The sequence below is a fragment of the Amnibacterium setariae genome, from assembly GCF_003581425.1.
GTDB lineage: Bacteria > Actinomycetota > Actinomycetes > Actinomycetales > Microbacteriaceae > Amnibacterium > Amnibacterium setariae.
In genome coordinates this window covers 221,783-336,731 of sequence record NZ_QXTG01000003.1, presented here as the reverse complement: position 1 = coordinate 336,731, position 114,949 = coordinate 221,783, and the positions used below count along the sequence as shown (strand labels likewise).

Annotated in this window: 90 protein-coding genes; 42 read left to right on the top strand and 48 right to left on the bottom strand. The window is 72.0% G+C overall.

Annotated features, from left to right (window positions below; translation table 11 throughout):
- Together D1781_RS17205 and D1781_RS17200 are read right to left on the bottom strand one after the other, a co-directional pair.
- Positions 1-135, bottom strand: a 135-nt coding sequence (locus D1781_RS17205) for a GDP-mannose 4,6-dehydratase (protein WP_119483728.1), incomplete at its 3' end; no start/stop codon positions are given.
- A 970-nt stretch (positions 136-1,105) separates the two neighbouring features.
- Positions 1,106-1,549 carry a hypothetical protein gene (locus D1781_RS17200; protein ID WP_147392145.1) on the bottom strand — a complete coding sequence of 148 codons (444 nt, stop codon included), beginning with the start codon at positions 1,547-1,549 and terminating at the stop codon, positions 1,106-1,108.
- A gap of 424 nt (positions 1,550-1,973) precedes the next feature.
- Here D1781_RS17200 and D1781_RS17195 point away from each other — a divergent pair, with 424 nt between their 5' ends.
- From D1781_RS17195 to D1781_RS17190, 3 genes are all read left to right on the top strand, one after another.
- Entirely contained in the window at positions 1,974-2,276 is a 303-nt protein-coding gene (locus D1781_RS17195; RefSeq protein ID WP_147392144.1) for a hypothetical protein, read from the top strand.
- 236 nt (positions 2,277-2,512) lie between these two features.
- Positions 2,513-2,662 carry a hypothetical protein gene (locus D1781_RS17705; protein ID WP_158590161.1) on the top strand — a complete coding sequence of 50 codons (150 nt, stop codon included), beginning with the start codon at positions 2,513-2,515 and terminating at the stop codon, positions 2,660-2,662.
- A gap of 457 nt (positions 2,663-3,119) precedes the next feature.
- Positions 3,120-4,406, top strand: a complete 1,287-nt coding sequence (locus D1781_RS17190) for an acyltransferase family protein (protein WP_119483725.1) — start codon at positions 3,120-3,122, stop codon at positions 4,404-4,406.
- Between the two features lie 508 nt (positions 4,407-4,914).
- Here the strand turns inward: D1781_RS17190 and D1781_RS17700 are convergent.
- Entirely contained in the window at positions 4,915-5,058 is a 144-nt protein-coding gene (locus D1781_RS17700) for a hypothetical protein (RefSeq protein WP_158590160.1), read from the bottom strand.
- A 143-nt stretch (positions 5,059-5,201) separates the two neighbouring features.
- A complete protein-coding gene (locus D1781_RS17185) occupies positions 5,202-5,723 on the bottom strand; it encodes a hypothetical protein (protein ID WP_119483724.1) in 522 nt (173 codons plus the stop codon).
- Positions 5,724-5,927: 204 nt separating this feature from the next.
- On the opposite strand from D1781_RS17185, the gene D1781_RS17180 reads away from it, so the two are divergent.
- Positions 5,928-6,479: an NYN domain-containing protein gene (locus D1781_RS17180; protein WP_233551514.1), complete on the top strand. Its 552-nt coding sequence runs from the start codon at positions 5,928-5,930 to the stop codon at positions 6,477-6,479.
- 4 nt (positions 6,480-6,483) lie between these two features.
- Here D1781_RS17180 and D1781_RS17175 read toward each other — a convergent pair whose 3' ends face one another.
- Positions 6,484-7,467 (bottom strand): class I mannose-6-phosphate isomerase, encoded by a 984-nt coding sequence (locus D1781_RS17175; protein ID WP_119483722.1) that lies wholly within the window; start codon positions 7,465-7,467, stop codon positions 6,484-6,486.
- A 23-nt stretch (positions 7,468-7,490) separates the two neighbouring features.
- Positions 7,491-8,315 carry a DeoR/GlpR family DNA-binding transcription regulator gene (locus tag D1781_RS17170; protein WP_119483721.1) on the bottom strand — a complete coding sequence of 275 codons (825 nt, stop codon included), beginning with the start codon at positions 8,313-8,315 and terminating at the stop codon, positions 7,491-7,493.
- Positions 8,316-8,553: 238 nt separating this feature from the next.
- On the opposite strand from D1781_RS17170, the gene D1781_RS17165 reads away from it, so the two are divergent.
- The 5 genes from D1781_RS17165 to D1781_RS17145 all read left to right on the top strand — a co-directional run bounded on the left by D1781_RS17165 (position 8,554) and on the right by D1781_RS17145 (position 13,840).
- Positions 8,554-9,834, top strand: a complete 1,281-nt coding sequence (locus D1781_RS17165) for an ABC transporter substrate-binding protein (protein WP_119483720.1) — start codon at positions 8,554-8,556, stop codon at positions 9,832-9,834.
- Between the two features lie 82 nt (positions 9,835-9,916).
- Positions 9,917-10,846 (top strand): carbohydrate ABC transporter permease, encoded by a 930-nt coding sequence (locus D1781_RS17160; RefSeq protein ID WP_119483719.1) that lies wholly within the window; start codon positions 9,917-9,919, stop codon positions 10,844-10,846.
- A complete protein-coding gene (locus D1781_RS17155; RefSeq protein WP_119483718.1) occupies positions 10,846-11,691 on the top strand; it encodes a carbohydrate ABC transporter permease in 846 nt (281 codons plus the stop codon). The genes D1781_RS17160 and D1781_RS17155 overlap by 1 nt, the downstream gene beginning before the upstream one ends.
- Before the next feature lie 56 nt (positions 11,692-11,747).
- Positions 11,748-12,608, top strand: a complete 861-nt coding sequence (locus D1781_RS17150; RefSeq protein WP_119483717.1) for a ketose-bisphosphate aldolase — start codon at positions 11,748-11,750, stop codon at positions 12,606-12,608.
- Positions 12,608-13,840 carry an ADP-dependent glucokinase/phosphofructokinase gene (locus D1781_RS17145; protein ID WP_119483716.1) on the top strand — a complete coding sequence of 411 codons (1,233 nt, stop codon included), beginning with the start codon at positions 12,608-12,610 and terminating at the stop codon, positions 13,838-13,840. Before D1781_RS17150 ends, D1781_RS17145 begins: the two co-directional genes overlap by 1 nt.
- A 127-nt stretch (positions 13,841-13,967) precedes the next feature.
- On the opposite strand, the gene D1781_RS17140 is transcribed toward D1781_RS17145, so the two are convergent.
- The 3 genes from D1781_RS17140 to D1781_RS17130 all read right to left on the bottom strand — a co-directional run bounded on the left by D1781_RS17140 (position 13,968) and on the right by D1781_RS17130 (position 19,973).
- Positions 13,968-15,071, bottom strand: coding sequence for an FAD-dependent oxidoreductase (locus D1781_RS17140; protein WP_233551512.1), 1,104 nt, complete (start codon positions 15,069-15,071; stop codon positions 13,968-13,970).
- Positions 15,072-15,156: 85 nt separating this feature from the next.
- Positions 15,157-18,777 carry a hypothetical protein gene (locus tag D1781_RS17135; protein ID WP_119483714.1) on the bottom strand — a complete coding sequence of 1,207 codons (3,621 nt, stop codon included), beginning with the start codon at positions 18,775-18,777 and terminating at the stop codon, positions 15,157-15,159.
- A 605-nt stretch (positions 18,778-19,382) separates the two neighbouring features.
- On the bottom strand, positions 19,383-19,973 hold the full coding sequence (locus tag D1781_RS17130) for a hypothetical protein (protein WP_119483713.1): 591 nt from the start codon (positions 19,971-19,973) through the stop codon (positions 19,383-19,385).
- Positions 19,974-20,206: 233 nt separating this feature from the next.
- Between D1781_RS17130 and D1781_RS17125 the strand changes: the two genes are divergently transcribed.
- Positions 20,207-20,650, top strand: coding sequence for a VanZ family protein (locus tag D1781_RS17125; RefSeq protein ID WP_158590159.1), 444 nt, complete (start codon positions 20,207-20,209; stop codon positions 20,648-20,650).
- Here the strand turns inward: D1781_RS17125 and D1781_RS17120 are convergent.
- Entirely contained in the window at positions 20,608-20,790 is a 183-nt protein-coding gene (locus tag D1781_RS17120; RefSeq protein ID WP_147392142.1) for a hypothetical protein, read from the bottom strand. The genes D1781_RS17125 and D1781_RS17120 overlap by 43 nt on opposite strands.
- A gap of 131 nt (positions 20,791-20,921) precedes the next feature.
- Here D1781_RS17120 and D1781_RS17115 point away from each other — a divergent pair, with 131 nt between their 5' ends.
- From D1781_RS17115 to D1781_RS17105, 3 genes are all read left to right on the top strand, one after another.
- Positions 20,922-21,665: a matrixin family metalloprotease gene (locus D1781_RS17115; protein ID WP_147392141.1), complete on the top strand. Its 744-nt coding sequence runs from the start codon at positions 20,922-20,924 to the stop codon at positions 21,663-21,665.
- A 161-nt stretch (positions 21,666-21,826) separates the two neighbouring features.
- Positions 21,827-24,313 (top strand): helix-turn-helix transcriptional regulator, encoded by a 2,487-nt coding sequence (locus D1781_RS17110; protein WP_119483709.1) that lies wholly within the window; start codon positions 21,827-21,829, stop codon positions 24,311-24,313.
- Between the two features lie 165 nt (positions 24,314-24,478).
- Positions 24,479-27,070 carry a helix-turn-helix transcriptional regulator gene (locus tag D1781_RS17105; protein ID WP_119483708.1) on the top strand — a complete coding sequence of 864 codons (2,592 nt, stop codon included), beginning with the start codon at positions 24,479-24,481 and terminating at the stop codon, positions 27,068-27,070.
- Positions 27,071-27,079: 9 nt separating this feature from the next.
- Here the strand turns inward: D1781_RS17105 and D1781_RS17695 are convergent, their stop codons facing one another.
- The 4 genes from D1781_RS17695 to D1781_RS17375 all read right to left on the bottom strand — a co-directional run bounded on the left by D1781_RS17695 (position 27,080) and on the right by D1781_RS17375 (position 31,164).
- Positions 27,080-27,250, bottom strand: coding sequence for a hypothetical protein (locus tag D1781_RS17695; protein WP_158590158.1), 171 nt, complete (start codon positions 27,248-27,250; stop codon positions 27,080-27,082).
- 208 nt (positions 27,251-27,458) lie between these two features.
- A complete protein-coding gene (locus tag D1781_RS17100; protein WP_119483707.1) occupies positions 27,459-28,388 on the bottom strand; it encodes an alpha/beta hydrolase in 930 nt (309 codons plus the stop codon).
- Between the two features lie 281 nt (positions 28,389-28,669).
- A complete protein-coding gene (locus D1781_RS17095) occupies positions 28,670-29,950 on the bottom strand; it encodes a Wzz/FepE/Etk N-terminal domain-containing protein (RefSeq protein ID WP_158590157.1) in 1,281 nt (426 codons plus the stop codon).
- Positions 29,951-30,087: 137 nt separating this feature from the next.
- Positions 30,088-31,164: a glycoside hydrolase family 16 protein gene (locus D1781_RS17375; protein ID WP_147392140.1), complete on the bottom strand. Its 1,077-nt coding sequence runs from the start codon at positions 31,162-31,164 to the stop codon at positions 30,088-30,090.
- A gap of 1,083 nt (positions 31,165-32,247) precedes the next feature.
- Here D1781_RS17375 and D1781_RS17085 point away from each other — a divergent pair.
- The 9 genes from D1781_RS17085 (at position 32,248) to D1781_RS17045 (ending at position 42,432) form a co-directional block, all read left to right on the top strand.
- Positions 32,248-32,724 carry an IMS domain-containing protein gene (locus tag D1781_RS17085; RefSeq protein ID WP_158590156.1) on the top strand — a complete coding sequence of 159 codons (477 nt, stop codon included), beginning with the start codon at positions 32,248-32,250 and terminating at the stop codon, positions 32,722-32,724.
- Positions 32,725-32,821: 97 nt separating this feature from the next.
- Entirely contained in the window at positions 32,822-36,205 is a 3,384-nt protein-coding gene (locus tag D1781_RS17080) for a fibrinogen-like YCDxxxxGGGW domain-containing protein (RefSeq protein WP_119483703.1), read from the top strand.
- Positions 36,206-36,408: 203 nt separating this feature from the next.
- The gene (locus D1781_RS17075) at positions 36,409-36,975 is read left to right on the top strand and encodes a CDP-alcohol phosphatidyltransferase family protein (RefSeq protein WP_233551510.1); all 567 of its coding nucleotides are present in this window, start codon (positions 36,409-36,411) and stop codon (positions 36,973-36,975) included.
- Entirely contained in the window at positions 36,972-37,892 is a 921-nt protein-coding gene (locus D1781_RS17070) for a glycosyltransferase family 2 protein (RefSeq protein WP_119483701.1), read from the top strand. Before D1781_RS17075 ends, D1781_RS17070 begins: the two co-directional genes overlap by 4 nt.
- A gap of 83 nt (positions 37,893-37,975) precedes the next feature.
- Positions 37,976-39,169 carry an O-antigen ligase family protein gene (locus D1781_RS17065; RefSeq protein ID WP_119483700.1) on the top strand — a complete coding sequence of 398 codons (1,194 nt, stop codon included), beginning with the start codon at positions 37,976-37,978 and terminating at the stop codon, positions 39,167-39,169.
- Positions 39,166-40,743 (top strand): MATE family efflux transporter, encoded by a 1,578-nt coding sequence (locus D1781_RS17060; RefSeq protein ID WP_119483699.1) that lies wholly within the window; start codon positions 39,166-39,168, stop codon positions 40,741-40,743. The genes D1781_RS17065 and D1781_RS17060 overlap by 4 nt, the downstream gene beginning before the upstream one ends.
- 3 nt (positions 40,744-40,746) lie before the next feature.
- Positions 40,747-41,196 carry a glycosyltransferase family protein gene (locus D1781_RS17055; protein ID WP_119483698.1) on the top strand — a complete coding sequence of 150 codons (450 nt, stop codon included), beginning with the start codon at positions 40,747-40,749 and terminating at the stop codon, positions 41,194-41,196.
- Positions 41,193-41,876: a glycosyltransferase gene (locus D1781_RS17050; protein ID WP_119483697.1), complete on the top strand. Its 684-nt coding sequence runs from the start codon at positions 41,193-41,195 to the stop codon at positions 41,874-41,876. Before D1781_RS17055 ends, D1781_RS17050 begins: the two co-directional genes overlap by 4 nt.
- 103 nt (positions 41,877-41,979) lie before the next feature.
- Positions 41,980-42,432 carry an adenylyltransferase/cytidyltransferase family protein gene (locus D1781_RS17045; RefSeq protein ID WP_119483696.1) on the top strand — a complete coding sequence of 151 codons (453 nt, stop codon included), beginning with the start codon at positions 41,980-41,982 and terminating at the stop codon, positions 42,430-42,432.
- A 16-nt stretch (positions 42,433-42,448) separates the two neighbouring features.
- Here the strand turns inward: D1781_RS17045 and D1781_RS17040 are convergent, their stop codons facing one another.
- Complete coding sequence (locus D1781_RS17040; RefSeq protein ID WP_267899811.1) at positions 42,449-43,060, bottom strand: arsenate reductase/protein-tyrosine-phosphatase family protein; 612 nt, start codon at positions 43,058-43,060, stop codon at positions 42,449-42,451.
- A gap of 106 nt (positions 43,061-43,166) precedes the next feature.
- Here D1781_RS17040 and D1781_RS17035 point away from each other — a divergent pair, with 106 nt between their 5' ends.
- Entirely contained in the window at positions 43,167-44,105 is a 939-nt protein-coding gene (locus D1781_RS17035; protein ID WP_233551508.1) for a glycosyltransferase family 2 protein, read from the top strand.
- On the opposite strand, the gene D1781_RS17030 is transcribed toward D1781_RS17035, so the two are convergent.
- A complete protein-coding gene (locus D1781_RS17030) occupies positions 44,081-45,115 on the bottom strand; it encodes a glycosyltransferase family protein (protein ID WP_119483693.1) in 1,035 nt (344 codons plus the stop codon). The genes D1781_RS17035 and D1781_RS17030 overlap by 25 nt on opposite strands.
- 1,095 nt (positions 45,116-46,210) lie before the next feature.
- Here D1781_RS17030 and D1781_RS17025 point away from each other — a divergent pair.
- Positions 46,211-47,170 carry a right-handed parallel beta-helix repeat-containing protein gene (locus D1781_RS17025; protein WP_119483692.1) on the top strand — a complete coding sequence of 320 codons (960 nt, stop codon included), beginning with the start codon at positions 46,211-46,213 and terminating at the stop codon, positions 47,168-47,170.
- Positions 47,171-47,172: 2 nt separating this feature from the next.
- Here the strand turns inward: D1781_RS17025 and D1781_RS17020 are convergent, their stop codons facing one another.
- The 7 genes from D1781_RS17020 to manA all read right to left on the bottom strand — a co-directional run bounded on the left by D1781_RS17020 (position 47,173) and on the right by manA (position 55,342).
- Entirely contained in the window at positions 47,173-48,081 is a 909-nt protein-coding gene (locus D1781_RS17020; protein WP_119483691.1) for a glycosyltransferase, read from the bottom strand.
- Entirely contained in the window at positions 48,078-49,571 is a 1,494-nt protein-coding gene (locus D1781_RS17690) for a lipopolysaccharide biosynthesis protein (protein ID WP_158590155.1), read from the bottom strand. The genes D1781_RS17020 and D1781_RS17690 overlap by 4 nt, the downstream gene beginning before the upstream one ends.
- The gene (locus tag D1781_RS17685; RefSeq protein ID WP_158590154.1) at positions 49,568-50,872 is read right to left on the bottom strand and encodes a hypothetical protein; all 1,305 of its coding nucleotides are present in this window, start codon (positions 50,870-50,872) and stop codon (positions 49,568-49,570) included. The genes D1781_RS17690 and D1781_RS17685 overlap by 4 nt, the downstream gene beginning before the upstream one ends.
- Positions 50,869-52,251: a polysaccharide biosynthesis tyrosine autokinase gene (locus D1781_RS17010; protein WP_147392138.1), complete on the bottom strand. Its 1,383-nt coding sequence runs from the start codon at positions 52,249-52,251 to the stop codon at positions 50,869-50,871. The genes D1781_RS17685 and D1781_RS17010 overlap by 4 nt, the downstream gene beginning before the upstream one ends.
- Positions 52,252-52,394: 143 nt before the next feature.
- Entirely contained in the window at positions 52,395-53,072 is a 678-nt protein-coding gene (locus tag D1781_RS17680; protein ID WP_158590153.1) for a hypothetical protein, read from the bottom strand.
- 61 nt (positions 53,073-53,133) lie between these two features.
- Complete coding sequence (locus tag D1781_RS17000) at positions 53,134-53,922, bottom strand: CDP-alcohol phosphatidyltransferase family protein (protein ID WP_119483689.1); 789 nt, start codon at positions 53,920-53,922, stop codon at positions 53,134-53,136.
- A gap of 94 nt (positions 53,923-54,016) precedes the next feature.
- Positions 54,017-55,342 carry a mannose-6-phosphate isomerase, class I gene (gene manA / locus D1781_RS16995; RefSeq protein ID WP_119483688.1) on the bottom strand — a complete coding sequence of 442 codons (1,326 nt, stop codon included), beginning with the start codon at positions 55,340-55,342 and terminating at the stop codon, positions 54,017-54,019.
- 117 nt (positions 55,343-55,459) lie between these two features.
- Between manA and D1781_RS16990 the strand changes: the two genes are divergently transcribed.
- The 4 genes from D1781_RS16990 to D1781_RS16975 all read left to right on the top strand — a co-directional run bounded on the left by D1781_RS16990 (position 55,460) and on the right by D1781_RS16975 (position 59,851).
- Complete coding sequence (locus D1781_RS16990) at positions 55,460-56,755, top strand: O-antigen ligase family protein (protein WP_147392137.1); 1,296 nt, start codon at positions 55,460-55,462, stop codon at positions 56,753-56,755.
- 198 nt (positions 56,756-56,953) lie between these two features.
- A complete protein-coding gene (locus D1781_RS16985; protein WP_119483686.1) occupies positions 56,954-58,192 on the top strand; it encodes a DUF1972 domain-containing protein in 1,239 nt (412 codons plus the stop codon).
- Entirely contained in the window at positions 58,185-59,402 is a 1,218-nt protein-coding gene (locus D1781_RS16980) for a glycosyltransferase (RefSeq protein WP_233551506.1), read from the top strand. The genes D1781_RS16985 and D1781_RS16980 overlap by 8 nt, the downstream gene beginning before the upstream one ends.
- Complete coding sequence (locus D1781_RS16975; RefSeq protein WP_119483685.1) at positions 59,399-59,851, top strand: adenylyltransferase/cytidyltransferase family protein; 453 nt, start codon at positions 59,399-59,401, stop codon at positions 59,849-59,851. The genes D1781_RS16980 and D1781_RS16975 overlap by 4 nt, the downstream gene beginning before the upstream one ends.
- 6 nt (positions 59,852-59,857) lie before the next feature.
- Here D1781_RS16975 and D1781_RS16970 read toward each other — a convergent pair whose 3' ends face one another.
- From D1781_RS16970 to D1781_RS16960, 3 genes are all read right to left on the bottom strand, one after another.
- Complete coding sequence (locus D1781_RS16970) at positions 59,858-61,744, bottom strand: DUF4012 domain-containing protein (RefSeq protein WP_119483684.1); 1,887 nt, start codon at positions 61,742-61,744, stop codon at positions 59,858-59,860.
- Positions 61,745-61,847: 103 nt separating this feature from the next.
- The gene (locus tag D1781_RS16965; protein WP_119483683.1) at positions 61,848-62,816 is read right to left on the bottom strand and encodes a glycosyltransferase family 4 protein; all 969 of its coding nucleotides are present in this window, start codon (positions 62,814-62,816) and stop codon (positions 61,848-61,850) included.
- Positions 62,816-63,970, bottom strand: a complete 1,155-nt coding sequence (locus tag D1781_RS16960; protein WP_233551524.1) for a glycosyltransferase — start codon at positions 63,968-63,970, stop codon at positions 62,816-62,818. The genes D1781_RS16965 and D1781_RS16960 overlap by 1 nt, the downstream gene beginning before the upstream one ends.
- A gap of 421 nt (positions 63,971-64,391) precedes the next feature.
- Here D1781_RS16960 and D1781_RS17675 point away from each other — a divergent pair, with 421 nt between their 5' ends.
- On the top strand, positions 64,392-65,390 hold the full coding sequence (locus D1781_RS17675) for a glycosyltransferase (protein WP_158590152.1): 999 nt from the start codon (positions 64,392-64,394) through the stop codon (positions 65,388-65,390).
- Between the two features lie 512 nt (positions 65,391-65,902).
- Positions 65,903-66,805: a polysaccharide biosynthesis protein gene (locus tag D1781_RS16950; protein ID WP_147392136.1), complete on the top strand. Its 903-nt coding sequence runs from the start codon at positions 65,903-65,905 to the stop codon at positions 66,803-66,805.
- Between the two features lie 91 nt (positions 66,806-66,896).
- On the opposite strand, the gene D1781_RS16945 is transcribed toward D1781_RS16950, so the two are convergent.
- The 6 genes from D1781_RS16945 to D1781_RS16920 form a co-directional block, all read right to left on the bottom strand.
- Complete coding sequence (locus D1781_RS16945) at positions 66,897-68,129, bottom strand: glycosyltransferase (RefSeq protein WP_119483681.1); 1,233 nt, start codon at positions 68,127-68,129, stop codon at positions 66,897-66,899.
- 123 nt (positions 68,130-68,252) lie between these two features.
- The gene (locus D1781_RS16940; protein WP_119483680.1) at positions 68,253-69,314 is read right to left on the bottom strand and encodes a glycosyltransferase family 4 protein; all 1,062 of its coding nucleotides are present in this window, start codon (positions 69,312-69,314) and stop codon (positions 68,253-68,255) included.
- A 109-nt stretch (positions 69,315-69,423) separates the two neighbouring features.
- Positions 69,424-70,971: an O-antigen ligase family protein gene (locus D1781_RS16935; protein ID WP_119483679.1), complete on the bottom strand. Its 1,548-nt coding sequence runs from the start codon at positions 70,969-70,971 to the stop codon at positions 69,424-69,426.
- Positions 70,972-71,214: 243 nt separating this feature from the next.
- On the bottom strand, positions 71,215-72,684 hold the full coding sequence (locus D1781_RS16930; RefSeq protein WP_158590151.1) for a sugar transferase: 1,470 nt from the start codon (positions 72,682-72,684) through the stop codon (positions 71,215-71,217).
- A gap of 105 nt (positions 72,685-72,789) precedes the next feature.
- Positions 72,790-73,296: a VanZ family protein gene (locus D1781_RS16925; RefSeq protein ID WP_158590150.1), complete on the bottom strand. Its 507-nt coding sequence runs from the start codon at positions 73,294-73,296 to the stop codon at positions 72,790-72,792.
- A gap of 139 nt (positions 73,297-73,435) precedes the next feature.
- On the bottom strand, positions 73,436-75,610 hold the full coding sequence (locus D1781_RS16920) for an acyltransferase family protein (RefSeq protein WP_267899810.1): 2,175 nt from the start codon (positions 75,608-75,610) through the stop codon (positions 73,436-73,438).
- A gap of 99 nt (positions 75,611-75,709) precedes the next feature.
- Between D1781_RS16920 and rfbA the strand changes: the two genes are divergently transcribed.
- The 5 genes from rfbA to D1781_RS16890 all read left to right on the top strand — a co-directional run bounded on the left by rfbA (position 75,710) and on the right by D1781_RS16890 (position 82,288).
- Positions 75,710-76,585 (top strand): glucose-1-phosphate thymidylyltransferase RfbA, encoded by an 876-nt coding sequence (rfbA, locus tag D1781_RS16915; RefSeq protein WP_119483675.1) that lies wholly within the window; start codon positions 75,710-75,712, stop codon positions 76,583-76,585.
- The gene (rfbB, locus tag D1781_RS16910; RefSeq protein WP_119483674.1) at positions 76,582-77,580 is read left to right on the top strand and encodes a dTDP-glucose 4,6-dehydratase; all 999 of its coding nucleotides are present in this window, start codon (positions 76,582-76,584) and stop codon (positions 77,578-77,580) included. Before rfbA ends, rfbB begins: the two co-directional genes overlap by 4 nt.
- Positions 77,580-78,974: a sugar nucleotide-binding protein gene (locus D1781_RS16905; protein ID WP_119483673.1), complete on the top strand. Its 1,395-nt coding sequence runs from the start codon at positions 77,580-77,582 to the stop codon at positions 78,972-78,974. The genes rfbB and D1781_RS16905 overlap by 1 nt, the downstream gene beginning before the upstream one ends.
- A 316-nt stretch (positions 78,975-79,290) precedes the next feature.
- A complete protein-coding gene (locus D1781_RS16895; protein WP_147392135.1) occupies positions 79,291-80,715 on the top strand; it encodes a right-handed parallel beta-helix repeat-containing protein in 1,425 nt (474 codons plus the stop codon).
- 28 nt (positions 80,716-80,743) lie between these two features.
- Entirely contained in the window at positions 80,744-82,288 is a 1,545-nt protein-coding gene (locus D1781_RS16890; RefSeq protein WP_119483670.1) for a right-handed parallel beta-helix repeat-containing protein, read from the top strand.
- A 54-nt stretch (positions 82,289-82,342) separates the two neighbouring features.
- On the opposite strand, the gene D1781_RS16885 is transcribed toward D1781_RS16890, so the two are convergent.
- Positions 82,343-84,403: a fibronectin type III domain-containing protein gene (locus tag D1781_RS16885; RefSeq protein WP_147392134.1), complete on the bottom strand. Its 2,061-nt coding sequence runs from the start codon at positions 84,401-84,403 to the stop codon at positions 82,343-82,345.
- Positions 84,404-84,643: 240 nt separating this feature from the next.
- Here D1781_RS16885 and D1781_RS16875 point away from each other — a divergent pair, with 240 nt between their 5' ends.
- Entirely contained in the window at positions 84,644-84,850 is a 207-nt protein-coding gene (locus D1781_RS16875; RefSeq protein WP_119483667.1) for a CopG family transcriptional regulator, read from the top strand.
- Positions 84,851-84,855: 5 nt separating this feature from the next.
- Here D1781_RS16875 and D1781_RS16870 read toward each other — a convergent pair whose 3' ends face one another.
- The gene (locus tag D1781_RS16870) at positions 84,856-85,281 is read right to left on the bottom strand and encodes a DUF6630 family protein (protein WP_119483666.1); all 426 of its coding nucleotides are present in this window, start codon (positions 85,279-85,281) and stop codon (positions 84,856-84,858) included.
- Between the two features lie 93 nt (positions 85,282-85,374).
- On the opposite strand from D1781_RS16870, the gene D1781_RS16865 reads away from it, so the two are divergent.
- The gene (locus tag D1781_RS16865) at positions 85,375-85,794 is read left to right on the top strand and encodes a type II toxin-antitoxin system death-on-curing family toxin (RefSeq protein ID WP_119483665.1); all 420 of its coding nucleotides are present in this window, start codon (positions 85,375-85,377) and stop codon (positions 85,792-85,794) included.
- A gap of 7 nt (positions 85,795-85,801) precedes the next feature.
- Here D1781_RS16865 and D1781_RS16860 read toward each other — a convergent pair whose 3' ends face one another.
- Entirely contained in the window at positions 85,802-87,718 is a 1,917-nt protein-coding gene (locus D1781_RS16860) for a glycosyltransferase family 2 protein (protein ID WP_119483664.1), read from the bottom strand.
- 2 nt (positions 87,719-87,720) lie between these two features.
- Entirely contained in the window at positions 87,721-89,643 is a 1,923-nt protein-coding gene (locus D1781_RS16855; RefSeq protein WP_147392133.1) for a glycosyltransferase family 2 protein, read from the bottom strand.
- 230 nt (positions 89,644-89,873) lie between these two features.
- Between D1781_RS16855 and D1781_RS16850 the strand changes: the two genes are divergently transcribed.
- Together D1781_RS16850 and D1781_RS16845 are read left to right on the top strand one after the other, a co-directional pair.
- A complete protein-coding gene (locus D1781_RS16850) occupies positions 89,874-91,742 on the top strand; it encodes a DUF4012 domain-containing protein (RefSeq protein ID WP_119483662.1) in 1,869 nt (622 codons plus the stop codon).
- 96 nt (positions 91,743-91,838) lie between these two features.
- The gene (locus D1781_RS16845) at positions 91,839-93,251 is read left to right on the top strand and encodes a bifunctional cytidylyltransferase/SDR family oxidoreductase (RefSeq protein WP_119483661.1); all 1,413 of its coding nucleotides are present in this window, start codon (positions 91,839-91,841) and stop codon (positions 93,249-93,251) included.
- 94 nt (positions 93,252-93,345) lie between these two features.
- Here the strand turns inward: D1781_RS16845 and D1781_RS16840 are convergent, their stop codons facing one another.
- A complete protein-coding gene (locus tag D1781_RS16840) occupies positions 93,346-95,946 on the bottom strand; it encodes a CotH kinase family protein (protein ID WP_119483660.1) in 2,601 nt (866 codons plus the stop codon).
- 228 nt (positions 95,947-96,174) lie between these two features.
- Here D1781_RS16840 and D1781_RS16835 point away from each other — a divergent pair, with 228 nt between their 5' ends.
- Both D1781_RS16835 and D1781_RS16830 read left to right on the top strand, forming a co-directional pair.
- The gene (locus D1781_RS16835) at positions 96,175-96,978 is read left to right on the top strand and encodes a polyprenol monophosphomannose synthase (RefSeq protein ID WP_119483659.1); all 804 of its coding nucleotides are present in this window, start codon (positions 96,175-96,177) and stop codon (positions 96,976-96,978) included.
- Positions 96,975-98,471 (top strand): glycosyltransferase 87 family protein, encoded by a 1,497-nt coding sequence (locus D1781_RS16830; RefSeq protein ID WP_158590148.1) that lies wholly within the window; start codon positions 96,975-96,977, stop codon positions 98,469-98,471. The genes D1781_RS16835 and D1781_RS16830 overlap by 4 nt, the downstream gene beginning before the upstream one ends.
- Positions 98,472-98,562: 91 nt before the next feature.
- Here D1781_RS16830 and D1781_RS16825 read toward each other — a convergent pair whose 3' ends face one another.
- The 7 genes from D1781_RS16825 to D1781_RS16800 all read right to left on the bottom strand — a co-directional run bounded on the left by D1781_RS16825 (position 98,563) and on the right by D1781_RS16800 (position 107,877).
- Positions 98,563-100,269 carry a hypothetical protein gene (locus tag D1781_RS16825; protein WP_147392132.1) on the bottom strand — a complete coding sequence of 569 codons (1,707 nt, stop codon included), beginning with the start codon at positions 100,267-100,269 and terminating at the stop codon, positions 98,563-98,565.
- Positions 100,266-102,056 carry a CDP-glycerol glycerophosphotransferase family protein gene (locus D1781_RS16820; RefSeq protein WP_119483656.1) on the bottom strand — a complete coding sequence of 597 codons (1,791 nt, stop codon included), beginning with the start codon at positions 102,054-102,056 and terminating at the stop codon, positions 100,266-100,268. The genes D1781_RS16825 and D1781_RS16820 overlap by 4 nt, the downstream gene beginning before the upstream one ends.
- On the bottom strand, positions 102,053-103,210 hold the full coding sequence (glf, locus tag D1781_RS16815) for a UDP-galactopyranose mutase (protein WP_119483757.1): 1,158 nt from the start codon (positions 103,208-103,210) through the stop codon (positions 102,053-102,055). Before glf ends, D1781_RS16820 begins: the two co-directional genes overlap by 4 nt.
- A 185-nt stretch (positions 103,211-103,395) precedes the next feature.
- Complete coding sequence (locus D1781_RS17805) at positions 103,396-104,238, bottom strand: glycosyltransferase (RefSeq protein WP_199706728.1); 843 nt, start codon at positions 104,236-104,238, stop codon at positions 103,396-103,398.
- Complete coding sequence (locus D1781_RS17800; protein ID WP_233551504.1) at positions 104,235-105,215, bottom strand: glycosyltransferase; 981 nt, start codon at positions 105,213-105,215, stop codon at positions 104,235-104,237. Before D1781_RS17800 ends, D1781_RS17805 begins: the two co-directional genes overlap by 4 nt.
- A gap of 119 nt (positions 105,216-105,334) precedes the next feature.
- Positions 105,335-107,338: a hypothetical protein gene (locus D1781_RS16805; protein WP_119483655.1), complete on the bottom strand. Its 2,004-nt coding sequence runs from the start codon at positions 107,336-107,338 to the stop codon at positions 105,335-105,337.
- On the bottom strand, positions 107,335-107,877 hold the full coding sequence (locus D1781_RS16800; RefSeq protein WP_119483654.1) for a hypothetical protein: 543 nt from the start codon (positions 107,875-107,877) through the stop codon (positions 107,335-107,337). The genes D1781_RS16805 and D1781_RS16800 overlap by 4 nt, the downstream gene beginning before the upstream one ends.
- Before the next feature lie 195 nt (positions 107,878-108,072).
- Here D1781_RS16800 and D1781_RS16795 point away from each other — a divergent pair, with 195 nt between their 5' ends.
- A complete protein-coding gene (locus D1781_RS16795) occupies positions 108,073-110,166 on the top strand; it encodes a DUF6541 family protein (RefSeq protein ID WP_119483653.1) in 2,094 nt (697 codons plus the stop codon).
- 212 nt (positions 110,167-110,378) lie between these two features.
- Here D1781_RS16795 and D1781_RS16790 read toward each other — a convergent pair whose 3' ends face one another.
- From D1781_RS16790 to purE, 4 genes are all read right to left on the bottom strand, one after another.
- Positions 110,379-111,575, bottom strand: coding sequence for a hypothetical protein (locus D1781_RS16790; protein WP_119483652.1), 1,197 nt, complete (start codon positions 111,573-111,575; stop codon positions 110,379-110,381).
- A gap of 53 nt (positions 111,576-111,628) precedes the next feature.
- A complete protein-coding gene (locus tag D1781_RS16785; RefSeq protein ID WP_233551502.1) occupies positions 111,629-113,002 on the bottom strand; it encodes an LCP family protein in 1,374 nt (457 codons plus the stop codon).
- A gap of 86 nt (positions 113,003-113,088) precedes the next feature.
- Positions 113,089-114,426, bottom strand: coding sequence for an LCP family protein (locus D1781_RS16780; RefSeq protein ID WP_119483650.1), 1,338 nt, complete (start codon positions 114,424-114,426; stop codon positions 113,089-113,091).
- A complete protein-coding gene (gene purE / locus D1781_RS16775) occupies positions 114,423-114,926 on the bottom strand; it encodes a 5-(carboxyamino)imidazole ribonucleotide mutase (RefSeq protein WP_456061832.1) in 504 nt (167 codons plus the stop codon). The genes D1781_RS16780 and purE overlap by 4 nt, the downstream gene beginning before the upstream one ends.
- Between the last annotated feature and the right edge of the window lie 23 nt (positions 114,927-114,949).

Here is a 114,949-nt window from a genome sequence, read left to right as displayed (position 1 = left end):
CCGCGCCGTGTTGAACGTCGACGCACGACGGATCAGGCCGTGGACCTCGTACCCCTTCGACAGCAGCAACTCCGCCAGATACGAACCGTCCTGACCCGTGATCCCAGTGATGAACGCGACCTTCTTGAACGGCACAGGAACTCCGAGGAGGTGAATGGGGATGGGTAGTCCGTGCGCGCAGGTGGCAGACGGGCCCTTCACTCTGCCATCCGGATCGCGGATGCGCATGTCCCCCATCAAGGGTTGCCGGGCTCCGCAGACCTTCTGAGCGGTTGTCGAACGGCCCGGGCACCCGCCACATCCACCGCCTCAGCCTGGTGACGTCAGATCGACCGGCACGCGATCTGCATCCCATCGACGGACGGAGCGAGGTCTCGCGCAGCACTGAACGCTGCGCCGTCAGGAGCGTCAGCGCGCAGAGTCGAGCTCGTGTCAGTCGGAGCGGTTCGGCAGCCACGCGAGCGGGAACGACGCCCGTCGCAGACCGCGCTCGAGGACCACCTCCGACAAGCCCGCCTCGCGCAGCTCGCGTACGTGCTGGCGCGTGAACCGCATCCGATGCCGCAGTCGCCACCATCGACCGCCGGGCTGCCGGACAGCGACGACACGCGTACGACCGTCGAGCCGTGCGACCTTTCGGACTGACGTCACAGACGAGTCCGGGATCGTGCCCGTGAAGGGCCGACGGAGGTTCAGCACAGGGTGAAGCCGTTCGTGGCCAGCACCCGCGGGCGCCTCCTCGGGACCAGCGTCATGTGGCGTCGCTCGAGTCATCCGGATCCGTCCGTGTCGTTCGGCGCTCGGGTTGCGCGATCGAGTCACGCTATTGGCAGGTTCGGACGTCGTCAACGAGCCGCAATTCACCTCGTAGCCCGACCATGCGAGACGAGGTCGAAGAGCGAAGCAGCGCTCCGCAGGTCCTGGCGGTCGACACCTGCTCCTCCGCAGCGTGAGCAGCACCGCTGTTCGCAGCTCGAGCCGGTGTGATCGTGGTCCGCGACGGTGGCCGCTCATCCCTCCCGGACGCCTCAGCGGGATTCCGCCGGACCTCTGGCAGGCTGCATCCTCCGGCCGGCACGCACAGGGAGGACGTCCACCCCGACCGTCAGCGCTTCGGCTGCGCGAGCGCGAGGCGGGTGCGGGAGACGGTGAAACCGACCTTCTTCGGCGCCGAGCACCGGATGGCCTCCCGCTTCTTCCACCTCGTCGAGGTGCAGGTGATCCCGTTGAACGTGATCCGGGTGTTCCTCGGGAGGACGCGACTCTTCTTCGTGATCCCGGGCAGCACGCCCTTGCAGAGCCTGGTGAACCCGCTGTCGTAGCCCATCGCGTACACCGCCCCCTTCAGGCGGCCGCTCGTGGCGCAGGTGTCGCCCCAGTACAGCGGCAGCTTCGGATCGCGCCACCGGTGCTTGAGGACGTAGCAGCCCCACGGGCTGCTGTCCTCGAACTGGGAGATCGTGCACCGGATCCCGCCGCTCGGCGACGAGAACGCGTAGGTCGCGTACGCGGGCTCCTGCTCGTACACCAGGTACTTCGAGCGGTCCACCGTCCTGACCTTCGCGGGAGCGGTGGGAATCGCCGACGCGGGTCCGGAGACGGCCGCCGACACGATCGCACCGACGGCGAGCGCACCGCACAGCGCGAGCAGTCGGCGCCGGCGACCCTCGAGGGAACGGCGACGTCCGGCTCGTTCGGTCTCGTGCTGCTGCATGGCGCTCCTCGCTCCGTCGAGAGCCCGGCTGCGACTCGACCTCCCCGCACGGTACGAGTACGGGGCGCACCGTGCACAGCCCCGCTTTCCCGGGCACGGCTGCCCTGAAAGTGCGCGGGCCCTCGGGTGCCCGAGGAAGCCCGGCTGTTGCGGCTCGGCGATCGGCCCTACGGTGCCGCCGAGCGGTGAGCTCCTCCTGAGCGGCATGCACGGCTCGGACGAGTACGACGCGAATCACAGGACGCAGACCTTCGGGGCGATGACGCAGCGCGTCCGGGACGCGGTGAAGGCGTCCCTCGTCTCGACCCGCGCCCTCGGCGTCCGACAGGTCTGGTTCTCGTATCCCGCAGGGGAGGTCGCCGTGGTCGTCAGCGAGGTCGTCCACCGCCGTCCGCTGAGCAGGAGCCACTACTTGCGCGGCATCGCGGCCGGCTGGAGCAGCGCCTCCGGTGTCGTTGACCTACTGCCGCAGGTACGACGCGATGTGCGACTTCGGCGGCGCGGCGCGGCGCTGGGCTCGAAGTTCCGCGTCCACGATTCTGCAAGGACGACCGAGCGCTGACCGCGACGGTCCGCCGCTTCACCCAGGGGCTCAACGCACGCCTCCGCCCGTTCGACCCGTACCCGATGCGGATCCCTGCGATGCGCACGCACCGCGCCGGGCGACCGCACGACCGGGTCGCGGACCACGGAACGCGGGGCATGGCGAGCCTCGTGCAGTGAGGAGGCCTCAACGACGACGGCAGCATCACCGATCCCTGCCTCGCACAGCAGACGGGCATCTCGAAGCAGGGCGCCGTGGCGGCGGTGCCGGTCTGGAGCACCGCCGGGAGCATGGACTGGCCCGAGACGATCGTGCTCGTCGCCCGCACCAGCCGAGTGTTCGCCTCCACCGAGCTCGGCGACCCTGCGCAGCAGGTGCACGCCTCGGTCTCCGCGATCTGCTGAAGGGGAACACCATCAGAGCGAAGTGTGACGCGTACGAGGGGGCAGGATCCGACATCCACCGCCAGTCGGCGAAGTCCACCCTACGGAAGGAACGGCTGACCGCCTCCCACTTCTCGTCGGTCCCGGCGTGATCGCCGGCTCACCTCCCGCGGCAACGAGCCTGCACGTGCATGGCTGGAGGCGGGCGCTCACGCGAGGTCGGAGTCGGACTCGTCGCGTGACGACCGGTCATCAGTCGTCGAGGCCGGTTCGAGCCAGCAGCACGGCCATCACCACCGATGTCGCGAGCACGACCGGGATCACACCGACGGCGACCCAGGCGAAGGCCAGATCCATGCCCCTCAGTGTGCGTCGGTGGTGCCGGGCGCGTCACGCTTCAGCTCGTCCTGGGCCCCTCTGACGAGGGACACGCGCGCCGCATCCCGACGAAGCACGCATCGTCTGCTGAAGTCGCACCATGCCGCTCGCGCGCTCCTCGACCTCGCTCGCGCGCGGCTCCGCTGACGCGCCGCAACTGCTGGACCGCCTCCGATCGCTCGACGGGCTCCGCGGCGTCGCGGCGGTCGTCGTCCTGCTGCATCACGCCCTGCTGACCGTTCCGGTGCTCGCGCGGGCGTACTACGAGCACCAGCCGCCCGTTCCGAAGGGGTCGGTCGCGTGGTGGATCACGTACTCGCCGCTGCATCTCGCCTGGGCCGGCCCGGAGGCGGTGGTCCTGTTCTTCGTGCTGAGCGGGCTCGTGGTCGCGCTGCCCGTCCTGCGCCGCCCCGGGTTCGACTGGATCGCCTTCTACCCGCGCCGGGTCGTGCGCATCGCCGGGCCGGCAGCGGTCGCCCTCGCCTTCGGCGTCGCGCTCATGCTGCTCGTGCCGCACGTGAACGGCCACCAGCTCGGCGAATGGATGAACCGCCGGCCGAACACCGTGAAGCCGAGCGACGTGCTGACCGATCTCGGTCTGGTCGAGGGCAGCTCAGGGCTGGTGAGCCCGCTCTGGTCGCTGCAGTGGGAGCTGCTGTTCTCCGCCTTCCTCCCCCTGTTCATCGGCATCGCGGTCCTCGGACGTCGCCGCCCCTTCGTCGCGTCCGCCGTGATCGCGGCGCTCACCATGGTCGGCGCATTCTTCACCGCGAAGGCGATGTTCTACCTGCCGCTCTTCGCGATCGGCGCGCTGCTCGTCGCCCAGTGGGACCGCGTCGCCGCGATGGCGCGTCGGGTGTCGCGCGGCACCTGGGCCTGGCCGGCGCTCGTCGTGCTCGGCCTCGTCGTTGCGAGCTCGACGTGGTGGCTGCAGGGTCTCGGGCTGTCCTTCCACCGCGCGACCCTGCTGCGCTGGACGCCGGTCCCGGGCATCGTGCTGCTGCTACTCGCCGGCGCGTTCTGGCGGCCCGCGGTCCGAGTCCTCGAGTCGCGGGTGCTGCAGTGGCTCGGCCACATCTCCTTCAGCCTCTACCTCGTGCACGAGCCGATCGTCGTGACCATGCGCTTCCTGCTTATGCGGGTGGAGGCGCCGACCTGGGCGTCCATCGCGATCGCGCTCCCGGTCGCGTTCGCCGTCGCCGCGCTGTTCACGCGGTTCGTCGAGGCGCCCTTCCACCGGCTCGCCCGGAGCGCGGGTCGGAAGGTCTCCGACGCCTACCGCGAGTACTCCTCCCCGGAGCGGACCCGGACGGAGAGCGCGGTGCTCCCGTCGCTCCCGGCCGCCTCCCTCCGGCCGGCGCCGGTCCGCGAGAAGACGCTGGTCTGAGCCCGCGAGTCAGCCTCGCCACCGGTCGACAGCGACGTCGACGTGGCGGCGTGACGCCCGAGGTGTCCGAGCTCCGCGAGCAGGCGGGCCGGACGGTGAGGGATCGCTCCGCCTGACGAAGTCCGGCCGCGTCGACTGCGCTCGTCCTTGGGGATGGCGCTGCGCGGCCTAGGGCGCCGGCCCGACGGCCCTACACCTCCGTGCAGCGGCGACGAAACGCCGCCTCGCACTTAGGGAGTCAGCGACGGACGTTCGCCGGAAGGTGCAGAGGGCGGCAGACGCTGACGATGGCCGTGACCTGCTCGACGGCCCAGTTGCGGACGACGCTGATCGGCTTGGACACGACGGCTCCTTCGACGAGGGGGACGTCATGATCCTGACCGTGGCCCCCGTTCGGGGGACGGTGCGACACGCCGGGAGATTCGGCGCGGTGGTCTCGAGGCTCGCTGCGCTCGCACCTCGACCAGCGGAGCAGGCGGCGCTCGCACCTCGACCAGCGACGTGCGGGTCAGAGCTCGACGAGGTTCTCGTCGATGCGCTTCAGAAGTCGCTCGAAGCGGCCCCGAGCGGGGACGTCAGTGGCGAGCGGCTCCTCGAGCGCGGACTGCAGCATGCGGTCCAGTCGGTGCCGGAGCGGGTGGGGTCGGTTCATCCTTGAACCTCTCTGAAGAGGCCGTCTCCGTCGACGGCTCGGGAAGTGGTGTGCGTAGCGAACACCCTGCGAGCCGCCGGCACGACTCCCCGTCCTGGTGACAGCGGCCGGGCGATGCCGCAGCACCGTCCGGCCGACGTCGATCAGCGGATCGGCAGGACGAGGCTGCCGCCGTACGAGCCCGAGCCCGAGCCGGTGCCGGTGCCGGTGCCCGCGCCGCCGCCGAGGCCCGCGAGGCCGCCGGCGCCCGTGAGCAGGTCGCCCTTCGCCACGATGCAGGTCACGATCGAGCCCTTGCCGTACGAGGTCGACTCGGCGACGACCTTGCCGTGCGTGTTCTTGATCGAGCAGTGGAGCTTCGAGCCGGTCGTCTGCACGGCCGCGAGCTCGTAGAGGTCGGCACCGGCAGCGACCTTCTTCGTCCAGGGCTCCTTCGCCTTCGCGATCGTGTGGACCGACGGCAGCGACGAGCCGTCGAGGTCCTTGAGCTTGAGGTTCAGGTAGACGACCGACGCGTGCTTGCCGTTGCCGGTGACCGAGAGCGTGTAGTGCTTCGACGCCTTCGCGGCGTGATGGGCGGGTGCGGCGGAGGCGGCGAGCGCCGGGGTGAAGGCGAGCGTGACGGCGGCGACGCCGGCCATGAGCGCGGGGAGGAGCTTGGGCATGGGTGATGGGTTCCTGTCGGGTAGCAGGGAGGCGCCCCGATCCGGGTGATGAGGGCGCTGAACAGTAGCGCGCCGTCAACCAGGAGCACCAGACCTTTTCATGCTCTGGTCATGTCGGGTCTCTCGAGCACCGGAGAGCCATTCCGGACCGCCCCTGGGGAGCGGTGTCAGGCGTTCTCAGCGCGCATGCGGGACGCTGCTCCCGTGGCGGAACGCATCACGGTGCTCATCGACGGGGAGAACCTCGACACGACCCTCGGCACGTCGATCCTGCAGCGGGCGCCGCGCCCCGCCGACCGACCGCGCTGGGAGCGCGTGCTCGAGTTCGCCCGCGGCCTCCGCGGCCAGGAGGCGGTGGGGCTGTTCTTCATCAACGCCACCTCCGGCAACACCCCGTGGCCGTTCGTCGCCGCCATCCAGAACGCCGGCTTCCGCGCCGTGCTGCTGGCGGGGACGGGGCACGAGAAGGTGGTCGACGTCGGCATCCAGCGCACCCTGGAGGCGCTCGCGGACCGCGACGACGACGTGATCGTCGGGTCGCACGACCGCGACTTCGCGCCCCAGGTCGAGCAGCTGCTCGGCGGCGACCGCGAGGTCGCGATGCTCGGCTTCCCCGAGATGATGAGCGGCGTCTACGCCGAGCTCGGGGTGCGGACCTACGACCTCGAGTACGACGTGCACGCGTTCAACCAGCGCCTCCCCCGCATCCGCGTCATCCCGATCGGCGAGTTCGACCCCGAGGAGTTTCTCGCCTGACCCCTCAGGGGCGCGGCGGCCGGCAGACGAGCAGGACGCCGGCGCCCGTGACGGGCACCTCGCCCGCCGCCGCGGGAATCAGGAGCGTGGTGCCGCGGGGCGCAGCGACGCCGCCGACCTCGAGGTCGCCGTCCTCCACGAGCACGACCGCGTACCCGGCGCGCAGTCGGGCGGCGCCCTCGACCGGGACGCGCTCGACCGTGAAGAACGCGTCGGCCGCCGCGGGCAGGACGGACCCGGCATCGACGCCGCGGGTCACGAGGGCCGCGACCTCCGGGTCGTCGAGCGGCCGCCGCGACACGGCCTGCAGCGCGGTGTCGAAGCCGAGCCCGAGGTGGCCCTCCGCGGCTCCGTCGATGGCGAAGCCGTCCCACTCGAGCAGGATCGAGAGGTCCTCCGGCTCCTGCACCTCGAGCAGCAGCACGCCCTCGCCGATGGCGTGCAGCTGCCCGGCGGGCACGAGGACGCCGTCGCCGGGCGCGACCTCGATCGGGTGCAGCAGGTCGAGCAGGTCGGCCGTGCGCTGCCCGTCGACGAGGGCGCGCAGCTCCTCCTCCCCCGCCTCCCGCCGCAGGCCGAGGTGGACGGTGCCGCCGCGGAGGATCACCCACGCCTCGGTCTTGCCGTGCGCGTGGCCGAGGTGCTCGCGGGCGAAGGCGCCGTCCGGATGCGCGTGCACGGGAAGCCGCTGCCCGGCGTCGAGCAGCTTCGTCAGCAGCTTCGCGTCCGCGCCGAACGCGGCGACGTGCGCCTCGCCGAGCCAGCCGACCGGGTCGGCCTCGACCGCGGCTCGGAGCGGGCGGCCGTCCGGCAGCGCGGTCTCTCCGAGCCCGGGAGCGCCGAAGACGTGCGTGGTGCTGGCGATCCAGTCCTCCGGCTCGTGCTCGCCGGCGGGCGCCCCGCCGCGGAGGTCGGTGATGCGGCGGCCGCCGCGGTAGAAGCGGTCGGCCGGGCGGTTCGACGGGAGGACGATCGGCGACTCGGGCACGGACGGATCCTCGCTCGGCCGGCTCAGTGCTCGTCGGGCGTGAGCACGACGACTCCCGCATCCGCGAGCGCCCGCGCCATCGACGGCGGCGGCGGCGCGTCGGTGATCAGGTAGTCGGCGGCCGCGAGGTCGCCGACCTGCGCGAACAGGCGCCGCTCGAACTTCGTCGCGTCGGCGACGATCGCGACCTTCGCAGACCGGTCCGCCATGTCGCGCATCATCCCGGCCTCGGCCAGGTTGCTCGTCCAGTAGCCGCCGTCCTCGCTCACGGAGCCGACGCCGATGAACGCGAGGTCGGCCTGGATGCGCTGCTCCATCCCGGGCTCCCGGATCGGGAACACCACCGGGCCGATGGTCTCCTGCGCCGTGAAGCGCACCTCGCCGCCGAACACGTAGAGGTCGCGCACCACCTCGGGCGGCACCACCGCGGGCAGCGTGAGGCTGTTCGTCGCGATCGTCAGCTCGCGCCGGTCGCGCAGGTGCCGGGCGATCGCCTGCGTGGTCGTGCCCGCGTTCATCATCAGCACCATGCCGTCGGCGACGAGCCGAGCGGCGAGCGCACCGATCGCGTCCTTCGCGTCCGACTGCATGCGGAGGCGAACGTCCACGCCGAACTCCGGCCGCGGGGCCGCCGTCACGCTGACGGCGCCGCCGTGCGTGCGGATCAGGTGGCCCTCGGCGTCGAGCGCGTCGAGGTCGCGTCGGATGGTGTCGACCGACACCTCGAACCGCTCCGCGAGCCGGGCGACCGACGCCTCCCCCACCTCCGCGACGTAGCTCGCGAGCTCGGCCTTGCGCCCGGCGGGGAGCCGCCGGCCGCCTTCGTCGCCCTGCCCCAGCATCACCATGCAGCCAGGTGTAGCACACCCGCAAGAACCTGCAACATCCCGCAAACACGGCGCTCCGTGATGGAACTCCTGGTCAGACCACCCAGCAGCAGGGCTTGGACGCTCTCGCGCCACCGAGAAGATGCAGCGCGGCATGCTTGACAGCGCACGGGGACCGCCCTACTGTCCAGCACATCCCGCAAAAAGCCGCAAGAAACCGCGGACACCTGCAACCCCCACTCGATGACGAGGAGCACTGATGAGCAAGGGAGCTCGACGGTATTGGAAGGCGGCGGTCGCGGCCGTCGCGATCGGTACGACCATCGCCATGACCGGCTGCAGCGGCGGCTCGGGCGCCGGCGCCGACGGCAAGGTCACCCTGGAGTTCTCGCAGTGGTGGGCCCCGGAGCTGCCGGACGGCGCGCTGCAGGGGATCGTCGACGACTTCGAGAAGTCGCACAAGGACATCACGGTCAAGCTCATCAGCGGCCCCTACGCCAGCACGCAGGACCAGACCTTCACGGCCGCCGCCTCCGGCACCATGGCGGACGTCGTCGGGCTCGACGGCGCGTGGGTGAGCGACCTGCACAAGCAGGGCGCGCTCGCCAACCTGACCGACCTGATGAAGTCGTCGGACTACGACGACTCGCAGCTCGCGGCGCAGGTGAAGCAGGACGGCAGCACCTACATGATCCCCGTCGTCAACTTCGTCTACCCCCTGTTCGTCAACGAGGACCTGCTGAAGAAGGCCGGCGTCTCCGAGGTGCCCTCGACCCGCACCGAGTTCAAGGCCGCCGCCGACAAGATCTCGAAGCTCGGCGGCCAGACCAAGGGCTGGGTCATCCCGCTCTCCACCGAGAACCCGAACGGCATCCAGAACGACCTCATGTCGTGGGCGTGGGCCTCGGGCGGCTCGATGCTGAAGGACGGCCAGCCGGACCTCACCAACTCCTCGGTCAAGTCGGCGACCGAGTTCGTGAAGAGCCTCTACGACGCGAAGGACGTCACGCCCGGCGCGCTCACGCTGCAGGAGACCGACAAGGTCACCGAGTTCACGAACGGCCGCGTCGGCATGATGATCGACTCCCTCTCGCACATCGACGCGATCAAGAAGGCCTCGCCGGATCTCAAGTTCACCGTCGCGTCCATCCCGGCCGAGGACGGCTACTCCGGCAAGCGCGGCATCCCCTACGCCTCGTGGGGCATCGGCGTCTCCGACCAGTCGGAGCACAAGGAGCAGGCGTTCGAGTTCGTCAAGTACCTGATGAGCAAGACGGTCAACTCGAAGCTCTCGACCGAGGCGAACGCCTTCCCGGGCAACACGCAGTCCACGCCGGACCTCTCCGACGCCGACCCGCTGTACCAGAAGGCCTTCGACATCTACAAGGCCGGCACCCCGGTCAACGAGTTCACGGGCCTCCCCACGGCCGACCAGCTGATGCGCACCTTCGACGAGCAGTTCCAGAAGGCGCTCGAGGGTCAGCAGAGCGTCGACCAGGCGCTGCAGAACGCGCAGACGGAGTGGAAGAGCAAGTTCTAGCGCCTCCCCGCGCTGCAGGGGCGCGGTCCGCACGGACCGCGCCCCTCCCCTCCTCCGCCCGTCCCCCTCGGAAGGAACCGTCATGGCGAACGCCCACGTCGCGGCCATCGGCACCGTCGCCGGCCGCAGCGGCCGCAAGCGGCAGCGCCGGAGCCTGCTGCCCTACGGCCTGATCCTGCCGACCGCGGTCCTGCTGCTCGTCCTCATGGTCGTGCCGGTCGTCATCGTGATCGCGAACAGCCTCTTCACCCAGGTCGTCACCCGCAGCGGCGGCCGGTTCGCGGGCGTCGCCAACTACGCCGCCGTGCTCACGGACCCCGGCTTCTGGCCCGCCACCCTCAACACCGCGATCTTCGCCGGCGCGAGCGTCGCCGTGCACCTCGTGATGGGCCTCGGGTTCGCGCTGCTGCTGAACAGCCCGCTCATCGGCCGCGTCACCACCGCGATCTTCCGGACGATCCTGATCCTCCCGTGGCTGTTCACCGCGGCGGTGATCGCCGTGCTCTGGCGGCTGATCCTCGCCCCCACCGGCGTCGTGAACTACGCCCTCGAGAACCTCGGGATCATCCAGGAGGCGATCCAGTGGTTCGGCGACCCGGCCACCGCGCTCTTCGCCGTGACCCTCATGAACATCTGGTCCGGCTACCCGTTCTTCATGATCAGCCTGCTCGCCGGGCTGCAGGGCATCCCCGCCGACCTGCACGAGGCCGCCCGCGTCGACGGCGCGAACGCCTGGCAGCGCTTCTGGAACGTCACGATCCCGCAGCTGATGCCGATCATCGTCTCGATGGCGGTCCTCGACCTGCTCTGGACCACCCAGCAGTTCGCGCTCATCTGGCTGACCACCGGCGGCGGCCCGCTCGGCGTCACCGAGATGCTCTCGACCTTCACCTACAAGCTCGCGTTCGCCGACTACAACCTGGTGCAGGCCTCCGCGAGCGCCGTGCTCGTGCTCCTGTTCAGCCTCGTCGTCGCGGTCTTCTACGTGCGGCAGCAGCGGAAGGCCTCCTGATGTCCACGACGCTCGTCCGCCGACGCCGCGTGCAGAAGACCGGCGTGATCGCCGGCCTGGTGGTCGCCGCCCTCGTCGCCGGCTTCCCGATCTTCTGGATGCTGATCAGCTCGTTCAAGACGAACACCGAGGTGTTCGCCTACCCGCCGCAGCTGTTCACGAAGGGCTTCTCGCTCGACGCCTACACGGCGGTGCTGACGGACCCGATGAAGCTGCGCTTCTTCGTGAACAGCTACGTCGTCGCGATCGCCGTGACGCTCGCGACCCTGCTGATCTCGATCCTCGCCGCCTACGCCTTCAGCCGGTACGAGTTCCGCGGCAAGGGGCTCATGAACATCGTGATCATCGGCGTGCAGGCCGTGCCGCCGATCACGCTGCTCATCCCCTACTTCAGCCTGATCGTCGCGCTGAAGCTCTACAACTCGTACGGCGGTCTGATCCTCACCTACATGGTCTTCACCGTGCCGTACGCGGTGATCATGCTGACGAGCTACTTCAACACGCTGCCGCGCGAGCTCGACGAGGCCGTGAAGGTGGACGGCGCCGGCCCCATCACCGCGCTGTTCCGCATCCTCGTGCCGGTCGCGCTGCCGGGCGTCGTCTCCGTCGGCGTCTACACCTTCATGATCGCGTGGAACGAGTACCTGTTCGCGCTGACCCTCACGCGGACCAACGACATGCGGACGCTGCCCATCGGCATCCAGCTGCTCCTCGGCCAGAACAACCAGGAGTGGTCGCAGCTGATGGCGATGAGCATCCTCGGGATGCTCCCGGTCCTGGTCCTCTTCCTCATCTTCCAGCGCTGGTTCATCGGAGGGCTCACCTCCGGCGCCGTGAAGAGCTGACCCACGCGATCCCCCGCGCCTCGAGACCCCCTTCCAACAACGACTGGAGTACATCCATGCTGCTCAACGGCAGAGACCTGCTGGCCGTCGCGAACGAGCACGACTTCGCCGTGCCCGCGTTCAACATCAGCGACTGGGCCATGTTCACCGGCATCATCGCCGTCAGCGAGGAGAAGGACGCGCCGCTCATCGTCGCGATCCACCCGGACGAGCTGAGCCACATCACCGTCGACCTGCTGCCCGCCATCGTGCAGCGCTCCTACCGGTCCAGCGTGCCGGTCGCGATCCACCTCGACCACGGCGCCTCGTACGAGCAGGTGCTCACCGCGATCCAGAGCGGCTTCACCAGCGTGATGATCGACAAGTCGATGCTGCCGTTCGAGGAGAACGCGGAGATCACCAAGAAGGTGGTCGACACGGCGCACGCCGTCGGGCTCTCCGTCGAGGGCGAGCTCGGCACCATCGGCAAGACGGACGGCTACGCCGAGTCCGGTACCGACGACATCATCTACACGCAGCCGGAGGAGGCCGCCCGCTTCGTCGAGCTCACCGGCGTCGACAGCCTCGCGATCGCCATCGGCACGCGCCACGGCATCTACCCGTCGCACCTGAAGCCCGAGCTGAAGCTCGACCTGCTGAAGGAGATCAAGGCCGCGGCGCCGCTCCCCCTCGTGCTGCACGGCGGCTCGAACAACCCGGACGACGAGATCGGCCAGGCCGTGAAGCTCGGCGTGAACAAGATCAACATCTCGAGCGACATCAAGGTCGCGTACCACGTGCGCATGCGGGAGGTGCTGGCCGACCTCGGCGAACGCGAGCCGAACTCGATCCAGCCCGGATCGATCAAGGCGATGAACGTCACCGCCGCGCAGAAGATCGACCTGTTCGACGCCGCAGGGAAGGCTTCGCTGTACTGATGTCCGTGTCCACCGGTCCCGCCTCCCCCGCACCGCCCTCCGCCGACGAGGTGCTGCTGGGGCTCGGGAACACGGTCGACTACGAGATCGCCTGGGACGGCCGCGTCGTCTCCGACCTGCTGCAGCGCTCCGGCGCGCGGGTCGGGGACGGCGCGCCCGTCGGCGCCCTCGAGTCGGAGGCGGCCATCGCGCTGGCGCTGCTCGAGCACCTGCGCGACGGCAGCGGCGGCGAGCACTACGTGGCGTCGGCGTCGCTGCTCGCCGCGTTCGCCGAGCGTTTCGACAGCGCCATCACGCTCGGCGGCACGAACGTGCGGGCGGCGCTCGCGATGCGCGCCCTCGGGCGGCCGTCGACCGTGCACCTCGTCAGCGACAACGAGCACACGCGGCGGCTGCTGCCCGACGACCTCCGCCTCATCTCGAGCGCCGAGCACGACTCCCTCGACCCGCACGTGATCGTGCAGTTCCCGGCCGGCGCGACCGTCGAAGCGGTGGACGGCGCGGTCACCGCGCCTCGGCCCAACCGCGTGATCCTCACCAACGACGCCCCGAACCGCGAGCTGGTCGTGGCCGAGGCGTTCGGCGACGCCGTCGAGCGCGCCCGGGTGATCCTCGTCTCCGGCTTCAACTCGATGCAGGAGCCCGAGCTGCTCGACCGGCGCCTCGCGGACGTCCGGCGCCACATCGCCCGCCGGCGCCCCGGCGCCGTCGCCGTCTACGAGCACGGCGCCTTCCACGTCCTCGCGTTCTCCGACCGCGTGCGCGCAGCGCTCGGGGCGCACGTCGACGTGTGGTGCTGCAACGAGGAGGAGCTGCAGGCGCACCTCGCCCGAGCGGTGGACCTGCTCGACGCCCGTGACGTGCTCGACTCCGCGCGACGGCTGCACGCGGACGTGGGGGCGCCGACGCTCGTCGTGCACACGCGGCACTGGGCGCTCGCCGTCGGCGGTCCGGCCGCGCGGCGACGGGCGATGGTCTTCGGCGGAACCGCGCTCGCGGCGGTGCGGTACGCCCACGGCGACGCCGTCACCGCGGCGCACCTCGCAGAGGCGGCCGATTGGCCCCTGCAGGAGGAGGGCGCTCGCTTCGCCGCCGAGATCGAGGCGCGGGGCGGTGAGGACGTCACCTGCGTCGCCGCCTACGCGGTGCCCACCTCGACGCCCACGACGATCGGCCTCGGCGACACCTTCGCGGGCGGGGTGGTGGCCGCGCTCGCCGCGCTGCCGGACTGAGCCGCCGCGCTCACCGCCCCTCCGCAGACGCCGTCACCCCGGCAGGCGCGGACTTGTCACCAACTGCCCTTTCCGAGCTGCCAGAAGGGCGTCTGGCGACAAATCCGCGCTGTCGTCAGCGCTGTCGTCAGCGGAGACGGAAGCGCGGGATCGGTTCGTCGCCGGCGACCGCCGCGGCGATGAGGTCGCCGATCAGCGGCGCGAACTTCGCGCCGTGGCCGGAGCACGGCGAGGCGATCACGACCGGGCCGACGCGGTCGATCACGAAGTCCTCGGTCGGCGTCGACGTGTAGAGGCAGGTCGTCTCGGCGTACGGGCTCGGATCCACCGCCGGCAGGAGGCGGCGGACGAGGTCGACGACGCGGGCCCGGGAGGCGGGATCGACGACGCCGTCGCGCGTGGAGGCCGTCGTCAGGATGCCGGCGTCGTGCTCCGCGATCTTGAACCCGGCGCCGCCGGCGTCACGACCGCCGGGCAGCGAGTAGACCATGTGCTCGCCCTGATGAATGAAGACCGGCCAGTCCTCGGGGCGCGCGGGCGGCTCCGGGAACGGGAAGTGGAAGACCTGCTGCTGGGTCACCACCAGCGGCGGCAGCCGATCGGCGATAGCCGCCGGAAGGCGTGGTGCGATCTCGGGCAGCCAGGCGCCGGCCGCGACGACCGCGGTACTCGCACTGAGCGGGCCGGCCTGCTCGAGCGTGACGGTCGCGCCATCGAACGCCACCTCGACGGCGACGACGCGATCGAGGAGCAGTCGCGCGCCGTGCCGCTGCGCCTCGGCGACCATCGCCTCCACCGCGACAGCAGCGTCGATCACGCCGGCCTCCGTGTGGTGCAGCACGGGGCCGTCGACCGCGAGGTGCGGCCACCGCTCGCGGGCCGCCTGGGGAGGCAGGAGCTCGCTCCCCACCCCGCACGCGGCCATCGCCGCTGCGACCGCCGGCAGGTCGTGGCGGGGCCCGAAGTCGAGTCCGCCCGTCGTGGTGAGCACGGAGCGGCCGATCGCCGCCTCCAGCTCATGCCAGCCGTCGAGCGCACGGACGGTCAGGTCGACCCAGAACGGGTCCGGGTAGGCGTGCCGGAAGATCCGCGCGCTGCCGTGCGAGCTGCCGCCGACGTGCGCGGGGGCGACGGCCTCGACGAGGACGACCTCGCGCCCCTGCGCGGCGAGACGCCAGGCGGCCGCGGCGCCGGCGAGCCCGGCGCCGATCACGACGATGGGACCGGTCACTGCGCACCTCCCACCCAGGACTGGTCACGAACTGCCCGGTTGCAGTCCTCGAAGGGGGCAGTTCGTGACAAGTCCGCGCCTCGGGTCAGCGGAGGGCCTTCTCGATCGCGGCGCGCATCTTCGAGGCGATCGTCTTCTCGTCCGCGGCGCTGAGCGAGGTGGCGGAGCCGCTCTGCTTCGCGCTCGGCAGCCAGCCGTCGTCGATCGGATCGATCCAGGTCGCCTTCGCGATGCGGGCCGAGGTCGCGAGGACGTTCCGGATCCCCTCGACGTCGGCCTCCGAGGCGCCGTCGCGCACGACCGGGCCGACGACGATGATCTTCGCGTCGGGCGCCTGCTTGTTCGCGGCGGCGAGCGCGTCGGTCGCGGCCTTCGCCAGGCTGAGGCCGGAGATGTTCGCGTCGGCCGCTCCCCCGAAGAAGACGACCGCCTCGGCGTTCGACGGCACCTTCCCGGCGGCCTGCACGAAGGTCTCGCCGGCGCCGCTCTTCGCCGCGTAGCCCATGCCGCGAGCGGCATCCGTGTCGACGGTCCCCTTGAGGTCGGACTCGAGCAGCGCGCCCCAGCGGTCGGACGCGCCGACGCCGGAGGCCGCGGTCGCGACGGTGTCGTCGCCGATCACCGCGACGCGCGGGCCGGTGGCGGCGGGTGACGGGGTGGCGAGCGGCGGCGGCGTGTAGTCCGCCGCCTCCTTCGCCGCGATGGCGGCATCGCGCTGCGTCTTCAGGACCACCGCGGTGATCAGACCGCCGCAGATGAGCGCGAGGACGACGAGCACCGCGATGCCGACGGCCTCACGACCGATCCGCTCGCGGAGCGGGCGCCGACGCGGGGTGCGGGACGACCCGCTCGGGCGGGAGGACGAGGCGCGAGGCGGTCGGTCGACTGCGGCCGTCGCGATCGCAGGTGCGGCGAGCGCCGCGGCCGCAGGAGCCGCGACCACCGGCTCCTGCGAGCGCTCCGGCGCGTCGCCTTCCTCGGAGCGGGTGGGCGTCTCGTCGCCGGCATCTCCCCCGGGTGCATCGCCGTCGGAGGGAGCAGGGGCCGTCTCGGCGGATCCGGACTCCGCGGCCTCGTACCGCGCGGGCTCGGAGCGAACAGGCTCGGACTCGACGGATTCGCCGGAGTCGGAGTCGCCTCCAGAGACCACGGGCGCCTCGTCGGCCGCGGTCCGCGTCGGGACAGCAGGGAGGTTGAACAGCTCCTCCGCGGTGGTCCACTCCCAGTCGCCCTCCGCGCCGTCACGTCGCGCGGGCTCGGCGGTCCTGCCGTCCTCGTCGTGCTGGTCCGGCTCCGCGGACGGCTCCTCGCCGATGTCGCCATCGTGCAACGAGGGCGGCTCGACGGCAGTTGGGTCCTTGGTCGGGTCGGCGGACGTCGCATCGGCCGGGACGTCGGCACCGTCGTCGACGGGCTCTCCCCTCGGCACCTCGGCCGAGGCGGAGTCCGCCGCCGCGTCGAGGTCGTCCTCGGACGGGCTCGGCAGCGCCGACCCGCTCGGATCTTCCCCAGCGTCGTCGGTCCGAGTGCCGTCATCCGGCGACTCCGTGGCGGACTGGTCGTGGCCTGCCACCTCATCGACCTCGGACTCGAACGAGTCGACGGGCTCGATCGCGACGTCCGTCGAGGAGTCGTCGATCGTGTCGTCCTCGACGACGCGGTGCTCGGTCACCTCACCGGGCTCGCGGTCCGCGAACTCGTCGGTCTCCTCGGACTCGGCAGTCGAGGAGTCGTCCTCCTCGGGCACGCCGTCCCAATCCTCGTCCGACGCATCCTCGGCGCGCTCGGACCCGCTCCCGTCGATCCCCTCCGGGCTGGAGAGGGTCGCCGGAGCCTCGTCGACCGGGGCCTCGTCGTCCGCGATCGACGACGCCTCGTCAGGGAGGTCCGACTCCGCGTCGTCCCCGTGCGGTGACGCCATGTCTTCGACGACGGAGCCGCCCTTTGAGGGCGCTCCTTCGACGGCATCGAGCTGCGGGGCGTCGAGCTCCTCGTCGTCGCGCGGTTCCGGCGCCGCGAGGAACGACGGCTCCGCCTCGAGCTCCTCCTCATCGGGCTCGGGCTCGGGCTCGGGCTCGGGCTCGGGCTCGGGCTCGGGCTCGGGCTCGGGCTCGGGCTCGGGCTCGGAGAACGATCCGTCGACCGCGTCGAACTCGTCGCCCCCCGCCGTCTCGGCGGTGCCGGCGTCCTGAGCATCCGAAGCGGTGACGGCCTCGCCGTCCTCGTCGTCGCCGGCCGTGTCCTCCGCGACCGGGTGGGAGGACGCCGCGTCCTCGACCACCGCCCAGTCGTCGATCTCGTCGACCCCGTCGCGCGAGGCGGCGGACCCGGTCGCCGTCGACAGGTCCTGGTCCGCGTCGTCCGTGACGGCGTCGGACGCCACCTGCTCCGCAGGAGCCCCCTCCGCCGCGTCCGCTACGGACTGGTCGTCCGGCTCCTGGTCGCCGGACTCCGGCTCGTCCAAGGCCGGCTCCTCGTCGCGCGATGCCTCGAAGTCCGCCGGAGCGTCCGTCGTCTCCGCGACCGAGGGCTCGTCGAGCGTCTCGGCGCCTGAAGCGGATCCCTCCTCGGGCTCCTCGGCGGTGCCCTGCCCCGCCCCCGGCAGCCGGTCGTCCGGCTCCGCGACGACCGGTTCGTCGGGCTCGGACTCCCCCGCGGGTTCGCCATCCGCATCGATCTCGGGCTCGTCCGCGGAACCGTCGGAGACGTCCTGGTCGACGGGCGCGACGGAGCCCAGCGGCGGCTCGATCGCGGACGCCAGGTCCGGCTCGTCGGCCGCGGGCAGGTCCGGCTCGAAGCCGACCGGAGAGACCGCTGCCTCCACCGACGTGATCGCGAAGTCGTCGTCGGAGCTGCCGAGATCGAGGACCTCGACCTGCTGCATCTCCGGCTCGTCCTCGTCGCTTCCTTCGGCGAGGTCCTGGTCGTTCCCGACCGCGCTCTCGTCCTGGACCCCTCCTGCGTCGACCACGGCGTCGTCGGCGGGCTCCGAGTCGCCGTCGGCGGCGAGGAGCGGCTCGCCCTCCGGCGAGGTCGACTCGATCGGCGTGACTTCGTCGGCGTCGGCCTCCCCCTCGCGGACGTCGTCGAACGACTCCGGCGCCGCGTCCTTCGCGACCGGCTCAGCGGAGGCGTGTTCGACATCGAGCACGGAGCCGTGGGGCTCACCCTCCGGAGCGGCCACCGACTCGGACTCGTCCCTCAGCGACTCGTCCTGGCCCGGGGTGGAGCCATCCGGCGCCGCCGGCTCATCCGGTTCGCCGACCAGCTCGAGCCGGTCCTCGGTGAGCGCGACGTCGTCCTCGCGAGGGCTCTCGACCGAGGCGTCGACGTCCGCGAGGGCCGAGGCCTCCCCGTCCTGGGACGGGGCGTCGGCGGGCGGCTCGTCGTCCTCGCGGCGATCGTCCACTCGGTCCTCCTCGGGGCCGTCGGCGACCTCAGTCTGGGCCACGGCGTCATCCTCGGGGAAGGCCTGCTCGACGGTCCCGTTCTGCGTAGCGTCCGACGACGGCACGGCATCGGGCTGCGTGCCCGCGTCGACCGCCTCCACGCCGTCCGCACCGACGAACGCGCGATGGCGGCTGGGACGCCCCGGTCGCAGGGCGTCCTTGACGCCGCGACCGAGGCCGCGGATGACGATGGGCCCGGTGAGCAGGAGGTTGGCGGACTTCTCGTCGTCCGTCGACTTGTCGTGCTTCCCGCTCACGGCTGCATCGCTCCGATCGATCGCGCTGGGTGAGCGCTGGTCAGGTCGTCCCCACGGCGCGGGTCCCCGATCCCGCCATCGGTCCCTCGCCCCGTCGCGCTCGCCGTGGACGACCAGCGTACTCAGGCGGCCGCGTCCGGATACGGCGCGGCCCTGCACGATCACGGCGAAGACGCGCGCTCGAGCGCGAACAGGAGGACCCTGGGAAGCATGGGGGCACGAACCGGGGGTCGAACGGAGCGGAGCGCCGCGGCGCCGCCGCCGTCACGCGCGGTGGAGGTCGCGCCGGGTGCGGTGGTGGCCCTGCGCCGACCCTGGCAGCTGCGCGGCGCGCGGGCCGTGGTCCGGCGCCGGGTGCCCGGCGGGTGGGAGGTCGAGGTGCGGACCGCCCTCGGAACGCCGATGCACCTCGTCGTGCCGGAACGGGCGCTCAGAGCGGCCTGACGCGGGTGGTCTCGAGGCTCGCTGCGCTCGCACCTCGACCAGCGGGACGGGGCGGATCGAGGGGTTCCGCGGGCGCCGGATGGTCTCGAGGCTCGCTGCGCTCGCACCTCGACCAGCGGGGCGATCGGCGGAGCGGGGTGTGGCGGAGCGCGACGGACCGGCTACTGGACGGGCGGGTCCTCGCGGAGCGGGGCGAGGCCCCAGATCCGGGCGACGCCGATGACGACCGCGGTGCCGATCAGCAGGATCAGCGGCAGCCACTCGGACGAGCTGATGAAGATCCCGCCCGGGATCGCGAGCGCGAAGACGAAGAAGGCGAGCGTCGTGATCACGAGCGCGGCGGCGAGCGGGCGCGTCTGGCGCACCGTCAGCTCACGACGCGAGAAGTCCTTGAACTTGTCGCGGAACGCGAGCCACACGAAGGCGGCGTTCGCGATGAGGGCGATGACGAAGAGGACCCACGTCGCCGCGACCTTCTCACCGCTCGTGTCGGCGGTCTGGACGAGGTTCACGCAGGCCACGCCGGCGAGGTAGATGGTGAGCGCCTCGCTCGGCACGTAGGAGACGAGGCTCGCGAGCCCGGCACGCTCCCCCGCACCGATCACGGCGCCCGGCTCGATCTGCGGGATGAGCGGCCCGTCCTCGCGCGCCCCCACGGTGTCGGACGGCGCGGGAGCGGCCGCGCGGACCGGGACGCCGAGCGCCTTCCCCGTCGTGATCGCCGCGATGCGGCCGGCGGATCGCGCGCTCATCGGATCGCGCCGTGAGGAGTCGTGGGCATGGTGTCGGTCCTCGATCGATCGGGGTGGCCCCCGTGGGTGCGGAGGCGGGCAGCGTCACGGTACTGGACCGCGTGATGCGTGTTCTCCTGCTGCTCCCTGCCATTCAATCGGGAGCGCGCTGGACCTGCGCTGCGAGTTCTCTGGCCCCGGTGCGTCGGCGCGCCCGCACCGCTCCGGGCGCCCTCGCCGCCTACGGTGCCCGGATGCGCCGACCCCGCCTGCTCCGCGTGCTCGCCGCGGCGGCCGCGCTGCTCGTCCTCGTGGTGCTGCTCGCACCGGCGCACACCGACCTGCCCATCGCGTGGCTGAGCGCCTCCCACCTCCTCGGGAACGCCGCCGCGGGCGGCACCCCGCTGTGGTGGGCCCTCGAGGACCTCGCGAACATCGCGCTCTTCGCGCCGCTCGGCGCAGCGCTCGCCCTGCGGCTCCGCCCCGTGCCCGCTTGGCTCGTGGCGGTCGCGGCAAGCGCGTGCTGCGAGACCGCGCAGCTCTGGATCCCGACGCGCCACGCATCGGTGCTCGACGTCGCGATGAACACCATCGGCGCCGCGGCGGGCGTCGTGCTCGTGCGGCTCGCGAAGAGGACGACCGCCCGGCGCGCGGCTCAGGCGAGCGCGACCAGGCCGCACTCCGTGCAGGCCCAGTAGGGCTCCCCGCCGGCGGACTCCTCCGCCTCCATCCGGACCAGGCAGTCGGGGCAGTTCGGGGTGTCGAGGTCGCGGTCGTCCGCGGCGACGGGCACCGCGGGGTGCAGGCCGCGCAGACCCTCGTCCTCGCCGTCGCTCATCGCACCATGGTCGCGCACCGCACCGACCACGGGCAGCACCCGTTCAGGTCCGGTGCAGCGGCAGCGGCCCACGGAAGCCTCCCCCGATCAGGGATCTGTCGCCTCGGGCCCGGCGCGGGCACCCTGTGCGGATGATCCTCGGCCGCGCGCGGCTCGCGGGGGCGGCGGCCGTACTGCTCGCCGCCGTCGCCGTCGCGCCCGCGGCGTCGCCGCCCGGCCGTGCGACGCCCGCCGCGGCGGCGCGGACCGCGAGCGCGACCACCGCGGACGCGCGGTTCGAGCTCGCGTCGCGGACGGATCCCGGGCGGCCCATGCGGTGGCTCGCCTGCAAGCCGATCGAGTACCGCATCAACCCGACCGACATGCCCGCGGGCCTCGAGCCGACCGTCCGGCACGCGATGAGCGTGCTGCAACGACAGACGGGCGTGCGCTTCCGCTACGCCGGGCACACGCGACACACGTTCACGAGCACGACCCACGCCGCGACGCCCACCGTCTACATCGCCTTCACGTCGCGACGGCGAGCGGCGGGCCAGACCTTCGGCGGCCCGGGCGGGGAGATCGGCGTCGGCGGCCCAGCCGGTTCCTGGGCCGTCAGCGGCGGCCGCACGACGGAGGCCATCACCTACGGGCGGGTGCTGCTCTCCTCGCGCTTCCGCGGTCCGGCGACGGGCGGGGGCGCGTCGTGGCAGGCACTGATCCTCCACGAGGTCGGCCACGCGCTGAACCTCGCGCACCGCGGCGGCGCGCGCACGATCATGCATCCCGTGCTGAGCGGAGCGACTCCCGCGCAGTACACGCCCGCCGAGGTGCACGCGCTCCGGAAGGTGCTGCAGACCTCGAGGTGCGACTACGCGGCCTGGTCCCGCCTCTAATCAGGGACTCCTCCGTCCCTCCCTCATCCGGCGCGCGCCCGTGCCGAAACCGTTACCCGGGGTTGCCCAGGGGAACCGGGGCACCCGGCCGCGCGCTGTCTGATGGACCTGTCACCATTCGGCCGATCCCCGCCCCACCCCGCTCCGCAGCCTGGACACCGATGCCCGAAGACACCGCTCCCCTGGTCGGCCGCGCGGCCGCGCTGGAGCAGGTCGTGCGGCTCGCGCGCCGCGGCACCGGGTCCGTCCTGACGGGTCCGCCCGGCTCCGGCGGCTCGCGCATGCTGCGGGAGGTGCGACGGGCGCTGCTCGCCGCTCCCGGCGAGGTCGTCCTCATCACCGCGACGGGCGCGTCGGACGACGCGAGCCGCGCCCTCGGCGCGCGCGGCGACGGCCGGCCCCTCCGGGCCCTGCTCATCGAGGACGCGCACCGGCTCGACCCCGAGACCGGCGAGCGCGTGATCGCCCTCGCCCTCGCGGGCACCGCGGTCGTCGCGAACGCGACGGGCCCGGGCGGCATGACGGACGCCCTCCGCCGCATCATCGACGAGGACCGGGCCGTGTCCGCCCCCCTCGCGCCGCTCGCCCCGGAGGAGGTCGCGGAGCTGGCCGCGGCGATCCTCGAGGACCCGGTCGACGCCGTGCTGACCGACGCGCTGACCACGGCGTCGGAAGGACGGCCCGGCACGCTGCACGAGATCGTGGAGGACGGCACCGCCTCCGGCGCGATCGTGCACGCCGACGGCCTGTGGCGGCTGGTCGCCCCGCTGCCCGCCGCGCGCTCGGTGCGGTCGGCGGTCCTCGCCGCGTTCGGCGCCCTGCCGCCCGAGCAGCGCGGCTGGATCGCGGCGGTCGCGGTCGCCGGCGCGATCGCCGACGACCTCGCACCGCGCATCGCCGCGCCCCGCACCATCGCGGCCGCCGCCGAGGCGCGCTGGACCGCGCACGACCCCGAGCGGCTCGTCCGGCGGATCCGGTCCGTCCCGACGCGCACCGCGGTGCTCGGCACGCTGACGCCCCGGGCCCGCGACAGCGTGCTGCGACGACTCGCCGACGTCGCGGACCAGGCGGCACGGCCGCTGCAGGAGGACGAGCGGACCGCGCTGCTGCGCTGGCGGATCGAGCTCGGCGACCCGGTCGACGCCGCCGAGGCGTTCGCGCTGGCCCTCCTCCCCGACCAGGACCACGACGCCCGGGAGGAGCTGCTGCGCGCCGCGGTCGCGGGCGGTGCGCCCGCCGGCGCCGCGCTCGCCGAGCACCTCCGCGTCACGCGGCGCCCCGGCGAGGCGGCCCGGCTGATCCGCTCCGCCCTGCCCGACGCCGCCACGCACGCCGAGCGCGTCGCGCTGCTCCGCGTGCAGTCGCTCACCACCGGCGTGGTCGAACGGCGATCCGGCGACGCGCTCCGCGTGCTCGACGAGGCGCTCGCCGCCGGCTCCTACCGCGACCTGCTCGCCGTCCGCGCCGCGCTGCTCATCATGGAGGCGCGTCCCCGCGAGGCGATCGAGGTCGCCGAGGTCGTGCTCGCGTCCGGCCCGGAGGCCGGGTTCGCCGGTCCCTTCGCCCTGCTGCAGCGGACGATGGGCCTGCGGGAGCTCGGGCGGCTCGATGCGGCGCTGGCCGCCGCGACGAGCTACGCGCTCGCCGAGCGGCGCCGCGACGACGTGCTGAGCGGTGCGGCCCTCGGCAGCTGGCTGTCGTCGGAGATCGCCGTCGCCGTCGGGCTCGACCTGCCTCGCGCGGACACGGCCCTCGCCGTCGAGTACGCGTCGGTGCCGCCCGCGCTCCGCGCCGCGCGCCGTCCGCCGCTCGCCTACACCCTGGGCACGATCCGCGTGCACCGGGCCGACCCGGGCTCGGCCGTCAAGCTGCTCCGCGAGGCGGACGCGGGGTCCGGCTCCTGGCGCGAGGGCTGGCAGCCCCGCATCCTGTCGGAGCTCACGATCGCGCAGGCCCTCGCCGGCGACCTCGACGAAGCCGGCGCGACGCTCGAGCGGCTCCGCCGCATCGTCTGCCCGCCGATCCAGCGCGCCCGCGTGGAGCTCGCCGCCGCGCAGCTCGCCGCCGCGCGCGGCGACGCGACCGCGGCGGCCGCCACCGCCGCCGCTGTCGTGGACCGCGGTGTCCGCGAAGGCCTGGTCCTCGACGCCTTCGACGCGGCCTACGCCGGCGTCCGGTACGGGGACCCGCAGGCACCGGCCCGGCTCCTCGCGCTCGGCGGGGCGCCGCCCGGCCCGGGGCGCGCGGCGCAGCGCGCCTACGCCCAGGCGCTGGCGAGCGAGGATCCGCTCGCGGTCGACGAGGCGGCGACCGGGCTCTGGGCGGTCGGGCTCCGGCTGCACGCGATCGAGGCCGCGGCGCGGGCCGCCGAGCTGGGCGCGCCGGACGCGGCACCACGGCTCGTGGCCTGGCTCGCCCGCTCCACCGGCCTCCGCATCCCCGGCGTGACCGATCGGCGCGGCGGCGTCGCACTGACCCGTCGCGAACGGGAGGTCGCGCGGCTCGCGGCGACCGGCATCTCGGACCGCGCGATCGCGGCCGAGCTCGGCATCACGCTCCGCACCGCGCAGACGCATCTGGGACGCGCGTTCGCCAAGCTCGGCGTGCACCGGAGGACGCAGCTCCGCGACCTCGTCGGAGAGCCATGATACGCACCTGAGGGCCCGATCGCGAAACGCCCGCCGCTCCGCGCTCATCATCTGCGCAGTCCGGTCTGCGCATCATCCCCGAGATCCGCTCCCCCTCCGTCCGGATCGCGCCACCCCTCCCCCGGCGCCCGAGCAGCGCCGCTCCCCCCGACCGACAGCAGACCGATGAACCCCGGCACCCCCGGCGACCCCGCCTTCATCGGGCGGACCGCCCTCCTCGACGCCGTCGTCACGCGCGCCCTCGGCGCCGGCAGCAGCGTGCTGACCGGCCCGCCCGGCACCGGCCGCAGCCGGCTCCTCCACGAGGTCGGCCTGCGGCTCGAACATCACGGGATCGAGCCGATCCGGCTCCGCACGACGGCATCCGCGTCCAGCGTGCCGTTCGGCGTGCTGCTCGGCCTGCTCGACCGGCCGACCCTGCTCCGCGTCGGCGCCGAGGACGCGCTCGGCCGCGCCGCGCTCGTCCGCGCCGCCGTGCTCGCGCTCCAGCCGCGGGCGATCCTGGTGGACGAGGCCTCCCTGCTCGACCCGGGCTCGGCCGCCTTCCTGCTGGAGCTCGCCCGCGGCGGGGTCCCGCTCGTCCTCGCGACGACGAGCGGCCGACGCGTCCCGGACGCCGTGCGTGCGCTCGTCGACGACGGAGTCGCCGTCCCGGTCCGGCTCGACCCCCTCGACGCCGCCGCGATCGGTGCGCTCGCGGCGGGGATCCTCGGCGGTCCCGTCGACGCCGCGCTCGCGGGAAGCCTCGCCGCCGCCTCCGGCGGTTCGCCCTCGGCGGCGCAGGAGGTGCTCCGCGCGGCACGGCGGACCGGCGCGGTGGAGCACGCCGACGGCCTCTGGCGGCTCCGCGGCGAGCTGCCGGCACCGCTCGGCGAGCGGCGCCGGGCGGCAGCGGCCTTCGAGGCGGCGGACCGCCCGACGCAGGACTGGCTGTGCGCCGTGGCGCTGGCGGACGAGCTCGCCGACGACCTCGCCGACGCGCTCTGCGCCGACGAGGTGGCGGACGCGGCGGAGCGGGCGGGCTGGACCGTGCACGACGACCGCGCCGGCACCACCCGCCTGCGCACCGCCGCACAGGTCGAAGCGGTGCTCGAGGGCGTGGCCACGAGGCAGCGCCGCGCCGCCGTCCGCCGACTCCTCGACGCCGTCGAGTCGCTCGGCCGCGATCTCGCCGACCGGGAGCGGATCGCGCACGGCGCCTGGCGGCTCGAGGTCGGCGCACCGGTCGAGGCTGCCGAGGCGCTGGAGCTCGGCGCCCTCACCTCCCTCGCCGCACCGGACCTCGCCGAGCGGTTCCTGCGCCACGCGATCGCAGCCGGCGGCGGGCTCCCCGCGGAGGTCGCCCTCGCCGAGCAGCTCAAGCGGACGAACCGGCTCGACGAGGCCGAGCAGCTGCTCGGCTCCGGGGGCACCCCCGCCGAGCACCGCAGCGCGGACGACGTGCAGCGCGTGCTCGCCTACGTCAGCGGCTTCGGCGCCCGCCGCGCCGACCAGGCGCTCGAGGTGCTCGACGCGCACCTGCGAACCCACGGCGAGCGGCCCGAGCTCCTCGCCGTCCGCGGGGGACTCCTCTGGTTCGCGATGCGGTACCGGGAGGCGCTGCCACTGCTCGAGCCGCTGCGTCGCGGGCCGGTCGGCTTCTCCGCGGTGTTCGCCGCGATGCAGGAGGTGCTCGTCCGGACCGAGCTCGGCGACGCGGCCGGCGCGCTGGAGGTCGCGCGCACGATGCACGCGGCGTCTCTCCGCACCGTCGGGCAGATCCCCGAGGGCCCGGTCATGCTCGAGTGGGTGGCGGCCAGGGTGCCCGCCGTCGTCGAGCTCGACCTCGCGACGGCCGACGCTCCCGCCGTCCGCGGGTACGAGCGATCGCTGGCGGACGGCACGGACGCGCTCCGCACGCCCTACGCGCACCTGCTCGGGGTGCTGCGCACGCAGCAGGGCGACCTCGACCACGCCGTGCAGCTGCTCCGCGAGGCGGAGGGCCTGCCCGGCATCTGGCGGGACAGCTTCCTCCCGGTGATCACTGCCGACCTCGGGATCGCGCTCGTGCGGAGCGGCGACCTCGACGAGGCGTCCGAGACCGTCGCGCGAGCCGCCGGACTGACGGCGAGCACGTCTCAGCAGGGACGGGTCCGGCTCGCGGAGGCCGAGCTGCTCGCCGCCTCCGGGGACCGGGCGGGCAGTGCCGCCATCGCGCGGGAGGTGGCGGAGCGCGCCCGCGCCCACGGCGCCCTCGTCGAGGAGTGGGACGCGCTGGCCGACGCGGTCCGCTACCACGACCGGGCCGGCGCCGAGGCCCTGCTCGGGGCGGAGCCGCTCCCGGGAGCGGCGCGGGCCGCGCAGCGCGCGCACGCATCGGCAGTGCTGGCCGACGAGGGCCCCGTCCTCGACGCGGTCGGGCGGCGCTACTGGGCGGCGGGCCTGCGCTGGCTCGCCGTGGAGACCGCGAGCGCGGCCATCGCCCGGCTCGAGGAGGAGCGGCTGCCGCTGACGCCCTCCGCCGAGCGGCTCCGGCAGTGGACCGCGGAGCTGTCGGGAGTGCGCCTCGACGCGGCGCGGTTCCCGACGGGGACGCCGCTCACGGCGCGGGAGCGGGAGGTCGTCGCGCTCGCGGCGAGCGGCCTGCCCGACCGCGGCGTGGCCGAGCGGCTGGGCATCTCCGTGCGCACGGCGCAGACGCACCTCGCGCGCGCCTTCGCGAAGCTCGGCGTGCACCGCCGGGCCGACCTCACGGCCGCGCTCGAGGGCGAGGGCTGAGCCCGTCGATCAGGAGGCGATGCGGGCGGCGGTGCGCGCGGGCGCGGACGTGGCGCGGTAGGCCATGCGACGGCGGCGGTCCGTGTCGGCGAGCTTGACCGCGCGGCCGATCACCAGCGCGAGCAGGACGGACACCAGCACCCAGGCGGCGAGCACCGCGAGCACGATCGTCAGGACCATCCGAACCTCCCCCAAGGTCGGGCTCCAGCCTTTCGAAGGCGCGTTCGCCCGGGCATCCCCAGTACGAGGGTCCGGGCGGGGTGGTCTCGAGGCTCGCTGCGCTCGCACCTCGACCAGCGGGAGCGGAACCGTCGAACGCGCGGATCGGGGTGGTCTCGAGGCTCGCTGCGCTCGCACCTCGACCAACGGGGTGGGCGCGGGTTCGCGGCTACTCGGCGGCGAGGAAGTCGAGGGAGCGGGCGACCTCGGGCAGCTCGGCGACGGGGGCGATGTTCAGGTGGCCGTGGAGCATGCCCTCCGCCACCGTGAGCGCCGCCGGCACGCCGCGGGAGGCGAGCTGCAGGGCGAAGAGCTCGCCCGAGCCGCGCAGGTCGTCGTACTCGGACACCACGATGCGCGTCGGCGGGAACCCGGTCAGGTCGGCGAGGCCCGGCGTCTCGGCCGCCGGGATGTCCGTGATGCGCCCGAGGTAGGTCTGGAAGATCGCGAGCACGACCTGCGGGAAGAAGCGCAGCGAGGGCGGCAGCTCGCGCAGCTCCGCCGCGAGGGCGTCCTCCACCGCGGGGTTCGGGAAGTGCAGCGCCGGGTAGGCGAGCAGGACGGACGCCGGCGCCTCCGCCGAGCCGGTCGTGCGCAGGGCCGCCGCGCTCGCGAGGAACGCCCCCGCGCTCGCGCCGCCGAGCGAGGCCCGCGCCGGGTCGATGCCGAGCTCGGCAGCGGACCGAAGGAGCCAGCGCCAGGCGGCCTCGACGTCGTCGACGGGGATCGGGTGGTGCACCGTCTCCCCCGCGAGCCGGTACTCGACGCTCACGACGACGCCCCGGAGGCGCGACGCGAGCTCCAGCGACACGACGTGGGCCTCCGGCATGTCGAGGTCGCCCGAGACGAAGCCGCCGCCGTGCGCCCAGAGCAGCGACCGGGCGCCGCGCTCGAGGTCGGCGGCCCGGTAGACGCGGACACGGATCGGTCCATGCGGGCCGTCGATCGTCCGCTCCTCCACCGCCACCGCCGGCGGGGCGTGCTCCCCGTAGGGCTCGCCGAACCGCAGCGCCTCCTCGGGCAGCAGCTCGGTCGGCGTGCCGGGCGCGACGTCGGCGATCAGCGGGAAGCGGGCGGCGATGAGCGGATGCACGGGCACCCGCCCATCCTCCCGCGCGACGTCCGGGCTACGGTTCGCACATCGAGGCGCGGTGACAGTCCGGCCTGCAGGCCCGACGAGGGCCGCGAATCAGCTCCACGGCTTCCACCTAGGGACAGCCGGCGTAAGCGAGGCTCATCGACACCGCTTCCGATCCCGGATCCGCCTGCTTCGCAGAACGACCTGCACCCCGGGGCGCTGGTCGACTGCAAGACCGACCGGGCGACGATTCCGTCGTCGGTACGCGAGCATCGCTCGACGACAGCCGCGGTCCTCGGCGATCAGACCCGGCGCGCAGCGAACTCCTTCGCGGCGCTCTCGTCGTTCCACTGCAACTGGTCGGCTGCCGCGCCTGCAGTCGCCTCCGCTGCTCGCGACGCGCTTCGTTCGATGAAGATCGGCACGAGGACGTGCCCGTCGTCGAGATCGCTCAGCGCGAGGACGTCTCGCACTTCGCTGGTCCGCGTTCGTCGATCCGCCACGACGGACACGACATCGGCTTCCGAGATGAGCACGGCGCGCTGCGCCTCGGATCGGACGCCGCTGGCGTCGATGCAGACGAGGTCGACGTCGTCCTCTCGTTGGTACCGCCACCCTCGGTCGAGAACACCGTCAGGCAGCTGCTCCACCTGGACCTGCTCGACGGAGCGACCGAGCCGCGGAGCCGCACCACGAGCCGCCTCGATGATCCGACCGACCTGATCCGGTTTTCCGAACAGGACGGCGACGGCCGGCCTGCCCGAATGCGCGGCGCTGGCGGCCCGCAGCATCCATCGCGTGGTCTCCAGCTCGTCTGCCGGTTGCAACCTGACGACGCGTGCCCTCGTGACCTCGAGCAGCCGCTCGGAGAACCGGACCCGCGGGTCGGTGACATCCCAGAGCAGAGCCACGACCGCGCCGAGAAGCAGGCCTCCTCCGAGGCCGCCCATGACGAACACTGCGATCCCGAAGGAGGAGGGAGAGGTCGGTGCGACGGCCTTCCCGATGACACGTGAGGTCGCGTCTCCGACGTGCTGGAGCGCGGTCCGCTGCGACAGCAGGTCCACGCGCGACCGGCTGTCCCTCGGCGCGGCCGCGATCTGCTCGTCGAGCGCCGCGATGCTCGGACCGGCGGTCTGGAGCGCGCCCTGGGCACGGAACTGCTGGTACGCCGACGCGAGCGCATTCGCCTGCTTCGCGGCCTCGTCAGGGTCGCCAGCCAGGACCGTGACCTGAAGCACCTCGGATCCTTGCGGCGCAGCGACCGACACCGACTGATCGAGCATGTCGGCCGTAGTCCCATCACGCAGGAGGCCGGCTGCGATCGCGGCCACCTCTCGGGACAGCATGACAGCGCGCTCGGTGTCGATGTTGATCGTCGGCGTAGCATTCGACCCGGGAAGCCGCACCGGCAGCACGGCTACGGACGCAGTCGCTTCGTAGTGTCGAGGGGCGACGACGCCCGCCGCTGACGCGAGCGCCGCCGTTGCGAGGCAGACGACGACGATGAGCTTCCAACGGCGGCCGATGCGCCGAACCACCTGTCCGACGTCGAGCGACCACTCGTCGGTCTTGGCGGGCACAGCGACTCCTCGTGCCCGGGCAGGCAGGTGAGGGCTGCGAGTCACGCCCGGGTCGGATGACGTCGCAGAGCAAACGGGTGCGTCGATTGTCTCCGGACGCGGCCGCCCTCGCATCCCCCCGTTCAGGTCGGTCCTGCTCAGCGCTGGTAGACGCGCACCCAATCGACGTCGTACCGCTTCGGGAACACGGTTGCCGCGTCGGGCGATCCCGGCCATGTTCCTCCGACCGCCAGATTCAAGCGGAGGAAGAACGGCCGCGCGAAGGTGGAGTCGAGCCAGGGCGTCGTCGTCGTCGAGCGGGTCCACACCGCGCGTCCGTCTATGTACCAGGTCAGCGAACCGGGCTCCCAATCGACGCCGTACCGGTGGTACTCGCTGGAGAGCGATCCGGAGGGATAGGAGATCGTGCTCGTCTGCTTGCCGATGCCACCGGAGTAGTCGTGGTGGATGGTGAGGTGTGCTGCGTCCTTCGCAGCGCTGGAGGACGTCCCGATGGCTTCGAGCACGTCGATCTCACCGAATCCACCGTCGGTCGGGCGAAGCCAGAACGCCGGCCAGAGCCCCTTGGAGGTACCCGGCTCGACCGGGAGCTTCGCTCGCATCTCGACGTAGCCGTACTGGAACGCCGACCTGCCGGACGTCTCGATCGTCGCGCCGGTGTAGGACCGGCCTCCTGGGAACCGCGCGTCCCGCGAACCGCATTGGACGGGGCGGACCTCCTGCTGCGCGACGAGCGTCAGACGGCCATCGGCGACGCTCACGTTGCTCTTCATCTGGCACTCGAGCTGCTGGTTCCCGTCGCCGAACGTCGACCGGTCGAGCACCTTCCAGCGCGCTGCGTCAAGCGTCGTGCCGTCGAACTCGTCGTTCCAAGCAAGTCGCCAACCACTGCCGCCCGGCCCGTCAGGAACGGCCGGCACTCCTCCCGGTTGCGGAACGATCAGCGGAGGAGCGGGAGTGGTCGTCACCGGTGCAGGAGTGACGAACGGCGGCGAGGGAGCGGTGGTCGGCTCCGGGGACGGCGTCGGCAGGGGCTGAGCAGCCGGTGCCGGTGAAGTGGTCGACGAGGGCAGCGGCTCGGCCGGAAGCGGAGCAGGCGTGGACGCTGCGGCCTCCGAGGGGACGACAACGGGTTGCGACGACGCGGTCGCTGAAGGCGCGTCGGCCGGGGCCTGCGGATCACGGGAAGGGGCCGCGCTCGGAGCGATCTCCATCCCGTCCGGCGTCGACGAAGCAGTCGGCTCCGGAGAGGTGCCCGACTCCGCGGCCGACGAGGAAGGGACTGGCGACGGCAGCGCGGTTCCGGCCCCCGCCGTCGGACGCGGCGCAGCCGGACGAGGCACGAACCACGACTCCCAGAAGACCCACCAGAATCCACGCCCGGGCGGGACCACGTGCTTCTGATGCATCCGCTCGTCATGCCGCTTCGGTCGGAGGTGACGTTGAACCTTCGCCGAGGTTCTCGACGGCGCCTCGCGAAGCCCCTGCCGTACCTCGGCACCACTGCTCGACACCACTGCCCGAGATGCGGTGGCGCGCTTGAGATCGGAGACGTCCGCGAATGCCGGCCGAACGAGGGACATCGAGACCACGAGGGCCGCGATCGCGACAGCGACCGTGGTCCACCGTCCGCTCCGGAGCGCCCGACCTCGGCGCGCCGCGGGCGGGACGTAGGTCACTCGGCGCGATGCGGACCGCCGTCCCCGCGCTCGGACGAACGACGACTCTTCCGAGCTGGCCGCAGGCGGCTCTGACATCGCGACGCGATCCTTCCCTCACCAGCCCCGGCCGGGCTCGCGGAGGAGTGTGACACGCCGGAAGATCACCCGCTGAAGCCTTCCGCACACTTGAATTGCGGTGCAGGGATTCCCGACATGCCGCGCGAGATCTGCGCCGAGCAGCACGATCCATGGCATGCCCCGAACAAGGGGTGGGCAGACCCTTCTACTCGCCCTACAGTGAGACCACCCTGAGCATCTCCTGCCGATTCGTCGTCACGGTGCTCGCGCAGGCTCGACGCCTGCGCCACCCAACACCCTCCCCCCTGTGACCCGACAGGCGACCCCAATGCACACCCCGCACCACAGCACACCCTCCACGCCCCGGCTGCGCTCGGCCGTCTCGCGGCCGCACGCAGCTCTCGTCGATCGCGAGCCCTCTTCATGAGGCGCCTGCTTCTCGCGGGCAGCGCCGGGCTGATCACGCTCGTCGTCGCTGGCGCGCTCGTCGTACCGCACCTCATCAGCCCGGGCATGCCGAGCACGCGATCGATGACGGCCGCGCCCTCACCGTCGAGCATGGCCACGGCGACGAGCGTCGAGCCGCTCTCTGCTGTCACGCCGCCTGCGGCGGCGGCTCGACGTCGCATCGACGACCACTCCGCCGCGGCAATCGTGTCGACCTACTCGCGCTCGGTCAGCGCCCTGACCGCCCGATCGAGCGCGGACGAGCTCGCGCAGGTCGTCACCGGCGAGGCGCTGCAGGAAGTGCAGGCGCAGGTGCTCGAGCTCAAGGCGAACGGGTGGAGCGTGCGTGGCGCGCCTCGGATCGCAGAACTCCGCGTGCTCCGCTCGCACCTCGATTCGACCGTACCCACCGCGACGGTAGAGGCCTGCGTCGACTCCCGCGACGTCCGAACCGTGGATTCCGCCGGAAAGACCGTCCTCGCGAACCCTCACGCGTCGCGGCGCGCGCTGAACCTGTACGACCTGGCCTACCGGGACGGCGCCTGGCGCGTCGACGCCCACGGCTTCCCGAGCGATACGCGCTGCTGACCAGCACTCCGAACCCGACCTCAGCCCCACGACACCCGCACCCCGCAGCCCCCGACTACCCATGCGTCCCCACGCCTCGACCGACGGAGCCCCGTTGATGTCCTCCTCCCCCTCAGCCGCCCGACGGCTCAGCACCCGCTTCCTTCCGGCGATCGCGCTCGCCGGCGCACTCGTCCTCGGCACCCAGACCGCGCCCGCGATCGCGGCGGCGCCGGCTCCCGACGGGTCGAGCACTGCCCGCGCCGCCGCCTCCTGCTGGGAGGTCAAGCAGAACGCGCCCGACGCTCCGAGCGGGATCTACTGGCTCTACACGCCGGCCCTGACCGCTCCTCAGCAGTTCTACTGCGACCAGACCACCGATGGCGGTGGATGGGTGCTGATCGGTCGCGGGCGTGAGGACTGGAGCCAGTCCGGCGAGGGGTACGGCACGCCTGCGCAGGTGCGGAACACCGTCGACGGCACCTCGGCCTTCGCCGCCCGTGAACTCAGCGCCAGGACGATCGGCGCTCTGCTGAACGACGCGCCCGTCTCTTCGCTGCCCGACGGAGTCCGTCTCCGCCGAGCCTCAGCCGCGGACGGCTCCGCTTGGCAGGAGGTCCGCTTCACGTTCTCCTCGCCTCGCAACGACTGGTCCTGGCTCTTCGCCGACCTCCAGCGCGTCGGGACGTGGAGCTTCGACGGCACGACCGGCGCCGGCGGCACCACCAAGAGCTTCGGCAGCGATCAGGCGTTCCGTCGAGTCCAGACGACCGTGAACAAGTCGGTCGGGTATCAGAACGGCTTCGGCTTCGGCAACACGGTCGCCGGCAGCACCGCGGCGACGAGCTACATCTGGAAGGGTGCCACGGGCTACGCCCGGCCCTTCACCCAGGTCTACCTGCGTCCGAAGCTCATGAGCAGCGCCATCGAAACCGCCTTCCCGACGGGTGGGACCGCGGCGCGCACGCAGCCGTCGGTCGCAAGCAGCCTCGCGCTCCCGACCGTGTACGGCGTCAACGGCCTCGGCGCAGCAGGCACCGGCATCCAGGACACCGAGGTCTCGGCCTTCACCGAGAGCAAGGGCGCCGTCTACGTCGGCGGCAACTTCGCTCAGGTGCAGCGGGATTCGTCGGGCACCGGGCGGGTCGCCCAGTCCTACCTCGCAGCGTTCGACGTGCGCACCGGCAGCTACATCCCCGGCTTCACACCCAAGTTCAACAACCAGGTGAAGGCGGTCGCGACGCTTCCCGACGGACGCATCGTCGCCGGCGGCGACTTCAGCAGCGTGAACGGGGTCGCCGAGAACGGTCTCGTCGTGCTCGACCCGACCACGGGTGCGATCGATCAGGCCTTCACCGGACGCCTCATCAACGCCCTCTCGACGAGCGGCGGTCAGGCCACCGTGCGCGCTCTCGACGTCCAGGGCAAGTGGCTCTACGTCGGCGGTTCGTTCACCCACGCGGTCGGAGGCTCTTCCACGGCGCAGGTGTACTCGCGCGGCGCCGTCCGACTCTCGGTGACGGACGGCACGCCGGACCGATCCTGGACGACGGAGTTCGACGGCACGGTCATCAGCCTCGACGCGTCCCCGAAGGGAGACCGGGTCTACTTCGCCGGCTACTTCGCGAACGACAAGGGCACGCCGACTCTTCGCGCCGCAGCGCTCGACACGACCTCGGGTGCGGTCATCCCGTGGACGGTCGACTTCACCTCTGCGAGCGCGAGCTACCAGCAGGCCGTTCAGGAGGTCGGGGACCGGGTGTGGATCGGCGGATCCGAGCACATGGTCTTCAGCTATCACCGCTCCGACATGAGCGAGGCGAGCACGAACCTGACCTCGTCCGAGGGCGGCGACGGCCAGGCCTTCGGCAGCGACGGCACGAACGTCTACGCCGGCTGCCACTGCTACCTCGCGAACTACTCGGACGCCAAAACCCACAACTGGACCGACCCCGGCACGGCGTGGACCCAGGCCTCCAAGATCGAGGCGACCGGCGCGTGGAATGCGACCACCGGCACCTACGTCCCGGCGTTCAGCCCTTCCTTCAACGAGCGCGAGGGCGCAGGCACCTGGGCGATCTTCACCGACTCGACGGGTGTGACCTGGATGGGCGGCGACTTCACGGCCGTGCGGACCGGCAGCACCGGCAAGGTCTGGGCAGGCGGATACGCGCGCTTCGCACCGAACGACTCGACCGCGCCGACGGCGCCGACCGGACTGACCGTCGTGCCGAGCAGCACGGGTGTCACCGTCTCCTGGAAGGGGTCGACGGACGCATCGGGCGCCGTCACCTACCAGGTGATGCGGGACGACCGAGTGGTCGCGACCACGACGTCGACCTCGATCGATCTGCCTTCGGTGGACGGGGACCCCAACTATTTCGTACGCGCCGCTGACGCGTCGTTGAACCTCTCCGCGAGCACGCCGGCGGTCAAGACGACGATCACGCCGCCGCCGAGCAGCGCCGGCACGCTCGTCGCGGACGGTTCGAGCTGGAGCTGGGCGACGTCCGCCGATGCCGGTTGGGCCGCCGCCGCGTACGACGCGTCCGGTTGGGCCTCCGGCTCTGCTCCGCTCGGCTGGGGCGACAGCAGCATCGCGACGACCGTCAGCACGGCTGCGTCCAAGCCGCTCACGACCTACTACCGGAAGCAGATCACCATCAACGCTCCGGACACCCTTGGGGCGGTCACGCTCTCGACGAGGGCCGACGACGGTGTCGTGGTCTACGTCAACGGCGTGGAGGTCGGTCGGTCGAACATGCCGAGCGGAGCGATCGGCAGCGGTACTTACGCGAGCTCGGCCGTGAGCACCAAGAGCGCGACGGCCGCGCCGGTCACCTTCACCGTGCCCTCGAGCCGCTTCGTGCAGGGCGAGAACGTCATCGCCGCCGAGGTGCACGCCAACTACAGGACGACACCGAACTCGAGCTTCGACCTCTCGGCGGTCGCTGGCGGCTCGAGCCCGACGCCGGGCCAGCCGCTCGCGAGCGGAACGACGGTGCTCGCCGACCAGAGCGCCTGGTCGTACTGGCACGATTCGACCGCCGTCGCGGCCGGCTGGTCGGCGAGCGCCTTCGACGACACCGGCTGGCCGACTGCGCGCGCCGCACTCGGCTGGGGTACCGGAGCGATCGCCAGCCAGCTTCCTGCGCCCGCGTCCGGCCGTCCTCTGACGACCTACTTCCGGTCCGCGTTCGTGATTCCTGACGGCGGGCTGCCGAGCACCGGCCTCACGCTCACCACGCGGGCGGATGACGGCGTCGCCGTCTTCGTGAACGGCGTCGAGGTCGGCCGGGCGAATCTCCCCACCGGGACGCTGACCGCGGGCACGTACGCGCTCAGCGCCCCGAGCACCTCGACCGCGACCAGCAACCCCGTCACGTTCACCGTGCCCGCATCGCTCCTGCGTCCGGGTCGGAACGTGATCGCCGCCGAGATGCACTCGAACTACCGGACGACCCCCAGCGCGAGCTTCGACCTCGCGGCTGTCGTGCGATGACGAGCGCAGATCTGGCGGTCGAGCGCAAGCCCGGACCCGGACCCGGACCCGGGGAACGCCGGACCTTCCGTGGCGCGCTCCAAGAGCTCGCCGAGGTGCAGAAGCCCGGGGCGGGGTTCCCGGCGTACACGCGCTGGGTGAATCGGCGACTCGCACGCGTGCCTGCGGCCGCTGCGTTCCGAGTCGGCCTGACACCGAACGCGGTGACCGCCGCGAGCGCGGCGTCGTCCGCGGCCGGCATCGCGCTCCTGATCACCCTTCCGCCGAGTGCCGTCCTCGGCGTCTCGGTGGCGATCCTCCTCGCGCTCGGATACGTCCTCGACTCGGCCGACGGCCAGCTGGCGCGGCTCACAGGAAGCGGCAGCCGCGCGGGCGAATGGCTCGATCACGTCGTTGATGCGATGCGCATGCCGGCGATCCATCTCGCAGTGCTCGTCGGCCTGAACCATTGGCTCCCGGAGCAGACGTGGGCGCAGGCCGCCGCGCTGCTGTTCTGCATCGTGGCTGCCGGCCAGTTCATGAGCCAGGTGCTCGCGGAGCAGCTGAGCGGGCGAGTCCACCGCGCTCCCGCCGGACGCGGCGGGGTGCTCCAGTCGGTAGTCAACCTTCCGACCGACACCGGACTGCTCTGCTGGCTCTTCCTCCTCTGGGGCGCTCCGCTCGCCTTCGCCGTCGTCTACACCGCACTGCTGGTCCTCAATGCGGGGCACGCGCTCATCTCTATGCGCCGGAAGCATCAGCACCTCGAACGGCTGGGGAACGCAGCATGAACACCGCTCTTCCCACCATCGGCGTCGTCGTCGCCACGAGGGGGCGTCCTCAGCTCCTGCGCGCTGCGGTCAGATCGATCCTCGCGCAGGACTACCAGGGCGATGTCCACGTGCACGTGGTTTTCGACGGCGTCGAGGTCGACCCCCTCACCGACGTCGACGTGCCCGAGAACCGCTCCCTGCGCACGTCGGTCAACACTCGGACAGCCGGGCTCGCAGGCGGCCGGAACACGGGCATCCTGGCCGCGACCGCGGAACTGATCGCGTTCTGCGACGACGATGACGAGTGGCTGAACGGCAAGCTCTCCGCGCAGGTCGAGGCCTGGCGTGAGGACCCGACGGCGGCAGTCGTGGCGACGGGCATCCGCATCGAATCGGCGGGCGGGTCGCACGTCCGTCTTCCGCCGCCGCGCGCCACGTTCGCCGACTTCCTCGACTCGCGCCTGACGGAGATCCACCCGTCCTCGTTCCTGCTGCGGCGCGCGGACCTGACCGGTCCGATCGGTCTGGTCGACGAAGTGCTTCCTTCTTCGTACGGCGAGGACTACGACCTGCTGCTCCGCGCGACCCGGGTGGGGCACGTCGCATGCGTCGTCGAGCCCCTCGTGGTCGTCAACTGGAAGCGCACGTCGTTCTTCAACGGCCGCTGGGAGGGCATCGCCGCCGGCCTCACCTACCTGCTTCGGAAGTTCCCCGAGTTCGCCGCCGCTCCTCGTGGAGCCGCCCGCATCGAGGGACAGGTGGCGTTCGCGCACGCGGCGCTCGGCAGGCGTGCCGACGCCCGATCGTGGGCGGTTCAGGCGCTGCGCAACGATCACCGCCAGCTCCGCGCTTATGCGGCGCTGGTCATCTCCCTGCGGCTCGCGCCCGCCGGCCTCCTCGTGGACCTGGTGAACCGGAGCGGACGCGGACTGTGACCATCTCGACCCTTCCAGCAGGCACCCCGGGTGTCCGGCTTCATCAGCGAGTCAGGGCCCTGCCCGCTTGGCCGCTGACTGCCATGGTGGTAACGTACCCGCTGGAGTGGGCGCTGGGAGCGACCGCCTTCGCGTCCATCGGCTTCGCGGCGGTCATGATCGCCCTGCTGCTCGTCCGCGGTCGCGCGCGGCTCGTGCCCGGGCTCCTGCCCCTGCTGGTCCTCCTGCCCTGGGTCGTCATCTGCGGGATCGGACTCCACTCCCTCTCGCAGGGAGTGGGATACGTTCAGCGCCTAGGCGACTTGGCCTCAGCCGCCACCGCCGCCGTCTACTACGTGAATGCGCGTGAGCGCATCGATGCACGCCTCGTCATGAACGCGGTCGTGGTCCTCTGGTCGTCCGTCGTCCTGCTCGGACTCGTCGCGATCGCGCTCCCCGACGCGCGCCTGACGACACCCGTCTCGTTGATCGTCCCGAACGGTCTGCTGCAGAACGACCTCGTCCACCAGCTGCTGCTGCCGCCCCTCGCGGAAGTGCAGCAGCCGTGGGGCGCGGAGCAGCCGTTCAACCGTCCCGCTGCTCCCTTCCCCTACGCCAACAGCTGGGGTGCGGCCTACGCCCTGCTGACGCCGGTGGTCGTGGCGTTCCTCACCACCGGCCCGAGTCGTCGGGTCCGCCTGGTGCTGAGCGCCCTGCTCGTCGTCTCGGTCTACCCGGCCGTGCAGACGAGCAACCGCGGGATGTTCCTCGGCCTCGGCATCGCGGTCGTGTACGTGGTACTGCGTCTCGCGCTCCGCGGGCGCATCGCAGCCGTCGTCGGCGCCTCGCTCGCGGCCGCCGTCGCGGGCGCCTACCTCGTGCTCAGCGGGGCCGTTCAAAACATCCTCGAGAGGCAGGAGGTCAGCGACAGCACCGGAACCCGATCGGACCTCTACTCGGCGACCTTCCGCGCCACTCTCGATTCGCCCTTCCTCGGATGGGCGAGCCCGCAGGACGACGCCACGATCGGGTACGCGCTCGGCACCCAGGGCCACGCCTGGACGCTCATGTACTCGTACGGCTTCGTGGGGCTCGCGCTCTTCGTGCTGTTCCTCCTGGGCGTCGCACTGCGGACGGCCGCGGCCCCGACGACGCCGGCGCTGCTGCTCCACGCCGTCATCGTCATGGCCATCCCGCTGATGTGGTTCTACGGGCTCGGAACGGTGCAGCTGCTCGTGCTCGTGCTGGTCGCGGCGGTCCTCCTGCGAGCCCGCAGTGACGGCGAGGAGCTGCGGTGAACGCGAGACGAGGCGGTGCGCTCCGCTCGGGTACGGTCACCTTCGCCGGCATCGCCATCGGTGCGCTGGCGACCCTCGCGCTCGCGCAGGTCGTCGGCCGCGGGCTCGGACCGGCAGGCACCGGTCTCTTCTTCCAAGCGGTCGCACTCTTCGCGATCGTGTCGAACGGGCTTCAGCTCGGCGCGGACACCGCACTCGTGCGGACCCTCTCCCGGCACATCGCGCTCCACGAGCAGGACCGACTGCGCAGCACCGTCCGGTCGGCCCTGCTGCCGGTGATCGGCGTCAGCCTCCTCGTATCGCTCGCGGTCTTCAGCTGCGCCGCTCCGATCGGCGCATGGATCACCCCCTCCGATCCCGACTACGCGACAGAGCTCGTGCGCGTCATGTCGCCGTTCCTCGGCGCCGGAGCGCTGCTGACCGTCGTACTCGGAGGAACCCGCGGCATCGGATCCACGCTGCCCTACACCGCGTTGCAGAACCTCGCGCTACCCCTCTCGCGGCTCGCCGTGGTGGCGATCGGCACGATCGCCGGCGCGGGGGTGCAGTGGATCGCCGCGGGCTGGGCGGCTGTCCTCGCACCGCTCGTGGCGATCGCCGCACTCGTCCTCGCCGGTCAGCTGCGTTCCGTCTCCGCCCCGTCCTCCAGCACGCCGTCTGGAAGCCACAGCGGCACCGCACGTCTGTTCTGGGGCTTCGCGCTTCCCCGAGGCGCTTCGACGCTCATCGAGCGAGCGCTCGACTGGTCGGGGATGCTCGTGGTGCTCGCCGTCGGCGGCCCGGTCGTCGGCGGCATCTACGCCATCGTGAACCGCTGCGTCAACGCCGGGACCATGATCGATCAGGCCGCTCGGATCGTCGTCGGCCCGCGGATCAGCCGCGCGCTCGCAGTCGGTGACAGCGACGAGGCCGCTCGACTCTTCCTCGAGGTGACCCGGGCGCTGGTGCTGGTCGCCTGGCCGTTCTACCTGCTGCTCGCCGTGTTCGCCCCTGCGATCCTGTCGATCTTCGGCCCCGCGTTCGCGGCCGGCGCCCTGCCGCTCGCCATCATCGCCCTCGCGATGATGCTCGCAACGACCGCCGGCATGGTGCAGAGCATCCTCCTCATGGGCGGCCGGAGCTCGTGGCAGCTCGGCAACCGCGTCGTCCAGCTCACGGTGCTCCTGGTCGTGACCGCGCTCCTGGTGCCCCGGCTCGGACTCCTGGGGGCCGCGATCGGCCAAGCGGCCTCCATCGCCGTCGACACGGTGCTCGCGGCCACGCAGGTCGCCGTCAAGATGCGTATCCGCAGCTCGGCCCGCCTCATCGCGCTGCCGGCCGCTCTCGCCGTCGTCGTCATCGCAGGCGGCGGCTCCGTCGCGGCGGCACTCTTCGGACGCACCCTCGCGACCTTCCTCATCGCGTCGATCGTGCTCCTCGTGATCTATGCGATCACCGTTCTCCTGCTTCGCGGCCCCCTCGGTCTCGGAGCGCTCGCCCTTCGGGGCGGTTCCAGCGACCCTCTACCAGCTCCCTCCCCAACCCCAACCCCCTCCCCCGCCGTACCCGACGGCGCGGTCGCCCTCGAAAGGTGACTGATGAACCTTCTTCTCATCGCTTCAACCGGAGGCCACCTCGCGCAGCTGCTGTCGCTGCGCGCGTGGTGGCAGCAGCACGAACGCACCTGGGTGACGTTCGACAAGGAGGACGCGGTCTCGGCCCTGGCCGATGAACGAGTCGTCTGGGCGCACCACCCCGTCACGCGGAACGCGCGCAACGCGGTCCGCAATCTCGGTCTGGCCGTCCGCACGCTTCGTAGGCTTCGACCGGACGTCGTCGTGACCACGGGGGCAGGAGTGAGCCTGCCGTTCTTCGTGGTCGCCCGCTTCCTCCGAATCCGCACGGTGTACATCGAGGTCTTCGACCGGATCGACAGCCCGACCTTGAACGGGCGGCTCTCCTACCCCTTCTCGGACGCGATGTGCGAGCAGTGGCCTCAGCGGGAGACGGTCTACCCGGAGTCGATCGTGATCGGACCCGCGCTGTGAGCGCCGTCTCCGTCGTCGTCTCCCTGGGAACGGACCATCACCGCTTCGACCGGCTGGTGAGCTGGGTCGAAGACTGGGCCGTGTCGATGGGCTCCGATGTGGACCTGTTCGTGCAGCGCGGCACTTCACGCCCCCCGCGATTCGGGACGCATGTCGTCATGGTGTCGAGGGAGGAGATGCTGAACCGGTACCGGGACGCGGACGTCGTGATCACCCAGGTCGGCCCGGGCACCATTCTCGACGTCGCCTCGGTCGGGCGGATCCCCATCGTCGTGCCACGGCGCCCGGACCTGGGCGAGCACGTGGACGAGCACCAGATCCGCTTCGGACGGTTCATCGCCGGACGCGGCGAGGCCGTGCTCGCGGAGGACGAGGTCGCGTTCCGTGCCGCGGCCACCGCAGCCCTCGAGGACCCGCAGCACTTCCGTCGCGAGCCCCGCTCCTCGGCTGCCGCGGAGACGGCACTGGCGCTCGCAGCGGTCGTCGACGACGTCATGAGTCGGCCGGCGGGATTCATCCGCTGGTCGCGGCTGCGTCCTCTCAGCCGGTCCAGCGGCCAGCGACGTCGGACTGGACGGTCCCTCACGACATCGAGTGCCGTCGAGCTTCCGGCGCTCGTGGAGGTCTCGCCGGCCACGGGCCCGTCATCGATCTCCGAGAAGCACTCCTCCCTCGCGTGATCCGACCCTCGCCCATCCGCTGCGACCGCAGCCTCGAGCCCGTCCCGCCGTCGGGTCCGCTTGCGAAGCCGACCTTCTTCCGAACCCACCTGCTGAGGATCACATGAACGAGTCCCTTGTCCGCATCGGCTACGCGGCCGGTGCGTTCGACCTGTTCCACATCGGGCACCTCAACCTGCTCCGCCACGCGAAGAGCGAGTGCGACCTGCTGATCGCCGGCGTCGTCTCCGACGAGATGCTGCAGCTGACGAAGGGCATCACGCCCGTCATCCCGCTCGCGGAGCGGATGGAGATCGTCAGCCACATCTCCTACGTCGACCGCGTCCATGCCGAGGTCGTCCCGGACAAGCTCGACACCTGGCGAGAGGTCGGATTCACCCACTTCTTCAAAGGCGACGACTGGCGCGGCACCGAGAAGGGCCTCCGGCTCGAGCGCGAGTTCGCCGCCGTCGGCGTCGAGGTCGTCTACTTCCCGTACACGATGTCGACGTCGTCGACCGTGCTGCGCCGGGCGCTCGCCGCGCTGAACGGCGAACCCGAACGCATCAACGGCTGAGGAGCACGCGTCGACCTCAGCGGGTCGCGGCCTGCCCCGCCAAGAGCGTGCCGATACGGCCGGAGAGCCGCCGGACGTCCTCGACCGTGGCCGCGTGCGCTGCAGCGTCGATGTTGTGGCCGTCCTCCACCGACAGCCCGTCATCGGCCGCCTCGGACGGCTTCCGCGCGAGGAGCCGCCCGAGGCCGCGGCGCTGAACCGGTGCGGGTACCGGAGGCCGGACGATGCCGCGGAGGGCGCGCATCCGCTCGGCGAGTTCCGCGACTGTTCCTGGGAGCGGTCCGGCCTCCGCGACGGCCTCCACCATCGCGGCCGCTTCGCGGATCGTGAAGACCTTGCCCTGCTGACCGGGCGCCAACCGGGCGACCGCTCCGCGCTGCTCCCGCTCCATCGTGATGACGAGGTCAGCCGCGACGATCAGCGCTCCGTCGAGCTCCCGCGCCCGATGAGCATCGGCGTGGGAGGCGTCGTCCAGCCCGCCTCGCGCGACGTCGCACATCGGCGCGCCCGTCAGTCCTCGCACGCCCGCACTCGCGATGGCGGCACCCTCGAGCGGCCCGGAGGTCAAGGTCTCCTGGAGATGCATCGCCGCAAGGGGGCTCCGGCAGATGTTCGCGGTGCAGACCATCAGAATCGAGCCGATGTCGGGTCCGCCGTCGCGCATCACCGCACGATCCTGACATGCGCACCGTCGTAGCCTGGCAGGATCGACGGGGTCCGCGGAGGGAGGCCGAGTGGTCGATCCGAGCCCCGTCTCCGTCGTCGTCGCGATCCTCACCTACCGGCGGCCCGATGACATCGCAGCCGTGCTGCCGGCAGTGGTCGAGCAGCTCCGCGAGGTCGACGAGGTCGTATCGAGGGCCCGGGTCCTCGTGGTCGACAACGACCCCGGCGCAGGCGCCCGCGAAGCGGTGTCGGCCGTCGGCGGCCCCGTCCAGTACGTGCACGAACCCGAGCCGGGCATCGCAGCGGCGCGGAACCGGGCTCTCGACGAGGCTCGAGATGATGACGTCCTGGTGTTCATCGACGACGACGAGCGCCCCGACCCGGGATGGCTCTCGGCGCTCCTCCGCACATGGTCGTCGACCCGCGCCGCCGCTGTCGTCGGTCCAGTCGTCTCGCACTTCCTCGTCACCCCCGGACCGTTCGTCGCCGCCGGGCGCTTCTTCGATCGGCGCCGACATCTCACAGGCAGCACGGTCGACGTCGCCGCCACCAACAACCTGCTGCTCGACCTCGCGGTCGTACGTCGGATCCGTCTCCGCTTCGATCCGACGACCGCCGCGACCGGTGGGGAGGACACGCTCTTCACTCGCGCGCTCGCAACGCGCGGGGGGCGCATGGTGTGGTGCGACGAAGCCGTCGTGCGCGACATCGTCCCGCCGTCGCGGATCACTCCGAGGTGGGTGCTGCAGCGCGCGCTCTCGAGCGGCAACAGCTGGAGCCTCACCGCGGTCGCGCTCGCACCGAGTCGTGCGCAGCGGTTGTCGACGCGCACCGTGCTGCACGGACGGGGCCTCGTGCGCCTCGTCGGCGGGGCCGGGCAGAGCACTGTCGGGCTGCTGACCCGTCAGCCGTACCATCGGGCGCGCGGGCTGCGGACCGCCGCCCGCGGGCTCGGGATGCTGCTCGGCGCGTGGAACGTCCGCTACCGCGAGTACCGCCGGGACTGAGCGGAGGACAGCGCGAGACGGAACGCCCGCACGTGGCCGTCCGCCGCCGCTCCCCAGGACCGCGCCCCGAGGTCGGGCCGGTCGCCCGGCGCGATCGCGCGCACTGCTGACAGGGCCGCCGACAACGCCTCGGCTGTCAGCGGGCCGTCGTAGCGCTGCACCCACGCCTCTCCCGCCTCGACCGCCAGCCGGTCGTTCGCGGGGTTCCGCGGCACGAGGACCGGCCGGTCGAGGGAGAGCGCGGCGAGCGCACCGCCCGAATTGTGCATGTGCAGGTACGGGAGCACGACCAGCTCCGCTCGGCCGCACGACTCGACCAGCTCCGCGTCGCTGAGGTACTCGAACCGCAGCAGAATTCGTGGATCGCCGTCGGCCGCGTCCGTGATCGCGCGCTGGAGCTCCGGTGTCGACGGCGCGCCGGCCACCTCGAGCGTGCGGTCGTCGGGCAGCGGTCGGAAGGCGCGGACGAGACCCTCGACGTTCTTGTAGCGGCGGATGAGACCGAAGTAGCCGTACCGCCCCGCGATCGCCTCGGGCCGCGGGTACCGCGAGAACCAGTCCCGGTAGTGGCCGTGCAGGACCGTGACGGAGCGCTCCGGATCCAGCCGGGTCTCCTCGTTCAGAGCGATGCGGACGCGAACGCCCCGGTCGAACCTGCGGAGCAGCGCGCGCTGCACGGCGCCGAGCCCGGAGGGGACCTCGAGGTTGTGGACCGTGCGCACCACCGGCGTGCGCCGCAGCCGCAGCCGCAGCAGGAGTGCGGCGAAGAGGACCTGCCGAGCGACCGAGCGCAGCCGGTCGCGCCCCGTGACGAGGATCTCCGGCCAATGGGCGTGGAAGACGTCGTACCGGCTCAGGAGCGCCGCGCGCCAGGAGAAGGTCTGGAGCACCAGCCGGTCGTCGGCGTCGAGCGCGTCCCGCAGCATCGCGATGTACGGGTTCGTGGTCGCCCGCGGCACCGGGAACGACTCCTGCACGACGATCGGCCGCGCATCGCCGGACTCGCCCATCCGCCCTCCGTTCGCAGCCCGCAAGTCTAGGCGGACTGCGGATCGCGCAGTCGGGCTATCGTGCCGCGGCCGTCCGGCGGCGTCGACACGCGGTGCAGACGTGGATCGCTCAGCGACGTTCCTCTGCTCGGAAGCCCTGTCGCCGGCGCTCGTGCCGAACGAAGGTCGCGGGTTAGGGTCCGTGCCGTCCACCGGCTCTGACAGAGCCCCGCCGAGACGAGCTGCATGTCCACGCCACGCGCACCACGTCCGCCTGCTGCCGACCACAGCGGTCGACCGATGAGCGGAACGGCGCTCGACGTGCACCCCGTCGGCAGGCACCGCGCGGGGGCGGACACCGGTCGGCCCCGTCCGTTCGACCCCTCCGCCTGCGTCACTGACCCGCGGCTCTTCGACGTCCCGCTGCCCGTTCCCCCCGCCCCGTCAACCGGCTCCCGCGAGCAGGCACGAGTCGCGCCTCGACCGCGGCGCCTCGACGTGTCCGCGCCGTCGCCCGCTGCGGCGGCAGCGGTGCGAACGCCCAGGCAGCCGCCCCGGGACCAGCCCTTGATCGTGCGCCCTGCGGTCCCCGACGCTTCCTTCCGTCCCGTTCCCGCACCGCGGGCGACGGGACCGGTGCCGGTCACGACCGCGCCGCTGCGAGCGACGACCCTCGACCTGCGGACCGCTTCGGGGACCGCCCCGGCTCCGGCCCCGGTCCCGACCGGACGTTCACGGCGGCACGGGAACGCCGTCGCCGCCGCGGCCGTCGCCGTGCTCGGAGCGGTCACGACCGGAGCCTTTGTGCTACCGGCGCGCGCGGACGAGATCGCGGGAACGACCGCGCCCGAGGTCTCGGAGATCCCGGCCGCCGCTCTCCCGCTCCCGGTACGGTCCGCCCGTCCGGCATCCGCAGCCGGACCGGCGCACACCCAGGACGCACCGGCCGGCTCGAGGGGCGGCACACGGAGCGCGAGCGCCGCCACCTCGAGCGGGGCGTCCGCTTCGACGTCGGCGACCGCATCGGCGTCGCCGACCGCCGGGTTGTCCACGAAGCGACCAACCCGCCGTTCGGCGGCGCCGGCCCCCTCCCTCCCTGCGCCGGCGCAGTCCTCGGTGGCCGAGGCCTCCTCCCCCTCGACACCCCCGCGCCCGACCTGGAGCCCCGTCGGCGCCGTTCGAGCGCTCCGCACGATCCTCGCCGGCCGCCCAGCAGGTCGCACCACCGCGCTCGACGCCGGCACGTTCGACTTCGCCGACTTCGCCGCCTCTCTCGTCGGGGTCGACCTCGGCGCCTCCGGCGGCCTCCGCGGCGCGGGATCGGCGCGGACGACGATCGCGATGAGCGGCGGCACCTCCTCCAAGGCCGGAGCCGTGCCGCACGCGGACTGGACGACGAACCAGCTCTACCTGATGTCGGTCACGGGCGCGTCGCCCGTCCTCTCCGGGTTCACGCTGCGAGGCACGGCACAGGGCCATCTCTACAACGGCGTGCGCATCGGACAGGCGACGAACGCCCGTGTGGACGACCTGCGGGTGGTCGGAATCCCCGGGAACGACGACATCCCTCCGGGCGAGACGTTCGGGATCAACGACTGGCGGACGAACGGCTCGGTCTACTCGAACATCGAGGTGGACGGCGCCGGGCGCGTCGGTGCCTCAGGCTTCGCGACCAACAGCTCCACGAACGTGACCGTGCGGTCCGGCAGGTTCCACGACATGCGTGCGAACGGGACGGCCTTCTGGCAGACGAGCGGCGTGACGCTCGACGACGTCAGCGTCACGAACAACGTCACCGGCCTCAACTTCGAGCGGACGACCGGTCGGATCGTCGTGAACCGGCCGGTCTTCGCGGGCAACAACCAGGACGTCTACCTGGCCAGCGACCAGGGAGGCGGCACGCTCGTCATCACGGATCCGACCTTCGGCAACACGTACTCGGGCCGCAGGATCAACATCCAGGTGCCGAAGACCTACCGCGGGACGGCGAACCACTTCTCGCGCGCGAGCGTCAAGGTGATCATCGGCGGCGTCGACCGGACCGCCGACGTCGTGCACTGGGTGGGGAACAGCTGACGTCAGGCGGTCCTGCGCAGCGTCCGGGCGACGCGTCGGCCGTCCCGGAGGCCGCGGAGCGCCGGCAGCAGGCTGCGGTGCGGCGCGGTCAGCAGCTGTCGACGGCCGCCCTGCAGCACCACCTCGAGCAGCACCCGACGGTCCTCGCGCCGCCAGCGCCGCCGTCCCTGCTCGTCGAGGTGCAACGCGGCGAAGACCTGCCGGTTCCGCACGTTCCAGTAGTAGTACGTGGGCGACTTCGCGGTTCCCGCGGTCCGGATCCCGTTCCCCTGGGTCCCGCCCTCGGCGTGCACCGCGACCGCGTCGTCCACGACGACGAGCCGCCCGCCCGCGGCGAGGACGCGCGCGGACAGGTCCACGTCCTCCCAGTAGAGGAAGTAGTCGTCCGCGAACCCGCCGGCCGCGTCCCAGAGACGGCGGTGCATCAGCAGGCAGGCACCCGTCAGCCACTGCTGCGCGTCGGCACCGGGTGCCCCGCGCCGCGCGGACCGCATCGTGCCGTCCCGCAGGTCGAGGAGGTGCCCCACCGACCAGAGCGACCCGTCCGGGCGCTCGATGCGGGGGGCGGCGAGCGCCATGGGGTCCGCTCGGACGGTCTCGCCGAGCAGCCGGACGGCGCGCCGATCGATGGCGGCGTCCGGGTTGAGGAGCAGGACGGCCTCCGCGCCGTCCTCGAACGCGGCCGCGACGCCGAGGTTCATGCCGGCCCCGAAGCCGAGGTTCGCGTCCGGCAGCACGGTCGCCCACCCCTCCTCGGCCGCGAGGGCCGAGAGCCGGAGCCGCTCCCGCTCCGTCGAGCGGTTGTCGACCACGACCGCTCGAAGGCTCGGGTCGGATCGGACGAGCGGCGCCAGGGTCTCCTCGAGGAGATCGGAGGCGCCGTAGTTGACGACGACGACCGTGATCCTCATCGCGGGACCGCCTGCTGCACGGGGGCCCGCTCGGACCGGCCGCGGGCGCCGCGCATCGCGGCGCCGACCCGGAGGACCACGAGCGCGTCCCTGCGGAAGGCCGGCCAGACGGCCAGGACGGCGGCCAGGGCGGCGACCCACGCGACCGTGCCGCCGACGAGACCGAGGATGCCGGGGCCGATCGCAGTCCCGACCGCCCACGCCGCAGCCGCCGGGATCAGGTAGCCGGTCGTCGCGAGGATCCCGCCGACGAGCATCGCGCGTGCCGGAGCGTCTGAGACGCGCGCGATCCAGACGAGTCCGAGCACCCACGTCAGGACCGACACGGACGAGTAGGCGATGGCGACGCCGGTGAGCCCGCCGAGCGCGCCGAGCAGCACGACACCGATCACCACGGGCCTCGTGACGATCTGCCAGAAGAGGAAGGACCGGGTGAGCCCCTTGGCCATGAACACCCAGTAGGTGCTGTAGCCCGCGGTCGTGAAGACGCCGGAGACCGCGAGGATCTGGAAGAGGGGCACGGAGTCGGACCAGCGCGGACCGAGCAGGAGCAGCAGCAGCGGCGTCGCGAGCGCGGTCGACCACGAGAAGACCGCGAGCACCAGGTGCAGCATGACCGACTGCCCCGCGAGCAGGTACCGCCGGAAGCGCTCGGGCTGGTCCTGCAGGCTCGACAGCACCGGGAGCGCGACCCGGGTCGCGGGTGCGTTGATCTGGGTCAGCGGCAGCGCGAGCAGCTGGAACGCACGGTTGTAGACGCCGAGCGGGCCGACTCCGAGCGTCGCGCCGATCACCACGGTGTCCGTGTTCTTCCCGGCGTAGCCGAGCAGCTGCGCGCCCACGACGTCCGCGCCGAACCCGAGGAATCGCCGCATCGGCACGTCGCGGCGGTAGCGCTCGGGCCGGAAGCGGTCGAACCACCACAGCAGGACGAGGGTGACGACGGCCTGCAGGATCTGCTGACCGGCGAGCGCCCAGTACCCGCCTCCGAGCAGCGCGATCGCCACGCCGCCGGCGAGGCCGGCCGCCTGGCCGACGATCTCGGCCGCGGACAGCCGACCGAACGCGAGCCGGCGGTTCAGATCGGCCCTGAGCTGGGTCCCGACCCCGTTGAAGAGGAACACCACGGAGAGCACCGCGGTCAGCGCGACGAGGCGGTCGTCCCCGTAGAACGCGGCGACGCCGGGCGCCGCGAGCACGGTGACCGCCGCCAGCACGACGCCGATGACGGCGTTGAGCCAGAACAGGTTGCTGCGCTCCCCCGCGCTCAGGGTCTTCGCCTGGACCGCCGCACTGGTCAGCCCGAAGTCCCGGAAGATCTCGCCCAGACCGATGACGACGAGGACCTCGGCGATGAGGCCGTAGTCGGTCGGCGCGAGCAGCCGTGCGAGCACGACGACGCTTGCCGTCTGGACGAGGACGCGGAGCCCCTGCGCGCCGAGGGTGACGGCGGCGCCTCGCGATGCGCGCCCTGCGAGCCGGTCGGTCACGGCCTCGGCTCGCGATCCCGCGCGCGCCGGCTCTCCACGAGCAGCGCGAGGGTGAAGCCCATCAGCAGCACCCAGGCCGCGGAGACCGTCGGCCAGACCTCGATCGCGACGATCGCTCCGCAGGCCGTCATCACCGCGAGCGCACCGCCGCCTCGGCGGAGCGCCCGCCGGTCGAGGACGCCGCGGATCCCGATCCAAGCGATCGCGAGGAACACGAGCAGGCCCACCAGGCCGAAGCGCAGGACCATCAGCACGAGCTCCGAGTCCACCGTCGCCGCGATGTCGAGCGGGTGCCCCGGACTCTCGACGACGAATGTGCCCCGTGGCGGCCCGATCAGACCGAAGCCGAGCGGGCGGGCGGCGATCGCGACCGGGATGAAGGAGAAGAGCGCGAAGCGGTACAGCGTGCTCTGGTCGAGCACGGACGGGTCGATCACCGGATGCCAGAGGAAGGTCGCCGCGAGCAGGAACGCCGAGACGGCCACCACTGCCACGATCCGCACCAGCCGCCTGGACGGCACGACCGGGATCGCCGCGCGGTCCGCGAGCGCGACGACGAGCCGGACCGCCACGGCGAGCACCGCGACGGCGAGCGGACCGCTGCTGTCGGTGGCCCAGATGCCGGCGAGGAGCAGACCGACCTCGATCAGCTTCACCGGGCGGAGCGGGCCGACGAGCACGATCGCGACGGTCGTCGCGAGCAGCAGCGCGAGCACCAGCGGGTGATCCGCGGCGACGATGCCGCGGAGCGCGCCGCTGTCGGTCAGGGCCGCGCCCTGGACCTGCTGCGTGTACCCGAAGTTGGTGTTGACGACGTTGCCGAGGAAGAGCTGCCGGCCGGTGCGGCGCTCGAGGACCGCCCCGAGCGCACACAGCACCGCCGTGGCGCGGACGGAGGTCGCCGCCCAGCGGGCCCGCCCGCTCCGCACGAGGAGGGCGCCGGCCACGGCGGCCACGGGCAGCTCGACACCGAACTGCCCGAAGGCCCCGGGCAGCGCGCCGAGCGCCGCGCGCTGCACCTCGGGCAGCGTGTTGAGGGCGTAGGCGACGACGAGCAGGACGACGGGCAACCCGATCCAGACGCCGAGCGCCGCCTGCGCGGCCCTGCGACGCGCGAGCTCGACGAGCACGAACACCCACAGCACGAGGGCGGCGAAGATCGCGGGCGACGTCACGCGCTCGATCAGGAAGGGGCAGAAGCACGCGATGACGAACGCGGCGAGCGCCGCGTCCTGGAGCGCGACGAGGACGCGGGGCTCCGCCCGGCCGGCGACCGGCGCGACGATCGCCGGGGCGGTCATGCCTTGCCGAGCACCGCGGACGAGCCCGGCGTCTCGCCGTACCCGTACACGCTCCTGCTCGCGGAATCCGGACCCTTCGTGGGGAGCATGGTCACGACGACGCCGAGCACACCGGCTCCCGCCTGGTCGAGGGCCTGCAGCGCGCGCTCGAGGTGCTGCCGCCGCGTCCGCCTGGCGGCGGCGACGACGATCGCCCCGCCGGTGCGGCGGGCGAGCACCGCGGCGTCCGAGACGGGCAGCAGGGGCGGGCTGTCGATGACGACGAGGTCGTAGCGCTCCCGGAGCTCGTCGAGCAGCGCGCTCATCGCGCGCGACTGCAGCAGCTCGGCGGGGTTCGGCGGGATCATCCCGGCGGGCAGCACGTGCAGGCGGTCGCTCCACGGCTGGAGGACGTCGTCGAGGGGCGCGCGACCGATGACCGCGTCGACGAGGCCGAGGCCGCCTTCGATGCCGAAGAGGGCGTGCACGCGCGGCTTCCGCAGGTCGCCGTCGACCAGGACGACCTCGAGACCGGCGTCCGCCGCGGCGAGCGCCAGGTTGGCCGTGGTCGTGGTCTTCCCCTCGCCGGGGTGCGACGAGGTCACCACGAAGCTCTGCGTGCCGCTCTCGAAGTCGATGAACTGCAGGTTCGTCCGGAGGCCGCGGAACGCCTCGGCCTGGATGCTGCCCGGCGACGTCTGGACGACCAGGGGGTGGGCGGCGGCCCTGGGGTCCGCGAGGATCTCGCCGACCACCGGTGTGCCGGTGATCGCCCCGACGTCGCGCGCCGACCGGATCCGCGTGTCGATGGCGGACCACAGGTACGCGAGCCCCAGCCCGAGCGCCAGGCCGGCGACGAGCGCGAGGGCGAGGTTCCTCGACACGGTCGGGCTGACCGGGGACGAGGGCACGACGGCGCGCTGGATCGGGATGACCTTGACGGTCGCCTTGCCGGCCGCGTCGGAGGGGACGAGCGTCGCCGACAGGTCGACGAGCTGGTCGCTCGCCTCCTGCGCGATCGCGGCCGCGCGCTGCGGCGAGGAGTCCGCGGCCGTGATCTCGATGATCGTCGTGTTCAGCGGTGCGGTCGCGACGATCGAGGCGGCGAGCTGCGACTCCGACTGCGGCAGGTCGAGCGACTGGCGCACGCGGTCGAGCACGATCGGCTTCGTGACCACGTCGGAGAGGGTCTTGACGATCTGCTGGACGTAGGTGCCGCCCTGGTTCAGGTCCGTCCCGCTCGTCGCCGTCGCGGCGGACACGGTGAGGCTCGTCGTCGCCTGGTAGACGGGCGCCTGCGCGGCGCTCACGACGCCGGCCGCGACGGTCGTCAGGACCGGGAGGGCGATGACGAGCGGAAGGCCTCGACGCAGCACGTGGAGGTGGTCTCGGAGGTTCACGGGCGAACCTTTCTTGGCGCGGGTACGCCGAGCGGTGGGTGGACGCTCCCGTCGCTGGGTGACGACGGACGCTGCAGTGTCGCACCGGAGGTGGACCGGATGGAACACCCCGTGCGGGGGACGCGAGCAGGCAGGGCGCCCGCTCAGGGGCGCGGGACGGCGCCTCGGAATGCGATGACGGGGTTGCCGACCGCGGTGTCCACGGTGACCTCGACCTTCGACCGCTCGTCCGACGGGATGTTGAACACGAAGACGCCCGTCGCGCTCGAGCCGTTCGCGACGCGGGTCGGGAACGCCCTGCCGCCGGGCGAGCGCAGCTGGACGGCCGGTGCGCCATCGGCCCCCGAGTAGGCGTTCACCACGGTGCTGGACAGGTCGACCGCGCGCCCCGTGCTGTTGCTGAGACGGATCGTGAAGCGCACGGAGGGGCCCGCGATCTCACCGGGTCCCTCGGCGGTCCCCTGGACCGCCTCCGTCTTCACGACCTCCGCGGAGAGCGCCTTCTTGATCGGCACGGGCGCGGAAGCCGTGATGGCGGCCGTGCGGGTGGGCTGCGGCCGCGGTGCGACCGCAGCCGCAGTCCGGCTCGGCGCCGGCGTGGAGGTCGGCGTGGGCGTCGGCGTGGATCCGGGCGTCGGCGAGGTCGTTGGAACGCTGCTCGGGGCGGCAGCGGCGGCCGAGCTGGTCCGCGACGAGGCGGGCGCGACCCTGCCGGCGGTCAGCAGCCCGACGACGGTGACGACGACCAGGACGGCGACGAGCGCGCCGACGATGGCGGCGGCGGTCCAGCGGGAGCGGCGGGCGGTGGGAAGTCCGGACATGGGCGGGTCCTCGAACGGTCGGGCGGGAGAAGCGGGACGGGGTGCTGCGGGCGGCGAGAGGTCAGGAGGCCGCCGGCTCGATCGCCTTCATGTCCCGGAACCACTTCGGCAGGGCCAGGACCAGGTAGCCCGTGTGGGCCGCGAGGAGGAGCGTGTAGGCGATGACGAAGGCGCCGGGGGCGCCGAGCAGGAGGAAGACGTAGATCAGCAGGCCGTAGTCCGTCGGCAGCCCGAGCAGCGAGCGGAGGGGCGTGCTGCCGGTCCGGATCGCCGTCGCGGTCGTCGTGCGGGCGCGGGCCGCGCGGAGGAGGTCGTTGAGGAGGAACACCGCGAACGACACGGCCGCGACGATCATGAAGCCGATCGGGACGAGCAGCCAGGCGCGCTGGTCGGCCGGCACCAGGAACCGGTAGGCGAGCAGGAGCACCGCCCCGTGCAGCGCCGAGGTCTTCACCGCGTCGATCACGTGGTCGAGCCATTCGCCTGCGGCGGAGCCGCCGCCGCGGAGCCGCGCGACCTGCCCGTCCGCGCTGTCGAATGCGTAGCCGGCGGCGAGCAGCACGGTGACCGCGAGCCCGAGCCAGAAGGTCGGCGGGACGAGGGCGAGGAGCAGGATCGCGGCGAAGGTGAGCGCCGCGCTCAGCGCGGTGACCTGGTTCGGCGTCAGTCCGAAGCGGAACGCGGCCGCGGCGATGAACCGGCCGAGCCGGCGGTTGACGTGCACGGAGTACGCAGGCGCGCCGCGGCCGACCGGCTTCTGCGCGGCCTGCAGCCGGGCGACGGTCTGGCGATAGGTCTCGGGGACGGGTGCGACGGGTCGCCGCACGTCCACCGCGGGCTCGGTGAGCATGGAGGAGTCCAAATGGGGTCGAACCGCGCTGGGTGACGCGGTGGCCCGATCGTACGACCGGGGGGCCCCCCTGAGGCCCCCTACTTCGGGGGCCTCAGGGCGTGGTCGCCATGAAGGCGATCCCCGAGCCGGAGATCGTCAGGGCCCCCTCGTCCGGGGACGCGAAGACGGCCTCGCCGCGCGCGAGCGAGACCGCGTCCTTCGTCCCGGAGACCGCGACCCCGCCGGTCAGGAGCAGCACCACGGCCGGCCCGGTGAGCGGGACCGTCACGCTCTCCGGGCCAGTCAGCGTGTAGCCGTGCACCGCGGCGGCCTCCCCGACGCCGATCTGCGCCAGCACGAAGTCGTCGCCCTGCGGCCGCCAGAGGGTCTCCCCTTCGACGGGCGTCTCGGGCAGCACCAGCGGCACCGGCTCCGCCTCGAAGCGGACGACGCGCAGCAGCTCGTCGACGTCGACGTGCTTCGGGGTCAGACCGCCGCGCAGCACGTTGTCGCTCGCGGTCATCACCTCGATGCCGACGCCGGACAGGTAGGCGTGCAGCGTGCCGGCGGTCAGCGCGAGCGCCTGGCCCTGCCGCAGCGAGACGCGGTTCATCAGGAGGCTGATCACGATGCCGGGATCGCCGGGATACGCCTCCGCGAGGGCCGCGACCGTCTCGAACTCGCGCGAGAAGCTCGAGTTCGCGCCGACGTTCGGCGCGGAGCGGGTGACGGCCGCGACGAGCCGATCGACGTCGTCGCCGCGACGCAGCAGCCGTTCGACGACGGCGGCGAGCGCGTTGCCCTCGCCGGAGTGGTGCGGGACGGTGTCGCCGGTGACGGGCATCCCCTCCTGAGTGACGTCCGCGCTGCTGCCGAGCGAGGCGGTCTCCTGGGGGTGCCCGGCGGTCAGCTCCTCGGCGAACGCGGAGAGCACCGCGCGGTCCTCGCCCGACGCCCCAACGATGAGCTCGGCGAACAGCATCCGGGCGAGGCTGACGTGCTGGAAGCCGGCGAGCGCCTCGAACACCGGCGAGAGCGCGAGGATCAGCTCGGGCTTCGCCGAGTCGTCCTTGTAGTTCCGCTCCTCGGCGTCCAGCGGGACCCCCGCCTCCTGCTCGCGGGCGAACCCGGCTCGCGCCTGCTCGGGGTCGGGATGCACCTGCAGCGAGAGCGGCGAGTCCGCAGCGAGCACCTTCATGAGGAACGGCAGCCGCGGCCGGCCGCCGAGCAGCTCGGGGTGCTCGGCCAGCACGGCGTCGAGCTTCTGCCCGGCGAGCGCCGGGGTGGCGTCGGTGACGGTGCTCGGCCAGCCCGGGTGCGCGCCGAGCCACTGCTCGGCCTCGGGACCGCCGGACGCCTCGCGGCCGAGCACCTCGGCGATCGCGGTGCGCGAGCCCCAGGCGTAGTCGCGTGGCGTGTTGGTGATCCCGACGAACATGCGCCATTCCTACCGCGGTGCCCTGCAGAGGTGCCCGAACGTCCCGGATGGGTCACGGTCGCGACTCCTTCCGGCCCTCGCGGCCGACCGGTCGGCCCCACCTCGTAGGGTCGGAGCGTGCGGCGGCGGGTGCGGGACGGCTACGTGCTGGTCGCGCTCTTCTCGCTCTGGAACGGCGACGGGATGCGCGACCTCCTCAGCTGGTGGGGCTTCGGCGCCGTCTCCCTGCTGCTCCTCGCCGGCGCGGTCGTGCTGCTGCGGCAGGAGCGGCGCCGGGCCAGGACGCTGCTGGTCTCCTGGCGGGCGGTCCCGATCGCCGCCTTCATCGCGCTCTGCCTCGTGTCCACGTCGTGGTCCGACTACCCGGCCCTCACGATCGTCGGCTGCCTGATCCAGATCGCGACCGCCACCGTCGGCGTCGCGATCTGCCTGGCGCGTCCGCCGGTCCGGCTGGCCGTGCTGTTCGCGATCGTGCTGCAGGCGACCCTCGGGATCTCGGTCCTGTTCGAGATCGGGGTGGCCCTCTCCCCCGGCGGCCAGATCCTGCCGCTCTGGACGAACTACAGCGCGAACGTCCCAGGCGCCTACTACTGGAGCAACGGCCTCATCTTCCAGGGCGGCCGGATCCAGGGCTTCACCGCGAACGCGAACCTCCTCTGCTTCCAGGCGCTGCTGGCCGCGGTCGTCACCGCGTCGCTGGCGCAGGCGCGCCTGCTCGCCGTGCGCCTGCTCGTGCCCGCCCTCCTGCTCGACGCCCTCGTGCTCGTGCTGAGCCGGTCCGCGACGGTGATCATCGCGGGGGGCGTCGTCGTGGTCGCCGCGCTCGTGATCGCCGGCCTCCGACGGTTCGGGCCAGGGGGTCGGGCGGCGCTGCTCGGTGCCTCGGTGCTGTTCGTCGCCCTGGTCGGCGTCGGCTCCTCCCGGATCTCGGAGCCCTTCCTCCGGCTGCTCGGCAAGGGCGACGACTTCACCGGACGCCTCGAGATCTGGCGCCTCGTCGGCGGCCTCGTCAAGGACGAGCCGATCCTCGGCTGGGGCTGGATCAGCTACTGGGCGCCCTGGGTGCACCCGTTCAACGGCCTCGTCGTGCGGGACGGCGTGCAGTACCTGCAGGCGCACAACGCCTACCTCGACGTCCAGATGCAGCTCGGGATCCCCGGGCTCTTCGCACTGGTCGCCGTGATCGGATCCGCCGTCTACCGGGCCCTGCGCCTCGCGCTCACCGCGCGCCCGCTCGCCGTGCTGCCGCTGCTGCTGCTCGCCGCCCTGCTCACGCAGGCGATCGCGGAGAGCCGGCTGCTGATCGAGGGGAACTGGGCGCTGCTCGTAGCGCTGTCCGTCGCCCTGCCGCTCCCCCGCCACCGGGCCGACGTCCTCGTCGAGGAGCGCCCCAGAACCCTGAGTGCGGGCTGAGCGACCCCGAACGGGGGACATCAGGATCCTCGGCCCTACCCCTAGGGTCGTGTTCAGTTCGTGAACCCGACACCCATCGGCGTCCACGACGGGTCTCGGCGTCCGCGGGCGTCGACGGCCATGCTCCCCTACCCGATCACCTCGCCACCGCCCATGGCGTCAGGCGTGGACCTCGTACCCGAATCCGAGGACCCCCACATGACCTCGCTTCAGTCGGCCCCGCCCCGGCATCGTCAGGACGTCGCCCCGCTGCGCATCGCCATGCTCGGCACGCGCGGCGTGCCCGCCAACTACGGCGGCTTCGAGACCGCCGTCGAGGAGATTGGGCAACGACTGGTCGAGCAGGGCCACGCGATCACCGTGTACGGCCGGACCTGCGGCAAGGACGTGCCGAAGGAGCATCTCGGCATGCGGCTGGTGAATCTGCCCGCCCTGCGGTCCAAGAGCCTCGAGACCCTCAGCCACACGGCCCTGTCGGCCGCCCACTTCACCGCCTCCCGGCGCCACGACGTCGCGTTCGTGTTCAACGCCGCGAACGCGCCCTTCGTCCCGATGATCCGCGCCCGCGGCACGGCCGTCGCCCTCCACGTGGACGGCCTCGAGTGGAAGCGCGACAAGTGGGGCAAGTGGGGCCGGCGCTACTACCGGATGGCAGAGCAGCTCGCAGTCCGCGAGGCGGACGCACTCATCGCCGACGCGCAGGGCATCGCGGACTACTACGACGACGAGTTCCACGTCCCGACCGAGCTCATCAGCTACGGGACCCGCGTCCTCCGGAACACGCCGACCGATGCGGTCGAGGCGCTCGGGCTCGTCCCCGGTCGCTTCCACCTCGTCGTCGCCCGCTTCGAGCCGGAGAACCACGTCGACGTGATCGTGGAGGGCTTCCACCGCTCCGACGCGAAGCTGCCGCTCGTCGTTGTCGGCTCCGCCCCGTACTCCGCCCGCTACACCGACGCCATCGGCGCGGTCGCCCACCGGGACGACCGCATCCGTCTGCTCGGCGGCGTCTGGGACCAGCGCGTGCTCGACCAGCTCTACGCGCACGCGGCGAGCTACCTGCACGGGCACTCCGTCGGCGGCACGAACCCCTCGCTCCTGCGCGCCATGGGTGCGGGGACCGCGATCGTCGGGTGGGACGTGGTCTTCAACCGCGAGGTCGCCGGGTCGGCCGGGTCGTACTTCTCCAGCCCGGGCGAGCTCGCGCGTCACGTCGAGGACGTCGAGCGCTACCCGTTCCGGTTCCGCGACATCGGTGAGCTCATGCAGGAGCGCGCGCGGAAGCGCTACAACTGGGACGCCGTCACCGAGGCGTACGCCGGGCTCGCGGCAAAGCTGGCCCGCGGCTACAGCACGCGGGGCATCAGCAACGGTCGTCGCGCCGATTCCGCATGGTCGGTCGAGCAGCCGCTGAGCGTCGAGGTACGGCGTGCGTGACCTGCCGCGGCAGGGCTCGGGCACGGTCCTCATCGCGCATCCCGGCGCGGAGCTGTACGGCTCGGACCGCGTCATGCTGGAGACCCTGGCCGGCCTCGTCGAAGCAGGGCGGGAGGTCGTGCTCGCCGTGCCCGGAGACGGCCCGCTCGTCCCCGCGGCGCACCGGCTCGGCGCACGGGTCCTCGTGCTGAACGCGCCGGCCGTGCGCAAGCGCGCCCTGCACCCCTTGCACCTCCCCCGCTTCCTCCTCGGGTCCGTCGTCGCCGCAGTGCGCATCGACCGCGCTCTGCGCCGCATCAGGCCGGAGGTGCTCTACGCCTCGACGCTCACGGTGCCGCTCTGGACCGCCGTCGCGCGACGCCGCCGGATCCCGGTGGTCGTGCACGTGCACGAGAGCGAACGCCAGGCGCCGCATGTCCTGCGGATCGCCCTCGCGCTGCCGCTCGCGCTCGCCGACCGGCTCGTCATCAACAGTGCCTTCAGCCGAGACGGGCTGATCGAGGTGCTGCCGCGGCTCGCGTCGCGCTCCACCGTCGTCTACAACGGCGTCGCCGGGCCGCCCGAGGTCGTCCCTCCGCGCCGCGAGCTCGACGGCGGACTGCGGGTCGTCTACGTAGGACGAATCTCACCGCGGAAAGGCGTCGACGTCGCGGTCGCGGCGCTCCACGACCTGGTCGCGACGGGCGTGCCCGCGTCGCTCGAGATCGTCGGCGCCGTGTTTCCGGGGTACGAGTGGTACGAGCGGCGGCTCCGCGCCCAGGTCGCCGAGCTCGGCCTCGAGGACCGCGTCGTCTTCCACGGGTTCCAACCCGCGGTGTGGGACTCGATCGCAGCGGCGGACGTCGTCGTGGTCCCCTCCCGGCTCGACGAGCCCTTCGGCAACATCGCCGTCGAGGCGGTGCTGGCCGGTCGCCCGGTGGTGGTGAGCGGCATCGGCGGGCTCGGCGAGGCCATTGACGGCTTCGCCTCCGCGGTCGCGGTCCGTCCGGACGACGACCGCGCCCTCGCGGACGCCCTGCGCCGGATCGCGGTGTCCTGGCCCGCCTTCGCGCGCACGGCGGCGGCCATGGCGCCGATCGCCGCCGAGCGGTACGCGACCACGCGGTACCGGCGCGCGGTCGTCGACGAGATCGACCGCGTCTCCGCCCCGACCGATGCGGTACCCGCACCGGGGCCCGCCCACGTCGTTCTAATCCAAGAGGACGCATGAGCACTGCGGACCTTCGCATCGGCTACGCCGCCGGTGCGTTCGACCTCTTCCACATCGGCCACCTCAACCTGCTGCGCCACGCGAAGAGCGAGTGCGACCTGCTGATCGCCGGCGTCGTGTCAGACGAGATGCTGCGGCTGACGAAGGGCATCACGCCCGTCATCCCGCTCGCCGAGCGCATGGAGATCGTCAGCCACATCTCCTACGTCGACCGCGTGCACGCCGAAGTGGTGCCGGACAAGCTCGACACCTGGCGCGAGGTCCGCTTCACCCACTTCTTCAAGGGCGACGACTGGCGCGGGACCGAGAAGGGCCGCCGGCTCGAGCGCGAGTTCGCCGCCGTCGGCGTCGAGGTCGTCTACTTCCCCTACACGATGTCGACGTCGTCGACGGTGCTCCGCCGAGCGCTCGCCGCGTTGAACGGGGAGCCCGAGCGCGTCAACGGCTGAGGACGCTCACCCGCACTTCGCGGCAGTGATCTCGACCGGTACCGGCCGGACCTTCGGGGTGTGGCTCACCTCGACCGTCTTGCTGTTCTCCGTGCCGCCCTCGAAGACGGCCTTCACGGTCATCGAGCTCGCCGGCCCCATGTTCAGGCTGACGACGCCGACCGGCCGGTCGTACATCGTCCCCTTCACCGCAGGCCGGTGGTCGAGCTGGCCGGTGGCGTCGTAAACGGTGTTGAACTTGTAGCTGAACGCGTTCCCCCAGACGACCTTCTTGCCGTCGATGTACACGGCCTTCAGCTTCGCGCCGACCGGGCCGTACACCTGGACCCACTGGCGGTCGCCGCCCGCCACGATCCGCGGCTGGTGCGCCTTCACGTACTCCGGCAGAGAAGAAATTTGCGCGACAGGCAGGGTGTTGATGACCTTCGCCGACACCGTGTACTTCGGCGTCGCCTGGCACGTGTCGGTCGTGACCGCGATCTGCTCGTCCATGAAGTAGCTCATCTTCGACGTCGCATCGTCGTTGTTGTAGACGCCGAGCACGGTCTTCTCGGTGTTGTCCTCGGGCAGCATGTTCCCGAGGGGCGAGTCCATGAGCAGCTTCTGCTCGTCGGAGCGGACGCTCCACATCTTGAGCCGCTGCTCCGCCATCATCGGCTGCAGCTGCGCGAGGTAGGACTTCGGGTCGCCCTGCCCGTTCGTGACGGCGCCGAACACGGCCTGCGCGGCGGAGGCGAAGATCGCGTCCTGGACGTCGGGGTTCGGGTTCTTCGCGTAGACGTCGTAGAGCAGGAACGGCACGGCGTTGTTCGCGTCGACGACCGTGCCGTCGACGAGCCGGACCGGTCCGGTCGCGCGCAGGAGGTATGAGAGCGCGACCGGGTCGAAGGAGATCACGCCGTCGACCTTGCCGCCGAGCTGATCGCGCCACATCGCGCGCGCCATCTTCGCCGTCGAGGGGAAGTCGGGCGTCATGGTGATGTTCGTCACGTAGGTCGACGCGTAGTCCGTGTAGATCTTCGGCCAGTCGCCGTTGCCCTTGCCGGTCGGGGTGTACGGCGGGACCGTGTACGGGCGGGGGAAGTTGCCCGAGTCGCCCTGCTTGCCGAGCGAGATCTTGCCGTTCTTGACCACGAGCATCGCCATGGACGCCGGGTTCCCGCCGCTCGCGCGCTCCTCGGCGTTGTTCTGGAAGATGAGCAGATAGTGGCGGGCGCCCTCACCTCCGAGCGCCGGATAGAGCACCGGCATGACCTTGCGCAGCTCGTGCGTCACCGGCGCCGCCTCCTGCAGCATCGACTGGACCTGCCCGATCGGCTGCTTCAGCTGCGGCAGGACGTCCTTCGTGTCGATCGCGGACGCGCTCCGGTCGGCCGCGGTGATCGCGTCGTCGATGTCCGCGATCGCCGGCGTCAGCTTCTTCAGGGGTTGGATGTCGATCCCGCCGTCCTTCGGCTTCAGGCTCTCGACGCTGATCCCGTCCGCCGCCTTCGCGAGCGGCCCGACGCCGTCGTGCACGAGGTCGTCCACCAGGTCCGCGGTCTGCCGGAAGGCCTTGAGGTTCGGTCCGACCACGGGCACCTTCTCGTAGAGCGACCACACCGGATCGTCCACCTGCTGTGCGGCCTTCGACGTGTTCGCCTGCAGCTGCGCGTAGAGCGCCGCCGTGCTGGGCGCGTTCGGCTGCCCGAGCGCCGACTTGAAGGCGGTCAGCCGTCCCTGCGCCGCCTCCAGCTGGTCCTTGGCGATCAGCGCGCGGTTCCCGACGTAGACCGTGAGCAGCACCACGGCGACGACGCCGAGGACCAGCGCGACCACGCCGCCGATTGTGATGCGGCGACGGATCTGCTGAGCGCGGGTGCGCTGCTTCTTGCGGTTCTGGGCCTTCGGCACGTCGAACGAGGTCCTTTCGGGAGGGCCGGTCGTCGGGTCCGTGAACCCTATTCGAGGGGCGTCGCCGCTTGGGCCGGGCGCGCCGAAGTCCCCGACTCCGGCATCAGGCGGTCACGCTCGTGACAGCCCGCTCGACCCGGCGGGACACGGAGCCCCAGTCGTAGCGGTCTCGCCAGGCCGGATCGGCGGCGACCGACGAGGGCCCCGCCTCCAGCAGCCGGTCCATCGCCTGCGCCCACTCCTCAGCGTCGCCCGCGCTCCCGACCGCAACGCCCTCGCCGCCCACGATCTCGGCGACGCTCGCGCACCCCGAGCTATAGCCCACCCGCCGTCCGCTCGCGACCGCCTCGAGCGCAGGCAGACCGAAGCCCTCGAGCAGGGACGGCATCAGGACGGCGTCGTGCCGACGGTAGACCTCGGCGAGCTCGGCGTCGGTGAGCCCGCTCCGCACCTCCACCCGGTCAACGACACCGTGCCGCTGCGCCAGTGCCTCCGCGCGGTGCACGTCGGCGGTGACCAGGGTCAGCCGGTTCGCGGTGCGGAGCGCGAGGGACCGGAACAGGACCTCGACGTTCTTGTGCGGCTTGAGGTTGCCGACGTACAGAAACCGTCCTCGGCCCGGCGGCGGGGTCGAGCCGCCGAGGAACGCCGGTGCGCAACCGTTTCCGACTTCGACCACCTCGACCCGGGACGACGGGCCCAGCCAGGTCTCGATCCGCGCCTTCGACGTCTCGGAGACGGTCAGGACGATGCCCGCCCGGCGTACGGCCGGCCGCACGACGGCCTCGTAGTACGCCTCCTTCGCCTTCGACCGCTCCGCGGGCTCATCGAGGTGGATGAGGTCGTGGAGCGTGAGGATCTGCCGTGCTCGGGTGAGGCCCGCGTTGAAGCCCGGGCTGTAGACGACGTCCTGGCGGCCCAGGCGGAGCCGCCAGGTCGACAGGACGTCGCGAGGCGATGTCGGGGGAACGTCCGCGCGGACCTCCGCCGCCCAGGGCAGCCGGGCGACGACCTCTCCCGCGAAGCGGGCGATGCCGTGGCGGCCGGTCCACCGCCCGTCGACGACGATCATCAGCGGACGCCCTCGCCGACCCACCGGTCGATCCGCTCCTGGAACCTCGGCACCGAGAAGCGGCGGACGGTGTCCGGGATCGACGCGCGGTCGAGGGACATCGCCGCGTCGACCGCCTCGCGCAGCTCGCCTGCCGCGAAGCCGTCGACGAGGACGCCGCTTACGCCGGGGGTGACGCTCTCCCGAGCGCCGCCCAGACCGTTCGCGACGACGGGCGCGCCCGCGGCCATCGCCTCGACAGGCATCATGCCGAAGTCCTCGACCGCCGGAAACACGAACACCGCCGCGGCCTCGTAGAGCGCGTACAGCAGCGGCGAGCTCGGCCGCTCGACGAAGTGCACCGGCACGCCCGCCTGAGCGGCCAGCTCCTCGAGCTCCGGGCGCAGCGGACCCTCGCCGGCGAGCACGACCGGAAGGCCCGCCGCCTCCCCGGCGCGGATCACGAGGTCGAGGCGCTTGTAGGAGACGAACCGGGAGGCGCCCAGCACGAAGACGTCCGGGAGGGAGTCGAGCACCTCGCGCTCCGCCGCCTCGACGCGATCCGCCCAGGGCGCACCCTCCATGATCCGGTCGACGTCCACCGGCGGGTTGATGACCACGGCGTCGCGACGCCAGGCGGCCTCGACCCGGGCCCGGACGAACTCGCTGTTCGCGGCGATCGCGTGCGCCTCCTGTGCGCGGCGCCGGTCGATCGGCTTCAGCGCGGCGCCGATCGCACGGGCCAGCGTTCCGTCGCCGCGCGCGTCGAGCTCGGGGTTCCAGATGTAGCGCGCGGGCGAGTGGACGTAGACGAACTTGCGCGGGCGGCCGAGCAGACCCTCCACCTTCACGTGGTGGGAGAAGAGGTGCGTGCTCGCCAGGACCCAGTCGTAGTCCTTGCGGGAGCCGACGACGCCGCGCCAGACCGCCGGCAGCGCGACCGCCGCGGCCGCCTTCCTGTTCCTGATGGGGCTGCGGGCGAGCCACGACTCCCGCACCCTCGGGGTGATGGTCCGCCAGGGCGCGTTGTTCCAGGGCACGACGATGTCGCTGGTCGGGAAGGTCTCCGCGATGACCTCGAGGACGCGCTCCGAGCCGCCGTGCGGCTCGATCCACTCATGGACGAGAAGACCGACGATGATGACCTCCGAGGCTCGTGGTGCGCGAAGCACCATAAGCACGCGATCACCGCCGTCCCTCGGTCTGGGGCCGTGTCGCTCCGATCCGCAGACATCCGAGGACCGAGCGGCCCTCTTGTTGCACCAGTGGGTCGCCACAGGTCGGGCCGCTCGACGAGCAGCGCCGTGGGGATCTCGGTTGCCCAGCCATGCCTCGACTCGGATGGATTCTGCGTCGCGTGTCGTGTCGTGCACCCCCCGACCGGGGGGCTCCGTCACAATCGCCCGAAACGATCGCGGAGCGTCAGCCGGACTGACCGGTCGACCGCACCCACTCGGTCCTGCCCTAGGTCCCGAGAGCGGCTCGGGAGCGCCTGGCGCGCCTGCGACCCGGGAGGGCGAACGCGACCGTCCCGTGCCGTCGACCCGTCGAACGACCGCTCGGACGAGACAACCTGAATCACTGGAAAGGACCTCCATGTCGAACGACATGCACGGCCGGCAGAGCCGCGGCTCGACCGCACTCGCGGTCGTCGTCGCCTACAACCGCGCGGACCTGCTGGCTCGAGTCCTCGCTTCACTCCAGTCGCAGTCTGCGGGGCGAGTCGATGTACTCGTCGTCGACAACGCTTCGTCCGACGACACCGCGGCCGTCGCCGCCGCGAGCGGTGCGATGGTCTTCAACCCGGGCGAGAACCTGGGCGGGGCCGGCGGCTTCGCCTGGGGCGTCGAGATCGCCATCGCGCTGGGGTACGACTACGCCTATCTCATGGACGACGACGCGATCCCGGAACCGGACGCGGTGGCTACCATCCTTCGCGCAGCACGTGAGGACCCGACCAAGGCATTCTTCGCCTCTGTCCCGATCGACGAGTCCGGCAGGCATGATGGCGTGGCAGGGGCACCGACACCGAGCAGCTCGTTCAAACAGCAGCTTCCCGCTGCTCTGCAGGGCAACGTCGCCGTGTCGAGCGCGGCGTTTCTCGGTCTGCTGCTGAATCTGAGCGTCGCTCGCCGGGCTGCACTGCCGTACACCGAGTTCTTCATCTGGTGCGACGATGTCGAGTACACGTCAAGGCTTGCGAGTGAGCACGGCGCCATCTGCTGCACCGACAGCCGAATCGTGCACCTCAGCCCCGAGATGCAGTCGCTGGCCCATGGCGGTTCCCTGGGTTGGAAGTACTTCTATCAGGTGCGCAACCAGCTCTGGCTCTACCGATGGGGGCTCCGACCCATCGGTCGCATCGCTCGCACGCAAGCCCTCGCGACTTCGCTTCGAGCGATCCGATCGGAGTTCCGATCGCAAGGCCTGTCCTTCTCACTCCTCCGAACGACGGCGCGAGCAGTGACGGAGGGCGTGCTCCGCCGACCGGCGCCGCGGCGACCGGGATCGCTGCTCGCCGAGAATGAGCACGCCCGGGGCTGGCTCGACCAGCAGCGCAGCCGCGTCGATCACGACCTCGTCGCCCAGCCCTGACCAAACCGACGCGGTCCGTCGCCCCGCAGTCCCCCGCCCACGAGACGAGATGAATGAGCATGAGCATGCCTGCACGACCGCGCCCGCCGCACAGGCCGCGATTGAAGCACGCGCGTGCGCTCGGCGGGTTCACGGGGATCACCGTCGCGCTGCTCCTGACCTCCTTGGTCTCGGTCCCCGCGCTCATCCTCTTCCTCGGATCGGCGGCCTGGGCCGACCTGCTCGTCATCCAGTCCACGGCGGGGATCGGCGCGGTCCTCGTCCTGTTCGGTTGGGGCGTCACCGGACCCGCGAGGGTCGCGGCGATGGACCGAACAAACCTTCCCGAGGAGTTCCGCGACTCGCTCGTGATCCGTGCTGTCCTGGTCGTGGCTGCCGCTCCGGTCGTCGCACTCACCGCCATCGTCAGCAGCAGACTGAGCCCGGTTGACGCGATCCTCGGCAGCGTCGCCTACCTGCTTCCGTCGCTCGGCGCGAGCTGGCTCTTCATCGGGGTCGGAAGCGCTCGACTCATGTTCCTGTTCGACGTCGCGCCACGGATCGCAGCAAATCTTGTCGGACTCGCCGTGGCGGGCCTGACCCACTCGGTCACGCTCTACCTCGCCATCCAGCTGGTCGGCGGCGTCGTCCTCGTCGTCTGCTCCGCCTCGGTCGTGCGCAAGCGGTTCGGGAGACCGGACAGGACATCGGTCTCCAGATTGGCGACCACGCTCCGCTACCAATCCTCGGGCGTGCTCTCCGCGATCGCCGGATCGGCATACACCAACATCCCAATCGTCTTCGTCGGAGCGGTCGGCGGTGCTCGGCGGGATGAGGTCCTGTTCGCGTTCCGAATCCTCCGAATCGCCATCACCGGCATCACCCCGCTCACGCAGTTCCTGCAGGGGTGGGTCCCACGCCGCGACAGCGACGTGGTGCAGCAGCTGAAACGCCTCCGGATCGCGCTGCGTCTCGCGGCGGCGACCGCACTGGTGATGACGCTCGGGCTCGCGTCACTCCTCCCCGCGGTGTCGTCCCTCGTCACTGATGGGCAGATCTTCGTCTCGTTCGACGTCAGCGCGGCGATCGCCATCGCGGTGGGTGCCATCGCGGCGAGCCAGATCACGGGTCTCGTCTGCCTCGTCGGCCTGGGCCGTGAACGAGCCGTCGCCGTGAGCACGACGGCGGGCGCGATCGCAGGTGTGGCGCTGATGCTCGCGTTCAACGCGTTCGCCGCCGCGGCGGGCGTGGCGTGGTCGGTCGCCGTCGCCGAGACGGTGGTGCTGGTCGTCCAGTGCGCGGCGCTCCGCAGGGCGATGCATTCCCTCGAGCAGTCGGCCATGAGGGCAGCCGCCACGCCTGGCTCTCGCCGGCCCGTGGAGCCACTCGCACCCGCGTCCCCCGGGAAGAGGGACACCGCCTCTCGCGTGAGCTGAGCAGAGCTCGGCCCGCTCGTCTGCACGAGCGTCTCGGCGCGTCGCCCGACCTGCGCGTGGCCGGTCGGGCGGAAGGACTGACGGCGCGCCGTCAGTGCCCGCTCTCGCCCGCCTGATCGACGACTGCTCGCCACTCGTCCAGAACCCTCGACAAGTCGTACTCGAGCGCATGCCGGCGCGCTGCGGCGCCCAGCTCATGGCGCATCCTCGAGTCCCGCATCAGCGTGCGCAGTGCTTCCGCGAGCGCTCGCTCGTCCCCTACACGGACGAGGAGGCCATCCTCGCCGTCGCGGATCTGCTCGCGCACGCCCGGCGAGCTGTCGGTGGCGATTGTCGGAACTTCCACGCTCGCCGCCTCAGCGATGACCAGCGGCCACCCCTCGAAGTTCGAGGTGAGCAGGCCGATCGAGGTCGTCGACCACGCGCTGATGGGGTCGTCGGTGACGCCCGCGAACACCACCGATGACTGCACCCGCAACCGCCGGGCCAGCTGTTCGAGACGCTGCCGCTCCGGCCCGTCGCCGTAGAGCACGAGTCGCCAGTCGGCGAAGTCGCCGACGACACGCGCCCAGGCGCGCAGTGCGAGGTCGCCTCGCTTCACGTCCGTCATCCGTGCCAGCCAGGAGACGCTGCGCTCGCGAGGGCCCGCGTGGTTCGCCCCACTGATCCGCGGCCCGGGATTGTGGACCGTGGCGACTCGCTCGAACCCGTCGTGACGGAACGCACGAGCGTCCTCGTCCGTCAGGGCGATGAAGGACTCCGCGGCGCTCGCCGCCCGCCTGTACGCCCCTCTCGTGCCGCGGCTGAGCGAAGCGAAGCTGTTGTGGTGCATCACGAAGTAGGGCAGGTCGACGCGACCCCGCCGCTTCAGCTCTGCGACGTGCGAGCCGGTGTAGACGTCGGTGCAGACGATCACCGCTCGCCGGCCACCGAGCTCCTGCGCGAACTCGGCGATCAGACCGCTCAACCGATCGAGGGCAGTCGGCGAGACGTCGCTGAGGAAGGCTGACGGCGGACGCCATCCGCGGAGCGCCCAGTCTCCGGCGGTCCTCGCGATCCGCATCGTGCGAGCGGTGACAGGGCGGCGTCGGGATGTGGGCAGGTCCATGTGCGGCGCGGTCGGCTCGAGGTACTCGGTCCGGATCTCAGGGTTCCAGCTGTGCCGAACAGGCGCGTGAGGGGGCGCCTTCCCGATCACCCGGATGATCCGCCCCTCCTGGGCCATGCCGTTCGCGATCCGGTTGAGCCAGACCTCGCCTCCGCCCAGAGCGTCGAACGTCGGCGCGTAGAACAGCACGGCGGCCTGGTCGTCAACGTCGACCACGTCGGGTCCTCCTCAGTGAGCTCGAGTCGGGGAAGAGGAACGCGAATGGTTCCGACCCGACGAACTGCCGATCGCGGGACCGCGCTCCTGTCGCGGGCGGCACGCGACGACGCTTCCGCTCCGTCACGCGTCTGTCTCGACGATCACGCGGTTCAGTTCCGCCGCTGACCTGCCCCAGTCGAACCTCGCCGAGTTCTCTCGACCCAGTGCGATGAGCCGCGATCGCAGCTCCGGGTGAGCGAGCACTCGCTCGATCTGCTGCGTCAGGTCATCCGGATCGCTGGGATCGAAGTAGAGCGCGGCGTCTCGGAGCACTTCGCGGTGGACGTCGATCTGCGAAGCGATCACCGGAGCACCTGCCCGCTGCGCCTCCAGGGGAGGTATGTCGAAACCTTCGTAGAGCGACGGCGCGACGAAGCAGCTCGCGCCGCGGTACAACGCCTCCAGGTCCGCGTCGGATACCCGTCCTGTGAATACGCACCTGTCTCCGAGGCGCGCTGCTTCCCGCATCAGGATCGGATCAGGGGACCCCACGAGCACCAGCCGCAACGTCGTGCGCTCAAGAAGGCGACCGACGGCCTCGATGGTCACTCCAGCGTTGCGGTGCCGGCCTGCACGCCCGAAAGCGAGGACGTAGGGCGTCGCGCCGGCGATCGCGGAGGACCCCGGTCCGGTGCGCGGGTCGGATCGATGATCCACCGCGTTGTGGACGACCGCTGTCCTCGACTCCGGAAGCCCGTAGAACGCACGGATCTCCGCGGCGGCGGCATCGCTGACCGTCAGCACGCGATGACTGCGCCGCACGACCCCGACGGCTGCGATCACTCGGAACTGCAGCCGGAACCGAAGAGAGAAGTTGTCGCCGAAACGCATCGGGAGGAGATCATGCAGCGTCGAGATCTGGTGCCGGTACACGAGCGGCGCTCGATTGCCGAGGTTGACGAGCAGCGGGCTTCCGGCTCTTCGCAGCCGTGCAGGAAGGTCACACTGCTCCCACTTAAAGGCATTGCCGGAACCGAAAGCCTCGACTCGGATGTTCGCCCTCCGCAGCGTACGAGCACCGGGCGGCGTCAACACGACGACGTCGTCGCGCAGCTCTCCGAGTCCGACGACGAGCTGTTCGGCGAAGCGCTGCACTCCTGTGGGCTCCTCGGTGAGGAACCGCCCGTTCACGTACACGGCCATGGCCACTCACCTCCGTTCCCCGCGAGATCGGCCGCGTCGACCGTCGGACCCCGTCTGAGCAGCTGGAAGCAGCCCGGCCGCGCCACACTCGTCCGGCGTGTCGAGACTCTCACATCAAAGGCTGTCGCGGCGTCGTGCCGGCCTGCCGCTCCAGGTCCACCACGCGGACACCGGCCACGAGCAGCCCGAGCGCCACCCAGACCTTGATGTCGAAGAAGTACGAGGTCAGCATCCCTCCGACGAGCAGCACGGAGAGCCACGCCGCGACCAACGGGTACGTGAAGAAGCGCCGGCGGCGCACGCCGGCAACGGCGACCCCCCCGATGACCGCCATCTCCATCAGCAGGAGCGGGATCCCTCCGTCAGCGAGCGCCTGCAGCCAGATGTTGTTCGCGACGACCTGCGCCCCCTGGTTCGCGATCGCGCCGGGTGCGTCGCGCTGGAGCACGGGTCCGAGGTTGCCCGGGCCGACACCGAAGACGGGCGATCGACCCACCGTCGCCAGCACCGCCTTGTAGAGCTCGAGACGCGGCGAGTTGGAACTCTGCTCGTTTGGGTCGAATGCCTGAAGCGGCTCGCCGACGCCGGTCTCGGGCGCGGCCGACTCGCTCGGCGCGGGCGCGGGCGTGGCCGCGGCCGGCGACGTGCTGGTCTCCGACGGCTGCGTCGTCTCGGTCGCCGGGGAGCGAAATCGATCCGTCGGGATCGACGCGTTCGAGGTCTGGCCCCCCGCAGTGCTGATCTGCGCGATCAGCACTGGGACCGCGAGCGCCACGACGGTGGCGCAGACGAGGACGATCGCGCCGCGCGCGATGAGCCTTCGGTACGACGAGAATGCGAGCAACAGCAGCCCGCCGACGGCGACCACCATGAGCGGAGCGGCTCGGACATTGATGAGGTAGAGCACCGCTCCGAAGACGCCGAGCGTCGGCCAACTCACCTCTCCCCCGAGCATCCTCCGTCGTGCGACGACCGCGCCGAGGACCAGAATGACGAAGTAGGAGAAGTACGCTGGCTCGTAGCTGAACGAGCTGATCCGGCCGAGCCCGGTCCCGATGCTTACCCCGCTGTACTCGATGCCTTGCGGCAGGCCCGCGTAGAACGCGATCAGCTGGTACACACCGAACGCGGCAGCGACTGCTGCTCCGAGACTGAGCCATGAGATGGCCCAGAGCAGATCACGCCTGGTGCGAAGGACGAGCAGGAGCGCTACGAACGGCAGGACCGCGCCCGACAGCACAGCCGCCAACTGCGCCGAGGCGGCAAGCGGGGACGTGGTGAAGACGCCTCGGACAGCGAGGTAGAGGACGATCGCCGCCGTCAGCACGACGGTGTAGCGCTGGAAGGCCCTCTGCAGGACGAGACGAATCGGGTGCCGTACCGCGACGACGAGAGCGATCGCGGCGATGCTGAACAGGAGCGACGGAAGCTTGAGGTTGTAACCGAGAGCCTCGACGTTCAGAAATCGATCCCACGACTCGGTCATCAGACCGAGAGCGACCGCGACGACCGCCGCGCGCGCCACTGCCCGCCTCCACCCTCCGTCGCGCTTTTCGACGGCCGGCCACGTGAGCAGTTCCGCGCGGATCCATCTCGTCACCGCACGGCCGTCAGCGTCGCGCGGACCCGAGGTCCGCGGTTCAGCCAGCTTCGTCATGCGTGATCCTTCGGCGAGTACGAGAACACTCCGGGGGACGGTACGTGTCCCCCGGACCGGGGTGAACCATATCCGCGGCGCGCCGGACGACAGGGCGTCGGATCCGACCCTCGGCGCAGGCCGCGCGTGCTGCGCGTCATGGGCTCGTCGGCGGGCGGTCCATGCCGGCGCATCCGTGCCTCGCCCTCGCGCCGTCGAGCGGAGTCTGACGTGTCGACGAATTCCGAGGACTATCCGGGACCGTCAGCGCGCGCCCTGCGACTGCAGCACCGTCTTGACCGTCCACAGCAGGATCACGAAGTCGTCGAGCAGCGACCAGTTCTCCGCGTAATAGAGGTCGAGCCGGACCGTGTCCTCCCACGAGAGGTCGCTGCGACCGCTCACCTGCCACAGCCCGGTGATCCCCGGCTTCACCAGCAGTCGCCGCCCGGCCGCGTTGTCGTAGAGGGCGACCTCCTCGGCCCGCTGCGGACGCGGACCGACGATGCTCATCTCCCCCTTGACGACGTTGAAGAACTGTGGGAGCTCGTCGAGGGAGTACTTGCGGATGAATGCACCGAACCGCGTGATCCGAGGATCGTTCTCGACCTTGAAGAGCGGCTTGTCGGCGGTTCCCTGCTCCCGAAGCAGGTCCGCGAGCTCGGCGTCCGCACCAATCCGCATCGACCGGAACTTGAGGACCTCGAACGCCTTGCCGTTCAGGCCGATCCGTTGCTGCCGGAAGAGCACGGGACCGGGGGACGTCAGCTTCACACCGATGGCGGTCCCGATCATGAGCGGCGACGTCAGGATGATCGCGATCCAGGCAAGCCCGAAGTCGAGCACCGACTTGGCGATCTTCTTGCCGCCGTCGTACGACGGGGAGTCCACGTACATCAGCGGCAGCCCGCCGACCGGACGGGTGTGGATGCGCGTACCGGCCACCTCGGTGATCGCCGGCGCGACCATGAGGTCGACACCGGTGGACTCGAGCCGCCACCCGATCCGCCGCACCGCCTCCGGCGGCAGCTCCTCCGACCCGGCCAGTGCGACCGCGTGCACTCGCTCGCGGCGCGCGACGCTCCCGACGTCCTCGAACGATCCGAGCCGGTCGACGGGGATCTCCGTCGAGTCCCGCATCGCGCGCTGCGGGAGGCAGGCGCCGACGATCTCGAAGCCGAGGTACTTCCGTCGCGTGAACTCTTCGTGGAGGTGCTCCACCGAGCTCGGTGCGCCGACCAGCAGCACCCGGATGAGGTACCGGCCGAGGCGACGCTGGCGACGGAGCCACTGCCGCCACGCCCAGCGGGAGACGATGAGCAGCAGGACCCCGACGGGGAAGGCGGTCAGGATGAACCCGCGCGCCGGCGCGAACTGGAGCAGCAGCGCGACGATCGCGACGAGGCCGAACAGCCGGAAGCTCGCGCCCCCGACCCGGCTGTACTCGGCGAAGCCCGAGCCGATGACCCTCGGGCTGCGCGTGCCGAACACCTTGAGGAAGAGCATCCAGAGGACAAACAGCGCGACGGTCAGCGCCGAGTAGGGGACGCTGAGCGGCAGCGTTGTCGAGACGTACTCCGGCGTCGCATCGATCCCGAGCCAGACGCTCTGCGTCCCCAGCAGGGTGGCCGCCAGCAGCACGGCGTCGGAGACGACGAGCCGGCGCTGGAACGCCTTCTCCCAGGTCGGGTTGGTCCGGCGGATCGGCAGGCCGATCGGTTGCTCGTCCCGCACCCGCCGAGGCACTCGCGCACGCGTGCGCTCCGCGGCGAATCGTGGTCGCTCAGTGGTCACAGCCACCTGGCCCCCTCTGTCGGACTGATCGGACCGACATAGGTTCTATTTGTGAACGGGTAACCCGTTCGAGGCACGCCGACCTTCTGCAACATCGCGGATCACCAGGACGTCCCGGTGCAGGATCAGCATCCGGACGGCGACGGCGACCAAACAACCGATGACCGCTCCCGTGGTGTTCGCGACCACGTCCTGGGCGCTCGAGACCCGCCCGGGCAGGAAGAGCCCCTGCGCCGTCTCGACGGCGACCGACAGGAGCGCTCCCCCCGCAATCGCGAGCCACCAGAACCGGTACGGGAAGAGCAGTCCAAGCAGGAACCCGAATGGGACGAAGAACACGACGTTGGCGCTGAACTCGATGAACCCGTAGTCGACGAACGCCGGGACACCCTTCGACCAGAGCTTCTGCAGCAGGCGCTCGATATAGGGGTCGAGCCCCTGATCGACGGTGGTCGGCCAAAGCGTGACCAGAAGGACGACGAGCACGTAGAGGACGGTGAGCGTCGCGACGAACCGCACGCGGAACGCGCCAGCGCGCGTCGCCAAAGCCACGACAGTCGATATTAGGTGCGCCCTGCGGCTCCTGCCGGCGCTCGACCCGAGAACACGGGACGGGCTCCGGACGGACGTGCTCTCGTGCCCCTCAAGCGAAGTTCGCCTTGGATCGACAGCTCACTGACGTGGCGACGATCTAGGCCGCGTCACCGACCGCCCGCTGCACCGCCTCACGGAGGAGCGGGGCGAGTTGCCGAGACCCTGCGTCCGTCAGGTGCATCCCGTCAGCAAGAGTGACGACGTCCGCGACGAACGACGGACACACACCTTCGCTGCTGCAGAACCAGGGGAGCGTCGACGGATATGAGGCTGAGGGCAGTCCAGCGAGGCGAGCGCCCGCGTGCTGCGCATCCGCAGCCCTTTTCCAGTTCTCCGGCACGCCGGTCACACAGTCCTGAGGGGTGGTCAGACCGGTTTTGCACGACTGCGGCGAGGCCTCGATCGGCGGAGCGTCAAGCACGAGAAGCCGATGCGCCACCCCCTCGAGCCGCTTCACCGTCGAGGTGGTGCGCGAAGTCCACTCCGCAGCGGCGGCCAGGTCGCGAGATCCACTCGCCAGTCGATCGAGGGAAAGGTACGAGCTGACCATCACGACCAGCTCGGGTCGCTCCCGCTTCATCCGCTGCAACGCCCATTCGCGGTACTCATCGCATTGCGGGTACGGCGACCCGTCTCCCTGCGTCACACCGACCATCACAGCGGGGCACTGCCCGCTCGTAAGCACCTTGATGCGCCATCCTCGTCCGGCGAGCGCAGCGCGGATTCCCGGAACGTAGCTGAGCGCGACGGAGTCGCCGTAAACGATCACGGTACGCCGCGCTTCAGGCTCGCCGTACACGCAGCGGGAAGCGGTCGCCTCGGGCCCGAACGCGTTCAGACATCCGTCGCGCGTCCATTCCGGCACGCGAGCGCCCTCGCCCAGCTGTTGGTCGTCCGGCGTGAGCCTCGGCCAGGACGTCGCGCGCAGCGCTTCAGTGATCAGACGTCCCCTAGTCGCGCCCGCTGGTGTCGGCTGCTCGTCGAAGTACCCAGCGGTCGACACGGAGACCGCGACTGGTCGGGATCGAGTCTCCACGAGGGCGGTCACGATGAGCGAACTCGCCGCGATACCACCGACGACTGCGATCACCGACCGGCGCGAGGGCCGTGGGAAGCGGGGGCGGTGCCACGAGCCGGTCCGGAAGGGGACCTCGACCAGTCGGTAGGACAGCACGGACAGCAGCAGGACCAGCAGGAGCTCGACCCCGTGCACGAGCAGCCCAGGGGCCGGGTGCAGCGCCTGGACGAACACTGCGACCGGGAAGTGCCACAGGTAGATCGAGTACGAGATCGCGCCGATGCTCTGCGCGAGCCCGTTCGTGAGGGGCCACACCTGGGTGTCGCTACCGCCCGCGCCCGCCGCGATGACGACGGCGGTGCCGAGGACGGGCACAAGCGCCCACGGGAACGGGAACGGCGAGTCCGGAGTCGCGACGACGACTCCTCCGATGATCATGGCGAATCCGCACCATGCCAGCCACGGACGGAGCACCGCCGGAAGCCTGACCAGCAAAGGCGCCGCAAAAGCGAGACCGGCTCCTGCGAGCAGCTCCCATCCCCGGGTGAGGGTTGAGAAGTACGCGCTCAGGGGGTGAGCCGCCGTCTCCGCCGCGGCCCATACAAGGCTCGCGACCCCGATCGTCGTCAGCACTGCGACCGGGACCGCCCGCAGACGAGGCCGCCGCGCGAGCACGAGGGCTCCGAGCAGGAGCGCCGGCCAGATCAGATAGAATTGCTCCTCGACCGCGAGCGACCAGTAGTGCTGGACGGCCGAGGGCGCATCGGTCGCGTGAAGATAGTCTGCGCCGACCCCGATGAGCTGCCAGTTGCTCCAGAACGCTCCGGCGCTGACAGCGGCCGGCCATAGCTGCGCGAAGCCGTAGACCGAAAGCACGAACGATCCAGCGATCAGTGTGAAGAGCAGGACGACCCACGCGACGGGCAACGTGCGCTTGATCCGGCGCTTGTAGAACCGCGGGAGGTCGATCCGTCCCGTCTTCGAGTACTCCCTCAGCAGAAGCCCTGTGATGAGGAAGCCGCTGATCACGAAGAAGATGTCGACACCGAGGTATCCGCCCGACGGCCTTTCGAACAGGTGGTCGCCCAGGACAGCGATCACCGCGACGGCCCGGAGGCCTTGGACGTCCCGTCTCCTCCCTCCCGAGTCGTGCCGCTGACGCGGACTTGGGCTCGGCAGGGAGCCGTTCCCAAGAGATGGGGTTCCGTCGACGACGCCCGCCTCGATCGTGGGCGCGGGAGCGGTGAGTGTCACCCGAACAGGGTCCAAAATGGTCCGCCGAAACCAGCGTTGCCACGCCGAGTCGCGTCGACTGGTCCCCGTCGAACACCCGCTTCCGGAATGATGGCTTCAATGCGTGGCATCATCCTCGCCGGTGGTTCCGGCACCCGGCTGCACCCGATCACGATGGGGATCTCGAAGCAGCTGGTCCCGGTGTACGACAAGCCGATGATCTACTACCCGCTGTCGACCCTGATGCTGGCGGGGATCGACGAAGTGCTGGTGATCACGACCCCGCACGACGCGGACCAGTTCCAGCGGCTGCTGGGCGACGGGTCCCAGTTCGGGATCTCGATCTCCTACGCGGTGCAGGCGGAGCCGAACGGGCTCGCGCAGGCGTTCGTGATCGGCGGCGACTTCATCGGCGACGACTCCGTCGCGCTCGTGCTCGGCGACAACATCTTCTACGGCGACGGGCTCGGCACCCAGCTGCGCCGCTACCGCGACCTCGACGGCGGCGCGATCTTCGCCTACTGGGTCGGCGACCCCACCGCCTACGGCGTCGTCGAGTTCGACGCCGACGGGAAGGCGATCTCCCTCGAGGAGAAGCCGCAGGCCCCGAAGAGCAACTACGCCGTGCCGGGCCTCTACTTCTACGACAACGACGTCAAGGCCATCGCCCGCGACCTCGCCCCGTCCCCGCGCGGCGAGTACGAGATCACCGATGTCAACAAGGCCTACCTCGAGTCCGGGAAGCTGCAGGTCGAGGTCCTCCGCCGCGGCACCGCCTGGCTCGACACCGGCACCCACGACTCGCTCCACGACGCGGGCGAGTACGTCCGCACCATCGAGCGCCGGCAGGGCCTGAAGATCGGCTCCCCCGAGGAGGTCGCCTGGCGCCTCGGGTTCCTCGACGACGACGGCCTCCGGACCCGCGCCGAGCGGCTCACCAAGTCCGGGTACGGCCAGTACCTCCTCGCACTCCTCGAAAGGGGCAAGCAGGCATGAAGCTGCTCGTCACCGGCGGCGCCGGGTTCATCGGCTCCAACTTCGTCCACCACGTGCTCGACACGACGGACCACTCGGTCGTCGTGCTCGACAAGCTCACCTACGCCGGAAATCGCGCCTCGCTCGACGGCCTGCCCGCCGAGCGGTTCGAGCTCGTCGTCGGCGACATCGCCGATGCTGCGCTCGTCGACCGGCTGGTCGGTGACGTCGACGCCGTCGTGCACTACGCGGCCGAGTCGCACAACGACAACTCCCTGCACGACCCCCGGCCGTTCCTCGACACGAACATCATCGGCACCTACACGCTGATCGAGGCCGCCCGGAAGCACGGGACGCGGTTCCACCACATCTCCACCGACGAGGTCTACGGGGACCTCGAGCTCGACGACCCGAACCGGTTCACCGAGCAGACGCCCTACAACCCGTCGAGCCCGTACTCCTCGACCAAGGCCGGCAGCGACCTCCTCGTCCGCGCATGGGTCCGGTCCTTCGGCCTGCAGGCGACGATCTCGAACTGCTCGAACAACTACGGGCCCTACCAGCACGTCGAGAAGTTCATCCCCAGGCAGATCACCAACGTGCTCGACGGCGTCCGCCCGAAGCTCTACGGCGCGGGCCAGAACGTCCGCGACTGGATCCACGCGAACGACCACTCGAGCGCCGTCCTGACGATCCTCGACACGGGCGTGATCGGCGAGACCTACCTCATCGGCGCCGACGGCGAGCAGGACAACAGATCGGTCGTCGAGACGATCCTCGAGCTCATGGGGCAGCCCCGCGACGCCTACGACCACGTCACCGACCGCGCCGGCCACGACCTCCGCTACGCCATCGACTCCACCAAGCTCCGCACCGAGCTCGGCTGGCAGCCCGCCTTCCGCGACTTCCGCACGGGACTCGAGGACACCGTCGCCTGGTACCGCGACCACCAGGACTGGTGGCGGCCGCAGAAAGCCGCGACCGAAGCCCGCTACCAGCAACAGGGCCAGGCCTGATGCCGCTGGAGCACGGCAAGGAGCTGTCCGTCACGGAGACCTCGATCCCGGGGCTCCTTCTCGTCGACCTCCCAGTCCCCGGCGACAACCGGGGCTGGTTCAAGGAGAACTGGCAGCGCGAGAAGCTGCTCGCGCTCGGCCTGCCCGACCTCGGCCCGGTGCAGAACAACATCTCCTTCAACGACGCCGTCGGGACCACGCGCGGCATCCACGCCGAGCCGTGGGACAAGTACGTCTCCGTCGCGACCGGCCGGATCTTCGGCGCCTGGGTCGACCTCCGGGAGGGCCCGACCTTCGGCGCGGTCTTCACCGCCGAGCTCGACCCGTCCCGCGCGATCCTCGTGCCCCGCGGCGTGGGCAACAGCTACCAGACGCTCGAGCCGGACACCGCCTACGCGTACCTCGTCAACGACCACTGGTCCCCCGACGCCGAGTACACGTTCCTGAACCTCCGCGACGAGACGGCCGCGATCGACTGGCCGATCCCGCTCGACTCGGTCGAGATCTCGGCGAAGGACCAGGCGCACCCGCGGCTCGCCGACGTCGTGCCGATGAAGCCGAGGAAGACCCTCGTGCTCGGCGGGCACGGGCAGCTCGGACGGGCCCTCCGTTCGGTGTTCCCCGACGCCGAGTTCACGACGCGGGCCGACTTCGACCTGACCGACCCCGCCGCGTGGGCGTCGAAGCACTGGAAGGACTACGGCGTCATCATCAACGCCGCGGCGTACACCGCCGTCGACCAGGCGGAGACGCCTGAGGGACGCCGCTCCGCATGGGCGGTCAACGTGAGCGCGGTCGCCGAGATGGCGAAGGTCGCGACCGCGAATGGCATCACCTTGATCCACGTCTCCAGCGACTACGTCTTCGACGGCACGGCCGAGGTGCACGTGGAGGACGAGCCGTTCTCACCGCTCGGGGTTTACGGGCAGACGAAGGCCGCGGGGGACGCGATCGTCTCGGCCGTGCCGCGCCACTACATCCTGCGGACGAGCTGGGTCATCGGCGACGGGAACAACTTCGTCCGGACGATGGCCTCGCTCGCGGCTCGCGCGATCGACCCCTCCGTGGTCGACGACCAGCTGGGTCGGCTGACGTTCGCGGAGGACATCGCCTCCGCCATCGCGCACCTGCTCCGGGTCGATGCGACCGCCGGGACGTACAACCTGTCATCGGCCGGCGATGAGGGCTCGTGGGCGGACGTCGCTCGGGCGGTGTTCGCCCTGGTCGGCGCCGATCCAGATCGCGTGCGCGGCGTGACGACGGACGCGTACTTCGCCGACCGACCGGACACCGCTCCTCGGCCGAAGCGATCGACTCTGGATCTCTCGAAGGTCGCCGCAACCGGGTTCCGGCTAGACGACTGGACGTCAGGACTGGCCGCCTACCTCGCCTGAGCGCGTCGGCTCGTGTTGTCCCCGAGGCGACTCGCGCGTCCAGCCGCCACCCCGAACGGGGTTGTGCGCGGACTGGATCGGGGGCCGAGGATGAACGATCCAGGGTGCGCGGCGCGTCCGACCCGGCTTCCGCCGCGCGTCCAGCAGGCTGCTGCGCGCCCACCCGGCCAGACCGATCTCGGGAGACATCATCATCCGCCTCCGCACGACCGCCCTGATCGCCGCCGTCGCGGCCGCCCTAATCGGCGGCTCGGCCGCGCCGGCCACCGCCGCGCCGACCGACTCCGTCGCCGCAGCGGCCGCGACAACATATTTCGTGAACTGCGCCGAGAAGAAGAACGGACTCGGCACGCAGCAGTCGCCGTGGGCCTCGCTCTCGGCCGTCAACACCCACGTCCGCTTCACCGCAGGCGACGTGATCCGGTTCAAGAAGGGCACCACCTGCAAGGGGAAGTTGACCCCCAAGGGGTCGGGGGCTGCCGGGGCGCCGATCACCCTCGGCTCGTACGGCTCTGGCGCGAAGCCGACCATCGCGGGTGGCGGCACCGGCATGGAGACCGCGACGCTCACGCTGAAGAACCAGGCGTACTGGACGGTGCAGGACCTGCATGTAACCAACCGGACCAAGGCCTCGACCGCATCGGTGTTCCGCTCCGGGGTGCTCCTGCTCAACGACAACGGCGGCTACCTCGCCGGAGTGACGCTCCAGCGACTGACCGTCGACAACGTGACGAGCAAGCTGCTGTACCAGAACAAGCACGACGCCCGGGACTGGGGCGGCATCTCGGTGCACACGGTGCGCCGTGGGGGCGGCGACGGCTACACGGGCCTCCGCATCCTGAACAACGTCGTGAGCGGCGTCGGGCGGACCGGGATCGTCACCTCGAACCGCGAGTACCCGAACGGCCTCGACCTCGGCCTGCGCATCGCAGGTAACACCGTGTCGAAGTCGCGCGGCGACGGCATCATCATGCGTGGCGCTCGGAACGCCTCGATCGACCACAACACCGTCAAGAACAGTTCCAACATGTGGCCCTGCCCCGGGTGCATGAAGGTCCGCGGCATGGGCGCGAACGCGGGCATTTGGCCGACGTGGAGCAGCGACTCGGTCATCGAGAAGAACAACGTCTACGGGACGCACGTCGGCCATGGCGACGGCGAGGGCATCGACCTCGACATCATGGCCGAGCGCATCACGGTCCAGTACAACTGGATCCACGACAACGACGGCGGCGGCGTGCTCTTCTGCGGCTCCAAGGCGTCAAGCGTGCGGTTCAACATCTTCGAGAACAACAAGAAGTCCGCGATCGCGTTCATCGGTTCCGTGCCGGCGAAGGACTCGAGCGTGTACAACAACACGTTCTACGCAGCCAAGTCCGCGAAGGCGGGCAACGTCAGGACCTTCAACGGCCTGCACGGCAGCGGCATCGCGTTCTTCAACAATTTGATCTACAACTACGGCAATGCGAACTGGACCTTCCCCGCCAAGGTCTCGTTCCGCTCGAACACCATCCTGGGCGTCCGCGGACGCGGCGAGCCGAAGGGGACCGGAACGAGCCGAACCGACCCGAAGCTGAAGCACCCGGGTGTCGGCGGGACGGCCTTCTCGACCCTCGGCGGCTATAAGCCGAAGAACGCGTCCAAGATGCCGAAGGGCGTCGCGGTCCCGTCGTCCGTGAAGGTCGACTTCTTCGGCAAGAAGGTCGACCCGAAGAGGCCGACGCGCGGCGCCGCCGGCTGACGCCGCCGGTCAACGGATCGAGTCCCTCATGACGCTCCGCCATGCCCTGATCGCCGCCACGTCGGTCGCCCTCATCGGCGCCGTGCTCATACCGACCGCGGCCGAGGCCGCACCGACGAAGTACTACGTCGACTGCTCCGCGAAGACGGCGGGCACCGGCAGCGTCGCGCATCCCTGGAACCGCCTCGCGCAGGTCAACGATCACGGCGACTTCTCGCCGGGCGACACGATCTCCCTCCGCAGAGGCACGACCTGCCACGGGCGGCTGCACCCCGCCGGCAGCGGCACCGCGGGAGCGCCGATCACCCTCGGCGCCTATGGGCCGAAGAAGGCGAAGCCGACCGTCGCGGGCGGCGGGACGCCGAACTACACGGGAGCCGTGCAGCTGCGGAACCAGCCGTACTGGACGATCCAGGACCTGCGGATCACGAACACGCGCGGCGGGCGCTCCACGCAGGTGTACCGGTCCGGGGTGTCGGTCTGGAACCAGGACGGCGGCGAGATCCGCGGCGTGGTCATCCAGCGGCTCGACGTCCAGGACGTCGCGAGCGCGCCCAACGAGAAGGCGGGCAGCTCCAGGGAATGGGGCGGGATCACCGTCTCCTCAGGCGGCGTGATCGGCGACTCCTTCCCCGGGCTCGTCATTCGCGACAACCGGGTCGACCGCGTCGGCAGGTCCGGCATCGCCGTCATGAACTGGGAGTTCCCGACCACCTTCAACCAGGGGGTTCGCGTCACCGGGAACCGAGTCAGCTGGGCGCGAGGGGACGGCATCGTCGTCTTCGGAGCCCAGCACTCTCGGATCGACCACAACGTGGTCGCGCACGCCGCGGACGAGTGGCCCTGCCCGCTCTGCGATCCGATCAATCCGCTAACTGCCAACGCGGGCATCTGGCCGGCGCGCAGCTCGCACATCCGGATCGACCACAACGAGGTCTACGGCACGCACTGGCTGGGCGGCGACGGCGAGGCCTTCGACAGCGACCAGGACACGCACGACATCGTGTTCGAGTACAACTACGCGCACGACAACACGGGCGGCGGAATCCTCTTCTGCGGCTCGCGGTCGGTGACCGTGCGGTTCAACATCTTCGAGAACAACGACAAGGGCGCGTTCAACTTCATCGGCAACGTCCCCGCCGATGTCACCTCGATCTACAACAACACGATCTACGCGAAAAAGAACCTCAAGCAGACGAAGGTGATCCGCGCGTTCAACGTGGACAAGGGCCCTGAGGGCGGAACCGTCTCGTTCAAGAACAACGTCTACTACAACTACTCGACCTATCACGGCGGGTGGTGGCAGTGGAACACGTCGAAGGTCACGACGGCCGCGAACACGATCATCGGCGTGCACGGTCAGGGCCGGCCGCACGACAAGCGGACGAGCCGCAAGGATCCGCACCTCAGGAAGCCGGGCAGCGGCGGCATCGGGGTCGGCACCTTGGACGGCTACCGGCTGAAGAAGGGGAAGAAGGCGCAGCACGGCGTCGCGATCCCCGCCGGCGTCACCCGGGACTTCTTCGGGAAGCGCATCGACCCGAAGCACCCGCCGCGCGGCGCGGTCGGCTAGGCGCGAGCGCAGAAGCGGCTGGTCGGTTCGCCGACCAGCCGCTCCCGCGTGGACTCAGCGGGTCCGCGAGCTCCTGGAGGTCGACCACGATCCCCACCCGGCCCAGTTCCCGGCACGGACCGATACGGAGTAGCTCGTGTGCCGCTTGAGGTTCGCCATGAGCTTCGCGCGCAGCCGGTCGTCGACCTGGACGACCTTCACGGTCTTCCCTCGCAGCACGACCCGGACCTGATACTTCGACACGGGAAGAGCACCCGACGCCCCAGCGCCCTTCCACCTGACGCGGATGCTCGTCGTCTTCGCCGATGAGGCCGGCTTCGTGACCTTGCTCGGCTTCTTCGTCGGGGAGACGTTCGGGCCGCTCGCTCGAGTCTTGACGGTGTCGAGCGAGGAGGTCGTGCCAGCGCCGTTCCCGTTCTTCGCTGCGACGCCGATGCGATAGGTCGTCGAGCGGCTCAAGCCGCTCAGCGTCGCGAGTCGAGCCGTCCTGCCGACCGAGACGCGCTTGACCGACTTGGAGCCCTTGTACGCGGTGACGACGTAGCCGGAGACCTTGTCCGCGGTCGCGCCCTTGGGGGCGCTCCAACGAACGGCGACCTTCGAGGGTCCGAGAGCGATCGCGTCAGGAGTGCCGACCCGCTTGGGTCGCGATCCCGCGGCCGGCGGGGTCGAGGTCCCGGGCGTCGGCGTCGCCGTTGCTGTCGGCGTCGGCGTCGGCGTCGGCACTTCCACGACGCCGGTCGAGGTGTCGGGGTATCCCTTGAACCGGACCAGGCCCGTCTGCCTCGCCCCGTTCACCTGCTGAAACTCACCGCCGTAGAGGAGGTAGCCGGCGCCCTGCGTCACGCTCCAGGCGGCCTGGTAAGCGCCGGTGTAGGTACCGACGAGGAAGGTCGGATAAAAGTCCACGAGGCTCGGCGCCGGCATGCCGAAGAAGTCCTGGTAGCTGCCGGGGCCCTGCTGGGTGTTGTGCTGCAGCGTCTGGGTCGCCGACTGGCTGAAGCCAATGGCGCGATGAGCGTCAGAGGTCATCTCGCCGAAGCTGCCGAGCGTCGAGCAGTTGTGCGAGTGGCTCGCGACGTAGACGGCGTCGTCGAAGGGCACGCTCGAGTACGTGTCGCCATGGCAGTCCTCGAGCCATTGGATGGATCCGTCCGTCCAACGCATGGCGACCATCCCCTCGAGATTCGCGTCCTGCCACGACGTCGAGGTGGCCTGCCCGGTCGCGTAGACGATGTTCCCGAGCGTGGAGAGGCTGTAGATCGCGGAGCTAGCGTCTCCCGTGTCGGTCCACGTCGGACCGTTCACCACGCCACCGTTGTGGATCACCTTGCCCGCCGCCCAGGGCAGCGAACGGCCAGCACCCGTGTCTACGGCCGCCATTCCGCGTCCCGGAGCGGTCTGGCCGTTGGTGCTCGTGAAGCTGCCGCCGATGACCGCCTTGCTGCTGTCCGGGGACACGACGATCGCTCGTACGACGCCCCCCGCGGGCTGGGGAGCCCACGGCAGGACGTTGCCATTGAGATCGAATGCGGCAGCGCGACTTCTCGTCGCACCGGACACGGAGGTGAAGCCACCACCGACGTAGACCCGAGAGCCCTTCGCGGCGACGGCGATCGCTGTAGTGTTCAGCACCGGCGCGAAGGAGGGGATGACGGCTCCGGTCGCGGGGTCGAGTGCGACGATCCGGCTGCGCGAGGCGCCGTTCACGCTGGTGAAGTCGCCGACTGCGTAGAGCCGGCTGCCGTCCGGAGAAGCGGCGAGCCCGAGGACCTGGCCGTTCACCACGGGCGCGAATCCGGGGATCAGCTCGCCGGTGTCCACGTCGTAGGCGAGCAGGTTCGAGCGGGGCGTCTTCGGCCAGCTCGGGCGTGCGCCCGCCACCTGGGTCTGTGCGAACGATCCGCCCGCGTAGACCGTGTGACCGATGACAGTCTGTGTCCAGACCACGCCATCCACTTGGACGGTCGGCAGCGCCTCGGAGGAGACGGGCGTCGGAGCCTTCGTGTCCGCCACAGCCCTCGGGGCGCTGAAGGCGGTCAGTGCACCGACCACGAGAACGCCGGCGAGCGGAAGCGCGAGCGCGCGGGAGAACAAGGGACGGGTGAACCCCATGGGGAGGACCTCGCTTGGGTGGAGCGGGACAGCGGCTCGGGTAAGTCGCGTTCGGGTGAGGTCACAGTAGCCGCAGACCTCGCTCGGGGGAAGGCGAGCCGTACCCCGACGGTCCGGACTTGTACCCCGTGCCGGCTCGCCCCCCTCCCGATTTGGGCTGATCGCCGGAGCAGAAGCAGGGCTTCACGACACGCGACCGCGCCTTCCGCGAAACTTCGACCTCAACCGTAGGTTGAAGGCATGGCCATGACGCTCCGCCTCAGCCCCGCCGAGGACGAGACGCTCGCCCGGCTGGCGCGTCAGTTCCGCATGAGCAAGAACCAGGCGGCCGCTCAAGCGATCGAGCTCGTCGCTCCCAAGCGGAACCACACCGAGTTCGTCGAGCGCACGACGAAGCGCCTGCTCGCGCAGCACAGCGGCCTCCTCGAGCGCCTCGCCGAGGCCTGATCCCGCTAGCCGGGGACGATCTCGTGGCCGACGGCAGCCGCGAGTCCGATGATCTCGACCACCGACTCGGTGGGCACGACGGCGACCGGCCAGGCGTCGTCCTCCTCCACGAGCCGCACGACGCGCAGGTCCTCCGCCGCGAGGATCCGGTCGGCAGCGGTGGTGGCGGCTGCCAGGTCGTCGGTGTCGGTCACCTCGTCGAGGTCGGGCTGCGCGTCGAACACCCGCGGTAGCTGCGCGAGGGCGTCGGACAGCTCCATCCCGGTGTCGTCGGCCCGCAGGTAGGCGAGCGCGCCCGCCTCGTCGAGCCCGTCGAGCAGCGCCTCCCAGGGGTCCTCCCCCGCCTCGAGCGCGTCCTCGACGGCCTCCCGGACCGCCTCGTCGTCGTCGAGCAGCGCGCACAGCCGCTGCCACTCCCCCGCCGCGTCCATGCCCCGATCCTGCCCGAGCCCGCCGGTCGCTAACCTGGTGGCTCGCGCTCCTCGGGGCGCGCTCCTGTCCCCCGCCGGTCCGTCTGGAGTCGTGTGTCCGATCCGTACGCGTCCCGCGTCGCGCAGACGGAGTACCTGTCGATCGACGACGTCGTGCAGATCGTCGAGATGTTCAGCGAGGCGCCGCTGCGGGAGGCGGTCCGCGACCTCGGGCTGCTCATCGGGGCGGTCGACCGCCCGGCGCTCAAGTACCGCGGGATGGACGTCTACACGCCGCTCGCGATGAAGGCGGCCGCGTTCATGGAGAGCCTCGCGCGCAGCAACGCGCTCTTCGACGGCAACAAGCGCCTCGCCTGGCTGGCCACGAACGTCTTCCTCGAGCTGAACGGCAAGACCGTGCAGTTCAGCGAGAACGAGATCTTCTCCCTGCTCCGCGAGGTGCAGCAGGGCTACCTCGCGACGAACGAGCTGGCTCATCGGCTCCACACGCGGATGGCGCAAGCGCAGTCCTGACGGCGAGTCAGCGCCCGATCCGCCGCCGGAGCGACCCCAGCAGGCCCTGCGGGGGCGGCGGCGCCGAGCCCCCCTTCGGGACGATCGTGACGACGCCCTTCGCCACCTGGACCGGGCGCTTGCCGAAGAACGGGCGGTCGCCGATCCGGTAGGCGAGCTCGTAGGCGCCGTTCGGAACCCGCTCGCGCGTGCCGACCTCGAGCCGGGCGCCCGAGGCGTCGGTGATGAGGACGCCGGGCAGCTCGACGACCGCGCCGCCCTCGGCGGCGGTCAGCCGTACGGCCGCGGTGAGGGACGCCTCGCCGGTCACCGCGACGCGCGGCAGCGGCAGGGTCAGGCCCGCAGTGGTACCCGCGATGCGACCGGCCGGGGCGCCGCCGTCCGCGAGGACGTTGCGCAGGCCGCTCGAGAGGTCGAGCGCGAGGGCGCCCTTCTTCGATTTGTAGGCGACTCCGGGCCTCCCCCGCACCACCGCGGGCACGGCCGGGCCCTCGTAGCGGACCGAGCGTGCCCAGTAGTCGGCGGCGTCCCACTCGACGCCGGCGACGAGGTCGTGCACGCGGTCTGCGAGCGGTCGGCCGGCGGCCGCGAGCGCGGGGTCGAGCACGGCGGTGCCGTGCAGCACGGGAACGGGTCGGCCGTCGTCCTGCGCTTCCCACGCCGCGCGGTGCTCACCCGGCAGCAGCCAGGTGACGGCCTCGTCGCGGTCGCGGACCCCGATCCCGACGCGCAGGTCGTCGATCGTGTCCGTCACGTCGACGACGCCCTCGGGCAGCACGGCGCGGAGCTCGACAGGCAGCGCGCGGAGCACGCGCTCCCCCACCCGCTCGAACGCCGCCGGCGCGCCGTCCCGCGTGACCCAGTCGACGCGCACGTCGAGGTGCAGGGCGCCGTCCCGCCACTGCGCGCCGGTCGCGGTGACGACGGGCGCGGTGTCTGCGTCGACCTCGGCGAGCGCGCGCAGCAGGTCCGCGCGTCCGGTCCGCAGCAGCACGGCGCGCGCCCGGTCGAAGCCGGCGAGCGCGGCGTCGTGCGCCTCCGAGAAGAAGCGCTGCTGGGCCGCGGTCGCGCGATCGATCGCTGCGGCGACCGCCTCCGGATCCGCCTCGGGGTCGCGGAGGTGCTTGCCGAGGCGACCGAGCACGCGGCCCTGGTACTGGTGCAGCAGGGCGCTCCGGAGCGCCTCCGGGTCGGCCGCGAGCGTCTCCGTGATGAACGCGAGCAGGTCGTCGAGGCGGTCCCAGTACTCGGTGGTGAGCGGGCCGTAGCTCTTCGAGTTGTTCGTCCGGCTCGCGTGCCAGCGGTAGACGGGGGTGTCGGCGAGCACGGCGACACGCTCCGCGTGCCGCCAGGCGGCGACGTTGACGTAGACGTCCTCCCAGAGCCGCCGACGTCCCTCCGGGAACGCGATGCCGTGCTCGGCGAGGAAGGCGCGCCGGTAGAGCTTGTGCGGCACCATCGGCAGCAGCTGCGCGATCCCGCCGTCGCGCGTGATGTCGGCGACGTTCCCGCGCTGAAGGGTCTGGATGTTCCACCAGGGGTCGGTGGTCTTCGACTCCTTCGGGCTGACGACGTCGGCGCGCGTCTCGGCCGCGTAGTCGACCAGCCGCCGGAGGGCGTCCGGGTAGAGCGAGTCGTCGTGGTCCATGAAGAGCACGTGCTCGCCGGTCGCGAGCGCCGTGCCGACGTTGCGGGGGCGGCTCGGCCAGCCCGAGTTCTCGATCCGCTCGATCCGCCAGTTCGGCCGGGTCGCGGCGACGGCGCGGAGGCGGTCGGCGGTGTCGTCGGGCGAGCCGTCGTCGACGACGATCACCTCGAACACGTCCTGCGGCAGCGTCTGCGCGTCGAGGGAGGCGACGACGCGGTCGAAGCCCTCGCCGGGCGCGTACGCGGCGATGACGACCGAGACCTTCGGGCCGCCCATGGTCAGCGACCGAGCCGGCGTCGGAGGTACCGGTAGCCGCGGCCGCCCTGGAAGCGCAGCCAGGCCAGCGTCGCGCGGCGCGGGCGGAGGTGCGTGTCGTGGAGCACGAGCGCGCCGCCGCGGGTGACGCGGGCGGACCAGCGGGTGATCCGGTCGACGCCGTCGGGCGGGAGGAACGCGAGGCGGTAGCGGCCGGGCGAGACCTCGCCGCCGGCCTCGAGCCGCGCCCCGGCGCCGTCGGCGACGAGCACGCCGGCCACGACGGTGGAGGGCCCCTCCTTCGGCGCGAAGCGCACGCCGACGGGGATGCGGGCGTCCTGCCACGCCTGCACGCGCGGCAGCGGCAGGACGAAGCCACGGACGCCGCCGGGCACGCGGCCGCCGCGGACGCCGCCCTCGGCGATCACGGAGCGCGCCTTCCCGTTCAGGTCGATCGCGAGCGTGCCGACCTTGTTCGTGTACGCCGTGGCGACGACGCCCCCGGGCAGGGCCGGCATCGGCTTCACCCGGACGCGGATGCCCTGACTGCGCGCGGTGTCCGACCAGTGCACGATGCCGGACAGCTCCCACACCCCGGGCGTCAGCGGGCGGCCGCCGGCCGTGGTCGCGGGGTCGAGGCGGAGGCGTCCACGGGAGACGGGCGTGACCACGCCGGGCTCCACCTGCTCCCAGGTCGTCACCGCGCCCTCGACCCGGGCGTCCCAGGTGAGGTGGTCGGCGCGCGAGTGCGCGCCGACGCGCAGGATGAAGGTGTCGAGCGTGTCCGTGACGTCGTACGCGTCCTCCGGCAGCGCGGCGGCGATGTGCTCGGGGAGGTCGCGGTAGAGCCGGCCGTCGCGCTGCAGGACCCGCAGCGGCTTCCCGTTCGCCTGCACCCAACGGGCGACGACATCGGCCTCGAGCACGCCCTCGTTCCAGCGGACGCCGGAGGCGGTGAAGCGGCCCGCGACGGTCTGGTCGAGCCGCCAGAGCTCGCCGAGCAGGTCGATGCGCCCGATCCGCGTGAGCTCCGAGTGCGGGCGCGCGATGACGCCGAGCAGCGGCTCGAGCTCCCGCGGCACGTAGCGCTCCTGCACCTTCTGGGCCCGCGGCAGGGTGCGCAGCGTCCGCTCCTCGGGAGCCGTGCCGGCGAGCTTCGCGAACCGCTTGAGCGCGCGGCCCCGCCACTGGTGGAGGAACTCGTCCTGCCGCGCCCGGGCGAACGCCTCACCGTCGAGCGTGCGGTCGATGAAGTCGTAGAGCACGTCGAGGCGGTTCCAGAACTCCATGCCGCCGGGCCCGTAGGTGCTCGAGTTGTTCGCCTCGGTGAGGTGCCAGAGGTAGACGGGGGTGTCCGCGAGCAGGGACACGACCCGCGCGTGCCGCCACGCCTCGACGTTGAAGAAGATGTCCTCCCACAGCTGCCGCTTCCCCTCCGGGAACCGGATGCCGTGCTCCTCGAGGAACGCCTTCCGGTACAGCTTGTGCGGGATCATCGGCATCAGCTGGTGGATGTCGCCGGACGGGATCGCGTTCGCGACGTTGCCGTGCCGGAAGGGCATGGTGCCCCACCAGACGCTGCGGGTCTGCGACTCCTTCGCGCTCACGACGTCCGCGTGCGTCTCGGCCGCGTACTCGACGAGGCGGCGCAGCGCGTCCGGGTAGAGCGAGTCGTCGTGGTCCATGTAGAGGACGTAGGGGGCGCGGGCGAGGGCGGTGCCGACGTTCCGCGGTCGGCTCGGCCAGCCCGAGTTCTCGATCGTCTCCACCCGCATGTTCGGATGCGTCGCGGCGACGCGACGGAGGCGCTCGACGGTGTCGTCCGGGGAGCCGTCGTCGACGACGATGAGCTCGAACTCGTCCTGCGGCAGCGTCTGCGCGTCGAGGGAGTCGATGACCCGGTCGAAGCCGTCGCCCGGCCGGTAGGCCGCGACGATCACGGACACGCGTGGCTCCACGACACCTCCCGTCCCGTCCTGTCCCGCCCGAGTGACACGACAGGCTATCGAGCCCGCCCTCGACGCCGGGCCCGCGAGCGGGGTGACGGACCGTCGACCGCGCGTCGGCCGAGCGGTGAACAGCCCGTGGCGGGCGCGTCCTCCGCCCGCGTCGCGGTCGTCCGGCGGCGAGCCGCTCCCTAGCGTGCGGGAACGGATCCCGTCGAACGGAGCGACCCGTGCCCGCCCTGCGCCGCCCTGCCTCCCACGCCCGGAAGGGGCGTCGCCGTCGTCCGCTCCGCACCGCGGGCCTCGTCGCGCTCGGCGTCGGCGTGCTCGCCGCCGTGCTGCTCACGCTGTACGTCGGGAACCGCGCGCTGGTGGCGAAGGACGCCCTCGAGCAGGCGCAGGGGCGGCTGACGGCCTTCCGCGCCGCGCTCGGGCAGCCCGGGGCCCCGAGCACCGCACGGCTCGCCGCACAGCTCCGCGCCGACACGGGGAAGGCCGCGAAGCAGGTCGACGACCCGGTCTGGAGCGCGTTCGAGGGGCTGCCCTGGGCGGGACCGAACCTCGTGGCGTTCCGGGAGACGACGGAGCTGACGGACCGGCTGGTCCGGGACGGCGTGAGCCCCGTCGCGGAGGCGGCGGACGGGCTCGGCGTCGACAGCCTGAAGCCGAGGGGCGGCCGCATCGACATCGCGCCGCTGCAGCGACTGACCCCGGCGGTCGCCCGGCTCGACGACGCGCTCCGCACGGCGGACGGCAGCGCTGCGCGGATCGACACCGCGCAGGTGCTGCCACAGCTCGCGCAGCCCATCGGCGCGCTCCGGAGCACGATCCGCGAGGCGCTGCCCGTCACGACCGAGCTGCGGAAGGTGCTGCCGGTCCTGTACCCGGCGCTCGGCGGCGAGGGGCAGCGGCACTACCTCCTGATCTTCCAGAACAACGCCGAGGAGCGCGCCTCCGGCGGCAACCCCGCCTCGATGGCGATGCTGCTCGTCGACCACGGGCGGATCTCGCTCGGCCGGCAGGCGGACAGCGGCGACTTCCCGCACCCGTATCGCGTGCCGCCGAAGACGTGGGAGGGCGACTGGGCGCGGATCTTCGGGCCGCACACCTCCACCTACCTGACGAACATCACCTTCACGCCCGACTTCCCCGAGGTGGCGCTGATGGCGCGATCGATGTGGCGGGACGTCTACGGCGGGAAGGTCGACGGCGTGATCTCTTTCGACCCGGTCGCGCTCTCCTACCTCCTCCGCGCGACGGGGCCCGTGCGGCTCGAGACCGGCGAGGAGCTGACCGCGGACAACGCGGTCCAGTACCTCCTGTCCGGCGTCTACGCGAGGTACACCGATCCGCGCATGCAGGACGCGGTGTTCGCCTCCGCGGCGCAGTCGATCTTCACCGCCGTCACCTCGGGGCAGGGCGACCCGAAGGCGTACCTCGACCAGCTGAAGCCGATGCTCGACGAGCAGCGCCTCAAGGCGTGGAGCGTCCGCGGCGACGAGCAGGATCTGCTGCTCACCTCGCAGGCCGGGAACATGCTGCCCGCGGACGACGCCGCTGCGACGACGTTCGGCGTCTACAACAACGACGACGCGACCTCGAAGATGAGCTACTACATGGACGCGACCGTCGCCGTGACGGCCAGGACCTGCACGGTGCCGATGTACTCGGTCACGACCCGCGTGACGAACACGCTGCAGCCCTCGCAGGTCGCCGGGCTGACGCAGTACGTGCTCGCGAACCAGAGCGGGCTGCGGCCCGGCGACGACCGCCAGCGCGTCCTGCTCTACGGCCCCGTCGGCGCGAGGCTCGACCGCGTCGAGATCGACGGGAGGCGCGTCGTGTTCGGCACCAACGAGAACTGGCGCCTGAACACGGTGCCCGGCGCGACGGGCATGACCGAGCACCGGCCCGCGGTCCGCGGCCGCCTCGGGGGTCGGCCGGTCGCGTCCGTCAACATCACGATGGGCGCGGGCGAGCACGTCGACGTGCGCGCCGTGTTCTCCGGCGGCGACGGCGACCCGGCGCGGCTCGCGGTGAGCCACACGCCCAAGGTGCGGCCCGTGCCGGTCACGACGCGCACGGAGGCGTGCGGCTGAACCGCCGGCGCCCGCGCGGATCCTCCCGGTGTCCGGTCGCCGTTCACGCGGGCGTCACCGGCTCCGGGCAGGGGTCCCGCGGTTAGGCTTCGCGCCATGGCTACGCAGGGGCAGCGCTTGAGGACGGTCGCGGTGATCCTGGCGGGCGGCGTCGGGGTGCGGGCGGGGCTCGGGATGCCGAAGCAGCTCGCGCGGATCGCCGGCAAGCCGATCATCGAGCACACGATCGCGGCGGTGGACGCGGCCGACTGCATCGACGAGATCTTCGTGATGATGGAGCCGAACCACATGGGCGCCGTCGAGGAGCTCATCGCCTCGGGCCGCTACCCGAAGCTCACGGGCGTGCATCCGGGCGGCGAGACCCGCAACGACACGACCCGGCTCGCGCTCGAGCAGCTCGGCGAGGAGGAGTGCAAGGTCCTCTTCCACGACGCCGTGCGTCCCTTCGTCGACGAGCGGATCCTGCAGGACTGCGTCGAGGCGCTGGACCACTACGGCGCCGTCGACGTCGCGATCCCGTCCGCGGACACGATCATCCAGATCAACACCGAGACGAACGTGCTCGTCGACGTGCCGCCGCGCGCCCTCCTCCGCCGCGGGCAGACGCCGCAGGCGTTCCTGAGCTCCGCGATCCGGCGCGCGTACGAGCGCGCGGGCCGCGACAAGAACTTCGTCGCCACCGACGACTGCACCGTCGTGCTGAAGTACACGCCGGACGTGCCGATCGCGGTCGTCGCGGGCTCCGACGAGAACATGAAGATCACCGAGTCGATCGACGTGTTCATCGCGGACAAGCTGTTCCAGCTGAAGACCGCCGAGGCGGAGGGGCTCTCCTCCGCCGAGCGGGAGGCGGCGCTGTCCGGCAAGACGGTCGTCGTGTTCGGCGGCAGCGAGGGCATCGGGCACGCGATCGCGGACGCGGCGCAGCGGTTCGGCGCCTCCGTCTTCTCCTACTCCCGCTCCTCGACCGGCACCGACATCCGCAAGCGCAAGCGCGTGCGGGCGGCGCTCGAGGAGGCGAAGCGGCAGAGCGGGCGCATCGACTACGTCGTGAACTCCGCCGGCATCCTCGAGATGGGCGGCCTGGAGACCTTCAGCCACGAGGCGGTGAAGAAGACGATCCAGGTCAACCTGCTCGGGCCGATCATCATCGCCCAGGAGGCGCTCCCCTACCTCAAGGAGACGAAGGGGCAGCTGCTCTACTTCACCTCCTCCTCCTACACGCGGGGCCGCGCGAACTACGGCATGTACTCCGCGACGAAGGCGGCGACGGTGAACCTGACGCAGTCGCTGTCCGAGGAGTGGGTCGAGGTCGGCGTCCGCGTGAACTGCATCAACCCGGAGCGCACGAGCACGCCGATGCGCACCAAGGCGTTCGGCGAGGAGCCCGAGGGCACGCTGCTGGCCGCCGAGACCGTCGCGATGGCGTCCCTCGACACCCTCCTCTCCCCCGTCACCGGGCAGATCGTCGACGTGCGCCGCCGGGACAAGTCCGCCCAGCCGGCCTGACCTCCTGGACGCTCGTGCGGCGCCGAGCGGCTGATGCGACGCCGCGCGCGGTCGCCCCAGCCGCTGGCGGTCGCACCGCCCGGGCCGGGGACGGTCAGCGGGTCGACGCGGACCACTGCGTGTCGAGCCATGCCTCCCGCGTCCGCAGCACCCCGATCATGCGGTTCACGTTCGCATCGTGCGTGGCATAGCCCCACACCTGCTCGTCCTGGGCGGCCGCGGTCGCGGTCGCCGTGCGCTGCGCCGAGATCCGGCTCCACACGCCGTCGAACTCGGGTTTCAGGACGCGCCAGCGATCCCGCACCCGCTGCTCGAAGGCGGGGTCCTTCACGAACTCGGACCACCAGGGCAAGTTCTTGACGTACCACTGCTCCGCCTTGCCCTTGGTGATCCCCGCGTCCATCGTCGAGAGGTCGAAGTCCCAGAGGGGCCCCATGGTGAGCTTCCCGCCCCGGGGCTTGTAGAAGTAGGCGCTGGAGAAGAAGGCGTCCGCGTTCTCGACAAGCTCCTCCACGATGTACCAGTCGACGAAGGAGTCGACGTCGATGTACTTCGCGTAGCCGGTGTCGGGGTCGCCGCGGTGGTCCGAGTAGAGAGCGGCCTCGAAGTCGTCGACGTAGTCCCGGATGTAGGCGAGCTGCGCGGCGGTCGGTGTCTCCGGGTCCTTCATCGTGATCGGCTGACCGGTCGTCGCCGTGTCGAACCCGACCTCCGTGGCGAGGTCGCGGTTGCCGTCCCGCTCCAGGAGGTAGCCGCCCGTGATCTTCGTGCTGCTGGTGTCCTTGCTGCTGAGCGAGTCGATGGCGACCCGGTCGTCGTCGATGCGCACCTGCTCGGTCAGCTGGTAGAGCCCCTCGTACCGCCCGTTCAGCACGACCTCGACGAAGCGCGAGTCCGGCGTCCAGGCCAGTCCGGTCCGCCCGCCGAGGAACAGCGCGACGTCGTTGCGGAGGTGGCTGCGGTCCTTGTAGTTCGCGAGCAGGACCCAGTGCTTGTTCGCCGGCATCCCGAGCAGCGAGGCCTTCGCGTCGAGCTTGATCTTGTACGGCTTCTTCGGCAGCGGCCAGGTGCTGTTGCCGTGCCCCTTGACCTGAGCACTGCCGACGAACGGCGTGCCGGCGTTCGACGCGATCGACACCGTGGAGGCCACGTAGTCGTCCGTGTTCACGATCGGGGCGTCGCCCGTCGTCGCGATATTCACGAGCGGCAGGGTGAGGACGGGGAGGTACGCCGTCACGGCGCTCGACCACGCTCCGGTTCCCGCGGCGGTCCGGGCGCCCACCTGCACGCGGTACGAGGTGCCGCCGGGCAGGCCGGCGAGCTCGGCTCGCCCGGCCGCACCGGAGCGCCGCACCGTGGACCAGGCGGTCGCGCTGGCCGCGCGGTAGCGGACGTCGTAGCCCTGGACCGTCCCTGCCGGCGGCATCCAGGTCGCGACGAGCCTCGAGGCGCCGGGATCGAGGCGGAGCGTGACGCCCGTGGGTGCCGCCGCCCTCGGAGCGGGGATCGTCTCGGCAGCCGCGGACCAGGCGCCGGACCGGGGCGCGACGACCCGGACGACGACCGAGACGGCACGGCCGTTCCGCAGCCCGCGCACGACGGCGGAGCGGTTCCTCGTCCGGACCGCGCGATGCCACGTGGACGCACCGGCCAGTCGATAGCGGACCTCGTAGGTCTTGACGGCGCCCGTCGCGGGCTTCGACCACCGGACGGCGAGGGAGCGGTCGCCCGAGACGGCGCTGAGACTGCGCGGAGCGCTCGCGGGGACGCGGCCCGGGACGACGCTGCGGCCGGCGGAGAACCGACCGATGCCGGCCGAGGTCAGCGTCGCGACGGCGACGCGGTACCGGGCGCCCGCTCGGAGCGCCGACACCGTGGTGCGCGTGCCGGACACGCGCATCGAGGACCAGTGGTCCGCTCCGGCGCGGTGCCATCGCACGAGGTAGCCGGCGGCTCCCGGGGCCGCCTTCCACCGGGCGACGACACCGCCGCGCACGCCGGTCGCCGTGAAGGCGGCCGGCGCTGCCACCGAGGACAGAGCGGCGGACGGTGCCGTGATCGCGCTCCAGGCGCCCGTCCCCCTCGAGTTGACCGCGCGGACCTGCACCTGGGCGACGGCGCCCGCGAGGCCGACCGAGCGGGCACTCATCCGCTTCGTACGATGCCACGCGCCGGAGGCAGCCCGACGGAAGCGGACGTCGTAGCCGTTGACGGCACGTCCTCCGGTGTCCGCCGGACGCGACCAGGAGACGTCCGTGTCGCGAGCGGAGTGACGGACCACTCGGATCCCGGCGACGGCGCCGGGCGCCGACCCGGGCGCCGCGGACACCGTCTCGGACCAGGCGCCCGATGCCGTCGCCGTCTCCGCCCGGACCTGCACGTCGAGCGTGGTGCCGTTCGCGAGCGGCGCCATCCGCAACGGGCTGCGGACGGCCGTGCGGGCGGCGGACCAGGCGGTCGCGCCGTGCACACGCGACCGGACGCTGTAGGAGGTGATCGCTGATGTCGCGATCCCCTTCGGCGCGGACCAGGTCAGGTCCAGCGCACCCGGCTCGATCTGCGCACGGAGCCGCGTCGGCGCGGTCGGCGCGGTCTGCGTCGACGCGGTCGCCGGCTGCGCCGTGAGGCCACCGCCGAGCAGCGCGACGGCGGTCAGGACGCCGGTGAGCAGGGCCGAACGGTGTCGTGCGCGCAAGGGTCCTCCATGGATCGCTCGCCATCAACGACGCATCGGGGATGCCCCCACTGCGCCGGACGAAATGGTCCGGTTCCCAGTCCTCCACGTCGGCTCGGCACGCCGCGCACGCGCAGAACGACGTGACGATCGCGCGCCCGTCCGCCACTCGCGATCACCCCGGGAAGCACGGGCGCGGAGCCCGTTTCTCAACGCTTCCTTGCGAAGAGACGCCTACCGTCGCAGGTCATGCACCTCCGCACCGTCGTCGTCATCCCGACCTACGACGAGCGCGAGAACGTCGAGCGGGCGGTCGGCTCGGTGCTCGCGGCGCTGCCGGAGGCCGAGGTGCTCGTGGTCGACGACGCGAGCCCGGACGGCACCGGCGAGATCGCCGACCGGCTCAGCGCGGAGGACGCCCGCGTGCACGTGCTGCACCGGACGGAGAAGAACGGCCTCGGCGGCGCCTATCTGGCCGGCTTCGGCTGGGCCCGGGAGCACGACTTCGAGCTCGTCGGGGAGTTCGACGCGGACGGGTCGCACCCCGCCTCCGCGCTGCCCGCCATGCGCGCCGCGCTCGAGGAGGATCCCTCCGTCGCCCTCGCGATCGGGTCCCGCTGGGTGCGCGGCGGCCGCGTCGTCGACTGGCCCCGGCGCCGGGAGGCGCTGAGCCGGAGCGCGAACCGCTACGCGCGCCTCGCGCTCGGGCTCGGCGTGCACGATGCGACCGCGGGCTTCCGCCTCTACCGCGTCGCGGTCCTCGACCGGCTCGACCTGGGCTCGGTCCGATCGCGCGGCTACACCTTCCAGATCGACCTCACCGTGCGCGTGCTCGCCGCCGGCGGCCGCATCGTCGAGGTGCCGATCGTCTTCCGCGACCGCGAGCACGGCGTCTCGAAGATGAGCGGCTCGATCGTCGTCGAGGCGATGACGATGGTGACCGCATGGGGCCTGGCCCGGCTGCTCGGACGCCCCGGTCGCCGACTGGCCGCGCGCGCCGGCGTCCCCGTCCCGAGGGTCGTGACAGGTGCGCGGAGGTCGAGCGGCTCATGAGCACCGCCGTTCCCGTGCGGCGCACCTCGAAGCGGAGCCGCGCCCTGGCGCTCGCCGCGCTCGTCCTCGCGGTCGGCGGGGTCGCGTTCGCGGCGCGGCTGTCCATCATGGTGCGAGGCGGCGGGATCAGCGGGCTCGGCGCGTACGACGACGGCGTCTACTACGCGGCGGCGGACGCGCTCGTGCACGGCCGGCTGCCCTACCGCGACTTCCTCTTCCTCCAGCCGCCGCTGATCGCGGTCGTGACCGCGCCGTTCGCGTGGCTCGGGACGCTCGTCGGCGATCCGACCGGGTTCAAGATCGCCCGGCTCGCATACATGCTCCTCGGCGCGTGCAACGCGGTGCTCGTCGCCGGTGTCCTCCGCCGCTGGGGCTGGACCGCCGCCCTCGTCGGCGGCTTCGGCTACGCGGTCTTCCACCCCGCGATCTACTCCGAGCGGTCGGTTCTGCTCGAGCCGCTCGGCACCTGCGCGGTGCTCGTCGCGACCCTCCTGCTCGAGCACGCGGAGCGGCACCCGCGCCTCGCGCTCCTGGCAGGCGTCGCCGCCGGGCTCGGCGTCGGCGCCAAGATCTGGTACCTCGTCCCCGCGCTCGTCCTGATCCTGATGGCGCACCGGCGGCGCCTGCGCTACCTGCTCGGGCTCGCCCTGGGTGGCTGCGCGATCTTCCTCCCCTTCTTCCTTCCCGCTCCCGCGCGCATGTGGCAGCAGGTGGTGCTGAACCAGCTCGGCCGGGGCGGCGCGCCGGGCACGCCCGGCGCCCGAAGGCGCGTGTTCGACCTGCTCGGTGCCGAGCGCACCGCCGGCATCCCGACGACCGCGTTCGCGATCGGTCTCGGCGTGGTCGCCCTCGTCGCGGTGGTCGTCGTGCTGCGGACCCGCGGCGCCCGGACCTTCGCGGTGCTGCTCGTCGCTACCAGCGCCGTGCTGCTCGCCGCGCCCTCCTGGTTCTCCCACTACGAGGCGCTCACGGCGCCGCCGCTCGCGCTGTGCATCGGCGTGGCGACCGGCCGGCTGGCGGCGCTCGTCCCCGGCCCGGTCGCGAAGACGGCCCTGGTCGTCGTGGTCGTCGCCTGCGTGCTCGGCACCAACCTCAAGAACGACCTGACGCCGTACGGGCGGCGGATCCCGCCCGGGCTCGACCGCGCGGCCGCGGTCGTGCCGGGCTGCATCACCGGGGACGACCCCGGCACGCTCATCTCGATGGACGTGCTCAGCCGGAACCTGCGCGACCCGTCGTGCACGGTGTGGCCTGACGTCACCGGCTGGACCTACGACCCGCGCGACTTCGCCCGAGCGCCCGACGGCGAGGTCCTGGACCGGAAGCTGAACACGCGGTGGCAGCGCGACCTCGTCGCATTCATGACCTCGGGGGACGCCGCCATCCGGACCCGCGGCGCCACGGGCTGGAGCGAGGACTCGAAGCGCGTGATCGACTCCGGACGCGTGCTGTTCCGGCTCGGGCGCTACGTGGTGCACGAGACGCGGCGCTGACGCAGGCGCAGGGTGGTCTCGAGGCTCGCTGCGCTCGCACCTCGACCAGCGGTATGGCGGAGGCGGAGGTTCGCGAAGCGCCGCGGCGCGGCTACGCCGTGGGGCGGGCGAAGGCGCGGCGGCGGCGCTGCACCGCGATGCCGGCGTCGACCGCGGCGCGGAAGCGCCCGGCGACGTCGCCCGAGGAGTCGATGCGGCGACCGAGCGCGAGCCGCGCCTCCGCGTGCGCATCCACGCCGAGGGCGTCGTCGAGCGCGGCGAACACGTCGTGCGGATAGTCGTGCAGCACGGAGCCGGCGGCGACCGTCGGGTACGAGCCGGTGCCGACGTCCTTCACCGCGGGGACGGCGTAGGGCACGTCGGCGCGGATCGTCTCGACGAGCGCCGGCGCGACGTCCACGACGGCGAACGCGGCGATCGACAGCGCCTCGGGCAGGCGGTCCGCGGCCCACACCGCGTGATCGCCTCCCGCGGCCGCGATCCGCGCCCGGAGCCGCTCCACGGCGACGGCAGCAGCGGGCAGGCGGGAACCCGTCGGCGCAGCCGGCACGACGAGGACGCGCACGTCCTGCCGGGCCAGCAGCGCCTCCACGATCTCGGCGCCGTGCGGCAGCAGCGAGCTGAGGTCCGTCGCGTCGGCCACGTTCTCCCAGGTCGGCGCGTAGACGACCGTCGGACGGGCAGCACCCGGCCGGATCGGCGGCGCGGGCGGGCGGACCGCACCGATCTCCTTCACCTTCGAGGCGGGCACGCCGCTCACCGGGTACGCGTAGCGCTCCCGCCCGAGCGGACCCGCGACCCAGACCTCGTCGTACATGCGCGCGAGCGGGCTCGACGACTCCGGCTCGTCGGAGTCGCCGTGGCCGATCAGCACGTCGTAGATGCCCGGTACGCGGAGCAGGTGGTTGTTGATGTTGGTCGAGTTCGTCGGGTACAGCGCGAGGTCGACGGACGCGACCATGTACAGCTCGACGTCCTGGCTGCGCGGCGCCCACACCACGGGGATCCCGCAGCCGGCGAGCGCATCGAGGTGGGTGTTCTCGCGGACCACGATCAGGCACGGCCGCTCGAGCGCGAGCAGCGTCGGCACCCACAGCAGCACCTGCTCGACCGTGCCGCGGCGGCCCGCGTGATGGAGCACGACCTCGGGCGCGTGCGCCTCGATGGCCGCGCGCACCGCCTCCCGCACCTCCGCGTCGGGACGGTTCAGCACGACGTACTGCACGAAGCGCACGACGAGGAAGACGACCACCGCGGCGATCGACACCCACTGCGCGGCGATCGCCGCGCCGAAGCGGTCCGTGACCGACCCGAGCGCGTACCCGAGCGGGATGAGCAGCCCGAGCAGCGTGAACGGCAGGTCGAGCACCGGCACGGGCGAGGTCGGCTGCGGCACGGGCAGCCCGGGCACGTCGAGGTTCCGCCAGCTGGCGGGACCGCCGGCTCGTCGCCACTGCAGCCGCCGCGCGAAGACGCCGGCGGCGTCGCGGCCCGCGGCGAGCAGCAGCACCGCCACGATCGCGAGCGCGACGATGCGGCCGCCGTCCGGCAGCAGGCGCGCGGCGAGCAGCGCGGTGAGGACGTCGAGGGACAGCACGCGGAACCGGACGCCGAGGCCGGTGGTCAGCGCCTCCGGCAGCAGGTAGGGCGCCCGGCGGGAGAGGACGAGCTCCAGCGTCACCGCGGCCGCTGCCGCGAGGAAGAACAGGATCGGCAGCGGGACGACGGCCGAGACGAGCAGCAGGAGGTAGGCCAACCCCAAGGCGCCCGTGACCGCGAGTCGGCGGGTGCGGCTCATCGGCGGCCCGCCTGCGTCAGGCGCGCGTCGGCGCGCGCGATGAAGCCGTCGATCTCGGCGAGGAACACGACCATGGGGTCGCCCTCCGGCCCGAGGAGGTGCTCGGCGAGCTGCTCGCGCTGCCCGCGCCGCGGGTCTGCGCCGGCGGCGTCGGCGAGCGCGGTCGGCAGCGCGGCGAGGTCGCTGCCGAGCAGCTCCGCGGCCGAGGAGGACGGGAACATCGCCCGGAACTCCGCGTCGGGCACGTCGCGGCGGTTGCTCACGGCGTAGGGCTTGCGGGACGCGAGGAAGTCGGTGATCACGCTCGAGATGTCGCTGATGAGCAGGTCCGCGCGGTTGAACGCCTCGTAGAGCGAGTTCGGGCTCGGCGCGACGACCTCGCTGCCGCCGCCCGCCTTCCGCACGAGGTCGTCGATCGCCTCGCGCGCACGGCCGGCCTCCGGCAGCCGGTGCCCGGTGAGCGGGTGCGGCTTGAAGAGCACGTCGGCCCCGGCGTCGAGGCAGCCCTGCACGATCCGCTCCCCCATCGTGGCGACCGAGGAGTAGTCGGCCTCGTCGAAGAAGCCCTCCCAGGTCGGGGCGTAGAGCACGGTGAGCCGGTGCCCGTCCCCGTCGCTCTCGGGCGCGGCGCGGCGGATGTCGGCGAGCTGCGGGCGACCCACAGCGCGGAGCACGTTCAGGTCGATCCCCTCGTCCACCGCGGCGTACCGGTCGATCGCCGCGCGGCCCGCGACCCAGATCTCGTCGTACATGCGGTTGAGCGGGCTGAAGCTGCCGACCTTGTCGCTGTCGCCGTGGCCGATGAAGCAGTGCATCGGGCCCGGGATGCGGATCATCTCGTCGTTCCGCACGACGTTCGTCGGGTAGAGCACGATCCGGACGGAGGGCGGGGTGACCGCGATGAGGTCGCCGACGGTCGGCGCGACCACGGTCGGCTTCTCGATCGTCTCCGTGCCGTTCAGGTGCACGGGCTCGCGGAGGACGACCAGGACGGGCCGCTCGAGCGCGTTGATGACGCTCGCCCAGACGCCGAGGGCGTACGTGCCGTCGGCGGGCGAGGAGAAGTAGAAGACGACCTCCGGCGCGAGCTCGGCGACCGCCGCCGCGACGTCGCGGTCCGAGTGCCGCACGGGGTGGCCGGCATGGGGCCCCCAGGCGCGCCAGGCGGTCGCCACGACGCCGAGGGCGATGAGCAGCACGACGATCGCGAGGGCCCACGGCACGACGCGCACGCCCGCGGCCGCGAGCGCGAACCCGGTCAGCACGAGGACCTCGGCGGCCGTGAGCAGGCGGAGGCCGTCGATCGGGAGGCGGTCCTGCACGGGGTCGGGCAGCGACCCGGGCCCCTCCTGCTCCCCCGCGACGTCCAGGTGGTGCCAGGTCATGCCCGCCTGCTCCTCCTGCGTGCGGCGCACGCCGAGGGCGGTGTAGGCGGTGAGCGCCATGTGGACGACCATCACGGTGACGAGCAGGAACGCGAGGTTCGCGAACTCGGTCATCGGCGGGGTCGCGGCGACGGCGGCGGCGACCGCGCCGTTGCGCACGAGCGACCGCTCGGGGCGGTCGAGCAGCACGCGGCGCAGCCGGCGGAGGCGGGCAGGCCGCACGCCGCGGAGGACGTCCGAGGCCAGGCTCGGCACGGCGCCGAGGACGGCGACGGGCCACGAGGCGAGCAGCAGGCCCAGCACCGCGCCGAGCACGGCGAGGCCCACGAGGGCGAGGTCGACGACGTCGCTCGAGTCCTGCCCGAACCGGACGGCGGCGATCGCAGGACGGCGGGCGCTCACGCTGGAGTGGCCGCGAACCGGGGAGCCAGGCGGTTCTCGACCATCGAGATCGCGGACCCGATCGCCATGTGCATGTCGAGGTACTGGTACGTGCCGAGGCGACCGCCGAAGTACACGTCCGGCTCCTCCTGCATGAACTCGCGGTAGCGCAGCAGGCGGTCGCGGTCGGCCGGGCTGTTCACCGGGTAGTAGGGCTCGTCCTGCGCCGTCGCGAACCGCGAGTACTCGCGCATGATCACGGTCGCGTCGGCCGGGCTCTCGCGCTCCGGGTGGAAGTGCTTGAACTCGTGGATGCGCGTGTACGGCACGTCGAGGTCCGAGTAGTTCATGACGGAGGTGCCCTGGAAGTCGCCGACCGGCAGGACCTCCCGCTCGAAGTCGAGCGTGCGCCACGACAGGTCGCCGAGGCTCGAGTCGAAGTAGCGGTCGACCGGGCCGGTGTACACGATCGGCACGTTGCCGACCGTCGTCGCCTTCCCGAACTCGTCGGAGGTGAAGAAGTCGGTGCCGAGATGCACCGTGATGCGCGGGTGGTCGGCGATCCGCTCCAGCAGCGCCGTGTACCCGTCGACCGGCAGGCCCTCGTGGGTGTCGTTGAAGTACCGGTTGTCGTAGTTGTAGCGGACCGGGAGGCGGCTGATCACGTCCGCCGGCAGCTCCTTCGGGTCCGTCTGCCACTGCTTCGCGGTGTAGTCGCGGATGAACGCCTCGTAGAGCGGGCGCCCGATCAAGCTGATCGCCTTCTCCTCGAGGTTCCGCGGCGGGAGGTCCCCGAGCTCGGCCGCCTGCTCGGCGACGAGCGCGCGCGCCTCCGCGGGCCCGTACGCGGCCCGGAAGAACTGGTTGATCGTGCCGAGGTTGATGGGCAGCGGGAAGACCTCGCCGCCGTGGTTCGCGTAGACGCGGTGCACGTAGGAGGTGAACGCGGAGAACCGGTTCACGTACGCCCACACGCGCTCGTTCGACGTGTGGAACAGGTGCGCCCCGTACCGGTGGATCTCGATCCCCGTCTCCGGGTCGCGCTCGCTGTACGCGTTGCCGCCGATGTGGTCGCGACGGTCGATCACCGTCACGTCCACGCCGTACGCGTCCGCCATCCGCTCCGCGACCGTCAGCCCGAAGAATCCCGACCCGACCACCAGAAGGTCCGTCATGCCCACCCGTCTCTCATGCCGCGGCCACTGTAGTCATCGGGGTACAGCACGGCGCCCCCGAACGGGGGTGTCGCGGAGATTCGCGGATCCGGAGATTCGGCGCGACACCCCGTGGGTTGCGGTCGCACGACGGCGTGTCGCGCGATTCCTCCGGATCCGCGGAAGATCTCCGGATCCGCGCGAAGTCAGGCGGAGCGGCCCTTCCGGAAGCCGCGCTGCAGGAGGGCGCGGTACGCGACCTTCCGCAGCGCCTCCGGGACGAGGCGGTAGCCGCCGCGGACGACGACGTTCCGCACGAGCTCGGCGTTCGTGGTGATGCCCGCGCGCCGCATGAGGCGCTGCAGGCGCAGCTCGGCGCCGAGCTGCTTCAGGCCGCCGCGGCGCTTGTACGCGCCCGCACCGACGCGGTACTTCACGAGCGGCTCCGGCAGGTTCTCGGCGCGCGCGCCGGTGGCGAGCATCCGGGCGAACAGCCAGTAGTCCTCCATCAGGCCGACCGGGACGTAGCCGCCCGCCGCCGCGACCGCCGCGCGGCGGTAGACGACGGTGGGGTGGTTGAAGGGGTCGTGGAACCGGGCGTAGCGCTTGATGTGCGCCTCGCCGGTCGGCGGCGTCCGCACGCCGATCGTGACGGCCTCGTCGTCGACGAACTCGTACAGCCCGGAGCCGACGAGGTCGTAGCCCTCGTCGAGCAGCGCGAGCTGCTTCGCGAACCGGTCCGGCAGGGCCACGTCGTCCGCGTCCATCCGCGCGACGACCTCGTGCGTGCACGCGGCCAGCCCCGCCGTGAGCGCGTCCGCGAGGCCGACGTTCACCTCGAGCGGCAGGACGCGGGCCGGCACGGGCGACGTCGCGACCAGCTCGGCGAGCGTCGCCCCGAGCCCGTCCGGGACGGGCCCGTCGCGCACGATCACGACCTCGTCGGGCCGGAGCGTCTGCTCGTCGACCGCCGACCGGAACGCGCGCACGAGCTGCGCGGGGTCGTCCCGCCCGTACACCGGCAGCAGGAGCGAGAAGGGGCTGGTCACGCCGCCCGCCGGGCGGGTGCCTCCACCTTCACGACCGCCTCCGTGACCGGCCCGAGGTCGCACAGCACGTCCGCGTTCAACCGCGGCCGGCTGCCGAAGCCCGCGACGAGGCCGCGGCGCAGCTGCGTCAGGAGGAAGCGGCGCTGCCGGGAGGCGCGGAAGGTGCGGAACCAGCGCAGCAGGGTCGAGCCCATGTAGACGGCCTTCTCGAACGGGTTCAGCCCGTGGCTGAAGACCATCAGCCAGATCTTGTTGCGCACCTCGAAGAAGAACCGCGCGCCGGGGTCGGCGTCGGTGTTCGCCCGCGCCTTCGTCTTGTGCACCACGACGCTCGCCGGCACGTAGAGCCCGCGGCCGCCGCGCAGCATGCGCGTCGAGAACTCGAAGTCGTCGTTCCAGATGAAGTAGTCGGCGATCGGGAGGCCCGCGGCCTTCACCCGCTCCGCCGACACGAGCATCGACACGAAGGAGAGGGAGCGGACGGGCGTGACGCCCTGCTCGGCGGCGGCCCGCACCTCCTCCTTGCGGGCGAACGGGTTCACGCGCGGCGTGTTCATCGGGTGGTCCGAGCCGTCGGTCCAGACCACGCGGCTGCCCGCGAGCACGACCTCGGGGCGGTCGACGGCCGCGAGCAGCTCGGCGAGCGCGGTCTCGGTCGGCACGGTGTCGTCGTCCATGACCCAGATCCAGTCCGGGTCGTGGCGCGCGATCGCGACGGCCATGCCGGTCGCGAAGCCGCCGGCGCCGCCGGTGTTGCGCGTGAGGCGGATCAGCTCGACCTCGGGCCAGAACTCGCTCGCGACCTCGGCGGAGTCGTCGTCCGAGTGGTTGTCGACGACGACCACGGCGGTGAGCGGCGCGGACTGGGCCCGGAGGGCGGCGAGCGCCTCCAGCAGCAGCTCGCGCCGGTTGTAGGCGACGACGACGGCGACCACGGAGGGGACGCCCGGGTGGGCGTCGCGCTCGCTGGGGGTCACCTGGCCCTCGCATCCGGGTCCGACGTCGCCGCGGGGAACGGCTGCCTGAGTGTAGCCGGGCCCCGGTTCTCCGGGGTGCAGGCGGCGTTCGCCGGGCGCGTCCCGGGCGGCCTCGAGCGTCACGAGCGGCTCGCCCACGCGCCGCGGGACTTCGTCCACCGGATGACGCCGTGCTCGAACCGCTGCGTCGTGACGCCCTTGACGTTCGTCGCGTTCCCCACCGGCCAGCCCAGGGAGCTCTTCGTGGCCTTCTTCGACAGGTACTTCTCGAGGATCGCCCCGAGCACCGCGTAGGTGCCGCGCTTCGACGAGTAGATGCGGCCGTTGGTGAAGGTCCCCACGGTGCCCTTGATTCCGGCCTTGTCGTTGCCGCTCGAGATCAGCCAGCCGAGGGTGCCCTCGGTGCCGCCCCGCGTGTTGTAGAGGGAGAGGATGCCGCCGTTCACGAGCCCGTGCTCGCCGGTCTTCGCGTTCCAGAAGACCTGTCCGCCTTGGAACCTCTGGTACCAGCCGCCGCCGTTCTTCGACGACTTGATGGCGACCGAGGTCGGCCAGCCGAAGGCGCCGGCGGGACCGCCGTGGAACACGTAGTTCGAACCGAGGTCGCCCGTGACGGAGCGAACGGTGCCCTGCGCGGTCACGATGCCCTTCTGGAAGAGCTGGGCGGTGCCCTTCTTGCCCTTGGCCGTGATGGTCTTCACGTCGGCCGTCGGCCAGCCCAACGACCCGCCGGGACCGCCCCGCTTCGTCCACATCGACAGCATCGACCCGGCGACGACGGTGCTCCTCCCGCCGGCGACCGCGACCCGGCCGCCCTGGAACGCCTGCCACGTGCCGCCACCGGAGGACTTGTCCGACACGGCGTCGGCGGTGGGCCAGCCGAGCTTCCCGGTCTCGTAGCCGTTCGCTCCGAACTCCGCGTAGACGGGCGCGAGCACGGCCGCGGTTCCGGCGGTGGAGACGTAGACGGTGCCGTTCTGGAAGGCCTGCGCGGTTCCGGGGTTCGTCCCCTTCCGCACGGTCGCGCCCTTGCGGGGCCAGCCGAGCCTGCCCGCCGGGCCGCCGAGCGCCGTGTACTTCGTCAGCACGGACCCGCTCACGCCGTACGCGCCGGCGGTCGAGGTGTAGATCGCGCCCTTCTGGAACCGCTGGTAGGTGCCCCCGCCGTTCGCGGAGACCGCGACCGAGTTGCTCGTCGGGTTGCCGAACGTGCTCTTGTGCGCCGTCCAGTAGTTCGCGATCGCGCCGGTCACGACGGTGTGCGTCGAACCGAACCAGGTCGTGAAGTAGAGGTAGAAGTTCCGGTTGCCGTAGGAGGAGCACCCGTTGCCGAGGCCCCAGCCGGCGGCGAGCGACGCCGCGTTCGGCTGGTACGGCGTGTAGTAGTACAGGCTCGCGGTGGCCTTGTTCCTGATCGTGATCGTGCCGGCGCCGCACGCGGCGTTCGGGTGGAACAGCACCCCGTTCGGCGAGCCGACCGGGAACCAGTTGTACTTCGTCCAGCCGGAGCCGGTCGTGCCGGGCGGGGTCGTGTAGCGGACGAGCCAGTAGGCGACGCCGTACAGCTGGTTGAAGAGGCCGTACTTGGCCGGGTCGCACGCGGCGGTGTCGGGGCAGCCGAGCCCGGTGGCCTTGCGGTAGATCAACGAGACGGACTCGCCCGAGTACGGCTTCCGCCCGGTGACGAGCGTCTGCTCCTTCTGCAGCATCACGAGGATCACCTGCGGGCTGACGCTGCACGCCTTGCCGACGGCGGCGATGATCTGCGCGGCGGTCGCGCCCTTCTTCGCCGTCAGCGCCTTGCACATCGGGTTCGCGGTCATCGCGGGCATGTCGGCGGTGACGCTCTTCAGGCAGGTCGCGCCGGCCGCGCAGGACGGCTGCTTCCCGTTCAGGAAGGTCTGGATCTCGCCCGCGGTCATGGTCGAGCCGTTGAACATGACCGCGTCGTCGATGATGTTCGCCGGGTCGAAGCCGCTCAGCACCGACGCGGCCTGGGCGGCCTTCGCCGACTGCTCGTCCACCGCGGCGATGCCGACGCCCGCCGCGACCAGGCCGACGCCCGCGACCAGCGCGACGACGTGGCGGATGCGGCGCCGGACCGTCCTCCTGCCGGCGCTCATCCGATGGTCACCGTGTCGTTCTTGCCCGCGGCCGAGTCGCCGGCGGCGCCGTCGGACGCGTAGCGCACGTGCACCGCCCAGGTGCCGGCGGCCAGGCCCGCGAACGACACCGCGGGGCAGCCCGCGTAGGAGGAGGCGCCGACGCCGCGGCTCGTCGCCGTGCGCGTGGTCGCGCCGGAGGACACGGTGACCGTGCAGGTGCCGTCGCTCTCGACGACGCCCGGGACGATCGCGGAGACGTCGAGTGCCTTCGCGCCCGCGTCCCAGTCGGCGGTGGTGATGAAGGGCGTCACGGCCTTCCGGCGGTCGACCGGGCCGGCGGATGCGGAGGGGGCCGTCGTCGCGACCGGCGTCGCGGTCGGCAGCGGCGTGTCGGCGGCGACCGGCTCGGTCGGCGTCGGGCTCGCGACCGAGGGGTCGACCACGTCGGCGGCCGGGCTCGAGGCCGCCGCGCCCGGCGTCGCCGCCGGCTGCGAGCACGCGCTCAGCGTCGTCGCCGCGGCTGCGAGCAGCGCCGCCGCGCCGAGGACGCGGATCATCGATACAGGACTGTGTTCCCCCACGCCTCGACGGTACGTAGTCGAAGGCCGGATGTGCGGGGCGGCGGCGGCGTGTCCGGGCCCCAGTCCTGGTGGCCCCCGCGTCTTCGCGCAGTCGACGGTCGCCGTTCACGCACCCGTGGTGCGGCGGTGTGCACGGGGATCCGGGGCGCGCTCGGTTAGGTTCGAGCCACCATGTCCTGGAGCGCGGTCGCCCCGCCCGTCGCCGTCGTGCTGGCCGCCGTCCTGCTCCCCGGGCTCGCGCTCGCCGCGGCGGCGCGGCTCCGCGGCATCGTCGCGCTCGGCCTCGCCGGCCCCCTCGGGTACGCGATCATCGGCATCACCGGCGTCGCCGCCGGTGCGATCGGCATCCCCTTCGGCTGGCCCGCCATCGCCGTCACCACGGCCGTGCTCGTCGTCCTCGCGATCGCAGCCCGCGCGGCCCTCCGTGCTGCAGGCGCTGCGCCCGCGCCGTGGGACTCGTGGCGCCCGCTCGGCTGGGCGCCGGTGGTCCTCGGCGCGGCCATCGCCACGACCGCGATCACGGTCGTCGCGTTCGCCCACGTGCCGAGCCCGGACCGCCTGACCCAGACCTACGACACCGTCTTCCACGTCAACGCCGCCGCCTCGATCGCCGAGACGGGCGACGCGTCGAGCCTGCACCTCTACCGGCTCACGCACCCCGGCAAGCAGCTCGCGTTCTACCCGGCCGTCTGGCACAGCCTCACCGCGCTGGCGTCGACGACGACGGGCGTGGACATCGCCGTCGCCGCGAACGCGACGTGGATCGGGACCGCGGGGCCCGTCTTCTCGCTCGGCAGCGCGTTCGTCGCGGCCGTCGTGTTCGGTCGGGCCGGCCTGCGGCGCGACGACGCGGCGCCGGTGCAGCGCACGCTCGTCGCCACGGTCGCGGCGGTGCTCGCCTCGGCGTTCGTGGCCTTCCCGTACCTGCTGCTCGACTTCGGGACGCTGTACCCGAACGGGCTCGCCTACACGCTCCTCCCGGCGGGGCTCGGGATCGTCGCCGCGCTGCTGCCGTTCCCGGAGCGCGCGTCCTGGCGCCCGGAGTCCGCGCCCGTCCGGTGGCGGACCGCGCTGCTGCTGCTCGGCTGGGGTCTCGCGGCCGCGTTCGCGCACCCCCGGTCCGCGGTCGCGCTGCTGGTGCTCGCCGCGCCGCTCGTGGTCGCGTGGTTCGCGGCGCGGATGACCGCCCTGTCCGCGTCCGGGCAGCGCGGACGCCGTCGCGCCCGGCTGATCTGGGCGGTCGCCGTCGGCGCCGCGGTGCTGCTCGTCGTGCTCGCGGTGCTGTTCGTCCTCCACTACTACGACGTCGGCACCCGACCGATCTCGGACCACCTGAACGGCGGCCCGGCCCTCGCCCGGGAGACGTTCCCGCAGGCGCTCCTGCAGGGGCTGCTCGCGACGAGCCTCGTCGTCCCGGGGCAGACCGCGCTGCCGCCCTCGGTGCTGCTCGCGGTCGTCGCGTTCGTCGGGCTGCTCGCCGCGCTGCTGCGGCCGGGCCTGCGCTGGGTGGTCGTCGTGTACCTCGGTCTCGTGCTGCTCTACGGCTTCGCGGCGGGCAGCGACAGCGACCTGGCGAAGATCGCGACCGGGCTGTGGGACAAGGACAAGTTCCGGATCATCGCGATCCTGCCGACCATCGGGGTACCGCTCGTCGCGTGGACCGTCGTGGCGGGCACCGCCGAGCTCACGGCGACGCTCCGCAGCCGCCGGGCCCGGCGCAGCGACCCCCGCGCCCGCACCGTGGTCGTCGCGACCGCCGTGGTCACCGCGGTCGTCGCCGTCAGCGCATGGACCGGTCCGGCGCTCGGCGGCGTGAGCAGCGCGATGGGCGAGGTGTTCGCCCTGCCGCAGTCGCAGAAGGGCGGGCTGCTCGTCGACGCGGACGAGATGGCGCTGCTCGAAGCCGTGCCCCGGTTCGTGCCGAAGGGCGAGCTGATCGTCGGGAACCCCTGGAACGGCTCCGCGCTCGCCTGGGCGCTCGGAGGGCGACGGGTCCTGTTCCCGCACCTCGGCGGGTACTGGGACTACGACGGTCGCGTCATCCAGCGGGCCCTGGACGACTGGCGGACCGACGACCGCGTCTGCCCGGCGGTGCGCGCGCAGAACGTGCGATGGGTGATCACGGATCCGGGCCGGCTGCGGGGCGACCGCAAGGCGGCGAACCGGTTCTCCGCGATCGACCGCGTCGTCACGAAGCCGGGCGGGGCGCAGCTGGTCGCCTCCTCCGGCTCGACGAGGCTCTGGCGGCTCACCGCCTGCTGGTAGCGCGCCGTTCCTCGCAATCCGGCGGCCCTGGTCTCGAGTCCCTCGGCCGGGAACACCGGCCGTGGCGCCCATCGCTCCGCTCGCACCCCGACCAGCGGAGCGGGAGCGGGCCGATGCGGCGGTGCCGCGGAACGCGTTCGTCGCACGCGAGGGCCGTCCAGGCCCGCGCGGCGACACGGCTGCGCCGCAGGGGCGGCGGCGCAGCGATGGGCTCAGTACAGGAAGGCCTGGACCAGGGTGATGAGGAGCTGCGTGGTGCGGGCCAGGATCAGGCCGACCAGGTAGAGGACCGCGCAGAGGGCCCAGAAGCGGTTCACGGTCAGCAGCCACTTCGCGCCGCGGTAGGCCATCGCGGTGATCAGCGGTGTCGCCGCGGCGAGCACCGGCAGGTTCGGGAGCACGACGTCGGTGCTGCCGGACAGGCCCCACCAGGCCGAGCAGAGCACGATCGTGAGGAACGCGGCCCACAGCCCGGCGGGGAAGCGCTGCAGCACTCGCACCGCCCCGGTGCCGCGCTCGTCCTCGCGCGGGACGAGGAAGTACCGCGCGATGCCGGTGCCGGCGGCGAGGAAGAGGAACGACGCGAGGCTGACGGTGACGAGCGGATCGAAGTGCCAGGCGGCGAACACGAGCCGTTCCTGCTCGAGCCACGGCAGGACGGCGTGCGGGCGGAGGGGTGCGGCGACCTCCGACGCACGGTCGAGCCACCCGGCCGGCCCGAGGGTCGCGAGCCAGACGGCCTGCATCAGCGCCGCGGGCACGGCCCAGGCGGCGGCGAAGGCGGCGATCGTGCGGCCGCGCGGGCGGTCGAGCTCGGCGGCGGGCGTGAACAGCAGCGCGAGCAGGAAGGCGGGGAGCGCGAGCGCGGCGACCGCGAAGAAGCCGCTGGCGAAGCCGGCGAGCGCGCCGGCGAGCAGGCGGCGCCGCGGCAGCAGCGCGAAGGCAGCGGCGAGCAGGGCGGCGGCGATCCAGCCGCCCTCCGCGGTCGGCGGCCCGTAGACCGGGTTCGCCGGGTCCGCACGCAGGTCCAGCGCGAGCACGGCGAGCAGCGCGCCGAAGCCCGCCCACCGTCCGGCCGCGCGACGGCCGATCACGAACAGCGAGCCGAGCAGCAGCGCGTGGAACGGCAGGACGAGCGCGCGGGCGACCTCGACGGGCAGCTGCACGAGCGCGAGGCTCCTGGCCTCCGCCGGCGTGACCGGCGCGAGCACGGCGACCGCGACGAAGATCGTCAGGTGCACCGCGAGCAGCAGCGCGATGGCCACCACGAACAGCACGTCGATCGGCGTCGTGCGCCGTTCCCCCGTGACGAAGCGCTCCGCCTCCCGGCGCCGGGCGAGCACCGGCGCGACGCGCCGCGGGCCCTGCGCGACGCGGAGCGTCGCGGCGGCGCGCGGGAAGAGGGTCACGCCGACACGCTAACCGTGCCGCGCCGCCTCGCGGAGGACCGCGCGCGGCGATGTCATCGCAGCGCCTCCTGCACCACGCGGTGGATCCGCGGGTAGTCGGGGCGGGACGGGGTGTACTTCGGCTTCACGAACTCGATGTTCACGGCCTTCTGGGTCCGCGCCTTCACCGCGGCTCCGGCGACCGTGCCGAGCAGCCCCTGCGGCAGGTCGGTCTGCACGGCGTGCGACCCGGCCTCGGCGATCCGGTCGAACCGGGTGAGCAGCGTCAGCGGGTTCATCTGGTGCAGCATCGCCTCCTCGAGCTGCCGCTGACGGGCCATCCGGTCGTAGTCGCCGCCCGCCGTGCCGTAGCGGGACCGGGCGAACCAGAGCGCCTTGTTGCCGTCGAGGTGGCGGGTGCCCTTCTCGATCCAGACCTTCACGCCGGTGAGCCTCCCGTCCACCATGTGGCCGCCGACCGGCAGGCGGTCCTTCACGGTGACCGTGACGCCGCCCATCGCGTCGATCAGGTCGTCGAAGGACTCCATGTCGACGAGCACGTAGTACTGGATCGGGATCCCGAGCGCGCCCTCGACCGCCTCGCGGGTCGCCTCGATCCCGGCGCTGGTGTGGTCCTTCGCCGCGTCCGGGTAGCGCTTCTGCTCCTTCAGCTGCGCCTCGGTGTAGATCGAGTTGAGCTGGCAGACGTCGACGTTGCACCGGCCGTGGGCGCCGTAGCCGTCCGGGTAGAGCTGCTTCATCGGGGAGCCGTCGGCGAACGGGACCGGGTCCGTGTCGCGCGGCAGGCCGAAGGTGACCATGTCGCCGGTGATCGCGTTCAGGCTGACGACGGAGATGCTGTCCGGTCGGAGCCCGGACCGGCCGGGTCCCGCGTCGCCGCCGAGCAGGAGGATGTTGTACCGCCCGCCCGCCGGCGCGTCGTACCGGCCATTCGCGAACACGCCGCTGACGGTCGAGCGCGCGACGCCGGCCGCCCACGCGCCCCAGCCGGCGCCGCCGACCCCGACGACGAGCGCGACCGCGAGCAGACCGCCGAGGACCCCGCGGGCGAGGGGCGCGACCTGCACGAGGCGGAGCAGCCGCAGCGTGTCGACGGTGAGGAGGAGCCAGCCCAGCGCCCAGGCCGCGAGGAGCAGCTGCACGACGGACAGCCCGAGCGCGTTGGTGGCGAGCGTGAGCGGCAGCTGCGGCAGGACCAGGAGGAGCACGATCGCGGCGAGCAGCACGACCCAGCCGAGCAGCCAGAGCCCGAGCGCGAACCTGCCGACGCGGCGGCTGCCCGCGAGCGCCTGCGCGCTGCCGGGGATCAGGAGGTGCAGCCCTGCGAGCCACGCCGCCCGCCGGGTCGCGAGGCGCTCGTCGCCGGTCCCGGGGTCGCGGAGCGGCGAGCCCGTCGCCGCCGGCCGCCGCAGCATCCCCTCCCGCATCCCGGCAGGCTAGGCGCGCCATTCCCTTTTGAAGGAGTTCCCGGCCGCTCGCGCGAAGAACTCCTTCAAAACGGATAGGAGCGGCGTCAGCCCGTCGCGGCGGCGATCAGGCGGTGGACGGCGGCGTAGTCCGGTCGCGCGGGGTCGACCGCGGGCGGCAGGAGGCGCACCTCGCGGACCGGCTGGGTCCGCGTCCTGAGCCCGAGCACCGCGAGATCCGTGAGCGTGTCCTGCGACAGGTCGGTGCGGAGCGCGCCGGAGGACGCGGCCGCGACGGTGCGGAACTGCAGCAGCGCGTTGGCCGGGTCGACCTGGCCGAGCAGCGCGCGTTCGAGGCGCAGCACGCGGTCGACCTGCTCCGCGCCGGTCCCGCGGGACTCGCGGAGGTACGCGACGACGCGCTCGCCGTCCATCGGGGTCTCGCCCGCGGGGAACGCGGCGGAGGCGCCGGAGCGGGGGACGGTGACGCGCACGCCGCCGAGCGCGTCGATGAGCGCGCCGAGGGCGGTCGTGTCGACCTGCACCGTCGCGAGGACGTCGCGGCCGGTGACACCGCTGACCGCGTCCCGCATCGCCTCGGCGGCCGCCGTCGTGCCCTGCGCCTTCGCGTCGGGGTAGAGGGAGGCGCCGACGACGCGCGCCTCGGTGTACACGTCGCCGAGCCGGCACGGCTCCGCGATGCAGCTGCGGTACCCGTCCGGGTAGAGCCGGTGCATCGGCGAGTCCTCGGGGAACGGCACGTCCTGCAGCGACGTCGGCACCCCGATGATCGTCGCGGCGCCGGTGGTCGAATCGATGCTGACGACGGAGACGCTCTTCGGGTACAGCGCGCCGCCCCCGCGGGGCCGGTCCATGCCGAGCAGCAGCACGTCGTAGCGCCCTAGCCCCTCGGCCGCGGCGGCCTGCGCGGGGGTCTGCTGCCGGAAGACGGAGACGATCGCGCCGCGCGCGACGCCCGCGGCGTAGGCGCCCCAGGCGGCGGCGCCGCTGCCCACCACGGCGGCGACGACGAGCGCTCCCGCCACGAGCGGCCGCGCCCACGCGGTCAGCCGGAGCAGCCGGGCGAGGCGGAGCACGTCCACGGTCGCCGCGAGCCACCCCGCGGCGACGAGCAGCAGCCCGACCTGGAGCACGGTCAGCCCGGTCGCGGACGTCGCGATGCCCACGAGCACCTCGCGCTGCACGAGCCAGGTGAGCAGCGCGGCGAGCACGAGCGCCCAGAGCAGGGCCCAGACGGCGACGACGGCCCGGCCGAGCGCGCGGTTGCCGGCGACCATCTGCGCGGACCCGGGCACGAGCAGGTGCATGCCGACGAGGCGCCCGGCGCGGCGGGCCATCTGGGCGGGCCCGAGCGTCCTGGTGCGCCGGAGGGGGCCGTCGGCGGGCAGGAGCGCCCGGTCCGCGTGGCGGCCTGAGCTGCTCACCCGGCCGTCCGGATCGCTTCGTCCTTCGCGGCGACCTGCCGCTCGAGGTCGGCCGCGTAGTCGGCGAGCGCCGCAGCGACCCGCGGGTCCGCGGCACCGAGGATCCGCACCGCGAGCAGGCCGGCGTTGGCGGCGTTGCCGATCGCGACCGTGGCGACGGGGACGCCGGTCGGCATCTGCACGATGGAGAGGAGGGAGTCGAGGCCGTCGAGGGTCTTGAGCACGACCGGGACGCCGATGACGGGCAGCGTGGTGGCGGCCGCGAGCATCCCCGGCAGGTGCGCGGCACCGCCGGCGCCCGCGATGACGACCCGGAGGCCGCGCCCGGCGGCCGCCTGCCCCCAGTCGAGCATGGCGCGGGGCGTGCGGTGGGCGGAGAGCACGCGGGCCTCGTAGGGCACGTCGAAGCGGTCGAGCATCTCGGCCGCGGCGCGCATGGTGGGCCAGTCGGAGTCGCTGCCCATCGCGATGCCGACGAGCGGTTCCTCCGAGTTCCCCACGCCGTCATCGTACGGTCGGCGGA

Bases quoted from the DNA above. Each gene is read 5' to 3' on its own strand.
- D1781_RS17195 (WP_147392144.1), top strand. From the start codon at position 1,974: ATGACGCAGCGCGTCCGGGACGCGGTGAAGGCGTCCCTCGTCTCGACC.
- D1781_RS17190 (WP_119483725.1), top strand. From the start codon at position 3,120: ATGCCGCTCGCGCGCTCCTCGACCTCGCTCGCGCGCGGCTCCGCTGAC.
- D1781_RS17700 (WP_158590160.1), bottom strand. From the start codon at position 5,058: ATGAACCGACCCCACCCGCTCCGGCACCGACTGGACCGCATGCTGCAG.
- D1781_RS17185 (WP_119483724.1), bottom strand. From the start codon at position 5,723: ATGCCCAAGCTCCTCCCCGCGCTCATGGCCGGCGTCGCCGCCGTCACG.
- D1781_RS17170 (WP_119483721.1), bottom strand. From the start codon at position 8,315: ATGGTGATGCTGGGGCAGGGCGACGAAGGCGGCCGGCGGCTCCCCGCC.
- D1781_RS17165 (WP_119483720.1), top strand. From the start codon at position 8,554: ATGAGCAAGGGAGCTCGACGGTATTGGAAGGCGGCGGTCGCGGCCGTC.
- D1781_RS17160 (WP_119483719.1), top strand. From the start codon at position 9,917: ATGGCGAACGCCCACGTCGCGGCCATCGGCACCGTCGCCGGCCGCAGC.
- D1781_RS17155 (WP_119483718.1), top strand. From the start codon at position 10,846: ATGTCCACGACGCTCGTCCGCCGACGCCGCGTGCAGAAGACCGGCGTG.
- D1781_RS17150 (WP_119483717.1), top strand. From the start codon at position 11,748: ATGCTGCTCAACGGCAGAGACCTGCTGGCCGTCGCGAACGAGCACGAC.
- D1781_RS17145 (WP_119483716.1), top strand. From the start codon at position 12,608: ATGTCCGTGTCCACCGGTCCCGCCTCCCCCGCACCGCCCTCCGCCGAC.
- D1781_RS17130 (WP_119483713.1), bottom strand. From the start codon at position 19,973: ATGAGCGCGCGATCCGCCGGCCGCATCGCGGCGATCACGACGGGGAAG.
- D1781_RS17125 (WP_158590159.1), top strand. From the start codon at position 20,207: ATGCGCCGACCCCGCCTGCTCCGCGTGCTCGCCGCGGCGGCCGCGCTG.
- D1781_RS17120 (WP_147392142.1), bottom strand. From the start codon at position 20,790: ATGAGCGACGGCGAGGACGAGGGTCTGCGCGGCCTGCACCCCGCGGTG.
- D1781_RS17115 (WP_147392141.1), top strand. From the start codon at position 20,922: ATGATCCTCGGCCGCGCGCGGCTCGCGGGGGCGGCGGCCGTACTGCTC.
- D1781_RS17110 (WP_119483709.1), top strand. From the start codon at position 21,827: ATGCCCGAAGACACCGCTCCCCTGGTCGGCCGCGCGGCCGCGCTGGAG.
- D1781_RS17105 (WP_119483708.1), top strand. From the start codon at position 24,479: ATGAACCCCGGCACCCCCGGCGACCCCGCCTTCATCGGGCGGACCGCC.
- D1781_RS17695 (WP_158590158.1), bottom strand. From the start codon at position 27,250: ATGGTCCTGACGATCGTGCTCGCGGTGCTCGCCGCCTGGGTGCTGGTG.
- D1781_RS17375 (WP_147392140.1), bottom strand. From the start codon at position 31,164: ATGGAGATCGCTCCGAGCGCGGCCCCTTCCCGTGATCCGCAGGCCCCG.
- D1781_RS17085 (WP_158590156.1), top strand. From the start codon at position 32,248: ATGGCCACGGCGACGAGCGTCGAGCCGCTCTCTGCTGTCACGCCGCCT.
- D1781_RS17080 (WP_119483703.1), top strand. From the start codon at position 32,822: ATGTCCTCCTCCCCCTCAGCCGCCCGACGGCTCAGCACCCGCTTCCTT.
- D1781_RS17070 (WP_119483701.1), top strand. From the start codon at position 36,972: ATGAACACCGCTCTTCCCACCATCGGCGTCGTCGTCGCCACGAGGGGG.
- D1781_RS17065 (WP_119483700.1), top strand. From the start codon at position 37,976: ATGGTGGTAACGTACCCGCTGGAGTGGGCGCTGGGAGCGACCGCCTTC.
- D1781_RS17055 (WP_119483698.1), top strand. From the start codon at position 40,747: ATGAACCTTCTTCTCATCGCTTCAACCGGAGGCCACCTCGCGCAGCTG.
- D1781_RS17045 (WP_119483696.1), top strand. From the start codon at position 41,980: ATGAACGAGTCCCTTGTCCGCATCGGCTACGCGGCCGGTGCGTTCGAC.
- D1781_RS17040 (WP_267899811.1), bottom strand. From the start codon at position 43,060: ATGGTCTGCACCGCGAACATCTGCCGGAGCCCCCTTGCGGCGATGCAT.
- D1781_RS17030 (WP_119483693.1), bottom strand. From the start codon at position 45,115: ATGGGCGAGTCCGGCGATGCGCGGCCGATCGTCGTGCAGGAGTCGTTC.
- D1781_RS17020 (WP_119483691.1), bottom strand. From the start codon at position 48,081: ATGAGGATCACGGTCGTCGTCGTCAACTACGGCGCCTCCGATCTCCTC.
- D1781_RS17685 (WP_158590154.1), bottom strand. From the start codon at position 50,872: ATGACCGCCCCGGCGATCGTCGCGCCGGTCGCCGGCCGGGCGGAGCCC.
- D1781_RS17680 (WP_158590153.1), bottom strand. From the start codon at position 53,072: ATGTCCGGACTTCCCACCGCCCGCCGCTCCCGCTGGACCGCCGCCGCC.
- D1781_RS17000 (WP_119483689.1), bottom strand. From the start codon at position 53,922: ATGCTCACCGAGCCCGCGGTGGACGTGCGGCGACCCGTCGCACCCGTC.
- manA (WP_119483688.1), bottom strand. From the start codon at position 55,342: ATGTTCGTCGGGATCACCAACACGCCACGCGACTACGCCTGGGGCTCG.
- D1781_RS16985 (WP_119483686.1), top strand. From the start codon at position 56,954: ATGACCTCGCTTCAGTCGGCCCCGCCCCGGCATCGTCAGGACGTCGCC.
- D1781_RS16975 (WP_119483685.1), top strand. From the start codon at position 59,399: ATGAGCACTGCGGACCTTCGCATCGGCTACGCCGCCGGTGCGTTCGAC.
- D1781_RS16965 (WP_119483683.1), bottom strand. From the start codon at position 62,816: ATGATCGTCGTCGACGGGCGGTGGACCGGCCGCCACGGCATCGCCCGC.
- D1781_RS16960 (WP_233551524.1), bottom strand. From the start codon at position 63,970: ATGGTGCTTCGCGCACCACGAGCCTCGGAGGTCATCATCGTCGGTCTT.
- D1781_RS17675 (WP_158590152.1), top strand. From the start codon at position 64,392: ATGTCGAACGACATGCACGGCCGGCAGAGCCGCGGCTCGACCGCACTC.
- D1781_RS16950 (WP_147392136.1), top strand. From the start codon at position 65,903: ATGTTCCTGTTCGACGTCGCGCCACGGATCGCAGCAAATCTTGTCGGA.
- D1781_RS16940 (WP_119483680.1), bottom strand. From the start codon at position 69,314: ATGGCCGTGTACGTGAACGGGCGGTTCCTCACCGAGGAGCCCACAGGA.
- D1781_RS16935 (WP_119483679.1), bottom strand. From the start codon at position 70,971: ATGACGAAGCTGGCTGAACCGCGGACCTCGGGTCCGCGCGACGCTGAC.
- rfbA (WP_119483675.1), top strand. From the start codon at position 75,710: ATGCGTGGCATCATCCTCGCCGGTGGTTCCGGCACCCGGCTGCACCCG.
- rfbB (WP_119483674.1), top strand. From the start codon at position 76,582: ATGAAGCTGCTCGTCACCGGCGGCGCCGGGTTCATCGGCTCCAACTTC.
- D1781_RS16905 (WP_119483673.1), top strand. From the start codon at position 77,580: ATGCCGCTGGAGCACGGCAAGGAGCTGTCCGTCACGGAGACCTCGATC.
- D1781_RS16890 (WP_119483670.1), top strand. From the start codon at position 80,744: ATGACGCTCCGCCATGCCCTGATCGCCGCCACGTCGGTCGCCCTCATC.
- D1781_RS16885 (WP_147392134.1), bottom strand. From the start codon at position 84,403: ATGGGGTTCACCCGTCCCTTGTTCTCCCGCGCGCTCGCGCTTCCGCTC.
- D1781_RS16875 (WP_119483667.1), top strand. From the start codon at position 84,644: ATGGCCATGACGCTCCGCCTCAGCCCCGCCGAGGACGAGACGCTCGCC.
- D1781_RS16870 (WP_119483666.1), bottom strand. From the start codon at position 85,281: ATGGACGCGGCGGGGGAGTGGCAGCGGCTGTGCGCGCTGCTCGACGAC.
- D1781_RS16860 (WP_119483664.1), bottom strand. From the start codon at position 87,718: ATGGGCGGCCCGAAGGTCTCGGTCGTCATCGCCGCGTACGCGCCCGGC.
- D1781_RS16845 (WP_119483661.1), top strand. From the start codon at position 91,839: ATGGCTACGCAGGGGCAGCGCTTGAGGACGGTCGCGGTGATCCTGGCG.
- D1781_RS16835 (WP_119483659.1), top strand. From the start codon at position 96,175: ATGCACCTCCGCACCGTCGTCGTCATCCCGACCTACGACGAGCGCGAG.
- D1781_RS16830 (WP_158590148.1), top strand. From the start codon at position 96,975: ATGAGCACCGCCGTTCCCGTGCGGCGCACCTCGAAGCGGAGCCGCGCC.
- D1781_RS16825 (WP_147392132.1), bottom strand. From the start codon at position 100,269: ATGAGCCGCACCCGCCGACTCGCGGTCACGGGCGCCTTGGGGTTGGCC.
- glf (WP_119483757.1), bottom strand. From the start codon at position 103,210: ATGACGGACCTTCTGGTGGTCGGGTCGGGATTCTTCGGGCTGACGGTC.
- D1781_RS16805 (WP_119483655.1), bottom strand. From the start codon at position 107,338: ATGAGCGCCGGCAGGAGGACGGTCCGGCGCCGCATCCGCCACGTCGTC.
- D1781_RS16800 (WP_119483654.1), bottom strand. From the start codon at position 107,877: ATGATCCGCGTCCTCGGCGCGGCGGCGCTGCTCGCAGCCGCGGCGACG.
- D1781_RS16795 (WP_119483653.1), top strand. From the start codon at position 108,073: ATGTCCTGGAGCGCGGTCGCCCCGCCCGTCGCCGTCGTGCTGGCCGCC.
- D1781_RS16785 (WP_233551502.1), bottom strand. From the start codon at position 113,002: ATGCGGGAGGGGATGCTGCGGCGGCCGGCGGCGACGGGCTCGCCGCTC.